Origin of the sequence: Colwellia echini (assembly GCF_002843355.2) — a bacterium.
GTDB lineage: Bacteria > Pseudomonadota > Gammaproteobacteria > Enterobacterales > Alteromonadaceae > Colwellia > Colwellia echini.
This window is the reverse complement of record NZ_PJAI02000007.1, coordinates 115,344-198,233: the sequence shown is the minus strand read 5'-3', so window position 1 is coordinate 198,233 and position 82,890 is coordinate 115,344. Positions and strand designations below refer to the sequence as shown.

Sequence of the window (82,890 nt, the reverse complement as noted above, 5' to 3'; positions counted from 1 at the left end):
GGTATCCTGACGAAAATGCGACCGTCATTTCCGAAGTGTCCTGTCGGAAATCTATATGTTTAGTTATTCAAAAAGAGTTATTAGAAAACACCTAAAAACTGGATCCCCGACAAGAGAACTCGGGGATGACGAAAATCATACGTGCGCTTATAACTTTACAACGGCCGTCATTTCCGAAGTGTCCTGTCGGAAATCTATGTATTTAGTTATTCAAAAAGAGTTATTAGAAAAACACCTAAAAACTGGCCCCCCGACAAGAGAACTCGGGGATGACGAAAATCATACGTGCGCTTATAACTTTACAACGCCCGTCATTTCCGAAGTGTCCTGTCGGAAATCCATGTATTTAGTTATTCAAAAAGAGTTATTAGAAAAACACCTAAAACTGGACCCCCGACAAGGGAACTCGGGGATGACGAAAATTATACGTGCGCTTATAACTTTACAACGCCCGTCATTTCCGAGGTATCCTGACGAAAATGCGACCGTCATTTCCGAAGTGTCCTGTCGGAAATCCATGTGTTTAGTCATTTAAAAAACAATAATAAAACACCTAAAAACTGGATCCCCGACAAGGGAACTCGGGGATGACGAAAATTATACTTGCACTTATAACTATTCAACAGCGACCGTCATTTCCGAAGTGTCCTGTCGGAAATCCATGTGTTTAGTCACTTAACAAGATTTATTAGAAAACACCTAAAAACTGGATCCCCGACAAGGGAACTCGGGGATGACGAAAATCATACGTGCGCTTATAACTTTACAACGTCCGTCATTTCCGAGGTGTCCTGTCGGAAATCCATGTGTTTAGTCAGTCATTTATCCGCCAAACAAGACTACTTCATGGTTATCAATCCATAACGGATGTTTCGCCATTACTTTGGTAAAAACGGGACTTTGTAAATAATTATTCAGCCATTGTCTTACTTTCGGATAAGGAGATTGCAAATACCATTGGCGCTCTACCCTAGCAAATTGTCTAATAAATGGCATAAGGGCGATATCAAGTAGGCTTTCTTGATTTGACATTAAAAATTCATGGTCAGTTAATTTCAATTCTAAGCGAGTTATATATTTCTCACAAATTGCCCTACACTCGTCAACATTGGCTTCTTGATAACGTTTAGCGCATTTATAAGCTTCTAATGCGCGTTTAAAATCAGTATCAAATTCATCAATAAGCATTAACATTTCCTCCAAATAGCTTACCGATAAAGTATTATCAACAGTGCCTAGATTATGATGAAGAAGATCGTTAGGATCAGAGCGCTGTAACGCCCACAACATCACATCTAAACTCTCTTCAATAACTAATCCGTCAGGTAATACAACAACAGGAACTGTACCTTTGGGTGATGCTGCAAGCATTTCTGCTGGTTTATTACTCAACACTAAATCACGCAGCAATACCGGTTGCTTTGATTTATAAATAGCTAAGCGTCCGCGCATCGCATAAGGACAATTTCTTAATGAATAAAGGATCGGCAAGTCTTTTATTTCATTGTTATCTTTATTAATTACTTTACTAGTAACGTTACTAATTACATTGCTCATTTTTATAAACGCCCTAACAACTTAATAAACAAATACTCATTACAGTATTTTAACGGTATTCATTCGCTCATTATATCGGTAAAATCACTCTTTTAAAATTTAACTGCCTCGTAAACAGGCCAAAGTTGTAGTAATGAGTCCTAAAATAGAATTATTAGCCCCTGGTGGTGATGTAGATGCGATAAAAGCGGCAATTATTGCTGGTGCAGATGCTGTGTACTGTGGTTTAGACACTTTTAACGCTCGTAATCGTGCGTCTAATATTTCTTTTGATGAGTTGGTCGGTGTTATCAGGTTGGCACATAGCTACGATTGTGAAATATTTTTAACGTTAAATATTATTATTTTAGAGCGTGAGTTTGGTACTTTAGCCAAATTATTAAGCAAGCTTGCTAACACCACCCTTGACGGTGTTATTGTGCAAGATATTGGTATGCTTTATATTCTTAAAAAGCACTTCCCTAGCCTTGACGTTCACGCTTCTACTCAGCTTACAACACATAACATTGGACAAATTCCGTTTCTTAAAAAGTTGGGTGTATCACGCGTGAATTTATCTCGTGAATTAAGCTTAAAAGAAATTAAAACCATCACTGCAGTTTCTCAACAGCAAAATGTATTAACCGAAGTATTTGTGCACGGTTCATTATGTATTGCTTTCTCGGGTTTATGTTATTCAACCTCAGCTAGTGTTGGTAACTCAGGTAACCGCGGACGTTGTAGCCAAGCATGTCGTGAAGAATATAAACCGACAGAATCAGGCAATAAATTTCCACTAAATATTAAAGACAACTCTGCCTTTTTTGATTTACCGGCACTAATTGAAGCAGGTGTGCATTCGTTTAAAGTAGAAGGTCGCATAAAAGGCGCAAGTTACGTTCATACGGTAATTGACAGTTTCCGTAAACAAATCGACGGTTTTGTAGAAACAGGTGAATTAACCCAAGATGGCGAGCGTTTGTATAAAGTATTTAATCGTGACTTTTCTAATGCCTTTTTACGTGGTGATTTAAATCAATCAATGTTTATTGAAAACCCACGCGATAACTCAAAATATCACGCGATTGATAAAAACAATGCCATTTCTGTTGTACAAATTCATGATGTTGAAGAGTCTTTAAATAAAGAAAAAGAAGCATTACAAGCCGATGCACTCGATAAGATAAAATATTTAAGTATTGAGAAACGTCAACTGTCGTTAGTGTTTACAGGTCAAGTCAACGAGCCGTTAACCGTTACCGCAATCATTAAAGAAACCATTAATAAAGGCTTCCCTGATGAGTCAGTTACCGAACAAAGTTATACCTTGCAAACTGAACGCATATTAACCGCTAGTGAGAAAAACTGCTTAGACAGCGAAGCTATTGAAAAGCGCTTTAAAAGCTTTAACAATGCTGATTTTACTTTAACTGAGCTTAATACCAATACTATACCAAGCGGGGTTGCTATTGCATTTAAAGAGCTTAATGTGCTTAAAAATCAATTAGCAACTCTACTTGCTAACGGTGTACCTGTATTACCTGAAGTGGAATTACCTAAATTAACACGTCATGCTAAACAAGGTAATGACACAAAGTTGTCAATACTAATATGTGATGAAAATGACATTCAGCTAGCTGATTTACCTAATATGGCTGATGCAGATATTTACTTTAAGTTACCTGATGCTTACAAACGTGGCTGTACTAAATATGTAACTTTCTTTAAAGAAAACCCACGCTTAATTCCTTGGTTCCCGTCGGTATTAATTGGTAAGGATTTTGATGTTGCACTTAATATTTTAGAGCAGGTTCGTCCTGAGTTAATCGTAACCAACAACACAGGTATAGCCAATCGCGCGTTTGAATTAGGCATAAAATGGATTGCAGGACCGTTTTTAAATACTACCAACTCTTACGCTTTATTAGCGATGCAAGAAGAGTTCGATTGTAGCGGCGCATTTATTTCAAATGAAATTAATCGCCAGCAAATGAAAACCATTGCGCGCCCTGAAAACTTCAAACTGTTTTACAGTATTTATCATCCAATATTATTAATGACTAGTCGTCAGTGTTTCTTCCAACAAAGTGTTGGCTGTGAAAAACCGCGTATTGATAACGGCTGTATGCTGTCGTGTGATAAATCTACCACGATCACCAACCTTAAAGATGAGTCATTCGCCATTGATAAACAAAAAGCAGGTTACCCAAGTATTTACAATCAAGACCAATTTTTAAATACCGAGATCATTGCTGATTTATCATCACTTTATGATGGCTTCATGATTGATTTAACTAACATTGGCGCAGGTGATAAAGAATCACCAGACAAAGTAGAATTGATTAAACAGTTCTCACAACTTATAGAGCAAGGTAGTCAACCACAAACTTACGATCAACGAAATGTAAACGGTGATGGCGTCGAAGCAACCTACATTGACACTACCGCTAGTGAAGATAATAAGCCGTTATCAGCAATAAATGTGCTAAAAGATCTTGTACCTGCATCAACCAATGCGCAATATCATAATGGTTTGTAATGTTCAGCGTTAGTGAGTTAAAACAACTAGGTAAATAGACCAGTTTAGCATTATGCTCAATATAACTTAGATTATGTAACTTAGATTATAGAATTAATCAGCTTTAACCCTTTTTAGCTAAATTTACGGACAAATAAATGAAAATATTAAAGTCGAATAAGAGTAAATGTTCACTGTTTTTATTACTGTGTATTTCTTTATCCTGTTTTGCCGCAACAGAACCACAGGAAAAACCGGAAAAAAAGGAAGAAAGCTTATTTATTGATGAGCAAGATGGTGATTTTGACGTCAGTAAATTTTTAGCTTCTAAACAAGGTTTTTTACCTGTCCCTATCATCATCACAGGGCCAACATTTGGTTACGGCTTAGGCGTAAACGCCTTATTTTTACACGGTTCATTACAAGGTAAAAAAAGTAAAAATGGTCACTACATTCCGCCGGGTCTAAGTGGCGTTGTCGCCGCAGGTACTGAAAATGGCACACGATTTGCTGCTGCTTATCACCTAGGCTTTTACTTAGATGGCGATCTTCGTAGTACCACATTTATCGGTGCTCCGAATGCAAATATGGATTTTGGCACTAAATTTGGTGATGTAAACCTCAATTTTGAAGGGTATGCGGCGTACCAAGAGTTGAAATATAGAGTGTTGAATAGCCAATTGTTTGCAGGCTTTAATTACACCTATATGCAAGTTGAAACAAAATCAACTGATGGTGGAGAGATAGTAGATGATCTGTTTAGTAGATTCGGTGACAATACTTATGCGGGTTTAGCTGCCGTCCTTGAGTATGATACCCGAGATAGCATATTTACCCCAAACAAAGGGGTTTATGCAAAAGGTGTTATTGACTTTTATAATCAAGATGTCGGTAGTGATTCTAATTTTGTTAATTATCGATTAAAAGCTTTTTACTTTAAACCAGTTAGTGAAAAGTTTATTCTAGGGTTTCGTACAGAGTTTCAAACAATATCTGGCGAGGATAAAGCCCCTGTATTTATGACACCTTCAATAGTATTACGCGGTATTTCAAATTCACAGTATATTGGTCAAAGTGCTTTGGTTGCAGAAATTGAAGGACGATATGAAGTTGCTCACAGACACTGGGCGGTTGGCTTTACCGGCTCAGGAAGAGCATATGGCGATTACTCTAGTGCTGGGAAAACCAGTTTCTCTGACGCGAAATGGCACAGTAGCTATGGCGTAGGTTATCGATATGAACTGGCAAGGAAATTTAAATTATTAGCCGGTATTGATATTGCTAAAAGTGAGACCGATACCGCATTCTATATTACTGTAGGCTCTGCATGGAATGCGTTTTACTAATAAAACTTCTCACCTTACATTCTCACGTTACCAATAATTAGCGAAGCTAAGTGTCGGTTAACCTAATGTTGCTAAGCTGATGCAACCAACCTGAACTCAGATTAATATTTTCTCTGAGTTCAGGTTAAATCGGTAAACTATTGCCTGATAATTTTACCAATCAAGTCCCTTCTGAGCTTTCACACCAGCTTTAAAGGCATGCTTAATCGGTTGTACTTCTGACACAGTATCGGCCAGTTCAATCAAACTACGATGACAAGCTCTGCCAGTGATCAACACGTGTTGCATTGTTGGACGGTTATTTAACGCTTCAATGATCTCGTCTAATTCTATGTAACCGTATTTAACCATGTAAGTCATTTCGTCGAGTAAGATAATATCGAGGCTTTCATCGCTCAACATCTCTTTGGTTTTTATCCATGCTTGTTGCGCTGCAGCTTTATCGGTTTCTGTATTTTGAGTTTCCCAAGTAAATCCAGTTCCCATCACATGATGTTGCACATTGAATTGCTTTAAAATATTCATTTCGCCACATTCCCATTTAGTGCCCTTGATAAACTGCACTACACCTGCTTTTTGACCATGACCTATAGCGCGCAATATAGTGCCAAAACCAGAGGTACTTTTACCTTTACCGTTACCTGTGATAACAACAAATACGCCGCGCTCTTCCGTGGCTTTTGCAACACGCTCATCAACTTTGGCTTTGATCTTCTGTTGACGTTCAACGTGTTTTTGTTCTTTGCTTTGCCCTTGGTTGTTCTCATCGGTTTGTTTGTTGTTCATGTTATTACTCACTATTTGTGCTTATTTATCTATTTATCTATTTACCTAAGCTTACTTAATTCAACTTAGCTATTTAACTCAACGCATGATATCAGCTGATTACTCATTACTGATCAATATGAGTTTACCGGTTTCAGGATCTCGATACACTTGACCCATAGACTGATAACCTTCTTGGCTTTGTAGTTTATTTTTAAGCGCTTCAGGCGTTGAAGTAAGCTCTTTACCAACGGAATTTATCGGTTGTATTTTTTCCATGCTTTCTTGGTGAACAGCTTGTTGATTGACTTGAAAGTGTTGTTCTAACTCAGGGCTAAGCGCGACCAGTGCCGCAATTAAACCACAAGCGAAAACCAGCATAATATCAATTAAGTTCGCTAAAGGCCCTAATGGCTCCTGCTCTTGGCTATCGAACTGACTACTGCGCCATTGATGACTCATCTAAATTTCTCTTTTAATCAGTTAGGCGTTGAATAGCATTATCGTACCAACGTCTGCGCATTCGCCCTAAAACAAAACCAATAACGCCTGCAAGTAAACCAATAATAGTGGTGTCAAAAGCAACTGTCATTGCTGTTGTTAAAATACTAATATCGCCACTGCCTAATGCTGACAATCCCGGACCTAATGGAATTAACGTACCCATCAAACCTAACATAGGAGCTATACGAGTAATGAAATCAGCACGCTCTATTCGCTTTTTACCCTGCTCAATCAATTGCTGTTTTTGATTCGCCTTAACTAAGGCAGGAATAACCGAGAACCGCTCAGCAACAGCAATACCTGATTCGTATAGGGAAAGTCCGGTAAAAAACAATAAGCCCCAAACCACAGGCTGTAATAACCATGAAGTTATTAAATGCATCAATTCTAATGAAAAGCCATATAGCATATTAAAACTCCGACTTATTTGACTGAGCTGAGCTAGGCTGGCTTAACTGATTTAGCTGAGCTAACTGACGACGTGAACGAATATAGCCAGAAAGCACAATAAGTACTATCACAACAATAACACCGATAAGTAAATATTGTTTTTCTTGCGCGCTTTGCTGTTCAGCTTGTTGCTCACTGCTCTGCTCACTTTGTTCATTTTCTTGCTTGGCTTGCTTAGCTTCTGCCTGCTCTAACTCAGTACTTATTTCTTGAATATGTTTTACGCCAGAGCCAGAATCACCCGTTGGCGTGTGATTCGCCGCCGCTAATACTTCAGCTAATTGGTTATTTAACTCTGCCGATAACATGGGAGTGATAAAGTTATAAATAGGGTGATTAGCATGCGTATGGCCACTACCTGGAATGCCATTTTCAACAATGTTCTTAGCAAACTTTTCAGCTAATTCAGTTTGCGTTTGTTCACTTGCTTGCCAAAAACCTTTTTCAATCGCCACTAACATTATCGCCAAAATATTACTTTGCACGTGCACGTTGTGGTTTTCTTGTAAAAATTCATCTAAACCAATATCTAGGCTGTCATCAATATAAACTGCCTTTAAATCTTCCCATACCCACGACTTAATAATTTCAGGACTCGTCGCCTGCCATCCCCATAGGTTTTCAATAAACTCATTACCCATAGTTCTTGCGCCAGCATAACCTTGTTTCATTAAAGGTTGGATCCATTGTCTATTTAGGAAGCGTCCGCGAAGCTCTGACAATAAGGCTAGTTGTAATGGGTCAATTGACAGTTGCTTATTATTCGCATGAGAGATAACAAAACTTTCAGGTTGTTCACCTGTGATGGTTTCTATCGCTAAATTTAAACCGCCAAGGTAATCGTAGGCATCGTTATTATCAATTAAGCCATACAGGTTACTGGCTCGACCTAAATAAGTGCTATTAACATGCGCTAACTGCTGACGAAATAGTGATTGCACATTACTGCCCATTTCTACATCATCACTCGGTACTCCATAAGCATGACTCATACGTTTAATATACGCTTCACCAAGCTGTTTGCGTTCTTGCCATGCGCCAGAGCGCTCTGCTAAACGGTTAATACCTGCGCCATAAGCGCCCGGTGCTGTTCCAAAAATTCGGTAACTTGCCTGACGACCTAATACCTCTGGGCTGATATCTTTGTTGGCGCGAAGTAACGCTTGCGCTTCACGAAGCCAATTACTGGCAACCATATTGGTTGTTAAGCTTTCATCTAATGTTATGGTTTGTTGCTCAAGCATTGCTTCAATGGGCTTTAAAGCTGCATATAATGCGGGAATTAACGCTGGATGATCACGCTCAATTACATTTTTACTGGCTGCAAGAGCAAGTAATACTGAGCGATCTAACCACGCAAGTTGCTGCGCATATAAATCTCTAAATAAGCCAGAGGTGGTAAATACAATGTCGCGGCGTTCACTACGAGTTTCATCAAGCGGAATAAGTTCTAATGACTTTAAAATACCGCGACGATTCCATACCGGTTTTACACCAAGCATGTCCATACCAAAAGCGATCATCGCACCTTCATCACGTACCGCATCAGACGCCCATAAAATTACCGCTTCTTTATGATTCTTATCTATTATCGGGTTTTCAGCTCGGGCTTTACTGGCTAATTGCTGTCCGGTATTAAAGCCCAATTGTGAAGGAATTAGGCTACCATCAAGGGCATAAAAGTTACGTCCAGTTGGCAATGCATCTGGGGTTCTGATCGGATCATTACCTTTACCCGGCGCAATAAAGCCGCCGTTTAACGCATTTAACAATGCTGACATCTCGCTGCTTGGCGAGATAATCAGATTTTGTTGAATAATATTGCGTGTTTGCTCTTCAGAAACTAAGTCATCAAAGTCTAATTCGCCTTTTTCAATGGATTCCATCATGGTATCAATGGCTTCTTGGTTCCAACCTTTACCGTAAACATGTAAACCTAATGGCATAAAGTCTTCTTGCAGATGAGTTAGGTAATGCCCTACTTCGTGTAGTAAAAAATCATCATCTACTTCACCAAAACCGATACCGCGCACTTGTAACTCTTCATCCATGCTAGCAACCAATTCGTCGGTTAAATTAAGCACTTCAATTTTGTGACGCAGCGCTTTAATGGCTTTCTTTTTGGTGTCTTGATTTGAAGCCGCTTCTGCACTTTCAATCAGTTGACGCAGTTGCAATAAGCCATCGTATAATTCAGTTGTCGCTAACGGTGGTGTTAAGTGATCGAGCATTACCGCAATACCACGACGCTTAGCTTGAATGCCCTCGCCTACACCATCAACAATGTAAGGGTAAATACTCGGCACGCTTTCAATAATAAGTGATGGATAATCACTTGCCGATAAACCAACCGCGCGTTTAGGTAAAAATTCATAAGTAGAGTGTCGCCCTAAATGCACTATCGCGTTGGCTTTAAATACATCACGTAAATAGTAATAAAACGCTAAATATTGATGTGGCGGCGGAAACGTCATATTGGCGTGTAATAATTCTTCGTTAAGCTCCCAACCACGTGGTGGCTGAGGCCCTAAAAATATATTGCCAAACTGAACACCCGGTAACAAAATTTCGTTATTCCAGACCATGGTATTGCCGGGTACTTTACCCCAACCGCGAATACCTTCAATTTGCATATCTATTAACGCTGTTTTTAATGACTCTGCATTTTGCCAATGGCTAGCGGAAATTGCATTATTAGCGAGACTTAAGGCAATAATATCGCGATACTCTTGAGTAAGTTGCTCAAGTAAATCTAAAGCGCGTATTCGGCCTTTATGTCTGATGCCGTCTAAAGCATGGTGTAAATCGACCGAAGTATTTTCAACATTATCGAGTAAGGCTTCAAGTACCGCTTTACGTTCAATGGCAGGTAATTGCGCTAATTGAGTTTGCCCTTGTCCTGCAAGATAAAATCTAACACGGGCATCTAAATAGCCAAGTGGTCCGTCAATCATTTCAGCTTGAACCATCGTTGGTAGCGTATCGAAATAGGCTTGATAATCACTCGCAGACATAGCATTAATCAAAGATGACATTTTAGCTAATTCGCCGGCATCTTGCGGTAAGTTCACTGCTTTTAACTGCAGAATATCAAGTAGTTCATCGGCGGATTTTGGAAACTCGCTTTCAGGGCCAAGGTAATAACCTTCGGCTTTTAATTTTTTTAGTATTTGCCATAACGATTGTTGAACGTCTAAGTTATCAGCGCCGATATTATGTCTGCCCGGTGGATGATTGTAATAAACAATGGCAATTTTTTTATCGCTATTGGCTTTAGTTTTAAGTGCTAACCAGCCATCAACGCGCGCTTGTAAACGGGCAACTTCATCTGTTAATACTTGGCTAATAGATAATCTTGCGCCTGTGGCTGAATCAATTTTTGAATTGGAAGCTAACGCTAACACATGTGGTTGTGATACACCTTGTAGCTCAGGCATAGCAACGCGGTAATGTACGCTATCACTTGGTAAACCTGTTGGTGAAAGTTGATACGCTAATTCGCTAAGTTCGGTAACTCTAATACCTTTAAATATTGGTACATTTAACGCTTTAAACTTTTCGGTGACTGACTCTCGCCCTTCGCCACCGCCAATCACAAAATCTTGTAAGGCGATAATCGCAAAAGGTTGTGATGTCGATGCTGAAGTTGAAGTTGAAGTTGAAGTTAGGTTTAAATGCAAGTTTGAAGTTAGATCTAATATATCTTCAATTGCTTGCTCGCTAGGCACTCCCCAACCAGCTAATACTGAAACACATTGCCATTGTTGTTGGCATAATTGCTGATGCAGCTGCCATTGACCGGGTTGATCGCCTGTATCATGATCAACAATGAATACAATTGGCTTAGTGGCTTTGTTAGCATCTGCGCCGTTAATAACTGCATTAGTTTGGACAAGATTATTTTTAAGGGCTGCAAGGCTAATTAACTGCTCTTGCCAATAAAATCGTATTGGCTGTAAGGGAATAATTATTCCCGCTTGGTTAAGTTCAGTCGCTTGTGATGCGCTAATAGTTTGTAACCAATGAAACAGTTCGCCAAGATTTTCTTTACCTCTGTTTTGCCAATAACCTCGTGCTTGTAACCAATAACTAAATTGTGGCCATTGTTTTTGTTGATTCGCTAACTCGTTCAAGTAGTCATTTTTGTCAAATCGAGTCATTAATTGTTGTAACTGTTTACTTGATAAATTTGCAGCTTTGCCACCTTGCACATCTTGATGCAAGGCCATTAAACGGCGATCGCTACTCAGTATTAAACGCGTTTGCGTTGTTGGGTATTGCATCGCTAATAAGCGTTCAACCGATTCACCAAAAACCCCAGCAACAATAATGCCTTGGTGTTGAATAATTAACTGTTGTAATTCACTATTCGATAACTGATTTAATTGGCTAACACTGCGTATAGTAATATTACTTTTTACTGGCCTAGTTAATTCTGCTTTAGCTAATTCTGAAGCGATTGAAGTAGTAGACTCTTTTGATGTTGATAAAAACTGATGAGCGCCGGTTACCATACTTGCTGCTGAACGGTCGGAGACTAAGGCGAGCATTTTAGTTTCTGCGGCGCTGAGACTAAAGCCACTAAAACTAGCCATGAATAAAAAAGCGAATAAAGTATAAAATGAATTGGGTTTACTAAACATAAAACGTGCCATTAAAAATCTCAAAAAAAAGCGCTACTGGGATAGCGCTAAAACAATAAAAACTTATTTTCTTCTAACCTCTATTTAAAGAGGAATTCACAAAAAATATTTACCAAGCTGTTTACAAATAACGTGATTTATCAAAAATACGTAAGGTTAAGCTCGGATTACTTGGAAAATACCAGTGCATGTACGAAGCAAGAATATTGTTATGCTGATAAACAAATTCGCCATCTCGTTTACTTGGATGATGCGTTGTTTGGCTAACCGGTGTTAAGTCAATTTCAGCACTCGAGTAATGAAAACTATGGCCACGCATTATGTTGGCATTTGACTTATTAGCTGTTGCCTGAATAGAGCTACTTGCAGCACTATTATCTGTAGCTGAATCACCAATATCAAAGAAAGGTAACGCAACCCATTGTGAGCCAAGCGCTGCCAGTTTCTTTTGCATAACCGCTTTACCCGGCATTAGCCCTAACATAGAAAACGCTTGCCCAGACATATCGGTAAGTTGATCAAGTAAATACATCATGCCGCCACATTCAGCAACAATAGGTTTGTTACTTGCTGCAAAGGCTCTAACGCTATTAAGGAAGCTGACATTATCCATTAATTTTTGTGCATACAATTCTGGGTAACCGCCAGGAATATATAAAATGTCACCTTCGGGTAAGGTGTCATCATCCAGTGCCGAACAGTAAATTAACTCAGCGCCAGTTTGTGTTAAAAAGGCGATGTTCGCCGCATAAATAAAGCTAAAAGCATTGTCTCGAATAATAATAATACTCGAGCCAGTTAAAGCACCTTCAATAACTACATCAGTACTTTCAGCAGAGCTTTCATCAGTAATTACACCTGTACTTACATTTGTAGCGGTATCGGCTTCATTTTCAATTTGTTGTTGAGAAAAAAACTCAACTTTAGCAGGTAAGTCTTTTAAACCCGTATTTTCAATATGACTAGCGGCTTGATTAAGTTGAACATCAATATCACTCAACTCTTGTGCTTGCACTAAACCTAAATGACGTTCGGGTAAGGTAATAACTTCGTCTTTAGGGATACGACCATAAAAAGTAATATCGTCGGGTAAGGTAGCGCTAAGCATTTCTGCATGGCGTTCGCTGTTAACTCTATTAGCAATCACACCTGAAAACGGTAAATTTTCACGAAATTTAGCTAAACCAAAACTGACAGCGGCAAAGGTTTGTGCCATAGCTTTAGCATCAATAACACCCAACACTGGAATATTGAAATATTGCGCTAAATCAGCACTGCTAGGATTACCATCAAATAACCCCATAACGCCTTCAATCAAAATAAGATCAGATTCCATCGCCGCACGATGAAGTAACTCACGACAACCTTGCTCACCAACAAGCCATAAATCTAACTGATAAACTAATTCACCACTGGCTTTGCGTAAAATCATCGGATCGATAAAATCAGGACCAACTTTAAATACGGTAACTTTACGGCCTTGATCACGATGATAACGTGCTAATGCAGCTGTTACTGTTGTTTTACCTGAGCCTGAATGTGGCGCAGCAACAATAAGCGCCGAACACAAAACACCGCTACCGGCCTGTGGTTTTATTTGTCCTTGAAAAGGTGATTTTTGCTTATTTTCAGTCTGTTTATCTAACTTATTCTCAGACATTTTCTCAGCCTTAGGCGCTGATGTCATGTGACAATCCTTCTCTATAATTTAACTGTATTTTTCTGTTAATAAAGCGGGGGGTTAAATCCGTATTGAAACTGGCCAGACTTGAGCTGAGCTGAGCAAGCTAATGAAATCAGCTTACTCAGTTATTTAGTCAGCGAGCAGTGACTAACGAAAGTTAAAAGTTGTTAAAACGCTTTTCGAAATAAAGAGTTAAAATAACGGATTAAAACTTATTGTTAGTGCTGATATTGTGATCGGTGTTTATCGATTTTTCGGTAAAGAAATGACTTACCGTAAAATCAATTACCACAGCAGAAATCACATAGAACACAGGATTAGAAATAGAACCAAAGAAATATTTGTCTACACGTGCAGAATATTCTGACCAAGACAATACAGGGAAGTTACCTGATAAAGCGTAGTAGCTACCGTTTGAAATAAAGAAAGCAATAGAGCTAGCAACAAATAAAGCCAATGCCACTTTAATTGCATTGATTTGCCACGCATTTTGTTGCCAATCAGGTTTAGTATAAAAACCAGCAGCAAACATTACGCCGTAACTTAATACGAGCGCAGGGTACGAAGTGGTAATACAGCTACCAAAGTCACCACGATAATAAGAAGATGCTAAATCAATAGTAACCGACAAAACATAGAAGAACCAAAAGGCTTTCATATTACGTAAGTACATACCCGCTAGGAAGAAAATAGCAATTGAGGCGCTAGGTAAATGGTTTAAACTAGAAAAATGATGTGTGCGTGTAGCAAGCATAAGCAGTGTTAACACGGCAAATATTGCAATAATCAAGTTAGCTGGTGTTTTTTTACTATTTTCGTTTAACTGTTCTGTCGATTGATAACTTGAGTCTTGGTTTGATGTTTGGCTGGCTGATTTCATAACGATTCCATTAATTAGTATTTGCTTAGTCTTAACTTATTGTTAACTAAGCGTTTTCACTAAATTCTATTAACGGTTTTGGAAATCAAAGTAAGTAAGTGTTTGCAGAATACCGAGGTGTTTGTGGTAATCCAGCACAGTTACTGTTCTCTGAATTACCGCCCACCGCAGTTGTCGAGTATTGTTTATTGTCATCATTAACTAGATTTTTCAATAAATAGATAACTAATTAGTTAACTATTTATTTAATGATAATAAACATTAATTTAGGCCGGTCTCCGGACTCCTGATCATCGCATCTGCAACACCTTCCCATAGTAAACATCACTACAGTGGTTTTGTTGCTGCTCACAGTTACCGTTGCGGGGGCAGTACTGGTATTTCACCAGTTTCACGTTTCATCTTCGTTAACATCATATTATGAAGCTTAGGAAGACACCTAAATCTGCGTGAATAGTACGTTATGTGTTGCGCTAATTCAACAATTAACATGATGTTGCATCAACATCTATTTGAAAAATAGAATATGACTTAAATAAAATATTTGTATAAAATATTTGCGTTGAACCTAATGAATGATTTAGTTATCCTCCCCGCCTAAATGTAGTGAAATCATCATTTTATTTTTAAATTCACTCATTATTAACACTACGTCACTTGAAGCGGAGGGAGCTATCACATGAAAACAGTTTTATATTTAGCTCGCCACGGTCAAACTCAGTGGAATAAATTACAACGCTTTCAAGGGCAATTAGACAGTGATTTGACCCCGCTAGGTAAACTTCAATCAGAACAACTTGCCTTACAACTTATCGATAAAAAAATAGATTTAATTGTTGCCTCAACACTTGGCCGAGCAGTTGATAGCGCTGTTATATGCCAGCAAACATTAAATATTCCGATATACCAAGTAACCGAATTAACAGAGCGCAACTTAGGTGCTTGGCAAGGTAAAGAAATTACCGAAATAAAGCATGATGAGAATTATTATGAGCTACTCCATCAATTTACCGAACTAGCGCCTAAAAGTGGCGAAAGTGCGATAAAATGTGGAAAACGCATTAGTAATGCGTTAGAAGCATTAGCAGTCAATCATCCTAATAAAAGGCTCTTAGTGATTTTTCATGGTGAAGCATTACGTTGTTTTTTAGCTCGTTTAGGGAATACCGTAAACGGGAATGCCTACGAATTATATAAAAATGGCTGTGTATTACCGTTAACCTACTCTCATGCTGACAATAGTTTTAAGCATAATTTAGTGGCTGACACTTAATGACTGATACTTAATGGCTGAATTCTCCCTCACACTAACTATAATACTTGCGCTTTTACTTGATAAATATTTGGGTGAAGCAAGACGCTTTCATTATCTTGTTGGCTTTGGTTATTTCGCAAAAAAAGTCGAAGCGGCATTAAATAAACCATCAGTAAATAATAAGCTGTTAGGGGCTTTCTCTTGGTGTTTATTAGTATTACCTTTACCGCTTTGTTATTTTTACTTTCTTAATGATTTCACTTGGTATTGGCAAATATTATTAGATGCCTCAGTGCTGTATTTAGCTATCGGCTTAAACAGTTTACATCAACATGCCATGCAAGTTTACCAGCCATTAACGTCTGGTGATTTACCCACAGCACGACAGTTTACCGGTTACTTAGTCAGCCGAGACACTAGCGAACTTACACCACAAGAAATGTCGAGAGCCACCATAGAATCGATGTTAGAAAACGGGCATGATTCTGTTATAGCGTCTTTATTTTGGTATCTTATTGGTGGCGCGCCGTTGGTCATATTACACAGATTAGCCAACACATTAGACGCAATGTGGGGTTACAAAACCGCACGGTTTATTAACTTTGGTTTTGCTAGTGCACGGCTTGATGATGGCTTAGGCTTTTTCTCAGGTAAGTTATGCACTTTGCTTTATGCTGTTCAAGGGTTAAAACAAAAAGTGGTCTGTAAAGCCTTAACTAACGCTTACCGCCAAGGTAATCAATACAAAAGTCATAATGGCGGTTGGGTAATGGCAGCAGGTGCAACAGTAATGGCTAGAACACTAGGCGGCAGTGCCTTGTATCATGGTAAAGTAATTAACTCGGTAGTGTTAGGTTATGGTCGTGAAGTAACGCTTGAAGACATACCTCGTAGTTTAACGGTTGTTAGCCGAGCAAGTGCTATATTGGTTGCTGTTGTAATCGGTTATCAGTTAATAAGCTTTTTTAGCTAACGTCTTTTAAAAGCTAATGCTGAACCAAAACCAAAGCTAAGCTAAGACAAAGCCTAAGTTAAAACCTCAGCCTAATTATAAATTCACATTCACGTTCACATTTCATAAATAAATAAATAAATAAATAACCTGAACACAGGAACAATAGGAAGATAATGGCTTTAATCCATGGCGGTCAGCTACAACAAGTTGCGCAACAATATAGTATCCCGTTTCACGACTGGCTTGATGTATCTACGGGGATCGCGCCAACGAGCTACCCTATTCCGCAAATTCCTTCTCATGTTTGGCAACAATTACCGCAGTATAATCCTGATTTAATTGCCGCCGCGAAACACTATTATCAATGTGAGTCGGTAATGGTTACTAATGGTAGTCAGGCAATTATCAAAGCCCTGCCAGATTTATATCGTCAAAAAAAATGTTCGGAAAATTCTCAAGTTGGTCATGTTTATTTACCAGAGCGCGGCTACAAAGAGCACGGACAAGCATGGCAAGATGCAGGTTATCAGTTACATTTTTATCAAGATAATTTACCTGAACTAAGCAGTTTAACAGCCAATTGTGTTTTGGTGATCATCAACCCTAACAACCCAACAGGCTATTTTTTTGAAAAAGCGGTTATTGATAAATATAAGGCTAAATTACAGCAACTTAATGGCTTGTTAGTACTTGATGAAGCCTTTATGGATGTTATGCCAGAGCATACTGCTAACATCATTAACATTACTAATAATGCTGATGTTCATGCTGAGACAAGCGAAGGCAAAAGCTACACGCCAAGTCAAAGTTCCCTAGAAAGCCAAGAGCAAAGCCAAGAGCAAAGCCAAAGTGATCATTGTTTAATATTACGTTCATTTGGTAAGTTTTTTGGTTTAGCGGGTATTCGCATTGGTTTTTTAATTGCGAACCAACAATGGTGTGACACCTTTAAAGCCTTGCTTGGCCCTTGGCAAATTAACGGCCCTGCGCAAGTTATTGCTCAACACGCATTACAAGATAGCTTGTGGCAAGCTAAGCAACGCGAAACTTTACACAACTTAAGAGTTGCCCAAGAGTTAATACTTAAAAGCTCATTTTCGACTGATATTTTACGAGATATAAACGGCTGTGATTTATTTCTCACCCTGAGTTTTAATCAGCCATGTAATGAACCATGTAATGTACAGAGTATTGCCAAACAGTTGTATCACCTACTTTGCCAGCAAGGCGTTTATTGCCGTTTGAGTGATGAACAAGACACCCTAAGGTTTGGTATTACCACGCAAGAATACCTTCCTCGCTTGGTGGAAGCCTGCAAACGCGCTTGCCAAGAACTGGCTAAATTGTAAAAAAATTAACCACACTTACAAAATATGCATGATCAATAACGGCTTACTTGATAGCAAGTAAGCCGTTATTTGGTATCATAAAATTTAATAGAGAAGTCTCAATTTACTGAGCCTCACCTTATAGGTTATTTACCTACAGCAGGCCCGATTAACGGCGTACTTATTGGTTTAGCCAAGCCGAAGAAAACCACAGTGGTGTTAGCGGCAAAACGAGTAGACAGCGCCTCTTCCGGCACTTCACTAAAGCCAATATCAGTTTCGTTCCAACTGTTAGCAACCCAAACATTTCCTGCAGGATCGAGAGCTATACCAGTAATGGTTTGTAAACCGCCGAAGTAGCCACCCGCTGGTGAAATAGGATCGCCAGTTTTAAGTCCCGCCGGACAGTTTTCAGTGCGAACGCCACATAAGTGAGTGATGGTATGGCTCATTGAATTTGAAACCCAAACATTGTCGTTGCCGTCAATGGAAACACCCCAAGCACCGTTCATGCTATTGCCAGCACTAAAAGGTCCCATAATAGTGCCGTCAGCGCGGATCATCGACACATCGCCACCAGGGTATTCATCAGCGATATCCCATAAATCGATCCAACCTTTAGCTGCGCGTTCTTCGTCTGACATAGACTCAGTGTAGTTCGCAATTTTTGCATCAAATTTTTGTTTAATGAACGCCAATTTTTCCCTTAAACCAGGATGACCTATTGAGTTAGCGACCCAAGCATTACCTTGGCTATCAATTGCAATGGCGTGCGGAGCGTATCCGACCTCGAACTCAACGGCGTTGCTCGGATTGTTAGCAGGAAAACGGGTTACCGTGTTAGTGCCACTGTTAGTGATCCAAATTTGCTCTTTCTGATCGATGGCGATACCAAAAGGTTCCTTAACTGCAAGAGTTCCATGTTCAGGTTTTCCGTCTACGCTTTTGCCGAGAATACGTCCTTTCGAAGCGTCTCCCTCAGGCATATGAACAATTTGACTGTGCCCGTGATCAACTGCCCATACGTCGCCTTTTGGAGTTACAATAATGCCTTGCATTTGACCTAGTTTTCCGCCGAAGTCGTAGCCGGTTTCTGGCGAAAGTGGTTTACCGTTGTTGCGATCAAATACAGAAATGTTACTACCTATTAAGCTAGTTACCCAAACTTTGTCATCGTCAGAAATGGCAATACCCCACCCCGCACTGTCAACACCACCGCCTAGATAACCAGTGATAGGTGGCGACAACGGACGACCGTTCGGTGCAAATTTCGAGATGCCGCTACCGAATTGATCAAATATAGTGGTTTGTGCGCCAAGCATGAAATTGTTGTTCGACCACATGTTACCCTCGCCGTCGATAGCTATGCCGCCAACGCCTGAATAACCGCCACCCGAATAAACCAACGACAAAGTCCATGAGCTAGGAGCAAAAGTAAGATATGGAAGGTGAACTACATCGCGATACCGCTTACCTTCAGGCACAGGGTAGAAATCATTCAGGAGCCTAAATAGTTTGTCTGCATTATGTGACGAATTTCGAGCAATATTCTGCGCCGCAGATAGGGTGTTGGTTGGCACGATTCCGTTCGGTGAAGTCGTTGCTGCAAAAAGCTTGTTACACGCATTTGGTATTGCAGTAACACAAGCTGATAACAAAAGACCAAGCGTATTCATTTTGGCCAATGAAGTAGTTTGAGGGCCGTTCAACGGATTAATAATAACTGAGCCCAAACCGCCAGTTTCGATATCCACCAAATTTGGCACATTACCAGCGGCGATCTTTAAGCCCAGTACATTGCCACTTAATGCGTTACCTTTCAGGAACTGCGCACTCGTCCATGCAGAGGCGACTGTGGTAAGTTCGTTAATCGTAATTTGATCTGGTAATTCATCGCCTAGAATAGTCATCAAGGTAGTCGCGGAATTTGACATATTCCCCGCTCGCGATTTTGAATCGAGCGCTACACCCCCCTCAGCAATGAGGTAAAGTACGCCATCGTTGTGTTTATCGCTAGCAGCCGTTAAGTCAAAGGTGCCTTGTTCTGTTGTTTTAGTTTGTGCAAGTTTCTTTGGCGCGCCTGAAGTAGCGAGCCAAAGGCTTACGTTAGCTTTGGCTATAGGTACACCATTTGCTTCAACACGCCCTTCAACGCTATCGTCGGCAGAAGCCGAAATAGGTATAAATATGGAGGTTAAAAATAAGGTAGCACAGAGTAAGGTTTTACGAGCTTCATTTCTCATCAGACGATTTTCCTTTTAAATTTACTATCTATAACTAATTGGAGTGTTTTGTTTTATGCGGTCAAAATTTTTACAACTGGTAACCTAATTTTCTCATATAACTTGCTAATATAACACGTTAAATAAGCATGTAACGCTTTACTCAGGACATAGTAACAGTTAATTAAAATAAGCTAAAAATGAGTAATAAACAACTGCTTTTTACCAGTATAAATTCTTGTTTGAATACTTTAGATAAAAAAAGCCATTAACATTTTCATGTTAATGGCTTTCTTAATAATCATCTAAAGTTAAATAGCAGCTGAAATCAATTAATGGTTTTCAGATACCATGTTTACCGTGTACTTAGGAATATCAACTACTAAGTCTTCGTTACCAACAATTGACTGGCAGCTAAGACGTGATTCTGGCTCTAAACCCCATGCTTTATCAAGCATGTCTTCTTCTAGCTCATCACCTTCTTCAATCGAGTCAAAACCTTCACGAATAATAACGTGACAGGTAGTACAAGCACATACTTTTTCACAGGCGTGCTCTATTCCGATATCATTTCTTAACGCAACATTAAGTACGCTTTCGCCAGCTTCTGCTTCAACAACTGCGCCGTCTGGACATAATTCTTCGTTTGGTAAAAATATAATTTTTGGCATTTTATTAATTCTCTGCTTGCGAGGCTTTCGCCGAACATAATTATTTAAATCTTGTCAACTGCTTGGCCTGCAAGGGCTTTGCTTATTGAGCTGTCCATGCGACGTTCAGCAAATATGTCTGTACTATCGCTTATTTCTTTAAGAGCGACTTCAATCGCTTTAATATCATCACCTTGGCTTACATCGCTAAGTGATTGAATAGTTTTTTCAATGGCTTGTATTTCTTCATTGTTCAGTAAATAACTATCCGCAACTAATGCTGCTTGAACTGATTCAATAACACGTGCCGCTTCTACTTGTTGCTCTTTTAACATACGTGCTTGCATGTCTTCAGCAGCATTGCTCATTGAGTCTTTTATCATTTGACTGATTTGATTATCATCAAGTCCAAATGATGGTTTTACTTCAATGCTTGATTCAACACCTGTTGATTTTTCCATTGCTGACACAGAGAGTAAACCATCAGCATCAACTTTGAAAGTTACACGAATATGAGCAGCACCTGCGGTCATTGGCGGAATACCGCGTAATTCAAAACGTGCAAGTGAGCGACAATCATCAACTAATTCACGCTCACCTTGTAATACGTGCACAGCCATAGCTGTTTGACCGTCTTTAAAGGTAGTAAATTCTTGCGCTTTAGCCACTGGTATTGTGGTGTTACGCGAAATAACTTTTTCAACTAAACCGCCCATAGTTTCTAAGCCAAGGGATAATGGAATAACATCAAGTAATAACATGTCACTATCAGGTTTATTGCCCGCTAAAATATCGGCTTGAATAGCTGCGCCAATTGCCACTACTTTATCAGGGTCGATAGATGTTAACGGTGTTTTATTGAAGTATTTTTCTACTTCACTGCGCACTAAAGGTACACGTGTAGAGCCACCAACCATTACCGTTTCAATCACTTCATCAATAGTGATGCCAGCATCTTTTAAGGTACGACGACACGCACGTAAAGTTTTATTCACCAATGCGCCAATAAGTTCGTTGAACTTAGCTTTAGTTAAGCTTTGTGTCCACGAAGTATCGTTTTCTAGGCTAAGGGTAATGTCAACTTGGTCGTTGTCTGTTAACTGCTCTTTAGCAGCACAGGCTTGTTGCATTAATTGACGTTCTAATGAGGTTGATAATGGTCTAACTAGGCCTGCTTGCTCAATTATATAGTCAACTAAAACCACATCAAAATCATCACCACCTAATGCTGAATCACCACCGGTTGCGAGTACTTCAAAAACACCTTTGTTTAAACGTAGAATTGAAATATCAAACGTACCGCCACCAAGGTCATATACCGCGATAACGCCCTCTTGACCTGAATCAAGTCCGTAAGCTACTGCGGCAGCGGTTGGCTCATTCAATAAACGTAACACATTTACGCCTGCAAGTTTTGCTGCGTCTTTAGTGCTTTGACGTTGTGCATCATCAAAATGCGCAGGTACGGTAATAACCACGCCAGTTAACTCGCCACCTAAAGCGGCTTGCGCTCTTAAGTTTAACGTTTTTAATATTTGTGCTGAAACTTGTACTGGATTAACCGCACCTTGTCGGGTGGTTATTTCTGGGTGATTTTCATCACCACAAAAATCATAAGGTAACGACGGATATTTACTTCGAATATCAGCTAAAGAACGACCAATTAAGCGCTTTGCTGAGGTTATAGTATTTTCAGGGTCGGTTACGCTTAATGCTTGCGCATCATGTCCTACGAGAATACTTTCAGTTTGATAACTCACAACTGAAGGTAATATGTCACGACCTTGTTCATCAATCAACGTACGCGGGTTTCCGCTTTGCACACTGGCGATCAATGAGTTGGTTGTACCCAAGTCGATGCCTGCTGCTAATCTGTGTTCATGAGGAACGGTACTTTGACCGGGTTCTGCAATTTGTAATAAAGCCATGATTAAACTCAGTTTTTTATTTCAGTATGATTCAGTATTTAGTTCTGTAATTTAGTTCTGTAATTTAGTTCGGTAATCTACTTCAGTATTTTCAGTTCAGTTCAGAAATCTAGTTCAGTGATTTCATTTTCAAAAAGTCGAGATTAATTTTGTATTGACTCGCTTTTAACACTTTGTATTAACAGATAAATTAATCATCAAACAAGCTTTCTTCGAGACGCTCCATTTCAACATTCAGTTTTTGATAGAACTTTAATTTACGCAAATTATCGCATGCAGCACTATTTGATGCCTCAGTATTTTCAATAATTTCAGCTCTCATCGCTTGAGAAAGTTCTAAATATTCACTTGAAAAAACACGCTGTGCCTCAAGTAACGCTTGATCAATATCACTTGCATGTTTGATATCTTCAAGCATTTCACGCAATTCCATTTGATGCATTAAAAAACTGGTATCGCCAAAAGTATGTTGCTCGTTTGGCATATCAACACCACGCTCTTTAAGGATATATTCAGCACGCAACAAAGGATTTTTTAATGTTTGATAAGCATCGTTAATGTGTGCAGATTTTTGCACCGCAATACGTTGGTCTTGTTCAGAGGCGTGAGCAAACTTGTCAGGATGTACAGACTTTTGCAAGGTTTGGTAACTAGAAGAAAGTTGCTGTAAGTCGATATCAAAGGAAGCTTCAATACCAAATTGTTGGAAGTAATTCAAAATGAATCTTCTCTAATTTAATAGGAAAAAATACATTTGCTGTTTAGCTCAACGCTGTTTTATTCAGTTTCTAGGAAGAAGCGCGGAGTTGACGCTAGTCAATGAGCACTTCTAACAACGAAACTGTTTAAAACAACAAAGAGATAAAAAGCAAATTAAACGTTGAACGACTCACCACATCCACATTCGCCTTTGGCGTTAGGATTGGTGAACTTAAAACCTTCGTTCAGGCCTTCTTTAGTAAAGTCGAGCTGAATACCATCAAGATAAACCAAGCTTTTCGCGTCGATAATGATATTAACGTCATCAATAGAAAACATTTCATCATCTTCGTTAAGGTCATCTACAAATTCAAGCACATAGGCTAAACCTGAACAACCAGTGGTTTTAATACCCAAGCGAAGCCCAAGTCCTTTGCCACGGTTTTGCATGAATGATTTAACTCGTTCAGCTGCTGCAGGTGTCATGGTTACAGACATTGGTTTCTCCGTTATTTACCTTGTTTAGTCTTATAATCTTCAATTGCCGCTTTAATGGCATCTTCAGCCAAAATAGAACAATGAATTTTTACTGGTGGTAATGCTAACTCTTCAGCAATATCAGTGTTTTTAATAGCGCCAGCTTCGTCAATTGACTTGCCTTTAACCCACTCTGTTACTAATGAACTAGAAGCAATTGCAGAGCCACAACCGTAAGTTTTGAATTTAGCATCTTCAATGATACCTTCAGCAGAAATCTTAAGTTGTAACTTCATTACGTCACCACATGCTGGTGCGCCAACCATACCAGTTGCTACTGATGGGTCGTTTTTATCAAGTGAACCTACGTTACGTGGGTTCTCATAATGGTCTAGTACTTTTTCGCTGTAAGCCATGTTACTCTCCTAGCTTGTGCCAAATAATGTTCAGGAAAATCCTGACAGGACTTATTTGACACTAAATGTAATTAAAATAATGAGTTCTACTGAGTATTACGTTACGTAAAACTTAGTGAGCCGCCCATTCAATCGAATCTAAATCGATACCGTCTTGGAACATTTCCCAAAGTGGCGACATGTCACGTAAATGACCAATTGCGCCTTTAATTAGGTTAATTGCATAATCAACTTCTTCAGTTGTAGTGAAGCGACCAAAGCTGAAACGAATTGAGCTATGCGCCATTTCATCATTTAAGCCTAAAGCACGAAGCACATAAGACGGTTCTAAACTTGCTGAAGTACAAGCACTACCTGAAGATACTGCTAAGTCTTTTAATGCCATGATAAGTGATTCACCTTCAACAAAGTTGAAGCTCACATTTAAGTTACCTGGGTAACGTTTATCAGCATCGCCATTAATGAATACTTGTTCCATTGCATTTACGCCAGCCCATAAACGGTCGCGCATTGCAGTAACGTGTGCAAGATCTTGTGCCATTTCAGCTTTAGCTAAACGACACGCTTCACCCATACCAACAATTTGGTGTGTAGCTAACGTACCAGAGCGCATACCACGCTCATGTCCGCCACCGTGTGTTTGTGCTTCTAAACGAATACGCGGCTTACGGCTAACGTATAACGCGCCAATACCTTTAGGGCCATACATTTTGTGTGCTGAAATTGACATTAGATCAACTTTCATTACTTGCATGTCGATATTAATTTTACCGGCACTTTGTGCTGCATCTACATGGAAAACAATTTTACGTGCACGACACATTTCGCCAATTTCACTGATGTCTTGAATAACACCAATTTCATTGTTTACATGCATGATGCTAACTAAAACAGTGTCATCACGCATTGCGTCGTTTAATTTGTTTAGGTCAATTAAACCATTTTCTTCAGGATCAAGATAAGTAACTTCAAAACCTTGACGCTCTAATTCACGACATGTATCTAAAACTGCTTTGTGCTCAGTTTTACAAGTAATGATATGCTTACCTTTCTTCTTATAGAAGTTAGCAGCGCCTTTAATGGCTAAGTTGTTTGATTCTGTAGCGCCCGAAGTGAAAACAATTTCACGTGGGTCAGCATTAATCAATTCAGCAATTTGGTTACGCGCGATATCAACAGCTTCTTCAGCTTGCCAACCAAACTTATGTGAACGTGATGCAGGGTTACCAAAGTGACCTTCGTTGGTCATGTATTGCATCATTTTTTCTGCAACACGTTTGTCTACTGGTGTAGTAGCTGAATAATCAAAATATATAGGAAGCTTCATTAGCTAACTCTCTCCGATAATAAATCTTTAATACGTATCGACAGGTTATTTACCAGTCGCTCGTTACACTTTTAGTTGCTATTAATGTCTCTAAGGCTATGCTTTTAGTCGCATTGAATTGTTTGTGATCTTGGCGCTTAGATACGTCTTGCACATCACGCTTATTCACTAGCTCTGATAAGGTGATATTTTGCAAAAATTCTTCAATTCGATTACTTAACCCTTCCCAAAGCGAATGAGTTAAGCATTGTTCACTGTCTTGGCAATTACCTTTGCCTGAGCATTTGGTCGCGTCGACACTTTCATTAACAGCTGCAATAACATCTGCAACCGCTATTTGCGCAGAACATCTTCCTAAGCGATAACCGCCACCCGGACCACGAACACTAGTGACGAGTCCTTCTTTTCTCAATCGAGAGAAAAGTTGCTCTAAATAAGACAAGGATATGCCTTGACGTTCTGAAATGTCAGCCAAAGAAACAGGTCCAGATACGGCATGAATAGTGACATCTAACATGGCAGTAACTGCGTAACGACCTTTAGAAGTAAGTTTCATAATCTGCTCTCAAACACTGGATTGTGTACTCAAAACGTTAGTTAATATGAATTTAGTAGGACAGCTAAATTTAAATTATTAATCAACAACACATCATGGCGAAATATTTAACAAAACACTTAGTTTTATTTTATTGCGTTTGCGATGAACAATTGTTGGCTGCGCATTTTACATAACCCTACAAATTAGTCAAATTAATAACCTAGTAATTTACTCAAGTATTATACACCATTTAAAATAAGGCTAAAAGCAATAGTTGACTAAATTAGTCAACTATTGCTTAACATATTAAATTCAAAGCAGTTATTGTATGCAACTGTTAGAGTCTTTGCCTAACAACCTGGCAGTCTTTTCCGAGGAGTACGTGCTATATTTCAGGGTCGAAACTTGCTACTTTACTTTCACGACGTTTTGCTGCTGCTTTTTCATCTTCATCAAACTCACCCACGCTCAACTCAGGTAAGTTTTGCGAGCAAACATCACCGCCTAAAGTATTCACTTCTTTACAAAGTTCACTGACTTTAGCGTCCATTAAATGCATATGATCTAATAAACGACCGATTGCTTTAGCAACAGGATCGGGGTTGTCATTAGAAACACCATAGGCATCAAAACCATATTTTTTAGCAACAGCTTCTCGTTGTTGTGTTTCATCATTGTTCTTTTTATTGGTGATAATTCTAGCTGGAATGCCTACCGCAGTTGCATCAGCAGGTAAATCTTTAACTACAACCGAGTTAGAACCAACTTTACCGCCCTTTCCAATTGTGATTGGCCCTAACACTTGTGCGCCTGCGCCTACCACTACGTTATCTTCTAAGGTTGGATGTCGCTTACCTGGTTTCCAGCTAGTACCACCCAAAGTAACACCTTGGTAAAGTGTTACGTCGTCACCTATTTCAGCCGTACCACCAATTACTACGCCCATACCGTGATCAATAAAAAAGCGTCGGCCAATAGTTGCACCTGGATGAATTTCAATACCCGTTAACCAACGTGAAAAGGTAGAAAAAATACGCGCTAGCAACTTCCAATTAGCTTTCCATAATTTATGGCTAATACGGTGACACCAAATGGCGTGTAAACCTGGGTAATTTAGTAATACCTCTAAACTAGTGCGAGCGGCTGGGTCTCTATCAAAGACACTGTTGATATCTTCTTTGATACGGCTAAACATAAACTTATCCTTTCTTTGATTCTTAGAGCAGTTCTATTAATAATCTAAGCAAATATTGACTATGACTTGTCTTTACTTGATCTTTCCATTGAGGCAAAAATACCACGCATCATTTTAACTTCTTTTACGTCAGGGCGGGCACGGTTAAATAAACGTCTTATTTTTGTCATAACTAAACCAGGATGGTTTTCAACAATAAAGCCAGTCGATTTAAGCGCTTTTTCAAAATGCTCATAAAAACGTTCAGTTTCTTCAATTACCGGATAAAGTTCATCGTCTTCATTTTTTGGTTTAGCAATAGAATTACCGTTACCTGTACTACGCTCTTGATAGTTTTGATCATGGCTGAGTAAATAACTGGTGCGTACTTCATAACTTAATGTTTGTACGGCCATCGCTAAATTCAATGAACTGTAATCTGGGTTAGCTGGAATTTGTACATGAAAATGACACATTTGTAATTCTTCATTAGTCAAACCGCTATTTTCACGGCCAAACACTAAAGCTACCGGATACTCTTCAGCTTCAAGAATCATTTTCTCACCACAACCACGAGGTTCAAGCATCGGCCATGGTAGAGTACGTGAACGTGCACTTGTACCAACTACTAAACCACAGTCTTCAACGGCTTCTTCTAAAGTACTTACTACTTTAGCGTTGGCTAAAACATCAGTTGCGCCAGCAGCAAGTGCTTGTGCTTGACCATTTGGCATTTCAATTGGGTCAACTAGTATAAGTTGACTTAAACCCATAGTTTTCATCGCACGCGCTGCACTGCCGATATTACGACAATCAGAGGTATTAACTAACACTATTTTTACGCGGTCTAATAATGAACTTGAGCTTTTTTCTTGTTGAGAATCTGACATTTTCACTCTACTTAAATTTACGTTATTCGTATTGGTTATCGTATTTACCCGATCTTAATCGGCGTATTCTATCATAGATGATTCCCCCTGTGGCTAACAAAAGTACGGTAAATTACCTATTTATAGTGTGGTAAATTTATCCATTCTCATTTTTTGCCATATATATTAGAGGTAATGAATAAAACTGTTTATTTATTAAACATTATTTTAATTAGCCTATCGCTTAATAAAATTTTATTTGCTATAATTTGCGCGCTCGATTTTTCAATTATATATTTCGGTCTATGATCTTTATTAATTAGAGTTAATAATTAGAAGTTAATATTTACAAGTTAATTTCATTTGGTCTTTAATTAATTATCGATTTCAAACAATCACCAAGACAATGTTAGCTTGGGATTTATTGTTCTTTTAAAATTTATTTACAAATAGGTACACTATAATGCATCCAATGCTAAATATTGCCGTGCGCGCAGCGCGTACAGCCGGTAAAGTTATCGTTCGCTCTATGGAGCAACTTGATAAAGTTGAAGTTCAATCAAAAGGAACTAACGATTTCGTCACTAGCGTTGATCTTCTTTCTGAAGAAGCCATTATTGATACTATTCGTAAATCATACCCAGATCACACTATTATTGGCGAAGAATCTGGTGTTTTAAAAGGCAAAGACGATGATTACCAATGGATTGTTGATCCACTAGACGGTACATCTAACTTCGTTAAAGGCATTCCTCATTTTGCTGTTTCTATCGCATTAAAAGTAAAAGGCAAATTAGATCAAGCGGTTGTATTTGATCCTGTACGTGGTGAATTATTCACTGCAAGTCGTGGTAAAGGCGCACAATTAAACGGTTTTAGAATCCGTATTAGCAAAAATAAAGAACTTGCTGGCACTATTTTAGCAACAGGCTTCCCTTTCAAACAAAAACAACATACTGCTGCTTATATGGCAATGTTTAGCGCGTTATTCCAAAAAACGTCAGATATGCGCCGTGGCGGTTCAGCTGCACTTGATCTTGCTTATGTTGCTGCTGGGCGTGTAGATGGTTTCTTTGAGATTGGTTTAAAACCTTGGGATACAGCTGCAGGTGAATTATTAGTAATTGAAGCTGGTGGCTTAGTCACTGACTTTACTGGCGGTCATAACCACGCTCAATCAGGTAATATTGTTGCCGCAAACACACGTATTTTAAAAGATATTTTACAAGAAATTCGTCCTCATTTAGGCGATGCGCTTAGCAAGTAATATTGCTAAATCAACAATACCTATTTAGATATTTAAAAAAGGCGCTATCATTATTTTAAAGAAAATAATGTGGCGCCTTTTTTGCTTTAGGCACACCAAGCGGTTAAAAATACAAGTTAAGAGATCTCATGGAATATACGAATAAATTAAAACAGGCATTTATTGCTGGTGAAGTAGCTTTAGTTGGCGCAGGACCTGGAGATCCAGATTTACTGACTCTACAAGCTTACCGTTTTATTAAGCAAGCAGAAGTCGTTATTTACGACCGCTTAGTCAGTGCAGAAATAATGGCGCTATTACCAAGCGATTGTCAGCAAATATATGTTGGTAAAAAACAGGCAGACCATAGGGTTCCACAAGATGGCATCAACCAGTTATTAGTTGATTTTGCTCTGTTAGGTAAAAAGGTAGTTCGTTTAAAAGGTGGCGACCCTTTCGTATTTGGTAGAGGCTCTGAAGAAGCTCAATTTTTATTAAGTAACGGCATTGCTTGTCATATTGTTCCTGGAATGACCGCTGCTTCAGCCTGTACTAGCTATGCTGGAATTCCTTTGACGCACCGAAAAGTAGCAAGAAGTTGCACCTTTATAACTGGCAACGTGCAAGATAATGGTGCATTAGATTTACCATGGAATGCGTTAAGCGATAAAGAGCAAACTATTGTGTTTTATATGGGTATAAAAAGTTTACCTAGAATTATCGAAGAATTTATTAAAGCTGGCCGTGAGTTAGACACACCTGCGGCAGTAATTCGAAAAGGCACTCGCCAAGATCAAAAGGTGATCAAGGGTAATATCTCAAACTTAACTGAGTTAGTAACTAAACATAACATCACTCCGCCTAGCTTAATTGTCATAGGCGATGTCGTTGGCATATTCCCAAGCGAACAATTAACTAACCTAGGATATTTAGCACCTTAATTTATTGCGTTGATTTAACCTTGTAGATTTATTCCATGTGATAACAAAAAAGCCGATGATTAATAGAGTATCTATTGATCATCGGCTTTTTATGTATTTTACCCTAACGGCCCACTAACGAAGCCCTAACGAATTAGCGTCTCGGTCTACGAGGTTTAGGACCATCACCATTTTCAGGCTGTTTACGTCGTGCTTGATCATTCGGGGTTTTAGGCTTATTACCATTAGCATTTCTACCCGAACGTTGGCCATCTTTATGCTCAGCTTTACCGCGACCGCCGTTTCGATTGCTCCCCGCATTAGCGCTTTTGGCTTTTGGCGGTTTACCGTGTTTTAATGCTCTAATTGGACGCGAATCACCCAACTCATTTACAGGTATAAACTGCTCAATCACTTTACGTTCAATATGTTGTTGAATAACATGTTCAATGTCCCACAACTGTTCTAATTCATCAGCACAAACGAGTGATAATGCTTGTCCAGTATTGCCCGCACGCGCTGTACGACCAATACGATGCACATAATCTTCAGGAACATTTGGCAAGTCAAAGTTAACTACTTGTGGTAATAAATCAATATCAATACCACGCGCAGCAATATCTGTAGCTACCAATACCCTTACTGAGCCATCTTTAAACTCTGCAAGAGCTCTAGTACGTGCTCCTTGGCTTTTATTGCCATGAATAGCTGCTGCGGTAATTCCTTCAGCTTCAAGTTGTTTGGTTAGCTTGTTCGCGCCATGTTTGGTTTTAGTAAAAACTAGCGCTTGTTGCCAATTATTTTCTTGTATTAAGTGAATTAGCACATCAGCTTTGCGTTTTTTATCAACAGCGGTTAGCCATTGAGTTACTTTTTCAGCTGTTGAGTTTTCAGCATTCACTGAAATTTCTAATGGATTATTTACTAAGGTTTTAGCTAACGCACGAATATCTGGTGAAAAAGTTGCTGAAAATAATAAGTTTTGGCGAGTTTTAGGTAAAGCCGAAATCACTTTTTTGATATCACGAAGAAAACCCATGTCTAACATGCGATCTGCTTCATCTAAAATAAATACTTCAAGTTGACTAAATTTAACCGCATTTTGATTATATAAATCTAATAAGCGACCTGGCGTTGCTACAAGTACATCAACACCTTGGCGTAAACGCATCATTTGTGGGTTAATTTTAACGCCGCCAAATACAACCGTAGAGTGTAAGTTTAAATACTTACCGTACATTTCTATGCTTTCACTTATTTGTGCTGCTAATTCACGCGTTGGTGTAAGAATTAAGGCGCGCACATTGTTTGCTGATACTTTTCTACTCTTTTCGCTCGAAAGAAGTTGTAGTAACGGCAAAGTAAACCCCGCTGTTTTACCTGTACCAGTTTGTGCTGCTGCCATGACATCACGACCTGAAATAACCGCTGGGATAGCTTGTGCTTGAATAGGAGAAGGTTTGGTATAACCTTTGTCATTAACCGCTTTTAATATAGCGTCAGATAAGCCCAATTCTGAAAAATTTTCAGCAAAGGTCTCTTCAGGTAAGGCGATTTTTGCTGAGGTGTTATCTGCAGAGGTGTTAAGGTTATCACTCATAAATGCTCTCTTTAAAAAGATTATAAAATATCAAAAATACTGACCGGTCTTTGAAAAAGTGACAGCATGGAGGGGCGTGCAGCATACAGTAAGCATACTGCCAAGTCTATTAAGTTATCCTTTGCCCAGAAGCAATATTGATAAAATAAGTTAAGTTAAGTTGAGTTAAATAAGCTGAACCCAGGTAGTTACAAAGAAAAATAGGTTGTAATGCCTGATAGTACATTCGAAGTAGCTACCGAGGCGAGGATCAAGCCCATTACTCGACTAATAATACTTGCACCACTGCTACCAACAACTCGGTAAATCCAAGTAGCACTCAGTAATAATATAAAAACAACGCCTAAAACAGCTAACATCATGCCTGCTGTTAATGTTTGCTCAATAAGATTATAGCGACCGTTTTCGGTCATTAATACTGCTGCTAGCATAGCTCCTGGACTGGCGATAGATGGCACAGCCAGTGGGTAAATAGCGGTTTCATTACCACTAGTTGCTAACTTAATTTCGGTTTCAGGTTTACCATCACCAAAAATCATTGAAAGAGCAAAAAGAAACAGGACAATACCACCGGCAATTTGAAATGCAGGTAATGGAATGCCCATAGCATTTAGGATAACTTCACCCGCAACAACAAAAAACATTAAAATGGCTGTTGCAAAAAGAGTGGCCTTAATCGCAATCATTCGTTTTGTTCTTTCGTCAAATTGACGGGTTACAGCAATAAATACCGGCACTGTACCAATAGGATCTATGACTGCAAAGAAGAAAATAAAAATTGAAAGGTAATCAATCATAAGTAGGTTCCTTTCGGTAAGATGATGTTTATAGACGTTACAATAGATACCATTAGCTATAGAAGGCATTAACTATAGAGGAATAGTGCAGTGTTACTGCTGCAAAGTTAATGTTTAACGGCTAAATCAATAATATGGGTAATATTACCATTGAATGAGGTTATTTATACAGAGCTGAATATCACTACGCCAATAAACATTGTAACAATGAGTAATTATAGTTAGCGATTATAGTAATGAAAATAATAAAAAAACCGAATAACATTGGTTATTCGGTTTTTGTTAATAATATATTCAACGCAAAATTAAACGTCTACCGTTAAGGCATCATCGCTTCTTGATCTGCGCCTTCTTTTTCAATCACTTCTGGTATTAAATCTTCTTTCGAAATACCTAATGACAAAGCGACTAAACTTGCTACATAAATTGACGAGTAAGTACCAACAAACACACCAAATAATAATGCCGTAGCAAAACCGTGAATTAATGCACCACCTTGAAAGAATAAGGCTGCTAATACTAATAGCGTTGTAATTGAGGTAATAAAAGTACGGCTAAGCGTTTGTGTTAAAGAAATATTGATGATTTCTTCAGCGTTACTCTCACGTATCTTTCTAAAGTTTTCGCGAATACGGTCTGATACAACAATTGTATCATTAAGTGAGTAACCAATTACCGCTAATATCGCTGCTAATACCGTTAAGTCAAATTCTAGTTGTAAAACCGAGAATAAACCAAGTGTTAACAATACATCGTGAAATAACGCCACTACTGAGCCAACAGCAAAACGCCATTCAAAGCGAAATGCCACGTAAATCAAAATACAGATAAGTGCGGTTAACATAGCTAAACCGCCCTGCTCTGCTAATTCATCACCAACACTTGCACCAACAAACTCAATGCGGCGCATATCAACCGCGTCACCTGTTGCATTTTGTAATATATCAAGTACTTCGTTACCAAGCATTTCGGCTTTTACGTCATCACGTAAACCTAAACGAATGACAACATCACGGCTACTACCATAAAATTGTACTTTAGCGTCGTCAAAACCATTTTCGCTCATTACGCCACGAAGCATTTCTAAATCAGCAGCTTGTGGAAAACCCACCTCAATTAAGGTACCGCCGGTGAAGTCTAAACCAAAATTTAATTTGTTAGTCGCTAACGATACAACCGAGGCAATCATTAGTAATGCACTGAAAACCATGGCTATCTTACGATAACTCATAAAGTTGACAGTATTTTTTAATCGAAATAATTCCATAATGTTAAATCCTGTCTTAATTATATTGAGATTTTATCAAGGCGTTTACCACCCCAAACAACGTTAACTATACTGCGCGATACAACAACTGAGGTAAACATTGAGGTAAGAATACCGATTGATAATGTCACCGCAAAACCTTTAACAGGTCCAGTACCGATAGCGAATAAAATTAATGCCGCAATTAAGGTAGTGATATTGGCATCAACAATAGTTGAAATGGCAGCTTCATAACCTTGATGAATAGATTGTTGTATCGTTTTACCTTCACGTATTTCTTCACGAATACGCTCAAATATAAGTACGTTTGCATCAACCGCCATACCTACTGTTAATACGATACCCGCCATACCTGGTAGAGTTAAGGTGGCACCTGGGATCATAGACATGATACCAACGATTAATATTAAGTTAGCACCAAGCGCAAGGTTTGCAACTACGCCAAAAGCGCGGTAGTAAATCATCATAAAGATAAATACTAAACCAAATCCCATCATGATGGCTTCAAAACCAAGTCGTACGTTTTCAGCACCTAACGTTGGACCAACAGTACGCTCTTCAACAATGGTAATTGGCGCAATTAACGCGCCTGCACGTAATAATAAAGCAAGATTATGTGCTTCAGAAGCACTGCCTGCGCCAGTAATACGGAAGCTTTTACCTAATCGGGCTTGAATGGTAGCAACGGAGATTATCTCTTCAACTTTTTCAAAAATGATATTACCTTCAGCATCTTTACGGTCTGTGGCTTTGTATTCAATAAATACGGTTGCCATTGGTTGACCTATATTACTTTTGGTACCGCTAGACATTTTAGAGCCACCAGCGCTATCAAGAGAAATGTTTACTTCTGGGCGAGAGTACTCGTCAAAACCTGATTTAGCATCGGTAATATGATCACCGGTTAGCATCACACGTTTTTTCAATAGCGTAGGTTTACCGTCTTTGTCTGTTAATAAAATAGCATTTGCAGGTATACGACCATTTAAGGCTTGTGATAAGTCACCTTCGGTATCGACTAATCTGAATTCAATTGTTGCAGTCGCATTAAGAATTTCTTTTGCTTTAGCTGTGTCTTGAACACCGGGTAATTCGATAACAATATGTTTTTGACCTTGGCGTTGGACCAAAGGCTCAGCAACACCTAATTCATTAACACGATTACGAATAATAGTGATGTTTTGCTGTAAAGCGTATTCACGTACTTCTTTAAGTTTTTGATCAGTCATTTTCGCAGTTAGCGTTAACTTATCTTCATCAGTAGTTAACAATAAATCGCGATAGCGTTTTTTCAATAATGACTCACCAGCTTCTAAGTCTTCCACTTTGCGAAATATTACCTGCACAGCGTCTTTTGTTTCTTTAACACTGCGGTAGCGAATTTTTTCATTGCGTAAGTCGCCGCGAAAGTCACTTACCATACCTTCTTGAGCTTTATTGATAGCCGCTTGCATATTGACTTCCATCAAGAAGCTAACACCACCACTTAAATCTAAACCTAACTTCATTGGCGTACCGCCAATTGAGGCTAACCAATCAGGTGTATTAGGCGTTAAGTTTAAAGCAACTGAGAATTTATTACCTAAAGAGTCATCAAGAACGTCACGGGCTTTAAGCTGATCTTCAGTATTTTTAAAGCGCGTTAATACTTGTCCGTTTTCTAAAGCAATACTGTCAAAAGTCAGGTTGTTTTGTTGTAATTGTGCTTTGATGGTATCAAGCGTAGCAGCATTAGCTTCAACGCCACGTAATCCAGATACTTGCACTGCAGGTGCTTCACCATATATGTTTGGTAATGCATAGAGCGCACCTAAAGCGACAATCATTGCCACCATTAGTGTTTTCCATAAAGGGTATTTGTTTAACACAATCTTTCCTTTTTTAGTATTTATTCGATAAAAATAATGACTGTAGTGTTTAAGCTCGAAGGCAGTTGTTACAGTAGCAAAAAGGGAACACGGAGTTGACGAACGTCAATGAGTATTTCCGATGGCGCTACAGTAACAAGTGGCAAAGAGATTAAGTGCTACAGAGACTTCATTGTGCCTTTAGGTAAAACGGCACTAATTGCGCCTTTTTGTACTGTAACTTCAGTACCTTCGCTAATGCTAACAACGATAAAGTCTTTCTCATCAGATACTTTAACGATTTTGCCAACGATGCCGCCTTGCGTTAATACTTCATCGCCTTTAGCTAATGAAGACATTAAACCTTTATGTTCTTTTACGCGCTTGGCTTGTGGACGATAAATCATGAAGTAAAATACTAAACCGAAAACGGCTAACATGATCATCATTTCAAAACCGCCACCTGCTGGTGCTGGAGCTGCTGCGGCATGTGCATTACTGATAAATAAACTCATTTTTATTCCTCTGGGTATTGTTAGTTAATAGTTCGTCACTTTATTGTTAGTTCATTAAATTTATGTGTCTTGGGTACTCATTGACTAACGTCAACTCCGTGCCCTCTCCTGTAAATTTAAAGATCTAACTTCAAATTGCCTTCCTATTGGATTATTTAAAATTATTATTCTATTAATTCAGAAATAACTCATAAATAAATCAGAAACATTTCTGTAATACTCTGATTTACGATTAAACTTGTTCGCTGCCTTGTGCTAACGGCGGCACAGGTAATCCGCGTAATGCGTAAAACTCTTCAACAAAGGCGTCTAATTTACCTTGCTCTATCGCATCACGCAAACCTTGCATTACTTTTTGGTAAAAATGTAAGTTATGTAAGGTATTTAACTGCGAGCCTAAAATTTCTTTACACTTATCTAAATGATGTAAATAAGCGCGTGAATAATTTTTACAGGTATAACAGTCACATGTATCATCAAGTGGCGCGGTATCTGTTTTATGGCTTGAGTTTCTGATTTTTATAACGCCAGTATTAACAAATAAATGACCATTACGGGCATTACGGGTTGGCATCACGCAATCAAACATATCTATACCACGGCGAACACCTTCAACTAAGTCTTCAGGCTTGCCTACCCCCATCAGATATCGGGGCTTATTTTGTGGTATCAAGGGGGCTGTATGATCTAATATTCTGATCATATCTTCTTTTGGCTCACCAACCGATAAACCACCAATTGCGTAACCGTCAAACTCAATAGCTTTTAAACCATTTATTGATACTTCGCGTAAATCTTCGTACATACCACCTTGCACAATACCAAACAGTGCATTTGGGCTATCGCCATGGGCATCTTTAGAACGCTGTGCCCAGCGTAGTGATAACTCCATTGAGTCTTTTGATTCTTTATGGCTTGCTGGGTATGGCGTACATTCGTCAAAAATCATCACTACATCTGAATTTAAACTACGCTGTACTTCCATTGAGCGCTCAGGAGTCAGCATAATTTTTTCACCATTTACTGGTGAGCTAAAACGTACACCTTCTTCAGTAATTTTACGCATTTTACCTAAACTGAAAACTTGGAAACCGCCTGAGTCAGTTAAAATAGGCTTATCCCAATTCATAAAACCGTGTAAGCCACCATGTTGTTCAATAATGTCAGTACCAGGACGTAACATTAAATGAAAGGTATTACCTAAAATGATATGCGCACCAGTAGCTTCAACTTCTTCAGTTTTCATACCTTTTACCGTACCGTATGTACCTACAGGCATAAAGGCTGGTGTTTCTACCACACCGCGGTCAAAGGTTAATCGACCACGACGTGCTTTACCGTCGGTGTTGATTAACTCATATTTCATTTTATTCTTTACTTGCTCTGTCATAATTTTACTCTCTTACCTACTAGCTAAACAGGCTGGCGGCTTTTGTTAAAATTGATTTACATTGATTTAAATTAATTATTTATTTGGCGTTTACTTAACCTTTAATTAACTCTTTTTTAGTAAGGAACATGGCATCGCCATAACTAAAAAATCGATATTTTTCTTCAATAGCATGTTGGTAAGCTTTCATAATATTTTCATAGCCTGAAAAGGCGCTAACTAACATAAGTAAGGTTGATTCAGATAAATGGAAATTAGTGATTAAGGCATCAATAACGCGAAACTCAGAGCCTGGGGTAATGAAAATATCGGTGTCACCATAAAAAGCGCCTAACACTTCACCTTTTTCAAATGATGCTTTTGCGGCACTTTCAAGTGAACGCACAGAGGTTGTACCAACTGCAACGACTCTGCCGCCTGCCGCTTTGGTTTTTGCTATTTGCGCAACCACTTCTTCTGATACTTCAACGTATTCAGCGTGCATTACGTGATCGGCAATTTCTTCAACTTTTACTGGTTGGAATGTACCTGCGCCAACATGTAAAGTAACAAAAGCTAAATCTACACCTTTGGCTTTGATTTTTTCTAATAAAACTTCATCAAAATGTAAACCTGCGGTAGGCGCTGCAACTGCGCCTGGTTTTTCATTATAAACCGTTTGGTAACGCTCTTTATCACTGTCTTCATCAGGTCGGTCAATATAAGGTGGCAATGGCATGTGACCAATTTGCTCTAAAACCTCCAATACTGTTTGCTCGCCGGAAAAATTTAATTCAAATAATGCACCATGGCGTGCAACCATGGTTACTTTGAATGAACTTGGCTCTGTAGTATCTGCTGAATTTTGAAATACTTCATTGCCAAAATCATTACCTAAGAATATTTCATTACCCACTTTCGGTGATTTACTAGCGCGAATATGAGCAAGCGCTGTATGTTGATCAATAATACGTTCTATTAATATTTCAACTTTTCCACCACTGGCTTTTTGCCCGAACATTCTTGCAGGAATAACGCGAGTATTATTAAAAACCAGTAAATCGCCGGCATTTAATTGTGCAACTATATCGGTAAATACGCCGTCATTTATGTCGCCTGAATTGCCATTTAAGCCCATTAAACGGCTAGCAGTACGCTCAGCTTTTGGATAACGAGCAATAAGTTCTTCGGGTAAATTAAAAGAAAAATCTGAAACACGCATATTAAGGCTATTTTAGTGGTTTTAAAAAAGGCGTAATTTTAGAGCTGCGCGGCCTTGATAGCAAGTAAATTCACTAGATTCCCGTTTTTCTGTTATATTTTTTGTTATATAAAAAAGTGTTTTTAGCAAAGTAACTATTGAGATTTAATCATTCCAGGGTGATGTTTAATAAATTGATGGCATAAAATTTACATGTTACTCCTTTAATTCTTCACCAAGGCACAAAAACAGACTGGCTATTTAACTAGCAGTTTGCTGATAAATAAGTCAAACGAACGATAAAATCAAATTATTTACTAAAAAAACTAAGTTTCCGCTTTACCTTTGGTCTTTCATCAGTATAATTCGAATCCGTTGCAGGGGTGTAGTTCCAATTGGTAGAACAGCGGTCTCCAAAACCGATGGTTGGGAGTTCGAGTCTCTCCACCCCTGCCATTTTCTTTCCTACTTTTTTTAAAAAAAATCTAGAAAGAGAATGCTAACAAAATCTAGTAAATTTCTAATAGCTCCTCCAATCTAAATCCCTCTAGTAAACTTAATTTATTATATTTTGTTATTTAAAAGCATTAATCGTAAATAACCACGTATATTTATTTCAAATTATATCTGCTTTTCGTGAGCATAAAATTCTGTCATTATACCTTCTCTAAATTGCCTTAATCCCAAGAACAAATGAGTAATCACTTTTGAGTATAAATCAACATCAATTTGAACAACTCACTGAAATGGGTATTAGTCTATGGCAACAGCGTAGCAATGAACATGCTAGCGAAGCGGTGAATAGTCAAAAACCTAACACTAAAATTAGTTATCTTGATATTGATTTAGAAGCATTAGCGAAACAGCAATTATTTACTGATATTTTATTATCTACTGGTTTGACTATTGGTGAAATAAATAAGCAAGGTGATCATCTCGATTTAGGTTTATTTAATTGGTATTTCCTTGCAAATAAAGACAACGTAAACAGCTCGCACCCTGCTAATAAAATTCAATGGGTAGAACAACAACTATTTACCCCTTCAATTGACGAAATTTCAAAATCCCCAGCCCTTAAAAAGCAATTATGGCTATTATTAGGTAATCAAGCACAATGACCACGTCTGTAAAAACTGAAGCTTTTATTGAAATTACTCCAAGTGACGTACCAGCCCTCATGATAATTGAGCTAGCTTGTCATCCACATCCATGGAGTGAAAAAACCTTCAAAAGTTGTATTGGTGGTCGTTATTTTGGTGAGCGATTAGAAACAGCACAACATAATAATATTGGTTTTTATGTCGGTGAATTTGTGGCTGGTGAAGCCACCTTAATGGATATTTGTGTGCAACCTACTGAGCAAGGCTGCGGTTTTGGAAAGAAATTACTAACTCAGTTTTTAGCACAAGCCAAAAAACTTGGTGCTAGCAAAATATTTTTAGAAGTTAGAGCTAAAAATATTGCCGCCCAAATGCTTTACATGAATGCTGGCTTTATCGAGATTGATCGCAGAACCGGTTACTATCCAAGTAACACAGGCTTTGGTTATGAAGATGCTATTGTAATGTCTAAAAAGCTATAAACCTTTCCTTGTTACATCTTTAAACAATTCTGTACATTTTGTGCCTATTTATTCCTTATTTAAAGCGTAGTATGTACACATAACCTAGTTTATAAACGTTTAATAGAAAATAAGGAGTGCATCATGTTACATACAATTTTATCTACCAATAACAGCCAACAATTAACAAACAACGAAATTGCTAAATTAATATTTGAAGATGCAATCAGTAAAATGTCTCAATTAAGTGGCTATAACAGACAACAAGCTTTTAATGAGCTTGCCGCTCAAGAGCTATTTCCTAAAAAACATAAAAATACACCGATAATCAATGAGGATGAAGTTAATTTTATCCACGAGCTTTTTCATTAGTTATTGATTGAAGCAATATACATAAAGATTTATTGCAAGTTTAAAGTTGAGCCTATTCAAATAACCTCGTTGTATAATACGAGTAAACTAAATCAATGTAGACATAATCTGTCAAGGTTGTTTAACAGACTCTGGTGCTTGTTACTAAACATCTCCACAATTAATTTTACCTGCCAGCCTTTGCCCAGTCATCTAAGAGTACAAATCTCTTTTTAGAGAGCCTATACCAGCAAGTTTTTTATTAATTTACCTAAGCCGCATATCGCGGCTTTTTGTATTTGTGCTACAATGCGCTCAATTTTTGATTATTAAATAATAAGCGCGAGTTTTTAGCTGCTTATTCTCTCTTTATTTAACAGGTAATTTGCATGTCTGTACAGCAAAAGCAGGTCGATTTACGTCGTACCTTCGCCATAATATCTCACCCCGACGCGGGTAAAACCACTATTACCGAAAAAGTACTTTTGTTTGGTCAAGCCTTACAAAGAGCGGGAACGGTAAAAGGTAAAAAGTCAGGTCAACATGCAAAATCTGACTGGATGGAAATGGAAAAAGAACGTGGTATTTCAATTACTACTTCAGTAATGCAATTTCCGTATAACAACTGTTTAGTTAACTTACTTGATACTCCTGGGCATGAAGATTTCTCAGAAGATACTTACCGAACACTAACCGCTGTTGACTCATGTTTGATGGTTATCGATGTAGCAAAAGGTGTAGAAGACCGTACCGTTAAATTAATGGAAGTTACACGCCTACGTGATACGCCTATTCTAACTTTCATGAATAAAATGGATCGCGATGTACGCGATCCAATGGAAGTAATGGATGAAGTTGAAGAAGTATTAAAAATAAAATGTGCACCTATTACTTGGCCTATTGGCATGGGTAAAGGTTTTAAAGGCGTTTATAACTTATTAACTAATGAAACTTTTTTATACCAGTCAGGCTTAGGTCACACCATTCAAGAAGTTCGTATTATCAAAGGTTTAGACAACCCTGAGCTTGATGAAGCGGTTGGCAGTTATGCCGATGATCTACGTGAAGAGCTTGAACTTGTTCAAGGTGCTTCACATGAGTTTAATTTAGATGAGTTTTTAAAAGGTGAGTTAACACCGGTATTTTTTGGTACTGCATTAGGTAACTTTGGCGTTGATCACATGCTTGATGGTTTAACAAAGTGGGCACCTAAGCCTCTCCCGCGTGAAACTAATTTACGTGTAGTAACAGCTGAAGAAGAGAAGTTCTCTGGCTTTGTATTTAAAATTCAAGCAAACATGGATCCAAAACATCGTGACCGTATTGCGTTCATGCGTATTTGCTCTGGCAAATATGAAAAAGGCATGAAAATGAAGCAAGTACGACTTGGGAAAGACGTAAGAATTGCTGACGCGGTAACCTTTATGGCAGGCGATCGTGAAAACGTTGAGGAAGCTTTTGCTGGTGATATTATTGGTTTACACAACCATGGTAGCATTCAAATTGGCGATACCTTTACCGCAGGTGAAGATATGAAGTTTAGTGGTATTCCAAACTTTGCTCCAGAAATGTTCCGTCGTATTCGTTTGCGTGATCCATTAAAAGCTAAACAATTACAAAAAGGCTTAATTCAGTTATCTGAAGAAGGTGCAGTACAAGTATTTAGACCATTTATTAACAACGACATGATTGTTGGCGCTGTTGGTGTTCTCCAGTTTGAAGTGGTCGTTCAACGTTTAAAAACAGAATATAACGTAGATGCAATTTACGAAGCTATTAGTGTTGCTACAGCTCGCTGGTGTACTTGTGATGATGAGCGAACGTTAGAGCAATTTAAGAAAAAAGCTGGTGATAACTTGGCACTTGATGGCGGTGATAACTTAACCTATATAGCGCCGACTATGGTGAACCTATCGCTAGCACAAGAGAGACATCCGGAGATTAGCTTTCACTCAACACGTGAACACTAATTCTTTGCTTTCTAAATAGAATTTTTGCGGCATTGTCGGCGTAATTATATCAAGTCACTTAGTAAACTAAGCTCCCTGATACAATTTCTTGACCCCTTTGCTAAAATCCAATTTAGTTTGCAAAACATGTGAACTAATATTGGCAAACGAATAAAATAAACGAATAAAATAATATGAATATTAAACAAATACTTAATGAGAAAGTTTCGGCTGCTATGACAGCGGCAGGTTTACCTGAAGGTACAAACCCTGCAATTAGTTTGTCTAACCGTGCTGAATTTGGTGATTACCAAGCAAACGGTGTGATGGGCGCTGCAAAAAAACTTAAAACTAATCCGCGTGAATTAGCGACTAAAGTTGTTGAGCAATTAAATCTTGACGGTATCGCCACTAAAATCGAACTTGCTGGTCCTGGTTTCATTAATATTCATTTAGATCAAAACTGGTTAACAGAACAATTAAACCAAGTTGCTCAAGACAAATTCATTGGTGTTGCTCAACGTGGTGTTAACGCAGGTGATGATGCACAAACGGTTGTTGTAGATTATTCTGCACCTAACCTTGCTAAAGAAATGCATGTTGGTCACTTACGTTCAACCATTATTGGTGATGCCGTAGTTCGCGCATTAGAGTTTCGCGGTGACAAGGTTATCCGTCAGAATCACATGGGTGATTGGGGCACGCAATTTGGCATGTTAATAGCTCATTTAAGCGATAAACTGGCTGGTGATGAAGTCGCTGAAACAGCCCTTGCTGATTTAGAAAACTTCTACCGTGAAGCTAAAATTCGTTTTGATAACGAAGAAGGCTTTGCCGACCGTGCCCGTGCTGATGTAGTTAAGTTACAAAGTGGTGATGCGGCTTGTGCCAAGTTATGGCAACAATTTATTGATATTTCAATCGCGCATAGTGAAGAGATATACGAAAAACTAAACGTCTCATTACAACGTTCAGACATTATGGGCGAAAGCGCTTATAACGATGATTTATCAACTGTAATTGATGAATTAATGGCAAAAGAAATTGCCGTTGAAAGCCAAGGTGCTAAAGTTGTTTTCATTGATGAAATGGCTAATAAAGATGGCGAACCTTCAGTATTTATCGTACAAAAATCTGGTGGCGGTTTCTTATATGCAACCACTGATTTATCAGCCTGTCGCTACCGTAGTGGCAAGTTAGCTGCTGATCGTATTATTATCTTCACAGATGCACGTCAAGGTCTTCACTTTAAACAAGTTGAAATTGTTGCTCGTAAAGCAGGTTTCTTACCAGAAGCTGTAGGTTATCAACATTGTCCATTTGGAATGATGATGGGTGACGATGGTACACCATTTAAAACGCGTACTGGCGGCACCATTAAATTGGCTGAACTATTAGATGAAGCAATTGTTCGCGCAGCAGCTTTAATTAAAGAGAAGAATCCTGATATTTCTGACGAAGACTTATCTAAAATCTCAGAAAAAGTAGGTATTGGTGCAGTTAAGTTTGCTGATTTATCGAAAAACCGTACCAGCGATTACATTTTCAACTGGAAAACAATGTTGAGCTTTGAAGGCGCTACGGCTCCTTACTTACAATATGCATACTCTCGTATTCAAAGTATCTTCGCAAAAGCAGGGGTTACTGAAGACACTGCGACTGAAAATACACCAGTTATTAACATTGTTGAACCACAAGAAAAAGCATTAGCGTTAAAATTATTGCAACTTGAAGATGTTATTGATGCTGTGATCAGCGAATGTACGCCTAACTTGTTATGTAACTACCTTTACGAATTAGCGAGTCTGTACATGAGTTTTTACGAAGCCTGTTCTATTTTAAAAGACGGTATTGAAGCGGATGTAAAAGCATCACGTTTAGCGTTATGTAAAGTAATTGCTGACACATTAAAACAGGGTTTAGATATTCTCGGCATTGAAGTAATGGATCGTATGTAAAACGATAAATTTAGTCCTAATTATACAATTGATGCGGCAAAAGTACTCACTGCTTCTCTAATAAAGAACGTCAGCTCCGTGTTTTGTTCCTTTCACTAGTGCGATCTAAATTTAAATTAATGGTTAAATTGTCAAAGGAGGCAATGATGCAATTTACCGATAGTCATTGCCACCTTGATGATGTTGCTTTTACAGCACAACTTCCGCAGTTGTTGGCGCAATGCCAACAACTTGCTATTAACCGTATTATTGTTCCTGCTATCTCCCCTAAAAACTTTGACAATGTACTCACACTAGCTAAAACACATCACAATAAACCTATTAACATTTATCCTTGCTTAGGTATTCATCCTTGGTTTTTACAAGGTTTAACGGATATCCACCTTGAGCAGTTAACAGCTTTAATCGCTAAATCCAAAAATAATATTATTGCTATTGGTGAAATAGGTCTTGATGGCGCAATTGCTAAAAATGCTGAAGCGTATGGGCAAACAGTTGAAAAAAGCTGGCAGCATCAACAACATTTCTTTGATTATCAACTCAATATTGCAAAAGAACAAAACTTACCAGTTATTGTCCACCACCGACAGTCACACGATAAAATCATGCCATTTTTAAAACGATACAAGTTAGAAAATGCAGGGATCATTCATGGCTTTTCAGGAAGCTATCAGCAAGCGATGGGATATATTGATTTAGGGTTTAAATTAGGTATAGGTAGTACTATTACTTACTCACGCGCTAAAAAAACCATTAACGCCATTAAACGCTTACCATTAAGTAGCTTAGTGTTAGAAACTGACGCACCATCTATGCCGCTGAGTAAAGAAATACTTAATAAGGATGAATTATCTTCTATAGATGGTAATAAGACTAACACACCAGCTAACTCGCCAATCAATATCATTAAAATATTTAACGTATTAGCAGCGATACGCGAAGAAGATAGCGAACAAATTGCAGATCAGCTTGAATCTAATATTGAACAAATATTTTTTAACTCATTTAGAATAGAAAGTTCAGTTAAAAGCTAAAGTCCACTTAAAGCCTTAACCGGTTCTGTTAGTATTTGCTCTTCAAGTACAATTTCAACATTACGGATACGTTCACCTTTGTGGATACATTGCTTGTCTTTATTACCCCATATTTTAACTTTTTTATCGTTAATATAACTCGCGAGTAATAAATCGTATTGCGCTTGCTCTGCAGGATTATCTAATAGCATTTGCCAATAAACTTTTTTAGGACATAGTCCGCCTGAAATATCACTTTCTAAACGGATAATGACCCTTTTGGCATCGGGTTTATCTGACAAATCATTACTCACAAATAGCTTGGTAATTTTACCTTCTTGAATTGCTTGCGCGTAAATATTTGACGTAAAAAAACTTAAGATTAAAACAGAAACGAATAATATTTTCATAGTGTGTTTAAAGACTCCAAGTTAACACTCAATTGTTCTATATTTATAATAAGTTAGGGTTTTATAACTTTCATTAACTCTTATGGTTTAAACGATAACCACGTCTACTAAAGCGATTTAAACCACGAGTAAGTAAAAAACCAACCACGCCAGCTAATAACAACATTAAACGTTGTAAAGACTGCTGCTCTGCATCAGCCTTAGCTAATAAGGTTGTTAAATACGAAGGTTCAATAGTGAAACGTAAATAACCATGCAGCTTGTCGCTTGTAGGATCGGTATAGTTAATCTCTTCAATAAACGGAGTGAAAGTCGCAGCTAAGTTACGCTGAAAAGGTGAAATCCCGTAAAGATCATTAATACTTTTAGCTGGAGCAGGTACAAGTATATTACCTTGTTTGTCTTTTTCAACGGAGACACTCGACACAAGTAACATGCCCGTTTCATCATATAAATGGGCTTGATTGACAAAATTAACCTTAGTTAAACCATCAAGGTAATTTTTTAAAAAGACTGTTTTATCTGTTTTATTATCAGGCGATTGTTCAAGAATAACCGCAATACCAGCAATAGCTTGTTTTAGTTGTTGTTTAGCGATGTAATTAAAGTGTTCTGTTAAGTTTTCGCTATCGCGTTTACTCATCGCTTGCCAAATACTCATCAATAAAATGATTAGTACAATTGCGCCCGCTAATTGGAAAATTTTATTATAAGTCGACGATAATTTAGGGTATAAAAACGGCTCGGCTTGCTTCATAATACGGCTATAACTGTTTTATTACATTAATAGTCCCACTATAGTTAGATTATTAACTGATGTGAAGTTTAATATTTACATAAATACCAATAGCCTAGAGAGTTAACGTGCCTGATATCACCAATATATTACCCTTATCACTTGAACAATATTTCGTTCAAAATCCAATAAATATTCAATTACCTGTTGCCTTTTCCTTTTCAGCTCAAGTACTTACTCTCGGTAAGCAGACTAAAGTAGAAGATATAACAGCAACTAAAACAGAGTTAGTGGTTTTTCAAGAGTTAACATTAAGTCAACTTTTAGCAATACAATCGCAAACAGGTATTGAAATCAGTGCATTAAATACTATCAACCATCGCAATAACCAAACCAGTTATCGTTTTCAAGTGACCTTTACTGATTTTATTGCTTCACGTAAAGCCTTAGCTGCATTTACCTTAGCAAATAACATTGAAGCGGCTTTACTTAAACAAGTACCGACGCTAAGTGAACCAGGTTTATTGGTAATGGATATGGATTCAACCACCATAGAAATTGAATGTATTGATGAAATTGCTATTCTTGCTGGTGTAGGAGAAGAAGTAGCAGAAGTTACTGAACGCGCTATGTTAGGTGAATTAGATTTTGCACAAAGTTTACATCAGCGTGTTGCAACCTTAGAAAACTCTCCTGAATCAATTTTAAGTGATGTTGCCAAAAACATCCCGTTAATGGCAGGATTAAAGCCTCTTATAACTGAATTAAAGAAACATAATTGGAAGATAGCTATTGCCTCTGGCGGTTTTACCTATTTTGCTGATCACTTAAAAGATACTTTAAGCTTAGATGCCGCTTACGCTAATACCCTTGAAATTGTTGATGGTAAATTAACAGGTAAAGTTTTAGGTGATGTAGTTGATGCACAAGTAAAGGCTGACTCATTAGCTATTTTAAGTGAAGAATACGCAATTCCAGCTAACCAGACAGTAGCTATGGGCGATGGTGCTAACGATTTAGTGATGATGGCTGCCGCAAGTTTTGGCGTAGCGTTTCATGCTAAACCAATTGTATTAGCACAAGCTGATAGCAGTATCAACGTGCAAGGCCTAGACTGCTTATTACATTGGTTAGCGTAAAGTTTCCTCACTAATTCGTCTAGCTTAGCTCACTATTACTATACAATTTTATTATAATACCAGTTCCATTAATTAGGTGTTCTCGTTTGTACGTAGAAAAATAGTACGTAGGAAAAGTAGCCAAATACAAGGTATTTATTTTATTACTTCTTGTCTAATTACCAAATAAAAAAAGCCTCATTACAATACCTATTATTAGGATTTGTAATGAGGCTTTTTTGGGTTCACAGGTAACTAATAAATTTTGCTCTTATGGCTAAACTCTAACTAACCGTCAATGAGTGTCTCAATAAAGTTTCAGGGGTAGTATCAATTAATTGTACTAAGCCGGCCACACTATAAATGTCTTGTTCTAGTTGCTTTCCCCTATGTATAGCATAAGAGCCAATATAAGCTAATTCTGGATTTAAGTGCTCCATATTAGCTTCATCACTACGCGATAACATTAATTTCACGCTATAAAACTCACCTTGTTTTAACGCACTTTTAATAAAGAATCTTCTCATTTGTACCGTATTGAGCTCGCTTATCCGCTTTATTGTTACCGTATTTTCTACATCACTCATATTTCCTTTAATAGCGATATAAATAAGTTCGCTAACCGCAGTATCGCTTGCCAATAACTTTTTCATTTGTTGATCGAGCAAGTTGCGAACTGCTAAATGCCCTAGAAAGGGATAAAGATTATAATAACCATGACGATCGCTTAACCGTAACATAGCTGACAATAAATTTTTATGGCTTTGCGAGCCATACTGCCCTGCAATTAAACGTTCAACTTTATAGCGGCAACCACTTGATTGTACTATTGCAGAAGGAATTGCCATATTTACCGCATATAAAGTTCTTAATGCCGCAGATAAACCTGGTGTTAGCATGGCGTATTCATCAGGTGTTAATTTATTCTTATTCTTATCAATCAATAACTTAAAAAATGAACGGCCAATATGTTGATGTTCTTTCACTGAAACACGTAAATTTACTTCGGTTTTGTCTTTACTCACTCGAATTACTTTATAAGGCAAATGTTTAAGATCAAATGCTGAAGTTATTTTTTGTAATTCAGGAAAGGTCAAATTAACAATATCACCTTTAGATAAAGTAGCTGGCGTAGCTAAATCAATTTTCATACCTGATACTGAAAAATCGGCTGATTGCCCTGACCAATTCAGTGACTCACAATCAATAATAACTGGCGTTTTGTATTTAAATCGTACCTCTTGGCGTTGGTGACCGTAACTCACACCTATTTCATCAACACGTTTAACATTTGTTGGCTTGTGAGCAAGGAGTTTCAACTTTTCCAAATCAATCCCTGTCGCCCCTAAGGATTGATAATCACTTATTACCGAATGATCGGTAACTTCGTTTGCCGTTACTACATAAGGCAACTTCTTAAGAATAGCATTCACTTCATCGCTAATTGGCGGGTTTAAGTAACTTTCTCGCTTAGTTGCGCCAGAAGAGAGAGTAAAAGGCGAATAAGCCTGCTTAGTTTTAATTGGATGAATATTCAGCGCTGTTACAGTAAAGGTACTTTTACTTGCTGCAAAAGCTAAAAAATGCATGAAAAATGTTTTATCTTGCCTTAACTGCTCTTCATCTAAGGTATAAAAAAACTTAGTACCTTTATTTTCATGAACAAAACTGAAAACAAGTAATGGTTTATTTTGTTCTTTTTTACTCATTAATAGCTGAACACGTTCAGTATTAATTAAAAAGTGTAATGCCGACTGCTTTTTTTCATCTTGCCAGTATTGATATTGTTTATAATTATTTTTAGTGGTCAGCACATAACGCGGACTAACACTTACCTTATCATCTGCAGTTTGTTGAACAAATATAGGCAATTCATTTAACTTTACTAATCCAAATTGCTCAAGACTTCTATTGTGCAAAGCCGTTAACGTGTTATCTAAATTAATTTTATAACGACGTTTGTTACCTTGAATATAACCAATAAGAAAGCGCTCAAAACTATCTTGCTCCGGTATATCAATACGCTGACAGCCAATAATTTGCGTACCAGAATCGCGCACTACATTTTTGACTTCATAGGTAAACAATGAGTCTTTATCAAACTGAAATTCTTGTTCTAAACCAGTGAATGAAATAGTGAGTACATCACCTTTATATAAACCTATTTCATTAATAAGCTTAAACTTAATACCCGTGATACTTAGATCAATACTAGTCGTCAATATTTCTTGCTTGTTAAGTACTTTTAGGGTGATAGGAACCGCATAATTCATGCGCTCTTCACTACGATCAGGATAATTAGTTAAAAGGTGAAGCTTGGCCGGATATTGCTGCTTTTCAATAACCGATTTCTTAGTATTATTAATACTTTCTACAGAAGTTGGCGCTGCTTGTTCATCTTGGTAAATATTACGGAAACTATTTTTTGCATCTTTAACGTCTTCATATACGCCAAGGGTATAACCGCCATAAATGCTGGCACTTTCTTTAAAAGCGGCAATAGCGACGTCATCTAAAAAGTGTGATTGCCCCTGAAAGTCAAAGAACTGACAATCACCTTTAACTAAACCGCGCAAATCAATAGCACGAGTACACGGAGACGCCAAACGTTTCAGTTCCATTTTTAATAAGAAGCGTTCATTTTTACTTAAATGCTCAGTGGCTGAATTATATCTGACTTCAAAGTTTCTTTTATTCACCTCACCACGTAAATTGTTAATAATTTCATGATGTTTACTAAAATCTTTATTCATAGTTTTATTATTAATTCTGATTTACTACCATTTAGGGAATGATTAAAAATTATTTTTTACATGCGCTGTTCACGTTTAAGCTTAACTTATAATAACTCGTTGTACTGCAAGTTATTATAATTATCCTGACACAAAGCAAAGACAATGTTATTAGTTTAGGCGAAAAATACCAAAATTATTATAATCTAATCCAATTACCATGAATACAAAGCAACTTTTGTGCCTCACCATCAGTATTTTTCTTAGACGTAGTTATTTTTTTACATTAATCCTCTGTTGTTTAATTATTATTTACACAAAGCCGTTATAATTTAATAAAATAGATAATTAATCGAAAATAAAAAATAATCTTCAAATGGTATAAATATTTGCTGTAAAGTATTTGGGTTCATTTAAAGCACAATAGCCTTTAATTTAAAAATAACATAGTGAATACAATCTACACCTTTCATTTTCATCAGATTATCGTTCAAAGATAGGTATAAGTTAAATGGCAAAAACAGATAAAATAGAATTCGTATGTACTGATTGCGGTTTAAACCATAACCGCTGGCAAGGTCAATGTCGTTGTGGCGCTTGGAATACCTTGGTAGAAATGAAAATACCTAAAACCGGCAGTAAAAATACCAATTCACGCATCACCAGCAATGGTGGTTATGCAGGTCTTACAGGTGGCGGTTCTAAAAAGATCAATGAGATTCATTCTACCGAAGCTGAAAAGCGGTTAACTGGTATTGGTGAGCTTGATCGAGTTTTAAGTGGCGGCGTAACGACTGGCTCAGTAAATATTATTTCTGGCGATCCTGGTGCGGGTAAAACCACCCTGCTGTCCGATTTAGTCGCACGTATGTCACAAAATATGGCATCACTTTACTGTACTGCTGAAGAATCACTGTCACAGTTTAAAAACCGTGTGCACCGATTAAAACTCGATTACAACGAAGATCAGCTTTATTTACTTGCTGAAACTAGCGTTGAAGCAATCATCGATGAACTAGAAAAAAATCAAATAAAATTCGCGGTCATTGACTCTATTCAAGCTGTAGTAACTGAAAACGCTAACGGTAGCCCAGGCTCACCCTCACAAGTAAAAAGTAGCGCCCAAGCACTAACCCAATATTGTAAGCAAAATGACGTAACCATGTTTATTATTGCGCACGTTAATAAAAATAATGAAATTGCCGGGCCACAAACCCTTGTTCACATTGTTGATGCCTTGCTGCATATTGATACAAACGATGGTCAAATTAGAACGTTGCGAGCTAATAAAAACCGTTTTGGTGATATTGATACTGTCGGTATTTTCAAAATGTGCGAACGTGGCATGCTCAGCGTTGACAACCCAAGTGAAATATTTTTGTCTGGCTCAAGTACTGAATCACCTGGCTCTACTATTACTTGTATAAGAAAAGGCAACCGTAATCTGCTACTTGAAATTCAATGCTTAACCACAGAAACCGAAGCTGAATTTCCACAACGCGTGTGTGTTGGTTTAAATATGAACCGCATTAAAATGTTAACCGGTATTTTACGAAAACACACTAAAACCAAAATATTCCACGATACTTTCTTTAATATTGTTGGTGGTTTAAAAATAGACGAGTCTGAAACCTGTATTGATCTTGCCTTAGTGACCGCATTATTAAGTAGTTTGAATGACTTTGTAATACCACGCACTACTTGCATTATGGGTGAGCTAAGTTTAAATGGTGATGTAAGACCAATAGACAGCGGCGTGCCACGTGTTAAAGAAGCAGCGCAACATGGCTTTACAGAAATATACATTCCGTACCGTAATTACCATAAATCAATGGAAGGTTTAGGCGCGAATATTAAAGCGGTAAAAACGATTCATGAGTTGATTGAGCTAATCAAGTAACACTATGCTAATTAATACACGCTAATCACTTATTATCTGGCATAAAGGACGTATGCCAATATGAACTAAAGTAACTAAAATAAATTACTAAGTAATATTTATGAAATTCACAATGAATAAAACACTCATTTCACTTACCTATTTATTAGGCGCGATACTGCCTACTCAAGTATTTTCCGAGACAGACACAAGTTTGAGTGTACAAAAAGAGTTAACGAAAGCTGATATAACTGACAATAAACTTGTCGATAACAATACGTTTATCGATACCAGTGAACATGATAGTGAAATACCTATGACAACTTCAAATCAAGTAACTAAAGAATTAACAGCGAAAGAACTAACTATTGAAAGAATATTTAGTTCTCCGTCACTTAATGGACAAACACCTAAAGCATTAAAAATTTCACCTGATGGTAAGCGTGTCACCTATTTACAAGCGAAAAAAACAAACTTAAGCCATTACGACTTATGGGAATATAACCTTACCACTAAAGAAAATAAAATATTAGTCGACTCAGAAATGCTGTTCAACGGCACTGAAGTGTTATCTACCGAAGAAAAATCACGCCGAGAACGCCAACGTATTGATGGTGAAGGCATTATTGAATATCATTTTTCACCTAACGGCAGTGCTTTAGTATTCCCTATTAATGGCGATATTTATTATTATCATTTAATCACTAAATCAGCTAAACAGTTAACGCGAACAATCGATTTTGAAACAGATATAAAATTCTCACCCAAAGGTAATTTCATATCTTATATCCGCGCGCAAAATATTTACCTACTGCATATTGCCTCTAGCAAAGAGATACAGCTTACCACTGATGGCGCAGGACCAATAAAAAATGGAATGAGTGAATTTGTCGCGCAAGAAGAGATGGACCGAATGACTGGTTATTGGTGGTCGCCAGATGAAAAGCACATCGCTTTTTTACGTGTTGATGAATCACCTGTACAAACAATTATTCGTAACGAAATTCATGCAGATAATATAGAGTTAATTGAACAACGTTACCCAAGAGCAGGCACAAATAACGTAAAGTTAAGCTTGGCGGTAACTAACATTAAAAGTAAAAAAACGCGACTTATTGATACTGGCGAAAATGAAGATATTTATATACCAAGAGTAGAATGGTTAACCGATAGTAATAATTTATCGTATCAATGGCAAAGTCGCGATCAAAAAACCTTAGCCTTAAAAGTATATAACCTTAAAAACCGCCGTCAAACCACCTTATTAACCGAAAAATCAACACACTGGCTTAACCTTCATCATGATCTAAGGTTTTTAAAAGATAATAAAACCTTTATTTGGGCCTCTGAACGAGATGGCTATAAACACCTTTACCATTACAACCTTAACGGTAAACTTATTGCACAATTAACTAAAGGTAAATGGGTAGTTGATTCATTAGCAACTGTTGATGAAAAACAAGCTTGGGTATATTTTACAGGCCGAGCAGATACCCCACTTGAAAGTCATTTATATAAAGTCCCCTTAAGTGGAAAGTTTCCAGAGCAGGTGCAACGTATTAGCGAACGCAATGGTTTTCATTACGTAGATTTTAGTGAAAACAGTCAAAATTATATTGATAAATTCTCAAATACGTCAACGCCAGAGCAAGTCAGTTTACATACTGCTGATGGCGAACAACTTGCTTGGTTAGCTGAAAACAATATTACGCCAACTCACCCTATTGCACCTTTTTATGATGAGTTAGTTACACCTGAGTTTGGCGCATTAACGTCTGAAGATGAAAAGGTCACTTTGTACTATAAACTGTACAAACCAAAAAACATGGAACCAGGTAAAAAGTACCCGGTGATAGTTAATGTTTATGGTGGTCCGCAAGCACAGCACGTGGTTAACAAATGGCAAGGATTGGATTTAACTCAATACTTATTACAACACGGTTATATTGTTTTTCAACTAGATAACCGTGGTACCAATCATCGTGGCACCGCTTTTGAGTTTCCTATTTATGAAACATTAGGCAGACTAGAAGTTGCTGACCAAATTACTGGCGTAAAATATTTACAATCATTATCGTATGTTGATAAAAATAAAATAGGTATTTATGGTCATTCTTATGGTGGCTATATGGCACTAATGGCAATGTTTAAAGCAGGAGAATACTTTAAAGCAGGCGTTAGTGGCGCTCCAGTAACGGATTGGCGATTATATGATACCCATTACACCGAACGTTATTTAAACCACCCTGATGTCAATGCTAAAGGTTATGAAGCTAGTAGTGTATTTCCTTACGTTGCGGGCTTAAGTGGGCCTTTGATGATTTATCATGGCATGGCTGATGATAATGTATTGTTTACACATTCAACTAAATTAATGAAAGCCTTACAAGACGAAGGTAAGTTATTTGAATCGATGACTTATCCGGGCAGTAAACATAGTATGAACGGTGAAAAAGTGAAAGTGCATTTAAACACCACCATCGTCGATTTTTTTGATCGACATTTTAAGTAAAATATAAAAATCAAAGTTCCCTATGTTAATTCCTATGCGAACATAAGCATTTTTCATGCCCTAATTTTACAATATATAGAATACAACAGCTTATAATTTTGGTTACATTTAATTGCATTTATCTAGCATTTTACTATTGCATTTTTATGACGAGAGGAGGATTATGAAATGGCAGTTAAAGATTAAGATAACAAACGAGGTAAGATTATGAAAATTGAAATTTCTGGACACCACGTAGAAATCACTGAAGGTATTAAAGAGTCTATTACAAATAAACTAGCTAAAGTATCTAAGCATTATCCGACACTTATGACTATCGAATCAACCATCACCGTAGAGCCTCATCAGCAAAAACTAGAAGTAACAACCCTTTATGAAGGAGAAAAAGTAACCGTACATGCTGCTGATAAACAGTTGTATGTTGCCATTGCAAAAGTGGCTAAAAAGTTACAAGCAGCCCTTGCCCATCGCAAAGGTGTGCTATCCGCTAAATTCCATTCAAAGTTTGTTGTACCACAAACAGACATGTATCAGGCAGCCCCGTAAGGCTTTCCTAGTAAGTTATCACTAAACAGCTAAAGGCTAGCTAAAAAAGCCTGAGTAAAATACAAAAAAGCTGTACTTGAGCAATCAAGTACAGCTTTTTTATTAGCCATTTTTATCTGTCGTATTAAACCCAGATTAATTGGTATTACTCAGGTTCATAATCCAAATTGGCTGACAACCAACGCTCTGCTTGCTCTAATGTCATCCCTTTACGTGCTGCATAATCAATCACTTGATCTTTAGCTAACTTCGCTACCGCAAAGTACTTTGACTCAGGGTGAGAGAAGTATAAACCACTTACCGCAGCACCTGGCCACATGGCATAACTTGAGGTGAGATCCATATCAATGTTTTCTTTAACATTAAGTAGATCCCAAATTAAACCTTTTTCAGTATGTTCAGGACACGCAGGGTAACCAGGTGCAGGACGAATACCTTGATAACTTTCACGAATTAGCGCGTCATTATCTAAATCTTCATCTGGTGCAAAGCCCCAGTATTCTTTTCGTATTTTTTCGTGTAAATATTCCGCACTGGCTTCTGCTAGTCTATCGGCAACGGCTTTTAATAATATAGAGTTATAAGCATCATGTTCGGCATCAAAAGCTTTTACTAACTCTTCTACACCAAAACCTGCAGATACCGCAAATGCGCCAACATAATCTTCAATGTTTGAATCAGCTGGTGCAATATAATCGGCTAAACAACGGTTAAACTGCCCTGCTGGCTTTTTACTTTGTTGGCGTAGTTGATGTAAACGCGTTAATTTTTCACTACGCGTTTCATCTGTATAAAGCACAATATCATCTTGCTTACTGTTAGCAGGAAATAAGCCAAATACCGCTCTAGCACAGATTTTTTTATTATTAATAACATCATCAAGCATGGCGTTAGCATCATTAAATAATTTAGTGGCTTCAACACCAATCACTTCATGTTTTAAAATCAGTGGATATTTACCCGACATTTGCCATGTCATGAAAAACGGCGTCCAATCGATGTAATTACGTACTTCGTTTAAATCAAGGTTATCAAGTACGGTTACGCCTAATTTGTTTGGTTTTGTTGGCGTGTAGTCATCAAAATTAATTTTCGTAGCATTAGCACGTGCATCTTCCAAACTAATTAAGCTTGAACGCGGACCTTTTTTATAATGACGTGCACGTACGCGTTCATACTCTTCTTGCGTACTAGCAAAGAACTTAGCTTTATGATCATTTGATAATAAGTTACTTACCACAGAAACAGCGCGCGATGCGTTTGATACATAAACCACTGGTTCGTCATATTGTGGTTCAATTTTAACGGCAGTATGCGCCTTTGATGTAGTCGCACCACCAATTAATAAAGGTAATTTAAGCCCTGTACGCTTCATTTCTTTAGCAACATGCACCATTTCGTCAAGAGATGGCGTTATCAATCCAGATAACCCAATAATATCAACGTTTTCTTCTTTGGCGACACGTAAAATATCATCACAAGAAACCATTACGCCAAGGTCAATAATTTCATAGTTATTACATTGCAGTACTACGCCAACAATGTTTTTACCAATATCATGAACATCGCCTTTTACCGTAGCAAGCAACACTTTACCATTAGTGCTTAATTCTGTTTTACCGGCTTCAATAAACGGATTTAAGTGAGCAACAGCTTGTTTCATTACGCGCGCTGACTTAACTACTTGCGGTAAGAACATTTCACCAGCACCAAATAAATCTCCGACCACGTTCATACCGTCCATTAAAGGACCTTCAATAACGTCTAATGGCTTTTCTGCGGCTAAACGTGCTTCTTCAGTGTCTTCAATAATAAATTCATTGATACCTTTAACTAATGCATGTGCTAATCGTTCATTAATAGGTAGCTCGCGCCATGACAAATCAGCTTTTGCGGCTTGTCCGCCTGCTTGTCCATGAAACTCTTGGGCGATATCTAATAAACGCTCAGTTGCGCCGTCATCACTATTTTGAATTACATCTTCTACCGCTTGCTTTAAATTGGCAGGTAAGTCTGAATAAATAGCTAACTGACCGGCGTTAACAATACCCATGTCCATACCATTTTTAATGGCGTAATATAAGAACACCGCATGTATTGCTTCACGAACGGGGTTGTTACCACGAAATGAGAAAGATACATTTGAAACACCACCAGAAATCATTGCATAAGGTAGGTTTTTCTTAATATCATCTACCGCTTCAATAAAATCTACCGCATAATTATTATGCTCATCAATACCTGTTGCAACCGCAAAAATATTCGGATCGAAGATAATATCTTCTGGCGGATAGCCAATTTCATCAACCAACATATGATAAGCACGGTGACAAATCTCATACTTACGTTCACGAGTATCAGCTTGGCCTTCTTCATCAAACGCCATAACAATAACAGCTGCACCGTAACGACGAAGTAATTCAGCTTGTTCGCGGAAGTTTTCTTCACCTTCTTTTAAGCTGATTGAGTTAACTATACCTTTACCTTGAATACATTTAAGACCTGCTTCAATAATGTCCCATTTAGAGGAATCAATCATGATTGGCACTTTTGCAATGTCAGGCTCGCCAGCAATAAGATTTAAAAAACGAACCATGGCAGTTTTCGAATCCAACATGCCTTCATCCATGTTGATATCAATAATTTGCGCGCCATTTTCTACTTGTTGTAAGGCTACAGAAATCGCTTCATCGTATTTTTCTTCCACGATTAAACGTTTGAACATAGCAGAGCCTGTTACGTTAGTTCGTTCACCAACGTTAACAAATAAGCTGTCTTTATCAATAGTTAAGGCTTCTAAGCCTGATAAACGACAAGCAATTGGTCGCTCTTCAATTTGACGCGGCGCGATGTTAGCAACACTTTTTGCCATAGCGCGAATATGATCAGGTGTAGTACCACAACAGCCACCAATAATATTTAAAAAACCAGAGTTAGCCCACTCTTCTACATGGGTGGTCATTTCGTCTGCCATTAAATCATATTCACCAAACGCATTAGGTAAACCTGCGTTTGGATGCGCTGATACTGCGGTATCACAAATACGACTTAATTCTGCTACATATTGACGTAACTCATTTGGACCTAACGCGCAGTTTAAACCAAATGAAACAGGTTTAGCGTGACGAAGAGAGTTGTAAAATGCTTCGGTAGTTTGTCCTGATAATGTTCTGCCTGAAGCATCAGTAATTGTACCTGATATCATTACCGGTAACCGTTGACCAAGTTGATCGAATACGGTTTCAACAGCAAAAATAGCCGCTTTAGCATTTAAGGTATCGAAAATAGTTTCGATTAAAATAATATCACTGCCACCTTCAATTAAGGCGTGTGTTGATTCAATATACGCGTCTTTTAGCTCATCAAAGGTTACGTTACGAAATGCAGGATCGTTTACATCAGGCGAAATAGAACAGGTACGGTTTGTTGGCCCTAAAACACCAGCTACAAAGCGTGGGCGTTCAGGATTCTTTTTAGTGTATTCGTCAGCGGCTTCACGAGCTATTCTTGCTGCTTCACGGTTAATTTCAGCGCTGTACTCTTGCATGTCGTAATCGGCCATGGCAATTGTTGTTGCGTTAAAAGTATTAGTTTCAAGAATATCAGCACCCGCTTCAAGGTATTCAAGGTGAATTGCTTTGATAATGTCTGGCTGAGTAAGCACTAACATATCGTTGTTGCCTTTAACATCAGTATGCCAATCAGCAAAACGATCGGCTCTGAAATCTTGCTCTTCAAATTTATATGCTTGGATCATGGTGCCCATGGCACCATCAAGAATTAGAATATTTTTAGCAAGTTGCTGTTCAAATAAGGCAAAAGAAGCATGTTTTTTCATTGTTTTGTCCAGTAAATATATTTCATTATTCGAGCTGTTTATCCAATAAGTTGATAATACTCGCTAACTTATTATCCAAGTTCAGAGGCTAATATTAAGCGAGTATTACTGTTATGACTTATTTAACGACTCCATTAGAATTAGTTAACTTTTTTCTTCACGGTCGATGTCATATGATCAGCATCTAATTGATATGGCGTCATTTGATAAACATAATAATTGAGCCAGTTTGTGTACAATAAACTACCATGACTACGCCATGATCCTACTGGATCATTATGCATGTCATTATCTTTATAGTAGTTTTCAGGGATTGTAGTACTACTATCTTTTTTACAATCTCGTAAAAATTCTTCGTGTAATGTTGAGGCATCATATTCAGGATGACCAATTAAATACACTTGACGTTTATTTTTACTCGCTGCTAAGTAAACGCCTGCATCAGGTGACTGTGCTAATATCGAGATATCTTCAATGCTTTCATAATCGCTCTTGTTAATATAACCATAACGAGAATGCGGTACATTGAAATGTTCATCAAAACCACGCGTTAGCTCTTCTTTGCTATCTAATGGCACGTGAGTGTAAACACCAAACAATTTTTTATCACGTAAATGGCGATTTAAACCGTAGTAATGATATAGCGCAGCGTGTGCAGCCCAACACGAAAACATAGTTGAGGTAACATTTTTATCTGCCCAGTCAAATACTTCGCAAATTTTATCCCAGTAACTTACATCTTTATAATCAAGTAAGGCTAACGGCGCACCGGTAATAATTAATCCGTCATATTGCTTGTGTTTAATATCATCAAATAAGCAGTAGAAGTTTTCTAAATGCTCTTTTGGTGTGTTTTTCGACACGTTTTTATGAATACGTACAAATTCAATGTTGATCTGTAATGGCGTATTCGACAGCATGCGTAATATTTGTACTTCAGTTTCTATTTTATTAGGCATTAAATTCAAAATAGCCACTTGCATCGGACGAATTTCTTGGTTCGCAGCGCGATCTTCTGACATAACAAAAATATTTTCGTTATCGAGAATTGAGAGAGCGGGTAATTGACCTGGAATTTTAATGGGCATGATAGACACCTAACAAAAAGCACAAAATTATTGAGAAATACAATGTTACTTGGATTGATGATTATGTCAACGTTTAAACGTATAGACGTCTAAATGAATTTTATGAAATAATCCATATAAATAACTAAAGACTATTAATATCAATAATCTATTGAGAAATATTAAGTTTAAGGCTTGTTGAGCTTTCTAAATTAAAATTTAATATAGCTGGAGTTGTTAATTTAAAATAACTAACCAGAGATGAGGTAAATATTATGGTGATATCGCGATTGATAAAACCATAATATTTATTGCTGAGTTCGAAAACTAGTCTTTAAAGTTATTAAACTGGAAAGATTGCTCTAATTCAGCCATTTTCAATAAACGCATTACGGCTTGTAAATCATCACGTTTTTTGCCGGTTACTCGAACAGAATCACCTTGAATAGCAGCTTGTACTTTAAGCTTTTCTTCTTTGATCAATTTAACCACTTTTTTAGCGACGTCTTTTTCAATGCCTTCTTTAAAGTTAACTTGTTGACTCCAGTTTTTACCGGTAGCACTTGCTGTTTCAATATTCATCGCTTTAGCATCAACATTACGCTTAGTTAACTGACTTCTTAACATGTCACACATTTGCTTTAATTGAAAATCACCTTCGGCTTTAAGTACAACATTAGGCTTTTTCCATTCGAAACTTGCTTCAACACCACGAAAGTCAAAACGTGTTGTTATTTCACGGTTAGCATTATCGACAGCATTTCTTACTTCTTCTAAATCAGTTTCTGATACGATATCCATTGATGGCATAATTTATTTCTCTTGTCTGGTTCTAGTGATTACTTAAAGCAATAGCGACATAGCAGTAGCGATAGGTAAACTAAGCTATAAGTTTAATTAATTTAATGCCTGCTATTATACCTTCACGTTTACGCGGTGCAACTATAGTGTAAACCAATAAAGCGCAGGCATAGTTTAAAATGCATGTTAAGATAGAGACATACTACTATTTGACTGTAGGCTTTTCGTGAAAGCTCGCCAACATACTTATTTTTTCATCACTGTGATTGTGATCTTAATCGCATTACTTTTCGCTCATGAGCTTTTACCCGATGATATAAGAAAGCGTATATTTAAATTTCCTACTATCGACACTATCGGCCACTTAACTAGTTTTTTTATTCTCACTTGGGTTAGCCATTCCGTTATAAAATTGTCTTTGCCCTTTTGTATTCCTTTACTTATTTTTTATGCTGCTCTGACCGAAGTGGGACAATCCTTTTTAGGTTATCGTAATGGTGAGTTAAATGATTTTTTTGCCGATGTTGTTGGTATAGGTTTATTTGTACTGGCAAAATGGTTATACGTTAAATTTTTTCGTCAACGTAAAGCAGTATTATAATCACTAGGTAACAGTAATTTTATGGCTAATGCTCTTTCAGTCCAAACTAAAGCTTCTGCTCAATTCAAGGAGCAGTCCGATAATCAATTACGTAATATAGTTGTCGTTGGCCAAGGCGCAATAGGTTTACTTTGGTATCATCATTTATCAAAAACTCAAGATACACAGAAAAAGAGAGTATCGTTACTGGCCTCTAATCAACATTTATTTAATAAAAATGTTGATGCAAGCCTTGATGAAAATAAGAAAAAAAGTTCAACTGAGTTAAATGAAGCAAGCTATCAATTTACACCGTATCGGCAAAAAAACAAACAAACCTATCCTCTGATTTATAGCCAGTTAAGTGATATCGAATCTGCAGATGTTATTTTATTGTGCGTAAAGTCATATCAAATAGCTAAAGCGATAAAAAATATCGCAAAAATAACTTCCCCTCATTGCATCATTATACTTGCCCATAACGGCATGGGAACATTTGAAGAAATAGCTAAATTACTGCCAAAATCACAACGTATTTTAGCCATGTTAACCACACATGGTAGTTTACGACAATCAGCTTTTAGTATTACCCACACAGGCTTAGGACAAAGTGACATAGGATTACTTAGCGGCAATACAAAATATACTAAACCAGCTAACTCTACCGATGCAAATCGTTTAGGCGAATTGACTTTAACCGAGCAACAGCATCTAACCAAACTATTCAATGATGCATTACCGAAAGTTACTTTTCATAAAGATATAACAGATAAACAATGGCTAAAACTTGCAATTAACTGCGTGATAAACCCAATAACTGCAATAAATGATATTGATAATGGTGAGATCAATAATGACAATTTTGCGGAGCAGATACATTGTTTATTAACTGAGATCAGCGATGTAAGTTACGCAGTAGGTATTAATTTACAATTAGATGATTTACAAAAAGCAGTGCAAAACGTAGCAAAAGCAACAGCAACAAACTGCTCATCAATGCGATGTGATGTGTTAGCCGGAAACACAACTGAAATTGATTACATAAACGGTTACATACACCGTTTAGGCGAAAAGTATGGTATTGCCACCCCAGAGAATACTCGAATGTGGCAAGAGGTTAAGTCACTCGGTTAATTTTTATTAATGAATGGCTAAAAGCACGAATAAATTCGCGCTTACACCTAATCTTTTATTAAGCGATTAAAAACGCGAATTAACTCCCGCCTATATCTTAACCTTACGTCAAATGGTTTATTTACGAATTATGGGCGGTAAACTTTAACGTTGGTAAAGCCGTTATCGAGTAAGTAAAGGGCTTGTAGTTTACTCATTACGCCGTGATCACAGTATAAAAGGTACTCTTTAGACATGTCTAAATCACCAAATTGTGTAGCTAATTTATAAAACGGGATATGTTTTACTTCAACATTATCTAACTCTAATGGTTGGTCTTCTTCTTCTTCTGGACTACGAATATCAACAATAACCGCATCAGCTGGAATATTTTCAACCAAATCTACTGCACGAATTTCTTCTTCAGTTTCTTTGCCTATATCACGAATATCATAAACACGAGTTTCGCTCACCACTTTATCTAATACGTCAAAATCAAAGTTGTTTTCTTCTTCTTCAACTTTAGATAATACCGCTTTTACTGTTGGCTTTTTAGAGATAACACCACAGTATTCAGGAATAGTTTTTGAGAACTCTTCCGTACCAATTTCACGTGCAATATCAATAATATCTTGTTTATCATAAGCGGCTAACGGACGTAAAATAAGTGTGTCGGTAACACGGTTAATAACATTTAAGTTTGTTAATGTTTGGCTTGAAACCTGACCTAAACTTTCACCAGTAACTAAGGCTTGTATTTTACCACGCTCGGCAATTTTAGTTGCAGCACGTACCATCATACGTTTTAACACTACACCCATTTGGCTGTTTTCAACATTTTCTAATATTTCAGCAACAACCGGCTCAAAATCGACCGCGAAGAATTTTACTTTATGTGACGAACCAAATTTATCCCATAAAAAGTAGCTAATTTGCTTAACGCCAACTTCATGAGCAGAGCCACCTAAGTTAAAGAAGCAGTAATGTGTACGCGCGCCTTTTTTTATCATTTGGTAGCTTGAAACACCTGAATCAAAACCACCCGACATTAATGACAATACATCTTCTTGTGTTGCAATAGGGAAACCACCCAAACCGATATGACGTTGCGTAACAATAAATAAGTCTTTGTTTTTAATTTCAAGATGAACGGTAAAGTCTGGCTTGGTTAATTTAACCTTGGCACTTTCTACCGCTTGGTTAAGACCACCACCTACATATTGTTCAATTTTTAGAGAATTGAAGTCATGATTTCCGGTACGTTTTGCACGAACACAGAAACTTTTGTTTTCGATGTTTTTAGCGTGGATAGCTAGGGTTTTTTCATAAATGTCATGAACATCAACAAATTCAGATTGTTGAACTTCTAAAAACATTGGAATACCCGGAATACACTTAAGGGCGTTAATTAAACGTTCACGGTTTTGTGGTGAGTTGTCTTTAGTATTAACTTCAACATTATCCCAATTCATGCGAGTAGTGACTTCTTCGTCAATACGACGTAAAACATTTTTAATGTTCGACTCTAATATTTTAGTAAAACGTTTACGAACGGGGCGAGATTTAAGAGTGATCTCAGACTGAAGCTTAACGATAAATTTCATCGGTTATAACCTAAAAAAGACAAAAAAATAATGGCGCGGATTATACACTATTTTTTTGGTCTTTTTTAAGCTTTTCGGCTCAGGTTATAAATTTAACAATAACAAAATATTTTTCTATTCTTTGTTAACCTCTTTGGTAATGCCTATTCTTTCTGTTTCTTTGGCTTTACCTTGATTAATAGCTATTTCAACACGTCGATTTCTACGTCTATTTAACGCATTGGTATTAGGAACTAAAGGCCTAGTATCAGCATGTCCCGCAACCACTAAACGGGAAGGGTCAAAGCCAGGAACTTTAATCAACTGATGAGCAATAGCAACAGCACGCTTACTAGAAAGATCCCAATTAGAGCTAAACAACTCTGAATCAACCCCGCGATTATCGGTATTACCTGACACCATAATTTCACCTGGAATTGTATTTAATAATTCACCTATTTCATAAATGATTGGCCAAAACTTAGGTTGTAAAAAGGCAGAGCCCGATGGAAATGAACCATTTTCACGGATACGAATTATAACTTGTTGCCCTAACGACTCTAACTCTATTGCACCATCTTGAATTTGCTCTTCCAGTTGATCAGCAATTTTCTTAACTAACTCGTTAACTTGCTCTTGCGAGGCTTCTTCTAAATCTTGTTTAGCTTGATCAATTGCTTGTTGTGATAAAGCATCTTCAGTATTTTGTGCTTGCCCACCACGTTCAGTTCCGCGTTGTTCTTGTCGACCACCAGCTGAAGTTTCATCACCCGCCTGAAATTCAAGCATTTGTTGGGTCATTTCCATAGTTTGCTGTTGAATTACCTCTATTGGCGTTGGCTCAGGTTTACCAGGGCGAAACTCTTGCGCAATAATACTCGTACCTTTAGGAATATCTTTAACTTCAATTTTATTTTGTACACCAAAGGCAAACTTCATTGAGCCTGCGATTTGCTTAAACTTTAAAACATCCATTTCAGAAAACGATAGGAGTAATACGAAGAAACACATTAATAACGACATTAAGTCGGCAAAGGTTCCCATCCATGCCGGTAACCCTGGGGGTGGACACTTACATTGTTGTTCAGCCATGTGTCCTCCCTTTTATTAAGGTTAATAAGAATAATTCGACCACTAACTTACCTGTTATGAATAACATACTTTTACTCCTGTTATTCTTCAGTGGTATCAATTTTTCGTTTACTTTCAGCTAAGTAATTTCTTAATAAGCCTTCGATAACTCGTGGATTTTGTCCGTCTTGAATACCAAGTACAGCGTCTAGCACTAATTCTTGGTTCATTTTCTCTTCCGCTAAGCGAAGTTGTAATTTTTTAGCTATAGGAATCGCAATAACATTCGCTAAAAAAGCGCCGTAAAGTGTTGTTAATAAAGCAACAGCCATTGCAGGACCAATCGATTTAGGATCATCCATGTTCGACAACATAGCAACCAAACCAATAAGTGTACCAATCATTCCCATAGCAGGAGCAACATCGGCCAGCGCCATCATCATGTTGGCTCCCTTCTCATGACGCTCTGTGGTTAAGTTTATATCTTTTTGCATGGTCGCTCGAACCACATCAGCATCGTGACCATCAACCAACATATCTACACCTTTTTGCATAAAGGCATTAGTTATCTCTGCTTCTTCAAGCGCTAAAAACCCACCTTTACGTGCTGCATCAGCCATATCAACTGCTTTTTCGATTAGCTCTTCTGGCTTTTCAAGTTTAAACATAAACGCTTTCGCGATGATTTTACCGATACCAAAAAATTGGCCCATATTATAATTGGATAACACGATAAAAATAGAGCCACCAAAAACAATTAATACCGACTGGGTGTCAGCAAACATCATTATATCGCCTGATAGCATCATCGCCATCACCAGTAAACCAATGGCGCCTAAAATACCAATTAACGTAGCTAAATCCACAAAACTCTCCTAAACAACTAAGCATGGCGCTTAAAGACAATACAGCAATACAATACTTTTAATACAAGAATAGTACATTATGTAAAAGTTATGCGCTAATAACTAACGAATTATTAACGAGTAATTTTAACCGCTTATAAAACACTATTATACCCGCTCTACTTAAAACATGTACTTTCATGCATTATAAAATGCAACAAGGCATAAGTTTATTATCGCCCGTAGTGTCAATAACTTAACACTAATGTTAAAATATTTTGTTATCAACAATAAATAGCTAAATTGACCCAAGCCCTAAGCTAAGGTAAGTTTGCCTAATTAATTTCACTGCTTAGTATCTAGGGCAAAAAAACATGGCTAAAAAGAAACTCGAAAATCTCTCTTTTGAAGAATCATTAACTGAACTCGACACCATAGTACAAAGTTTAGAACAAGGTGATTTGAACTTAGAAGAATCAATGGCACTTTTTGAACGCGGCTTGAACCTAAGTCAGTTGAGCCAAGTAAAATTACAAACAGCTGAACAAAAAGTTAAGATTTTGCTTGAAAAAAATGGCTCTTCACAACTTACCGATTTTGATAGCAGTACAGGCGAAGATTAATGACAACTTTGATTTCTTATGAACATTATCAACAACGTATCAATAATTTTTTAGCTGAAAAACTCGATAATCTGAGCATTAACGATCCTAAATTGCTTGAAGCCATGCGTTACGGTTTACTTATTGGCGGTAAACGCATGCGTCCTTATTTAGCTTATATTACTGGAGAAGCCATATCAGTAGACTTAAATGACATTGATGCGGTAGCCGGTTCGCTTGAGTGTATTCATGCGTATTCGCTTTTACATGATGATTTACCGGCAATGGATGATGATGATTTAAGGCGTGGTAAACCAACCTGCCATAAAGCCTTTGATGAAGCTACTGCAATTTTGGCGGGTGATGCCTTGCAAACTTTAGCGTTTGATATTTTAGCAAACCATCAGTTTTCAACCATTCATAAGGTATCAAGTACACCAGTGCAATTAAAACTTGTACAACAATTAGTACGTGCTGCAGGTTACCAAGGCATGTGTGGTGGACAAGCGCTCGATTTAGCAGCAACCAATAAAAGTATATCGTTAGCTGAACTAGAAGTTTTACATTCATTAAAAACAGGTGCTTTATTAGAAGCCGCTGTACTTATGCCAGCAGAATGTAGTGAACTAGTAACTGCAGAGCACAAACTAATATTAAGTCAGTATGCTCAATTAATTGGCTTAGCGTATCAAGTTCAAGATGATATTATTGACTTAACTTCAACAGAAGAAGAGCTAGGAAAACCAGTAGGCTCTGATGTAGCGGCCAACAAAAGTACCTACCCTGCACTACTCGGTTTACAAGGCGCCCAAGACAAAGCTGAAAACTTATTACAACAAGCGCTTCAAGCTTTAACAAGATTGCCTTACAATACGCAATCTTTAGCAAATTTTGCTACTTTTATCGTTAAACGCAGCCGTTAATAAATTAGACTATTTTTTATTAGGTAAATATTCGGTAAGTACTAGATTCTTTTCTAAACTTTGGCTGAACACCACGTTAAATATAATTATTACAATAGACACACTATGACTACGAACCTTGCTGATTACCCATTACTATCACAGATAAATATACCTGAAGAATTGCGCAATATGCCGCAAGACAAACTCACACGTGTCAGTAATGAGTTGCGCAGTTTCTTATTAAGTTCGGTAAGTAAAAGTAGTGGGCATTTCGCCTCAGGTCTAGGCACAATAGAGCTTACCGTTGCTTTACATTACGTATACAACACGCCATTTGATCATCTTATTTGGGATGTAGGTCACCAAGCTTATCCGCATAAGATACTAACGGGTCGACGCGATAAATTACACACTATTAGACAAAAGGATGGATTACATCCTTTTCCTTGGCGTGAAGAAAGTGAATACGATACTTTAAGCGTTGGCCATTCAAGTACCTCTATTTCAGCGGCTTTAGGCTTAGCAGTAGCCGCAGAAAAAGAAGGCAAAAATAGAAAAACAGTCGCTGTTATTGGTGATGGTGCTATGACAGCAGGTATGGCATTTGAAGCCTTAAATCACGCTGGTGATATTAAAAAAGACATGTTAGTTATTTTAAATGACAACGATATGTCTATTTCAGAAAATGTTGGCGCCTTAAATAATCACTTAGCTAAGTTATTATCAGGCAGTATTTTTACAGGTTTTAGAGAAAGTAGTAAGAAAATATTAAACAATATACCGCCAATAAAAGAGCTAGCAAGTCGCGCCGAAGAACATTTAAAAGGTATGGTAGTTCCTAGTACTTTCTTTGAAGAATTGGGCTTTAACTATATTGGCCCTATCGATGGTCATGATGTAAATGGGTTAGTTAATACCATTAAAAATATGCGTAACTTAAAAGGCCCGCAGTTTCTACATGTAGTCACTACTAAGGGGAAGGGCTATCAGGCTGCCGAGCAAGATCCGATAAAGTATCACGCCGTACCTAAATTCAACCCTGCAGAAACAAGTTTACCTAAATCAAAAGCAATCTTGCCAACTTATTCTAAAATTTTTGGTGATTGGTTATGCAAAACCGCTGAAATTGACAAAAAACTAGTTGCGGTTACTCCAGCAATGGCAGAAGGCTCTGGCATGGTTGAATTTAGCCGACGTTTTCCAGATCAATACTTTGACGTAGCCATAGCAGAGCAACACGCTGTAACTTATGCAGCAGGTCTGGCTATTGGCGGGCAAAAACCTGTTGTTGCTATATATTCAAGCTTTTTACAACGTGGCTATGATCAATTCATTCACGATGTGGCTATTCAAAACTTACCGGTTATGTTTGCTGTAGATCGTGCAGGTATTGTTGGCGCTGATGGCGCAACGCATCAAGGTGTATTTGATTTAAGCTTTTTACGTTGTATTCCGAACACGGTAATCATGGCACCATCTAACGAGCGTGAATGCCAACTGATGCTAAATACTGGCTTTAAGTTAAATGGTCCAAGTATTGTTCGTTATCCTCGCGGTAATGGCACAGGGGAAACATTACCTAGTGTTGATGAAACTATCGAGATAGGTAAAAGCGTAATTATTTCACAAAAACAAAATATCGAAGCAGAAAAACAAAGTAAAACTATTGCCCTGTTAAGTTTTGGTACTATGTTAGGCGAAGCGAAAAAAGCTGCAAAATCCCTTAACGCCACCTTAGTTGATATGCGTTTTGTTAAACCTCTAGATACCGCAATGATCAGTGATTTAGCAAGCAATCATGAAATACTAGTTACCATAGAAGATAATGCAATTGCTGGTGGTGCTGGCTCAGGTGTAAATGAATACTTACTTGCTCAAGGCAAACCTGTTTGTATATTAAATATCGGTGTTGACGACCAGTTTGTTAAACATGGTACGCAGGAAGAAGTTCATCAAGAATTAGGTTTAGACAGCCTAGGTATTATTAATAAAATTAAAAGGTTTATTGAGCTTTAATTTCAGCTAAGCCTTGATGATCTTATTAAAAACTTATTAACTAAAGCCTAGTTAACTATCTGCGACAACTCTATTTCGCCCATCTTCTTTGGCTTGATATAAGTTTTTATCCGCACGAGAAATTAAATCTTCAATATCATCTTGTTCTGTGAGTACTGTTAACCCAATACTCGCAGTAACTTTACCTACCACTGGAAAGTGACTATCCGCTATCATATTTCTAATATCATTCGCTTTTTCAACAGCCGGTTCAAAGTGTAAATTCTGCCACACCAACACAAACTCTTCCCCTCCCCAACGACTGACATAATCACCACTTTTTGCACTGTCTTTTAATATTGTAGCGAACATGATTAATACATCATCACCCACTAAGTGGCCATGTGTATCATTAACTTTTTTAAAGTGATCTATATCAATTATGATAAATATTAAAGGTTGCTTATGCTTTTTAGCATTCTCTATAGCTGAGGGTAAAAATTGATCGGTGCGTGTTCTATTATTTAATTGAGTCAATTTATCTGTAATTGATAAGGTTTGAAGCTTGAGGTAATCAGACTCAAGTTTATCTGATAGTTTATTAAACCAATAGATTAAGACACCTAACTCGTCTTGTTGAACTCTTACTAGCCGTTTACTAAAATCAATGTCTCCAGATGCTAATAATTTAGTACGTTCAATAATACTATTAAAACTGCTCTTCGTGGATAAAGATAATAAAAAAGAAACGATAACCAGGAGTAAAACCGAAGATACCGCAATGATACCTCCCCAAAATAGTAATTTATTCATTACTTCAGTTGTATTATTAATAGTACTGATAAATTGATTTTGTACGGTATATTTAATTTTTTGAAAATGGTTTTCTGACAAGTGTAAATAATGCTCAACATCTTCAATGGTATTCTGTTCAGAATGTATTGTCGCATGCTCTTTTAGTAAGTCTTTAGCAAGTGTATCTGCATGTAGGTAGTAATGGTTAAAGTCGTTCTTAATTGTATTGAGTTGCTTAATTTTTATAATATGTGGAAATTTTTCTAACTCAACAAAGTTATTTTCAAGTTCTTTTTTTAATGCTAAAGCATCCACTAACCATAATGACTCTCGGGCTAAAACGGTATCTTTAAAGGTATCACTAAGCTGCTCAAATAAATGAATATTATTATTAAGTATTTCTAATACAGGTATATAACTGTCGCGTACGGCTTGAATTTTTTTATTCGATTGCTGGTGTTCAAAAAAGCTATAGGTAATGAAGCTCCCATACAAAAACAAGCTAAACACAGGTACCAGAATCATTTTTTGGAAGATTGTCAATGTTATACCTATAAATCAATAATTGAATAGACGACACAGTAATAACTAATTAAAAAGCTGATAATTATTAAACACCTAGCTATTTTAACAAAGAATTTCTATTATACTTTTTTAGTTTATTTATCATTACTATCGCTTAAACACAAATGTAACTAAATTCCACTTTACCGGGTTTACTTACTTTTACACTGTTAACAGACTGATCCATTCTTTGAGCAGTAATACATAATACCAAATGAATTAAAGAATAGATCAATATTCAAATGTTATAATACACGGATTTTATAAAAGTGCTGTTGATCATTAACACCTATCAGATAAATAATACATCGCCAGGTAAATACTTATAAAAATCAATATAGCAACAAATCAGTTAACCCGAGTTTAGGTTAAATATTTAAATTGAAGGATGTAGTCTAATGAAACGTTTATTTTGTAGTTTTATCGTTTTTAGCTTATTAAGTGCATGTAGCTTTAATGGCACTAACACGGGAAGCGTTAATGAAACCTCTCGAAATAGTGAGACTAAAGTTAATACTTCTTTACCAACCAATCTAGTCGTTGTTGTATCAAAAGATTCAAGCATTAATATATTAAACAGTACGCAAGTTGCTGATATATTTTTAGCCCGTACACAATATTATGCAGAAGGAGAGAAAGCCATCCCTATTGAGCTACATAAAGGGGAATTTAGAGAAGAGTTTTATCAAAAAATATCAGGTAAAAATAATGAGCAATTAATGGCTTATTGGACAACGTTAGTGTTTAGCGGTAAAGGTAAACCGCCAGTGACATTTGATAAAATGCACTTATTAATAGCGCATTTATCAACACAAAAAAATTATATTACTTATTTAAACAGTGAATCCATCACTGATCAAATGAAAATAGTATATCGTTTACCTTAACCTGTGCTTCAGACGTTTATAAATTTTTCACATCAATTTTAGTTTCTAAATTAACTTGTAAAGCCGCTTTTTTGTCGCGCTCTTGTCTTTTTTCACAAGGATTATCACAATTACATTCTTTCTCAATACCGACACTAGCCAAACCACCACAACTACCAGCTAGCGTTCTATTTTGAAAAATATACCCCACGGCCATTGCTGCGCCAACAACGAGAAAGAAACCAAAAGTAATAAGAAAAATCGTCATAATGTTATGCTCTCAACTAGCGTAAATTAACTAATAACCGTAACTTAGGACAAAGTCGCGGCTTAAAATTTTAAATAACCTAAGATAGGTAAATAATTAGGTTAAATAAATAATACTAAAACTATTACTTTAAATATTGTTTGAATTTTACCGTAAATTGTTCTTCAAAGCCATTTTCAGTTTTTGCTATAAATAAAGCGGCTATATCATTTTCAATTGCAAAGCGCATCCCTTGCTCCATCCCCATCACCATTAGCGTGGTGGATAAACCATCGGCAGTCATAGACGAGGGATCGATCACAGTTACAGAGACTAAGTTATGATTAATAGGTTTTCCTGTATCTGGATCAATAATATGTGAAAAACGCATACCATCAGCTTCAAAATAATTTCGGTAATCACCAGAAGTAGCGACGGCATTATCTTTAGGAATTACCACTTGATGAATTGCGCGCTCTTCTCCACTTGGATCAAATATTGGTTTTTCAATAGCAATAGCCCATAACTCGCCAGTGTGCTTAACCCCCTTTAAACGCATTTCCCCACCAATTTCTACTAAATAGTTAGCAAAGCCATTCTCTTCAATTAACTCTGCAACCACATCAACCCCATAGCCTTTAGCGATGGTTGATAAGTCGACATATAAATCTGGAATTTTTTTCGAAAGTTGATTGTCGATTAAGACTAAGTTGTCTAAGCCTATACGCTGCTTTGTTGCGGCTAACAACTCATCATTTGGTACGGTTTCTGGCCGCTGCTCTGGTCCAAATCCCCATAAATTAACTAAAGGCCCTACAGTCACATCAAGCTTACCCTCACTTAAGTTACCAAGACGAATTGACTCTTTGAGTACTCGAGCAAAACTTGGGGATATTTCAATAGCTGCTGTTGACTTTGATTGATTAAATTCTGATATTTCAGAGCTTGGAATATATGTCGACATTGCTTGATTAACTTGCTTTAACGCTTCATCAATTTGTTGCTTTAACTTAACTACTCTAACCTCTTCTTGGGTTCCTACCACTTTAATATTATAGGTAGTTCCCATAGTTCGCCCTTGCAATAGCACTTCGATATTTTTAGAAGGGTTACTTGGGAAACATGCCGATAACGCTATTGTTAAACATATTAATAGTAATGATTTAATTATATTCATAGTACTTTCCAAATTATTGTTTAAATGAAAACACTCATAAGGTGATGTTATTACTAATATTTAAATATTCTCATTTAAAGAATAATGTTATTAAAAGATTCAGAGTTAACCGTAAATTACATACTTATACATCACAAATTTAACTGTTCTATTTACAAAACATATAAAAGAACAAAGACGGCCTAAGCCGTCTTTATTTTTGATAAACATTCGATATATATCGTTTAGTTTTAACGTAGGATATTGTCTTTAGTTCAAGAAGGCTGAGCGGAGTTGACGTTAGTCAATGAGCACAGCCGACGACGAAATAAAAGTAATAGACAAGTTAAAATAAACGATTAGCCACCAAAGTCATCCAACATGATGTTTTCATCTTCTACACCAAGATCTTTAAGCATGCCAATAACCGCGGCATTCATCATTGGTGGACCACACATGTAGTATTCACAATCTTCTGGTGCTTCATGGTCTTTCAAATATTCTTGGAACAGAACATTATGAATAAAACCTGTTAAGCCATCCCAATTATCTTCTGGTTGTGGGTCTGATAAAGCAACATGCCATTCGAAGTTATCATTATCTGCTGCTAAGCCGTTATAATCATCTTCATAGAACATTTCACGTAATGAACGAGCACCATACCAGAAACTCATTTTACGCTTAGACTTAAGACGTTTAAGCTGATCAAATATATGAGAACGCATTGGCGCCATACCTGCACCACCACCGATAAACACCATTTCATTATCAGTTTCTTTAGCAAAGAACTCACCAAATGGACCTGAGATAGTTACTTTATCGCCAGCCTTTAAGCTAAAGATAAATGATGACATTTTACCCGCTGGTAAATGTAACTTTCCTGGAGGCGGCGTAGCAATACGCACGTTAAGCATGATAATGCCTTCTTCTTCAGGGTAGTTAGCCATTGAATAAGCACGTAATGTATCTGTGTCTACTTTTGACTCAACATCGAAGAAACCAAAATGGTTCCAATCGCCACGGTATTGTTCATCAATATCAAAATCTTTATATTTAACATGATGTGCTGGTGCTTCAATTTGAATATAACCACCCGCTTTAAACGGTACTGATTCGCCATTAGGAATTTGAAGTTTAAGCTCTTTAATGAAAGTTGCTTTGCTATCGTTAGAGATAACTTCACATTCCCATTGTTGAACACCGAAGATTTCATCTTCAACTTCAATTTCCATGTCTTGCTTAACAGCAACTTGACATGCTAAACGACAGCCAGCTTTGGCTTCACGTTTGTTAATGTGACCTTCTTCAGTTGGTAAAATATCACCGCCACCTGAATGAACGTCAACACGACACTGGCCACAAGTACCACCGCCACCACACGCTGAAGGAATAAAAATTCCTTGATCAGCTAATGCGCCTAATAATTTGCCACCCGCAGCAGTAGTTACCGCTTTTTCCGGGTCGCCATTTATGCTAATCGTAACATCACCGCTTGATACTAATTTAGATTTAGCGAATAAAATCACTAGCACTAAAGCAACAACAATAACGGTAAACATCGATACGCCGAGAATTATTTCCATCGACCTTTCCTTAAACTTTTCTAAGGGTGTAGTTTGATTTCACTCGCTCTACACCGACCAAACTTATAGGGAAATACCACCGAAAGATAAGAAGCCAAAAGCCATCAAACCTGCAGTAATAAACGTAATACCTAAACCTTTCAAACCGTCTGGCACGTCAGAGTATTTCATCTTTTCGCGTAGACCCGCTAACAATACGATAGCAAGAGCCCAACCAATACCAGAGCCAATACCGTAAACAACACTTTCGCCTAGTGTTAAGTTTTTCGCTACCATGAAAGACACGGCACCAAAAATTGCACAGTTTACTGTAATTAGGGGTAAGAAAATCCCAAGTGCTTGATAAAGCGCAGGGAAGTATTTGTCTAGTACCATTTCCAAGATTTGAACTAAAGCTGCGATTACACCGATAAAGGTAATAAAAGATAAGAAGCTTAAGTCAATCGATTCTTTTGGATCGGTAATACCTAATACACCATCAAGTGCACCAGGAGCTAGTACTGCTTGGTAAATGATCTGGTTCATAGGAACCGCTAAACCAAGTACCACAACAACAGCAACACCTAAACCAATTGCTGTATCTACTTTTTTAGATACAGCAAGGAAGGTACACATACCTAAGAAAAACATTAACGCGATGTTTTCAATGAAAATAGATTTAACTAATATTGCAATATAATGTTCCATGGTATTAATCCTTCTCTACTTGCGCTGGTTTCCATTGGCGTAGTGCCCAAATGATTAAACCAATAACGAAGAATGAACTAAATGGTAATACTAATAAGCCATTACCTTGATACCAGCCGCCATTTTGAATTAATGGTAAAATTTCATGGCCGAATAAAGTACCAAAACCTAATAATTCACGGAAGAAAGCAACGAGCATTAAAATTGCACCGTAACCTAAACCGTTACCGATACCATCTAAAAAGCTCACTACAGGCTTTTCTTTCATAGCAAAAGCTTCTGCACGTCCCATTACTATACAGTTAGTAATGATCAAGCCAACGAATACGGCAAGTTCTTTAGATAACTGGTAAGAGAAGGCTTTTAATACTTGGTCAACAACAATTACTAGTGATGCAATAATCGCCATCTGTACAATGATACGTACACTAGATGGGATATGATTACGTATAATTGAAATAAACAAGTTAGAGAAAGCTGTTACAAAAATAACCGCTAAACTCATAACCAAGGCGTTAGCCATAGAACTTGTTACAGCAAGCGCAGAACAAATACCAAGTACTTGTAATGCTATCGGGTTATTGTCAACAATAGGACCCGTTAATACTTTTTTAGCATCTGAAGACATTATTGCACCCCTTCCGCACGAAAGTTAGTAATGAAAGGTTTATAACCTTCTTCACCAAACCAAAATTGTAATGTGTGAGTAACACCGTTACTTGTTAACGTAGCACCAGATAATGCATCTACGCCGTAGACATCACTCGCTTTAGCACCACCTTTAACAAGGCGTATTTCCACGTCACCAGCTTCGTTATATATTTTCTTTCCTGGCCATAAAGCTTTCCATTTAGGGTTAAGTACTTCAGCACCTAATCCTGGAGTTTCCTTATGATCAGAATAAATAACGCTTTTTACTGTATTTAAGTCAGCTTCTAAACCAACATAACCATACATTAAATCCCATAAACCAGAACCAACGATTGGTAATACTACAGTGTCAATTTCACCTGCATTATCTTTAATCAAATAAATAACCGCAGTATTAGAGCGTCGATTGATGCCTGCGATATCATTCTCAGGTTTAATCGATAAGCTTTGATCACGGGCATTGCGGCGTTCATCAAAGTTGATTACATCACCTTCAATAAATTCACCTGAATCAAGATCAATCATCTTAGCTTCAACGCGATTGTTATAAGTATCAACAATACTTTTATCTGCGCTACCAGCAGTTTTTATATTCTCTTGCTCTAAAGCAACAGCTAATAAACCTGAAGCTTCAAGAATTTTAGTTTGCTGATCAAGTAATTTATTTGCTTGTTGTAGTGGCTTTAACTGCACAGCAGAAAAAGACACTAATAATGCACAAACCACACAAACAGCTAGTACAAAACCAACCGTTTTACCGAATGTTTCTTTCTTTTTTGTATCGGAACTAGACATTGCGTGCAAGCCTCCGTTTAATATTACTCTTCACTACAAAGTAGTCAAACAATGGTGCGAATAAATTAGCAAACAATATCGCTAACATCATACCTTCTGGGAAAGCAGGGTTAACAACACGTACCAGAACAACCATTACGCCAACTAAAGCACCAAACCAGTATTTACCCGTATTAGTGAATGAAGCTGAAACAGGGTCTGTTGCCATAAACATCATACCAAACGCAAAACCACCAATAACTAAATGCCAATGCCAAGGCATGGCAAACATAGCGTTAGACTCGCTACCGATAGCATTGAATAATAATGAGGTTAATACCATACCACCAAACACACCTAACACGATGCGCCATGAAGCAATACCTTTATAAAGGATATATGCACCACCTAAAAGAATAGCAAAGGTAGATACTTCACCAACAGAACCAGGAATAAAGCCCCAGAAAGCGTTCCACCAGTTAGCATTCATTGAATAATCAACTAAACCTTGATTAGCGGCACTTAATAATGTTGCACCAGAGAAACCATCAGCAGCAACCCATACAGCATCACCTGAAATTTGCGCAGGGTAAGCAAAGAACAAAAACGCACGGCCAGCTAATGCAGGGTTTAAAAAGTTTTTACCTGTACCACCAAATATTTCTTTGGCAATAACAATACCAAAAGTAATACCTATGGCAACTTGCCATAATGGAATACTTGCAGGCAAGATTAATGCGAATAAAATAGAAGAAACGAAGAAACCTTCATTCACTTCATGTTTACGTACAGCAGCAAATAATACTTCCCAGAAGCCACCAACCACAAAGGTAACAGCATAAATAGGTAGAAAGAAACAAGCGCCATACAACATCATGCTAAACCAATCTGCACTAGCGGTAAGTGTACCACCTAGCATGGTAAATAAATCTACTTGCCAAGATTGTGGTAAGGCATAACCAGCAGCTAAAGCGTCAACTGCTTGATAACCAATGTTATACATACCAAAGAACATGGCAGGGAAAACCGCAAGCCATACAGTGATCATGATACGTTTTAAATCAATACTATCACGTATATGTGTTTTACCCTTATTCACGTAACCAGGTGTAAATAAACCTGTTGCTATCGCTTCATAAAGTGCAAACCACTTCTCATGTTTGCCGCCCTTTTCAAATTGCGGCTCTATATCTTCAATAAACTTTTTCAAGCCCATGACTAACCTTCCTTCTCAATAGTAGTTAGACAATCACGAAGGATCACACCGTAATCTGTTTTGCCAGGGCAAACAAATGTACACAATGCTAAATCTTCTTCGTCTAGCTCTAAGGCACCAAGTTGTTGCGCGCCGTCGGTATCACCCGAACAAATATCACGTAAAAACAAGGTCGGTAAAATATCTAATGGCATAACACGTTCAAAGTTACCAATTGGTACCATGGCACGCGAACTACCGTTAGTAGTCGTAGTCATGTTAAATAACTTACTTGGAAACAAATGTGACATAAAAGCACGTGTTACCGAGAATTTATTAGGTCCAGGAGACATATAACCCATAAAGTCTTTTTCACGACCTTCAAGAATTAATGAAAGTTGAGTGTGGTAACGGCCTAAATAGCCATGTACAGCGTTAGCCGTAGAACCCATTAATAATGAACCTGATACAACACGTAATTCACCATCAACTGCTTCACCAGCAGTTAGCTCAGCAGTATTTGCACCTAAAACTGTACGCACTAAACGTGGATTTTTAGCCGCAGGACCTGCAAGCGAAATAATACGTGTATTATCAAGTTCGCCTGTAGTGAATAACTTTGCAACAGCAATAACGTCTTGGTAACCAATATGCCAAACAACTTTTTCAGCACTAACTGGTTTTAAGAAGTGAATATGTGTACCTACAAGGCCTGCAGGATGTTTTCCTGCAAATTCAGTAACGGTAGCATTAGTATCTACTGGAATATTAGCGCCAGGTGCTTTACTAACAAATACTTCACCTGCTGTTAAGCGTGATAAAATGGTTAAACCATTTTTAAATGCTTCAACTTGCTCATTAATAACAACCTCAGGATTAGCCGCTAATGGATTAGTATCCATAGCACTAACAAAAATAGCAACAGGTGTGCTATCAATGGCTGGTATCTTACTAAATGGGCGAGTTCTTAACGCAGTCCACAGACCTGAATCAACTAAATTTTTCACTACGTCTTCACGTGCAATACTATTTAATTCATTAGTCGAGTAACTGGTGAATTTTTCTTGATCATAGCCATCAACTTCAATGACAACAGATTGTAAAACACGTTTTTCACCACGGTTAATTTCTTTAACAACACCGGCAGCTTGAGCTGTGAATTTAACGCCAGGATTTTTTTTATCTTCAAAAATCACTTGACCTTTTTTTACGCGATCATCCACTTTAACAAACATGGTTGGACGCATACCCACAAACTCTTCACCGAGTGTTGCAACGGTTTTGATGGACGGACCATCATGGATTACCTGCTGAGGAGAACCTTGAACAGGAACATCTAAGCCTTTTTTTATTGTAATCATAAACACTTGCACTACTTTTGATGGGAGTATAAAAATTAGATCGTTAAACTACTTAATTAATGTCTCTGTTTAATAAGGCATAAACATTAATTAAATAAGGATTAAGTCAATAATTTCAGTGTATTTCAGTAAAGAATTAATTTTAGTTTATCACTAAAAATAATCTCACTGGCTCTAAGTTAAAAATTTCTGGCGCGATATTACCATAAACCGACCTTTTGATTCTATGGAGATTATCTAATTTTCATTAAATTTAGTCTATAAATCTATTTATGCATACCTTTTGGGTATTAATCAACTTTAATCCGTCAAATATATTGTTCACATTGTTATAAATGATAACGAATTGTTAACAAATTAAAGATCAAAAAAAAGCAGCAAATTACTTTGCTGCTTTAATAAAGGTAAATATAAAATTATCTTCTCTTAATAAATGCAAATCATCACAATTTACTAAACGATTAGATGATTTATACTAAAAACTATTCTGCTTGACGGTTATGCTTGAAAAATAGCCTCTATAGATAAATTTTGTTGCGATAAAATATCACGTAAACGTTTAAGCGCCTCAACTTGAATTTGACGAACTCGTTCACGAGTTAAGCCTATTTCATGACCCACATTTTCTAATGTTGCAGCTTCATAGCCAAGTAAACCAAAACGTCTCGCTAGTACTTCTCTTTGTTTTGTATTTAGTTCATTTAACCAGTGGACTATGTTTTCACTCATATCTTCTGATTGTAAATCACTTTCTGGACCAGCACTTTTTTCATCGGCAATCACATCTAATAAAGCTTTTTCTGAATCACCGGCAAAAGGAGTATCTACTGAAGCAATACGTTCATTTAATCGCAGCATTTTATTAACGTCATCAACAGGCACGTCTAAATGTTGTGCTATATCTTCCGCTGTTGGTTCATGATCAAGTTTTTGAATTAGCTCACGTGCTGCACGTAAGTAAATATTTAGCTCTTTAACCACGTGAATAGGTAAACGGATAGTACGCGTTTGATTCATAATAGCGCGTTCTATAGTTTGGCGGATCCACCAAGTTGCATAGGTAGAGAAGCGAAAGCCTCGTTCGGGATCAAATTTTTCAACGGCTCTGATCAAACCTAAATTACCTTCTTCAATCAAGTCTAATAAAGGTAGACCTCGATTGTTATATCGTCTGGAGATTTTTACAACAAGTCGTAGATTACTTTCAATCATACGCTTACGTGATGGTTCGTCGCCTTTAAGAGCTAAACGTGAAAAGTAAACTTCTTCTTCTGCTGTTAATAATGGTGAAAAACCAATTTCGCTTAAGTAGATCTGCGTCGCGTCAAGATTTGACGGTGCGTCGTCTTTAGATTCAATAGTTACTTTTTCTTCTTTTAATTTGACCATGCTATTCTCCCAAATTTGCAAAGCTTATTTTAACGACTAAATATTCACGGTAACTCCGGTTATTTGTTTATATATCGGTGTATTTATAATTAACTTTAGGTATATGTTTTTATTTATCTTTTTATTTTTTTGGTAAATACTTTAACGGATTAACAGATTTACCACGAAAGCGTATTTCAAAATGAAGCATCACTTTATTAGTATCTGTATCTCCCATTTGAGCAATAATATCTCCTACGTTCACGAGCTGTTGCTCTTTAACAAGGATGCGATCATTGTGGGCGTAAGCACTTAGGTAATCATCATTATGTTTTATAATAACTAACTTCCCGTAGCCCCGAAGAGCTGATCCCGCATAAACCACTTTACCACTAGCCGCAGAGCGTATTTCAGTACCGCGACTACCAGCAATATCAATGCCTTTATTACCTTGAGCGCCATTAGAGAAATATTCTATAATTTTGCCATTTACTGGCCATTGCCATTGCTTGATTTTTTTAGAAAAATTCGACGTTGGTAATGGCTCTTGTACTATTTCAACCTTGCTTACATTTTTACCATACGCCTGCTTTTTTGTAGATGCAAGTGTATTTTTTGGACTATTTTCATTAGCTTGCGTAGAGCTTTTATTCGACTTTTTATGCTGTGCCGCAGCCTTACTTACTTTCGTTGTTTTTTGAGAGTTAGGATCTGTTAAAAATAAATTTTGACCAGGGAAAATTCGATAGGGAGAAGTGAGTTTATTTAGCTGTGCAATGTTTCTAACGTCAGAGTTTGATCGCCAAGCAATAGAGTATAACGTATCGCCTTTTTTTACTGAGTATTGGCTTGTTTTAATCTCATTTTTATTACGCTCAGCTATAACACCACTCCCATAAATAGTCGATACTGGCGCGGGGGTATTTCTACTGCTACAAGAAAAAAGAACAATGGTAGCTAATAAACATAATAAAATATTTTTTTTACGATCAACAAAAGCCTTAAAGCAGTTTTTAGTTTGGACTTCTTTAAAGCTTTTATCAGATATTTTAGCGTGTTTTTTAATTCGCATAAATTTAAGGCAGAACCTTTTAACGTAAAATAAAATATCCTACAACAATCGCAGCAACAACAATCCAACCGATTAAATCAACCCATTGACGTAATTTTTGTTCCATCGCGCTGCCGCCCCACTTAATAAGACCTGCAACGAGAAAAAAGCGCATACCTCGACCAATGGCTGAAGCAATAAAGAAAGGAATGAACGCCATATGCAAAAAGCCAGCACTGACGGTAAATAATTTATAAGGAATAGGAGAGAACCCAGCAATAAAAACGACCCAAACACCCCATTCGTGAAACCACTTAATAGCAACATCAAACCTTGCTTGATAGCCAAACTGAGTAATGAGTGGCTGGATCCAAGGTTCAAACATAAGGTAGCCAAGACAATATCCGACCGCGCCACCTAAAATAGAAGCAATGGTTGTTAAGCTAGCAAAATACCAAGCTTTATGAGGCTTAGCTAACACCATTGGAGCAAGCAATACAT

68 protein-coding genes, 1 tRNA gene and 1 riboswitch (1 of these 70 cut by a window edge) are annotated in these 82,890 nt (G+C 37.5%); of the genes, 24 read left to right on the top strand and 45 right to left on the bottom strand.

The features are described from left to right. Positions 1–822 precede the first annotated feature (822 nt). On the bottom strand, positions 823–1,557 hold the full coding sequence (locus CWS31_RS08540; protein WP_101342943.1) for a glutathione S-transferase: 735 nt from the start codon (positions 1,555–1,557) through the stop codon (positions 823–825). A 133-nt stretch (positions 1,558–1,690) separates the two neighbouring features. On the opposite strand from CWS31_RS08540, the gene CWS31_RS08535 reads away from it, so the two are divergent. Further along, positions 1,691–4,075 carry a peptidase U32 family protein gene (locus CWS31_RS08535; RefSeq protein ID WP_101342942.1) on the top strand — a complete coding sequence of 795 codons (2,385 nt, stop codon included), beginning with the start codon at positions 1,691–1,693 and terminating at the stop codon, positions 4,073–4,075. A 137-nt stretch (positions 4,076–4,212) separates the two neighbouring features. Then, positions 4,213–5,400 carry a BamA/TamA family outer membrane protein gene (locus tag CWS31_RS08530; protein ID WP_101342941.1) on the top strand — a complete coding sequence of 396 codons (1,188 nt, stop codon included), beginning with the start codon at positions 4,213–4,215 and terminating at the stop codon, positions 5,398–5,400. Between the two features lie 153 nt (positions 5,401–5,553). On the opposite strand, the gene cobO is transcribed toward CWS31_RS08530, so the two are convergent. From cobO to CWS31_RS08500, 6 genes are all read right to left on the bottom strand, one after another. Beyond that, a complete protein-coding gene (gene cobO, locus CWS31_RS08525) occupies positions 5,554–6,186 on the bottom strand; it encodes a cob(I)yrinic acid a,c-diamide adenosyltransferase (protein WP_101342940.1) in 633 nt (210 codons plus the stop codon). 99 nt (positions 6,187–6,285) lie between these two features. Continuing rightward, the gene (locus CWS31_RS08520; protein ID WP_101342939.1) at positions 6,286–6,627 is read right to left on the bottom strand and encodes a DUF2149 domain-containing protein; all 342 of its coding nucleotides are present in this window, start codon (positions 6,625–6,627) and stop codon (positions 6,286–6,288) included. Between the two features lie 13 nt (positions 6,628–6,640). Then, on the bottom strand, positions 6,641–7,078 hold the full coding sequence (locus CWS31_RS08515; protein ID WP_101342938.1) for a MotA/TolQ/ExbB proton channel family protein: 438 nt from the start codon (positions 7,076–7,078) through the stop codon (positions 6,641–6,643). A gap of 1 nt (position 7,079) precedes the next feature. Then, the gene (locus CWS31_RS08510) at positions 7,080–11,774 is read right to left on the bottom strand and encodes a cobaltochelatase subunit CobN (RefSeq protein ID WP_101342937.1); all 4,695 of its coding nucleotides are present in this window, start codon (positions 11,772–11,774) and stop codon (positions 7,080–7,082) included. Positions 11,775–11,883: 109 nt separating this feature from the next. Further along, positions 11,884–13,449, bottom strand: a complete 1,566-nt coding sequence (locus CWS31_RS08505; RefSeq protein WP_246143440.1) for a cobyrinic acid a,c-diamide synthase CobB — start codon at positions 13,447–13,449, stop codon at positions 11,884–11,886. 202 nt (positions 13,450–13,651) lie between these two features. Continuing rightward, on the bottom strand, positions 13,652–14,326 hold the full coding sequence (locus CWS31_RS08500; RefSeq protein WP_101342936.1) for a hypothetical protein: 675 nt from the start codon (positions 14,324–14,326) through the stop codon (positions 13,652–13,654). Positions 14,327–14,578: 252 nt separating this feature from the next. Next, positions 14,579–14,784: riboswitch (cobalamin riboswitch) on the bottom strand. Positions 14,785–15,005: 221 nt separating this feature from the next. Between CWS31_RS08500 and CWS31_RS08495 the strand changes: the two genes are divergently transcribed. The 3 genes from CWS31_RS08495 to CWS31_RS08485 all read left to right on the top strand — a co-directional run bounded on the left by CWS31_RS08495 (position 15,006) and on the right by CWS31_RS08485 (position 17,885). Next, on the top strand, positions 15,006–15,599 hold the full coding sequence (locus tag CWS31_RS08495; protein ID WP_101342935.1) for a histidine phosphatase family protein: 594 nt from the start codon (positions 15,006–15,008) through the stop codon (positions 15,597–15,599). A 13-nt stretch (positions 15,600–15,612) separates the two neighbouring features. Then, positions 15,613–16,554 carry a cobalamin biosynthesis protein CobD/CbiB gene (locus tag CWS31_RS08490; protein WP_101342934.1) on the top strand — a complete coding sequence of 314 codons (942 nt, stop codon included), beginning with the start codon at positions 15,613–15,615 and terminating at the stop codon, positions 16,552–16,554. A 155-nt stretch (positions 16,555–16,709) separates the two neighbouring features. Further along, positions 16,710–17,885, top strand: coding sequence for a threonine-phosphate decarboxylase (locus CWS31_RS08485; protein ID WP_101342933.1), 1,176 nt, complete (start codon positions 16,710–16,712; stop codon positions 17,883–17,885). A 125-nt stretch (positions 17,886–18,010) separates the two neighbouring features. Here CWS31_RS08485 and CWS31_RS08480 read toward each other — a convergent pair whose 3' ends face one another. From CWS31_RS08480 to trmJ, 10 genes are all read right to left on the bottom strand, one after another. Beyond that, positions 18,011–20,107, bottom strand: a complete 2,097-nt coding sequence (locus CWS31_RS08480) for a hypothetical protein (RefSeq protein WP_101342932.1) — start codon at positions 20,105–20,107, stop codon at positions 18,011–18,013. A gap of 311 nt (positions 20,108–20,418) precedes the next feature. After that, on the bottom strand, positions 20,419–20,757 hold the full coding sequence (gene fdx / locus CWS31_RS08475; RefSeq protein WP_101342931.1) for an ISC system 2Fe-2S type ferredoxin: 339 nt from the start codon (positions 20,755–20,757) through the stop codon (positions 20,419–20,421). Between the two features lie 44 nt (positions 20,758–20,801). After that, complete coding sequence (gene hscA, locus CWS31_RS08470) at positions 20,802–22,664, bottom strand: Fe-S protein assembly chaperone HscA (protein WP_101342930.1); 1,863 nt, start codon at positions 22,662–22,664, stop codon at positions 20,802–20,804. Positions 22,665–22,854: 190 nt separating this feature from the next. Then, positions 22,855–23,382 carry a co-chaperone HscB gene (hscB, locus tag CWS31_RS08465; protein ID WP_101342929.1) on the bottom strand — a complete coding sequence of 176 codons (528 nt, stop codon included), beginning with the start codon at positions 23,380–23,382 and terminating at the stop codon, positions 22,855–22,857. 155 nt (positions 23,383–23,537) lie between these two features. After that, positions 23,538–23,861 carry an iron-sulfur cluster assembly protein IscA gene (gene iscA, locus CWS31_RS08460; protein WP_101342928.1) on the bottom strand — a complete coding sequence of 108 codons (324 nt, stop codon included), beginning with the start codon at positions 23,859–23,861 and terminating at the stop codon, positions 23,538–23,540. An 11-nt stretch (positions 23,862–23,872) separates the two neighbouring features. Next, the gene (gene iscU, locus CWS31_RS08455; RefSeq protein WP_101342927.1) at positions 23,873–24,256 is read right to left on the bottom strand and encodes a Fe-S cluster assembly scaffold IscU; all 384 of its coding nucleotides are present in this window, start codon (positions 24,254–24,256) and stop codon (positions 23,873–23,875) included. Positions 24,257–24,368: 112 nt separating this feature from the next. After that, positions 24,369–25,583, bottom strand: coding sequence for an IscS subfamily cysteine desulfurase (locus tag CWS31_RS08450; protein ID WP_101342926.1), 1,215 nt, complete (start codon positions 25,581–25,583; stop codon positions 24,369–24,371). A gap of 49 nt (positions 25,584–25,632) precedes the next feature. After that, entirely contained in the window at positions 25,633–26,139 is a 507-nt protein-coding gene (gene iscR / locus CWS31_RS08445) for a Fe-S cluster assembly transcriptional regulator IscR (protein ID WP_101342925.1), read from the bottom strand. Between the two features lie 367 nt (positions 26,140–26,506). After that, positions 26,507–27,316 carry a serine O-acetyltransferase gene (cysE, locus tag CWS31_RS08440; RefSeq protein WP_101342924.1) on the bottom strand — a complete coding sequence of 270 codons (810 nt, stop codon included), beginning with the start codon at positions 27,314–27,316 and terminating at the stop codon, positions 26,507–26,509. A gap of 59 nt (positions 27,317–27,375) precedes the next feature. Next, the gene (gene trmJ / locus CWS31_RS08435; protein ID WP_101342923.1) at positions 27,376–28,185 is read right to left on the bottom strand and encodes a tRNA (cytosine(32)/uridine(32)-2'-O)-methyltransferase TrmJ; all 810 of its coding nucleotides are present in this window, start codon (positions 28,183–28,185) and stop codon (positions 27,376–27,378) included. A 442-nt stretch (positions 28,186–28,627) separates the two neighbouring features. Between trmJ and suhB the strand changes: the two genes are divergently transcribed. Together suhB and cobA are read left to right on the top strand one after the other, a co-directional pair. Continuing rightward, positions 28,628–29,431 (top strand): inositol-1-monophosphatase, encoded by an 804-nt coding sequence (gene suhB / locus CWS31_RS08430; protein ID WP_101342922.1) that lies wholly within the window; start codon positions 28,628–28,630, stop codon positions 29,429–29,431. 128 nt (positions 29,432–29,559) lie between these two features. Beyond that, the gene (gene cobA / locus CWS31_RS08425; RefSeq protein ID WP_101342921.1) at positions 29,560–30,351 is read left to right on the top strand and encodes a uroporphyrinogen-III C-methyltransferase; all 792 of its coding nucleotides are present in this window, start codon (positions 29,560–29,562) and stop codon (positions 30,349–30,351) included. A gap of 133 nt (positions 30,352–30,484) precedes the next feature. Here the strand turns inward: cobA and CWS31_RS08420 are convergent, their stop codons facing one another. From CWS31_RS08420 to queA, 7 genes are all read right to left on the bottom strand, one after another. Then, the gene (locus tag CWS31_RS08420) at positions 30,485–31,930 is read right to left on the bottom strand and encodes a DEAD/DEAH box helicase (protein ID WP_101342920.1); all 1,446 of its coding nucleotides are present in this window, start codon (positions 31,928–31,930) and stop codon (positions 30,485–30,487) included. A gap of 188 nt (positions 31,931–32,118) precedes the next feature. After that, entirely contained in the window at positions 32,119–32,727 is a 609-nt protein-coding gene (locus tag CWS31_RS08415; RefSeq protein ID WP_101342919.1) for a MarC family protein, read from the bottom strand. Positions 32,728–33,046: 319 nt separating this feature from the next. Beyond that, entirely contained in the window at positions 33,047–33,994 is a 948-nt protein-coding gene (secF, locus tag CWS31_RS08410; protein WP_101342918.1) for a protein translocase subunit SecF, read from the bottom strand. Positions 33,995–34,014: 20 nt separating this feature from the next. After that, positions 34,015–35,862: a protein translocase subunit SecD gene (gene secD, locus CWS31_RS08405; protein ID WP_101342917.1), complete on the bottom strand. Its 1,848-nt coding sequence runs from the start codon at positions 35,860–35,862 to the stop codon at positions 34,015–34,017. A gap of 158 nt (positions 35,863–36,020) precedes the next feature. Further along, a complete protein-coding gene (gene yajC / locus CWS31_RS08400; RefSeq protein ID WP_101342916.1) occupies positions 36,021–36,356 on the bottom strand; it encodes a preprotein translocase subunit YajC in 336 nt (111 codons plus the stop codon). A gap of 232 nt (positions 36,357–36,588) precedes the next feature. Continuing rightward, a complete protein-coding gene (gene tgt, locus CWS31_RS08395) occupies positions 36,589–37,722 on the bottom strand; it encodes a tRNA guanosine(34) transglycosylase Tgt (protein ID WP_170252822.1) in 1,134 nt (377 codons plus the stop codon). Positions 37,723–37,840: 118 nt separating this feature from the next. Beyond that, a complete protein-coding gene (gene queA, locus CWS31_RS08390) occupies positions 37,841–38,947 on the bottom strand; it encodes a tRNA preQ1(34) S-adenosylmethionine ribosyltransferase-isomerase QueA (RefSeq protein WP_101342914.1) in 1,107 nt (368 codons plus the stop codon). Between the two features lie 358 nt (positions 38,948–39,305). Between queA and CWS31_RS08385 the strand changes: the two genes are divergently transcribed. The 7 genes from CWS31_RS08385 to CWS31_RS08355 all read left to right on the top strand — a co-directional run bounded on the left by CWS31_RS08385 (position 39,306) and on the right by CWS31_RS08355 (position 45,779). Then, positions 39,306–39,382 (top strand) — tRNA-Trp (locus CWS31_RS08385). A gap of 251 nt (positions 39,383–39,633) precedes the next feature. Then, complete coding sequence (locus tag CWS31_RS08380) at positions 39,634–40,044, top strand: DNA polymerase III subunit psi (RefSeq protein WP_101342913.1); 411 nt, start codon at positions 39,634–39,636, stop codon at positions 40,042–40,044. Continuing rightward, positions 40,041–40,508: a ribosomal protein S18-alanine N-acetyltransferase gene (gene rimI / locus CWS31_RS08375; protein WP_101342912.1), complete on the top strand. Its 468-nt coding sequence runs from the start codon at positions 40,041–40,043 to the stop codon at positions 40,506–40,508. The genes CWS31_RS08380 and rimI overlap by 4 nt, the downstream gene beginning before the upstream one ends. A 123-nt stretch (positions 40,509–40,631) precedes the next feature. Next, positions 40,632–40,859 carry a hypothetical protein gene (locus tag CWS31_RS08370; protein WP_101342911.1) on the top strand — a complete coding sequence of 76 codons (228 nt, stop codon included), beginning with the start codon at positions 40,632–40,634 and terminating at the stop codon, positions 40,857–40,859. 368 nt (positions 40,860–41,227) lie between these two features. Then, entirely contained in the window at positions 41,228–42,808 is a 1,581-nt protein-coding gene (gene prfC, locus CWS31_RS08365; RefSeq protein WP_101342910.1) for a peptide chain release factor 3, read from the top strand. 173 nt (positions 42,809–42,981) lie between these two features. Beyond that, entirely contained in the window at positions 42,982–44,745 is a 1,764-nt protein-coding gene (gene argS / locus CWS31_RS08360) for an arginine--tRNA ligase (RefSeq protein ID WP_101342909.1), read from the top strand. Positions 44,746–44,888: 143 nt separating this feature from the next. After that, the gene (locus CWS31_RS08355) at positions 44,889–45,779 is read left to right on the top strand and encodes a TatD family hydrolase (RefSeq protein WP_246143439.1); all 891 of its coding nucleotides are present in this window, start codon (positions 44,889–44,891) and stop codon (positions 45,777–45,779) included. Here CWS31_RS08355 and CWS31_RS08350 read toward each other — a convergent pair. Both CWS31_RS08350 and CWS31_RS08345 read right to left on the bottom strand, forming a co-directional pair. Beyond that, positions 45,776–46,168: a hypothetical protein gene (locus CWS31_RS08350; protein WP_101342907.1), complete on the bottom strand. Its 393-nt coding sequence runs from the start codon at positions 46,166–46,168 to the stop codon at positions 45,776–45,778. The genes CWS31_RS08355 and CWS31_RS08350 overlap by 4 nt on opposite strands. A 73-nt stretch (positions 46,169–46,241) precedes the next feature. Continuing rightward, positions 46,242–46,925 carry a hypothetical protein gene (locus tag CWS31_RS08345; RefSeq protein WP_101342906.1) on the bottom strand — a complete coding sequence of 228 codons (684 nt, stop codon included), beginning with the start codon at positions 46,923–46,925 and terminating at the stop codon, positions 46,242–46,244. A 107-nt stretch (positions 46,926–47,032) separates the two neighbouring features. On the opposite strand from CWS31_RS08345, the gene serB reads away from it, so the two are divergent. After that, on the top strand, positions 47,033–48,043 hold the full coding sequence (gene serB, locus CWS31_RS08340; RefSeq protein ID WP_101342905.1) for a phosphoserine phosphatase SerB: 1,011 nt from the start codon (positions 47,033–47,035) through the stop codon (positions 48,041–48,043). Positions 48,044–48,306: 263 nt separating this feature from the next. On the opposite strand, the gene CWS31_RS08335 is transcribed toward serB, so the two are convergent. Further along, positions 48,307–50,775 (bottom strand): PilZ domain-containing protein, encoded by a 2,469-nt coding sequence (locus CWS31_RS08335; protein WP_101342904.1) that lies wholly within the window; start codon positions 50,773–50,775, stop codon positions 48,307–48,309. Positions 50,776–51,265: 490 nt separating this feature from the next. Between CWS31_RS08335 and radA the strand changes: the two genes are divergently transcribed. The 3 genes from radA to hpf all read left to right on the top strand — a co-directional run bounded on the left by radA (position 51,266) and on the right by hpf (position 55,691). Continuing rightward, the gene (gene radA, locus CWS31_RS08330) at positions 51,266–52,654 is read left to right on the top strand and encodes a DNA repair protein RadA (RefSeq protein ID WP_101342903.1); all 1,389 of its coding nucleotides are present in this window, start codon (positions 51,266–51,268) and stop codon (positions 52,652–52,654) included. Positions 52,655–52,949: 295 nt separating this feature from the next. Continuing rightward, complete coding sequence (locus CWS31_RS08325) at positions 52,950–55,145, top strand: S9 family peptidase (protein WP_101342984.1); 2,196 nt, start codon at positions 52,950–52,952, stop codon at positions 55,143–55,145. Between the two features lie 207 nt (positions 55,146–55,352). After that, positions 55,353–55,691, top strand: a complete 339-nt coding sequence (gene hpf, locus CWS31_RS08320) for a ribosome hibernation-promoting factor, HPF/YfiA family (RefSeq protein WP_101342902.1) — start codon at positions 55,353–55,355, stop codon at positions 55,689–55,691. Positions 55,692–55,836: 145 nt separating this feature from the next. Here hpf and metH read toward each other — a convergent pair whose 3' ends face one another. From metH to CWS31_RS08305, 3 genes are all read right to left on the bottom strand, one after another. Next, entirely contained in the window at positions 55,837–59,529 is a 3,693-nt protein-coding gene (gene metH, locus CWS31_RS08315; protein ID WP_101342901.1) for a methionine synthase, read from the bottom strand. Positions 59,530–59,669: 140 nt separating this feature from the next. Further along, positions 59,670–60,617 (bottom strand): homoserine O-succinyltransferase, encoded by a 948-nt coding sequence (locus CWS31_RS08310; protein WP_101342900.1) that lies wholly within the window; start codon positions 60,615–60,617, stop codon positions 59,670–59,672. Positions 60,618–60,923: 306 nt separating this feature from the next. After that, positions 60,924–61,406 carry a YajQ family cyclic di-GMP-binding protein gene (locus CWS31_RS08305; RefSeq protein WP_101342899.1) on the bottom strand — a complete coding sequence of 161 codons (483 nt, stop codon included), beginning with the start codon at positions 61,404–61,406 and terminating at the stop codon, positions 60,924–60,926. 217 nt (positions 61,407–61,623) lie between these two features. Here CWS31_RS08305 and CWS31_RS08300 point away from each other — a divergent pair, with 217 nt between their 5' ends. Both CWS31_RS08300 and CWS31_RS08295 read left to right on the top strand, forming a co-directional pair. Continuing rightward, the gene (locus tag CWS31_RS08300) at positions 61,624–61,998 is read left to right on the top strand and encodes a VanZ family protein (protein WP_101342898.1); all 375 of its coding nucleotides are present in this window, start codon (positions 61,624–61,626) and stop codon (positions 61,996–61,998) included. A gap of 21 nt (positions 61,999–62,019) precedes the next feature. Further along, on the top strand, positions 62,020–63,111 hold the full coding sequence (locus CWS31_RS08295; RefSeq protein ID WP_101342897.1) for a ketopantoate reductase family protein: 1,092 nt from the start codon (positions 62,020–62,022) through the stop codon (positions 63,109–63,111). 128 nt (positions 63,112–63,239) lie between these two features. Here CWS31_RS08295 and thiI read toward each other — a convergent pair whose 3' ends face one another. The 3 genes from thiI to pomA all read right to left on the bottom strand — a co-directional run bounded on the left by thiI (position 63,240) and on the right by pomA (position 66,610). After that, positions 63,240–64,694 carry a tRNA uracil 4-sulfurtransferase ThiI gene (gene thiI / locus CWS31_RS08290; protein ID WP_101342896.1) on the bottom strand — a complete coding sequence of 485 codons (1,455 nt, stop codon included), beginning with the start codon at positions 64,692–64,694 and terminating at the stop codon, positions 63,240–63,242. A 114-nt stretch (positions 64,695–64,808) separates the two neighbouring features. Continuing rightward, positions 64,809–65,765 (bottom strand): flagellar motor protein MotB, encoded by a 957-nt coding sequence (locus tag CWS31_RS08285; RefSeq protein WP_101342895.1) that lies wholly within the window; start codon positions 65,763–65,765, stop codon positions 64,809–64,811. Between the two features lie 80 nt (positions 65,766–65,845). Then, complete coding sequence (gene pomA, locus CWS31_RS08280) at positions 65,846–66,610, bottom strand: flagellar motor protein PomA (protein ID WP_101342894.1); 765 nt, start codon at positions 66,608–66,610, stop codon at positions 65,846–65,848. A 353-nt stretch (positions 66,611–66,963) separates the two neighbouring features. Here pomA and CWS31_RS08275 point away from each other — a divergent pair, with 353 nt between their 5' ends. The 3 genes from CWS31_RS08275 to dxs all read left to right on the top strand — a co-directional run bounded on the left by CWS31_RS08275 (position 66,964) and on the right by dxs (position 70,112). Next, positions 66,964–67,212, top strand: coding sequence for an exodeoxyribonuclease VII small subunit (locus CWS31_RS08275; protein ID WP_101342893.1), 249 nt, complete (start codon positions 66,964–66,966; stop codon positions 67,210–67,212). After that, positions 67,212–68,114, top strand: a complete 903-nt coding sequence (ispA, locus tag CWS31_RS08270; RefSeq protein ID WP_101342892.1) for a (2E,6E)-farnesyl diphosphate synthase — start codon at positions 67,212–67,214, stop codon at positions 68,112–68,114. Before CWS31_RS08275 ends, ispA begins: the two co-directional genes overlap by 1 nt. Before the next feature lie 105 nt (positions 68,115–68,219). Continuing rightward, a complete protein-coding gene (dxs, locus tag CWS31_RS08265) occupies positions 68,220–70,112 on the top strand; it encodes a 1-deoxy-D-xylulose-5-phosphate synthase (RefSeq protein ID WP_101342891.1) in 1,893 nt (630 codons plus the stop codon). 51 nt (positions 70,113–70,163) lie between these two features. On the opposite strand, the gene CWS31_RS08260 is transcribed toward dxs, so the two are convergent. Next, a complete protein-coding gene (locus tag CWS31_RS08260; protein WP_148747748.1) occupies positions 70,164–71,429 on the bottom strand; it encodes a GGDEF domain-containing protein in 1,266 nt (421 codons plus the stop codon). 419 nt (positions 71,430–71,848) lie between these two features. Between CWS31_RS08260 and CWS31_RS08255 the strand changes: the two genes are divergently transcribed. After that, positions 71,849–72,337: a hypothetical protein gene (locus CWS31_RS08255; protein ID WP_101342889.1), complete on the top strand. Its 489-nt coding sequence runs from the start codon at positions 71,849–71,851 to the stop codon at positions 72,335–72,337. A gap of 16 nt (positions 72,338–72,353) precedes the next feature. Here the strand turns inward: CWS31_RS08255 and nqrM are convergent, their stop codons facing one another. The 11 genes from nqrM to CWS31_RS08200 form a co-directional block, all read right to left on the bottom strand. Further along, entirely contained in the window at positions 72,354–72,584 is a 231-nt protein-coding gene (gene nqrM / locus CWS31_RS08250; protein WP_101342888.1) for a (Na+)-NQR maturation NqrM, read from the bottom strand. 124 nt (positions 72,585–72,708) lie between these two features. After that, a complete protein-coding gene (locus CWS31_RS08245; protein ID WP_101342887.1) occupies positions 72,709–73,740 on the bottom strand; it encodes an FAD:protein FMN transferase in 1,032 nt (343 codons plus the stop codon). A 338-nt stretch (positions 73,741–74,078) separates the two neighbouring features. Further along, positions 74,079–75,302 carry an NADH:ubiquinone reductase (Na(+)-transporting) subunit F gene (nqrF, locus tag CWS31_RS08240; protein WP_101342886.1) on the bottom strand — a complete coding sequence of 408 codons (1,224 nt, stop codon included), beginning with the start codon at positions 75,300–75,302 and terminating at the stop codon, positions 74,079–74,081. Between the two features lie 63 nt (positions 75,303–75,365). Further along, a complete protein-coding gene (nqrE, locus tag CWS31_RS08235; protein ID WP_101342885.1) occupies positions 75,366–75,989 on the bottom strand; it encodes an NADH:ubiquinone reductase (Na(+)-transporting) subunit E in 624 nt (207 codons plus the stop codon). Between the two features lie 4 nt (positions 75,990–75,993). Continuing rightward, entirely contained in the window at positions 75,994–76,617 is a 624-nt protein-coding gene (locus CWS31_RS08230; RefSeq protein WP_101342884.1) for an NADH:ubiquinone reductase (Na(+)-transporting) subunit D, read from the bottom strand. Continuing rightward, entirely contained in the window at positions 76,617–77,435 is an 819-nt protein-coding gene (locus CWS31_RS08225) for a Na(+)-translocating NADH-quinone reductase subunit C (RefSeq protein WP_101342883.1), read from the bottom strand. The genes CWS31_RS08230 and CWS31_RS08225 overlap by 1 nt, the downstream gene beginning before the upstream one ends. Then, complete coding sequence (locus CWS31_RS08220) at positions 77,428–78,630, bottom strand: NADH:ubiquinone reductase (Na(+)-transporting) subunit B (RefSeq protein ID WP_101342882.1); 1,203 nt, start codon at positions 78,628–78,630, stop codon at positions 77,428–77,430. The genes CWS31_RS08225 and CWS31_RS08220 overlap by 8 nt, the downstream gene beginning before the upstream one ends. A gap of 2 nt (positions 78,631–78,632) precedes the next feature. Further along, on the bottom strand, positions 78,633–79,970 hold the full coding sequence (locus CWS31_RS08215) for a Na(+)-translocating NADH-quinone reductase subunit A (RefSeq protein ID WP_101342881.1): 1,338 nt from the start codon (positions 79,968–79,970) through the stop codon (positions 78,633–78,635). Positions 79,971–80,468: 498 nt separating this feature from the next. Then, positions 80,469–81,359, bottom strand: a complete 891-nt coding sequence (gene rpoS, locus CWS31_RS08210) for an RNA polymerase sigma factor RpoS (protein WP_101342880.1) — start codon at positions 81,357–81,359, stop codon at positions 80,469–80,471. Between the two features lie 121 nt (positions 81,360–81,480). After that, complete coding sequence (locus CWS31_RS08205; RefSeq protein ID WP_101342879.1) at positions 81,481–82,410, bottom strand: peptidoglycan DD-metalloendopeptidase family protein; 930 nt, start codon at positions 82,408–82,410, stop codon at positions 81,481–81,483. A gap of 19 nt (positions 82,411–82,429) precedes the next feature. After that, a protein-coding gene (locus CWS31_RS08200; protein WP_101342878.1) for a YqaA family protein crosses the window boundary here: on the bottom strand, positions 82,430–82,890 show its 3' portion. It continues 118 nt past the right edge of the window; the window shows 461 of its 579 coding nt (coding positions 119–579); the start codon falls outside the window, past its right edge; it ends in the stop codon at positions 82,430–82,432.

Bases quoted from the DNA above. Each gene is read 5' to 3' on its own strand.
- CWS31_RS08245 (WP_101342887.1), bottom strand. From the start codon at position 73,740: ATGAATATAATTAAATCATTACTATTAATATGTTTAACAATAGCGTTA.
- iscR (WP_101342925.1), bottom strand. From the start codon at position 26,139: ATGAAACTTACTTCTAAAGGTCGTTACGCAGTTACTGCCATGTTAGAT.
- yajC (WP_101342916.1), bottom strand. From the start codon at position 36,356: ATGAGTTTATTTATCAGTAATGCACATGCCGCAGCAGCTCCAGCACCA.
- CWS31_RS08220 (WP_101342882.1), bottom strand. From the start codon at position 78,630: ATGGGCTTGAAAAAGTTTATTGAAGATATAGAGCCGCAATTTGAAAAG.
- CWS31_RS08490 (WP_101342934.1), top strand. From the start codon at position 15,613: ATGGCTGAATTCTCCCTCACACTAACTATAATACTTGCGCTTTTACTT.
- CWS31_RS08540 (WP_101342943.1), bottom strand. From the start codon at position 1,557: ATGAGCAATGTAATTAGTAACGTTACTAGTAAAGTAATTAATAAAGAT.
- rimI (WP_101342912.1), top strand. From the start codon at position 40,041: ATGACCACGTCTGTAAAAACTGAAGCTTTTATTGAAATTACTCCAAGT.
- CWS31_RS08420 (WP_101342920.1), bottom strand. From the start codon at position 31,930: ATGAGTGATAACCTTAACACCTCTGCAGATAACACCTCAGCAAAAATC.
- CWS31_RS08335 (WP_101342904.1), bottom strand. From the start codon at position 50,775: ATGAATAAAGATTTTAGTAAACATCATGAAATTATTAACAATTTACGT.
- hpf (WP_101342902.1), top strand. From the start codon at position 55,353: ATGAAAATTGAAATTTCTGGACACCACGTAGAAATCACTGAAGGTATT.
- nqrF (WP_101342886.1), bottom strand. From the start codon at position 75,302: ATGGAAATAATTCTCGGCGTATCGATGTTTACCGTTATTGTTGTTGCT.
- hscA (WP_101342930.1), bottom strand. From the start codon at position 22,664: ATGGCTTTATTACAAATTGCAGAACCCGGTCAAAGTACCGTTCCTCAT.
- rpoS (WP_101342880.1), bottom strand. From the start codon at position 81,359: ATGGTCAAATTAAAAGAAGAAAAAGTAACTATTGAATCTAAAGACGAC.
- cobO (WP_101342940.1), bottom strand. From the start codon at position 6,186: ATGAACAACAAACAAACCGATGAGAACAACCAAGGGCAAAGCAAAGAA.
- cysE (WP_101342924.1), bottom strand. From the start codon at position 27,316: ATGTTTAGCCGTATCAAAGAAGATATCAACAGTGTCTTTGATAGAGAC.
- CWS31_RS08310 (WP_101342900.1), bottom strand. From the start codon at position 60,617: ATGCCCATTAAAATTCCAGGTCAATTACCCGCTCTCTCAATTCTCGAT.
- CWS31_RS08505 (WP_246143440.1), bottom strand. From the start codon at position 13,449: ATGACATCAGCGCCTAAGGCTGAGAAAATGTCTGAGAATAAGTTAGAT.
- dxs (WP_101342891.1), top strand. From the start codon at position 68,220: ATGACTACGAACCTTGCTGATTACCCATTACTATCACAGATAAATATA.
- CWS31_RS08215 (WP_101342881.1), bottom strand. From the start codon at position 79,970: ATGATTACAATAAAAAAAGGCTTAGATGTTCCTGTTCAAGGTTCTCCT.
- CWS31_RS08285 (WP_101342895.1), bottom strand. From the start codon at position 65,765: ATGGCTGAACAACAATGTAAGTGTCCACCCCCAGGGTTACCGGCATGG.
- CWS31_RS08350 (WP_101342907.1), bottom strand. From the start codon at position 46,168: ATGAAAATATTATTCGTTTCTGTTTTAATCTTAAGTTTTTTTACGTCA.
- CWS31_RS08485 (WP_101342933.1), top strand. From the start codon at position 16,710: ATGGCTTTAATCCATGGCGGTCAGCTACAACAAGTTGCGCAACAATAT.
- prfC (WP_101342910.1), top strand. From the start codon at position 41,228: ATGTCTGTACAGCAAAAGCAGGTCGATTTACGTCGTACCTTCGCCATA.
- CWS31_RS08480 (WP_101342932.1), bottom strand. From the start codon at position 20,107: ATGAGAAATGAAGCTCGTAAAACCTTACTCTGTGCTACCTTATTTTTA.
- CWS31_RS08205 (WP_101342879.1), bottom strand. From the start codon at position 82,410: ATGCGAATTAAAAAACACGCTAAAATATCTGATAAAAGCTTTAAAGAA.
- CWS31_RS08225 (WP_101342883.1), bottom strand. From the start codon at position 77,435: ATGTCTAGTTCCGATACAAAAAAGAAAGAAACATTCGGTAAAACGGTT.
- trmJ (WP_101342923.1), bottom strand. From the start codon at position 28,185: ATGTCAGATTCTCAACAAGAAAAAAGCTCAAGTTCATTATTAGACCGC.
- CWS31_RS08355 (WP_246143439.1), top strand. From the start codon at position 44,889: ATGATGCAATTTACCGATAGTCATTGCCACCTTGATGATGTTGCTTTT.
- suhB (WP_101342922.1), top strand. From the start codon at position 28,628: ATGCATCCAATGCTAAATATTGCCGTGCGCGCAGCGCGTACAGCCGGT.
- CWS31_RS08515 (WP_101342938.1), bottom strand. From the start codon at position 7,078: ATGCTATATGGCTTTTCATTAGAATTGATGCATTTAATAACTTCATGG.
- CWS31_RS08415 (WP_101342919.1), bottom strand. From the start codon at position 32,727: ATGATTGATTACCTTTCAATTTTTATTTTCTTCTTTGCAGTCATAGAT.
- CWS31_RS08370 (WP_101342911.1), top strand. From the start codon at position 40,632: ATGTTACATACAATTTTATCTACCAATAACAGCCAACAATTAACAAAC.
- queA (WP_101342914.1), bottom strand. From the start codon at position 38,947: ATGCGTGTTTCAGATTTTTCTTTTAATTTACCCGAAGAACTTATTGCT.
- CWS31_RS08345 (WP_101342906.1), bottom strand. From the start codon at position 46,925: ATGAAGCAAGCCGAGCCGTTTTTATACCCTAAATTATCGTCGACTTAT.
- CWS31_RS08450 (WP_101342926.1), bottom strand. From the start codon at position 25,583: ATGAAGCTTCCTATATATTTTGATTATTCAGCTACTACACCAGTAGAC.
- iscU (WP_101342927.1), bottom strand. From the start codon at position 24,256: ATGGCTTACAGCGAAAAAGTACTAGACCATTATGAGAACCCACGTAAC.
- CWS31_RS08305 (WP_101342899.1), bottom strand. From the start codon at position 61,406: ATGCCATCAATGGATATCGTATCAGAAACTGATTTAGAAGAAGTAAGA.
- CWS31_RS08535 (WP_101342942.1), top strand. From the start codon at position 1,691: ATGAGTCCTAAAATAGAATTATTAGCCCCTGGTGGTGATGTAGATGCG.
- metH (WP_101342901.1), bottom strand. From the start codon at position 59,529: ATGAAAAAACATGCTTCTTTTGCCTTATTTGAACAGCAACTTGCTAAA.
- fdx (WP_101342931.1), bottom strand. From the start codon at position 20,757: ATGCCAAAAATTATATTTTTACCAAACGAAGAATTATGTCCAGACGGC.
- CWS31_RS08275 (WP_101342893.1), top strand. From the start codon at position 66,964: ATGGCTAAAAAGAAACTCGAAAATCTCTCTTTTGAAGAATCATTAACT.
- tgt (WP_170252822.1), bottom strand. From the start codon at position 37,722: ATGAAATATGAGTTAATCAACACCGACGGTAAAGCACGTCGTGGTCGA.
- CWS31_RS08230 (WP_101342884.1), bottom strand. From the start codon at position 76,617: ATGTCTTCAGATGCTAAAAAAGTATTAACGGGTCCTATTGTTGACAAT.
- cobA (WP_101342921.1), top strand. From the start codon at position 29,560: ATGGAATATACGAATAAATTAAAACAGGCATTTATTGCTGGTGAAGTA.
- nqrE (WP_101342885.1), bottom strand. From the start codon at position 75,989: ATGGAACATTATATTGCAATATTAGTTAAATCTATTTTCATTGAAAAC.
- secF (WP_101342918.1), bottom strand. From the start codon at position 33,994: ATGGAATTATTTCGATTAAAAAATACTGTCAACTTTATGAGTTATCGT.
- CWS31_RS08295 (WP_101342897.1), top strand. From the start codon at position 62,020: ATGGCTAATGCTCTTTCAGTCCAAACTAAAGCTTCTGCTCAATTCAAG.
- CWS31_RS08530 (WP_101342941.1), top strand. From the start codon at position 4,213: ATGAAAATATTAAAGTCGAATAAGAGTAAATGTTCACTGTTTTTATTA.
- CWS31_RS08520 (WP_101342939.1), bottom strand. From the start codon at position 6,627: ATGAGTCATCAATGGCGCAGTAGTCAGTTCGATAGCCAAGAGCAGGAG.
- CWS31_RS08495 (WP_101342935.1), top strand. From the start codon at position 15,006: ATGAAAACAGTTTTATATTTAGCTCGCCACGGTCAAACTCAGTGGAAT.
- thiI (WP_101342896.1), bottom strand. From the start codon at position 64,694: ATGAAATTTATCGTTAAGCTTCAGTCTGAGATCACTCTTAAATCTCGC.
- argS (WP_101342909.1), top strand. From the start codon at position 42,982: ATGAATATTAAACAAATACTTAATGAGAAAGTTTCGGCTGCTATGACA.
- CWS31_RS08510 (WP_101342937.1), bottom strand. From the start codon at position 11,774: ATGGCACGTTTTATGTTTAGTAAACCCAATTCATTTTATACTTTATTC.
- iscA (WP_101342928.1), bottom strand. From the start codon at position 23,861: ATGTCTGTAACCATGACACCTGCAGCAGCTGAACGAGTTAAATCATTC.
- radA (WP_101342903.1), top strand. From the start codon at position 51,266: ATGGCAAAAACAGATAAAATAGAATTCGTATGTACTGATTGCGGTTTA.
- CWS31_RS08500 (WP_101342936.1), bottom strand. From the start codon at position 14,326: ATGAAATCAGCCAGCCAAACATCAAACCAAGACTCAAGTTATCAATCG.
- ispA (WP_101342892.1), top strand. From the start codon at position 67,212: ATGACAACTTTGATTTCTTATGAACATTATCAACAACGTATCAATAAT.
- CWS31_RS08325 (WP_101342984.1), top strand. From the start codon at position 52,950: ATGACAACTTCAAATCAAGTAACTAAAGAATTAACAGCGAAAGAACTA.
- nqrM (WP_101342888.1), bottom strand. From the start codon at position 72,584: ATGACGATTTTTCTTATTACTTTTGGTTTCTTTCTCGTTGTTGGCGCA.
- CWS31_RS08255 (WP_101342889.1), top strand. From the start codon at position 71,849: ATGAAACGTTTATTTTGTAGTTTTATCGTTTTTAGCTTATTAAGTGCA.